At 53.1% G+C, this 115,343-nt stretch carries 95 protein-coding genes and 1 pseudogene (2 of these 96 cut by a window edge); 55 read left to right on the top strand and 41 right to left on the bottom strand.

From position 1 onward, the window contains the following. The 3 genes from WKJ03_RS06295 to WKJ03_RS06285 all read left to right on the top strand — a co-directional run. On the top strand, positions 1-1,287 hold the 3' portion of the coding sequence (locus WKJ03_RS06295; RefSeq protein WP_337841323.1) for a methyl-accepting chemotaxis protein. Its footprint begins 831 nt before the window's first position; 1,287 of the gene's 2,118 nt are visible here — the last part of the coding sequence; its start codon lies beyond the left edge, outside the window; it ends in the stop codon at positions 1,285-1,287. 120 nt (positions 1,288-1,407) lie between these two features. After that, entirely contained in the window at positions 1,408-2,013 is a 606-nt protein-coding gene (locus WKJ03_RS06290; protein WP_337841322.1) for a hypothetical protein, read from the top strand. A gap of 282 nt (positions 2,014-2,295) precedes the next feature. Continuing rightward, positions 2,296-3,936: a methyl-accepting chemotaxis protein gene (locus WKJ03_RS06285; RefSeq protein WP_337841321.1), complete on the top strand. Its 1,641-nt coding sequence runs from the start codon at positions 2,296-2,298 to the stop codon at positions 3,934-3,936. A gap of 37 nt (positions 3,937-3,973) precedes the next feature. Here WKJ03_RS06285 and WKJ03_RS06280 read toward each other — a convergent pair whose 3' ends face one another. Beyond that, positions 3,974-5,881 (bottom strand): alpha-amylase family glycosyl hydrolase, encoded by a 1,908-nt coding sequence (locus WKJ03_RS06280; RefSeq protein WP_337841320.1) that lies wholly within the window; start codon positions 5,879-5,881, stop codon positions 3,974-3,976. 158 nt (positions 5,882-6,039) lie between these two features. On the opposite strand from WKJ03_RS06280, the gene WKJ03_RS06275 reads away from it, so the two are divergent. From WKJ03_RS06275 to WKJ03_RS06260, 4 genes are all read left to right on the top strand, one after another. Then, entirely contained in the window at positions 6,040-6,627 is a 588-nt protein-coding gene (locus WKJ03_RS06275; RefSeq protein ID WP_337841319.1) for a hypothetical protein, read from the top strand. 138 nt (positions 6,628-6,765) lie between these two features. After that, positions 6,766-8,460: a M28 family metallopeptidase gene (locus tag WKJ03_RS06270; protein WP_337841318.1), complete on the top strand. Its 1,695-nt coding sequence runs from the start codon at positions 6,766-6,768 to the stop codon at positions 8,458-8,460. Positions 8,461-8,544: 84 nt separating this feature from the next. Then, the gene (locus WKJ03_RS06265; RefSeq protein WP_337841317.1) at positions 8,545-10,167 is read left to right on the top strand and encodes a M28 family metallopeptidase; all 1,623 of its coding nucleotides are present in this window, start codon (positions 8,545-8,547) and stop codon (positions 10,165-10,167) included. Between the two features lie 256 nt (positions 10,168-10,423). Next, entirely contained in the window at positions 10,424-13,267 is a 2,844-nt protein-coding gene (locus tag WKJ03_RS06260; protein ID WP_337841316.1) for a TonB-dependent receptor, read from the top strand. A gap of 89 nt (positions 13,268-13,356) precedes the next feature. Here WKJ03_RS06260 and WKJ03_RS06255 read toward each other — a convergent pair whose 3' ends face one another. From WKJ03_RS06255 to WKJ03_RS06230, 6 genes are all read right to left on the bottom strand, one after another. Then, positions 13,357-13,677 (bottom strand): hypothetical protein, encoded by a 321-nt coding sequence (locus WKJ03_RS06255; protein WP_337841315.1) that lies wholly within the window; start codon positions 13,675-13,677, stop codon positions 13,357-13,359. Continuing rightward, positions 13,674-14,162, bottom strand: a complete 489-nt coding sequence (locus WKJ03_RS06250) for a hypothetical protein (RefSeq protein ID WP_337841314.1) — start codon at positions 14,160-14,162, stop codon at positions 13,674-13,676. Before WKJ03_RS06250 ends, WKJ03_RS06255 begins: the two co-directional genes overlap by 4 nt. Before the next feature lie 40 nt (positions 14,163-14,202). After that, positions 14,203-14,421 carry a hypothetical protein gene (locus tag WKJ03_RS06245; protein ID WP_337841313.1) on the bottom strand — a complete coding sequence of 73 codons (219 nt, stop codon included), beginning with the start codon at positions 14,419-14,421 and terminating at the stop codon, positions 14,203-14,205. Between the two features lie 403 nt (positions 14,422-14,824). Continuing rightward, positions 14,825-17,914: an efflux RND transporter permease subunit gene (locus tag WKJ03_RS06240; protein ID WP_337841312.1), complete on the bottom strand. Its 3,090-nt coding sequence runs from the start codon at positions 17,912-17,914 to the stop codon at positions 14,825-14,827. A 20-nt stretch (positions 17,915-17,934) separates the two neighbouring features. Beyond that, complete coding sequence (locus WKJ03_RS06235) at positions 17,935-19,053, bottom strand: efflux RND transporter periplasmic adaptor subunit (protein WP_337841311.1); 1,119 nt, start codon at positions 19,051-19,053, stop codon at positions 17,935-17,937. Positions 19,054-19,427: 374 nt separating this feature from the next. Continuing rightward, entirely contained in the window at positions 19,428-22,262 is a 2,835-nt protein-coding gene (locus WKJ03_RS06230; protein WP_337841310.1) for a pitrilysin family protein, read from the bottom strand. Positions 22,263-22,473: 211 nt separating this feature from the next. Here WKJ03_RS06230 and WKJ03_RS06225 point away from each other — a divergent pair, with 211 nt between their 5' ends. From WKJ03_RS06225 to WKJ03_RS06205, 5 genes are all read left to right on the top strand, one after another. After that, positions 22,474-24,597 carry a YdbH domain-containing protein gene (locus tag WKJ03_RS06225; RefSeq protein WP_337841309.1) on the top strand — a complete coding sequence of 708 codons (2,124 nt, stop codon included), beginning with the start codon at positions 22,474-22,476 and terminating at the stop codon, positions 24,595-24,597. Continuing rightward, positions 24,594-24,776, top strand: coding sequence for a YnbE family lipoprotein (locus tag WKJ03_RS06220; protein ID WP_337841308.1), 183 nt, complete (start codon positions 24,594-24,596; stop codon positions 24,774-24,776). Before WKJ03_RS06225 ends, WKJ03_RS06220 begins: the two co-directional genes overlap by 4 nt. Before the next feature lie 10 nt (positions 24,777-24,786). Continuing rightward, the gene (locus tag WKJ03_RS06215) at positions 24,787-25,128 is read left to right on the top strand and encodes a YdbL family protein (protein WP_337841307.1); all 342 of its coding nucleotides are present in this window, start codon (positions 24,787-24,789) and stop codon (positions 25,126-25,128) included. A 16-nt stretch (positions 25,129-25,144) separates the two neighbouring features. Beyond that, positions 25,145-25,510: a VOC family protein gene (locus WKJ03_RS06210; RefSeq protein WP_337841306.1), complete on the top strand. Its 366-nt coding sequence runs from the start codon at positions 25,145-25,147 to the stop codon at positions 25,508-25,510. A 534-nt stretch (positions 25,511-26,044) separates the two neighbouring features. Further along, entirely contained in the window at positions 26,045-26,401 is a 357-nt protein-coding gene (locus WKJ03_RS06205) for a nuclear transport factor 2 family protein (protein WP_337841305.1), read from the top strand. 292 nt (positions 26,402-26,693) lie between these two features. On the opposite strand, the gene WKJ03_RS06200 is transcribed toward WKJ03_RS06205, so the two are convergent. Further along, a complete protein-coding gene (locus WKJ03_RS06200) occupies positions 26,694-27,008 on the bottom strand; it encodes a YciI-like protein (RefSeq protein ID WP_337841304.1) in 315 nt (104 codons plus the stop codon). 214 nt (positions 27,009-27,222) lie between these two features. Here WKJ03_RS06200 and WKJ03_RS06195 point away from each other — a divergent pair, with 214 nt between their 5' ends. The 8 genes from WKJ03_RS06195 (at position 27,223) to WKJ03_RS06160 (ending at position 36,815) form a co-directional block, all read left to right on the top strand. Further along, positions 27,223-28,491, top strand: coding sequence for an HlyD family efflux transporter periplasmic adaptor subunit (locus WKJ03_RS06195; protein WP_337841303.1), 1,269 nt, complete (start codon positions 27,223-27,225; stop codon positions 28,489-28,491). 38 nt (positions 28,492-28,529) lie between these two features. Then, positions 28,530-29,225 carry an ABC transporter ATP-binding protein gene (locus WKJ03_RS06190; protein WP_337841302.1) on the top strand — a complete coding sequence of 232 codons (696 nt, stop codon included), beginning with the start codon at positions 28,530-28,532 and terminating at the stop codon, positions 29,223-29,225. 1 nt (position 29,226) lies between these two features. Continuing rightward, entirely contained in the window at positions 29,227-30,543 is a 1,317-nt protein-coding gene (locus WKJ03_RS06185; RefSeq protein ID WP_337841301.1) for an ABC transporter permease, read from the top strand. 10 nt (positions 30,544-30,553) lie between these two features. Beyond that, positions 30,554-31,735 (top strand): ABC transporter permease, encoded by a 1,182-nt coding sequence (locus WKJ03_RS06180; protein ID WP_337841300.1) that lies wholly within the window; start codon positions 30,554-30,556, stop codon positions 31,733-31,735. Between the two features lie 3 nt (positions 31,736-31,738). After that, entirely contained in the window at positions 31,739-33,070 is a 1,332-nt protein-coding gene (locus WKJ03_RS06175) for a sigma-54 dependent transcriptional regulator (protein WP_337841299.1), read from the top strand. Next, positions 33,051-34,370: an ATP-binding protein gene (locus WKJ03_RS06170; RefSeq protein WP_337841298.1), complete on the top strand. Its 1,320-nt coding sequence runs from the start codon at positions 33,051-33,053 to the stop codon at positions 34,368-34,370. The genes WKJ03_RS06175 and WKJ03_RS06170 overlap by 20 nt, the downstream gene beginning before the upstream one ends. Before the next feature lie 39 nt (positions 34,371-34,409). Next, the gene (locus WKJ03_RS06165) at positions 34,410-35,453 is read left to right on the top strand and encodes a LacI family DNA-binding transcriptional regulator (protein ID WP_337841297.1); all 1,044 of its coding nucleotides are present in this window, start codon (positions 34,410-34,412) and stop codon (positions 35,451-35,453) included. Between the two features lie 135 nt (positions 35,454-35,588). Then, positions 35,589-36,815: an MFS transporter gene (locus WKJ03_RS06160; RefSeq protein WP_337841296.1), complete on the top strand. Its 1,227-nt coding sequence runs from the start codon at positions 35,589-35,591 to the stop codon at positions 36,813-36,815. A 28-nt stretch (positions 36,816-36,843) separates the two neighbouring features. Here WKJ03_RS06160 and WKJ03_RS06155 read toward each other — a convergent pair whose 3' ends face one another. From WKJ03_RS06155 to WKJ03_RS06140, 4 genes are all read right to left on the bottom strand, one after another. Further along, the gene (locus WKJ03_RS06155; RefSeq protein WP_337841295.1) at positions 36,844-38,349 is read right to left on the bottom strand and encodes a tryptophan halogenase family protein; all 1,506 of its coding nucleotides are present in this window, start codon (positions 38,347-38,349) and stop codon (positions 36,844-36,846) included. A gap of 50 nt (positions 38,350-38,399) precedes the next feature. Continuing rightward, positions 38,400-40,874: a TonB-dependent receptor gene (locus tag WKJ03_RS06150; protein WP_337841294.1), complete on the bottom strand. Its 2,475-nt coding sequence runs from the start codon at positions 40,872-40,874 to the stop codon at positions 38,400-38,402. 280 nt (positions 40,875-41,154) lie between these two features. Next, positions 41,155-42,030 (bottom strand): sugar phosphate isomerase/epimerase, encoded by an 876-nt coding sequence (locus WKJ03_RS06145; protein WP_337841293.1) that lies wholly within the window; start codon positions 42,028-42,030, stop codon positions 41,155-41,157. Positions 42,031-42,040: 10 nt separating this feature from the next. Next, positions 42,041-43,054 (bottom strand): LacI family DNA-binding transcriptional regulator, encoded by a 1,014-nt coding sequence (locus WKJ03_RS06140; RefSeq protein ID WP_337841292.1) that lies wholly within the window; start codon positions 43,052-43,054, stop codon positions 42,041-42,043. A gap of 299 nt (positions 43,055-43,353) precedes the next feature. Between WKJ03_RS06140 and WKJ03_RS06135 the strand changes: the two genes are divergently transcribed. The 7 genes from WKJ03_RS06135 (at position 43,354) to WKJ03_RS06105 (ending at position 51,092) form a co-directional block, all read left to right on the top strand. Next, on the top strand, positions 43,354-44,529 hold the full coding sequence (locus tag WKJ03_RS06135) for a Gfo/Idh/MocA family oxidoreductase (protein WP_337841291.1): 1,176 nt from the start codon (positions 43,354-43,356) through the stop codon (positions 44,527-44,529). A 20-nt stretch (positions 44,530-44,549) separates the two neighbouring features. Continuing rightward, positions 44,550-45,608 carry a sugar phosphate isomerase/epimerase family protein gene (locus WKJ03_RS06130; protein ID WP_337841290.1) on the top strand — a complete coding sequence of 353 codons (1,059 nt, stop codon included), beginning with the start codon at positions 44,550-44,552 and terminating at the stop codon, positions 45,606-45,608. Between the two features lie 81 nt (positions 45,609-45,689). Next, positions 45,690-46,907, top strand: a complete 1,218-nt coding sequence (locus WKJ03_RS06125; protein ID WP_337841289.1) for a nucleoside permease — start codon at positions 45,690-45,692, stop codon at positions 46,905-46,907. A gap of 3 nt (positions 46,908-46,910) precedes the next feature. After that, positions 46,911-47,816, top strand: coding sequence for a TIM barrel protein (locus tag WKJ03_RS06120; RefSeq protein ID WP_337841288.1), 906 nt, complete (start codon positions 46,911-46,913; stop codon positions 47,814-47,816). Between the two features lie 219 nt (positions 47,817-48,035). Further along, positions 48,036-49,727, top strand: coding sequence for a GMC family oxidoreductase (locus WKJ03_RS06115; protein WP_337841287.1), 1,692 nt, complete (start codon positions 48,036-48,038; stop codon positions 49,725-49,727). Between the two features lies 1 nt (position 49,728). Then, positions 49,729-50,331 (top strand): gluconate 2-dehydrogenase subunit 3 family protein, encoded by a 603-nt coding sequence (locus tag WKJ03_RS06110; RefSeq protein WP_337841286.1) that lies wholly within the window; start codon positions 49,729-49,731, stop codon positions 50,329-50,331. An 11-nt stretch (positions 50,332-50,342) separates the two neighbouring features. Further along, positions 50,343-51,092, top strand: a complete 750-nt coding sequence (locus WKJ03_RS06105) for a DUF1080 domain-containing protein (RefSeq protein ID WP_337841285.1) — start codon at positions 50,343-50,345, stop codon at positions 51,090-51,092. 96 nt (positions 51,093-51,188) lie between these two features. On the opposite strand, the gene WKJ03_RS06100 is transcribed toward WKJ03_RS06105, so the two are convergent. Together WKJ03_RS06100 and WKJ03_RS06095 are read right to left on the bottom strand one after the other, a co-directional pair. Next, complete coding sequence (locus tag WKJ03_RS06100; RefSeq protein WP_337841284.1) at positions 51,189-52,238, bottom strand: alkene reductase; 1,050 nt, start codon at positions 52,236-52,238, stop codon at positions 51,189-51,191. Between the two features lie 11 nt (positions 52,239-52,249). Then, the gene (locus tag WKJ03_RS06095; RefSeq protein WP_337841283.1) at positions 52,250-52,555 is read right to left on the bottom strand and encodes a metalloregulator ArsR/SmtB family transcription factor; all 306 of its coding nucleotides are present in this window, start codon (positions 52,553-52,555) and stop codon (positions 52,250-52,252) included. Positions 52,556-52,752: 197 nt separating this feature from the next. Between WKJ03_RS06095 and WKJ03_RS06090 the strand changes: the two genes are divergently transcribed. After that, positions 52,753-53,730, top strand: a complete 978-nt coding sequence (locus WKJ03_RS06090; RefSeq protein ID WP_337841282.1) for a DUF481 domain-containing protein — start codon at positions 52,753-52,755, stop codon at positions 53,728-53,730. Positions 53,731-53,798: 68 nt separating this feature from the next. Here WKJ03_RS06090 and WKJ03_RS06085 read toward each other — a convergent pair whose 3' ends face one another. Further along, a complete protein-coding gene (locus WKJ03_RS06085; protein ID WP_337841281.1) occupies positions 53,799-55,613 on the bottom strand; it encodes a S8 family serine peptidase in 1,815 nt (604 codons plus the stop codon). Between the two features lie 270 nt (positions 55,614-55,883). Between WKJ03_RS06085 and WKJ03_RS06080 the strand changes: the two genes are divergently transcribed. From WKJ03_RS06080 to WKJ03_RS06060, 5 genes are read left to right on the top strand one after another with little or no spacing between them, the layout of a single operon-like run. Then, the gene (locus WKJ03_RS06080) at positions 55,884-57,158 is read left to right on the top strand and encodes a DUF4010 domain-containing protein (RefSeq protein WP_337841280.1); all 1,275 of its coding nucleotides are present in this window, start codon (positions 55,884-55,886) and stop codon (positions 57,156-57,158) included. Between the two features lie 39 nt (positions 57,159-57,197). Further along, entirely contained in the window at positions 57,198-57,755 is a 558-nt protein-coding gene (locus WKJ03_RS06075; protein ID WP_337841279.1) for a cytochrome b, read from the top strand. 55 nt (positions 57,756-57,810) lie between these two features. Continuing rightward, complete coding sequence (locus WKJ03_RS06070) at positions 57,811-58,725, top strand: pseudouridine synthase (protein WP_337841278.1); 915 nt, start codon at positions 57,811-57,813, stop codon at positions 58,723-58,725. A 10-nt stretch (positions 58,726-58,735) separates the two neighbouring features. Next, positions 58,736-59,089, top strand: coding sequence for a putative quinol monooxygenase (locus WKJ03_RS06065; protein ID WP_337841277.1), 354 nt, complete (start codon positions 58,736-58,738; stop codon positions 59,087-59,089). A 43-nt stretch (positions 59,090-59,132) separates the two neighbouring features. After that, on the top strand, positions 59,133-59,336 hold the full coding sequence (locus tag WKJ03_RS06060; RefSeq protein WP_337841276.1) for a DUF2798 domain-containing protein: 204 nt from the start codon (positions 59,133-59,135) through the stop codon (positions 59,334-59,336). Between the two features lie 74 nt (positions 59,337-59,410). On the opposite strand, the gene WKJ03_RS06055 is transcribed toward WKJ03_RS06060, so the two are convergent. From WKJ03_RS06055 to WKJ03_RS06035, 5 genes are all read right to left on the bottom strand, one after another. After that, positions 59,411-59,737 carry a hypothetical protein gene (locus WKJ03_RS06055; RefSeq protein WP_337841275.1) on the bottom strand — a complete coding sequence of 109 codons (327 nt, stop codon included), beginning with the start codon at positions 59,735-59,737 and terminating at the stop codon, positions 59,411-59,413. A gap of 341 nt (positions 59,738-60,078) precedes the next feature. After that, positions 60,079-61,074, bottom strand: a complete 996-nt coding sequence (locus tag WKJ03_RS06050; protein ID WP_337841274.1) for a hypothetical protein — start codon at positions 61,072-61,074, stop codon at positions 60,079-60,081. Between the two features lie 713 nt (positions 61,075-61,787). Next, positions 61,788-63,788 carry a PhoX family phosphatase gene (locus tag WKJ03_RS06045; RefSeq protein WP_337841273.1) on the bottom strand — a complete coding sequence of 667 codons (2,001 nt, stop codon included), beginning with the start codon at positions 63,786-63,788 and terminating at the stop codon, positions 61,788-61,790. A 189-nt stretch (positions 63,789-63,977) separates the two neighbouring features. Beyond that, positions 63,978-64,688, bottom strand: a complete 711-nt coding sequence (gene cobB / locus WKJ03_RS06040) for a Sir2 family NAD+-dependent deacetylase (protein WP_337841272.1) — start codon at positions 64,686-64,688, stop codon at positions 63,978-63,980. 121 nt (positions 64,689-64,809) lie between these two features. Further along, complete coding sequence (locus tag WKJ03_RS06035; protein WP_337841271.1) at positions 64,810-66,375, bottom strand: tyrosinase family protein; 1,566 nt, start codon at positions 66,373-66,375, stop codon at positions 64,810-64,812. Positions 66,376-66,569: 194 nt separating this feature from the next. On the opposite strand from WKJ03_RS06035, the gene WKJ03_RS06030 reads away from it, so the two are divergent. From WKJ03_RS06030 to WKJ03_RS06015, 4 genes are all read left to right on the top strand, one after another. Continuing rightward, on the top strand, positions 66,570-67,463 hold the full coding sequence (locus tag WKJ03_RS06030; protein ID WP_337841270.1) for a diguanylate cyclase: 894 nt from the start codon (positions 66,570-66,572) through the stop codon (positions 67,461-67,463). Between the two features lie 86 nt (positions 67,464-67,549). After that, complete coding sequence (locus WKJ03_RS06025; protein WP_337841269.1) at positions 67,550-68,035, top strand: glutathione peroxidase; 486 nt, start codon at positions 67,550-67,552, stop codon at positions 68,033-68,035. A gap of 216 nt (positions 68,036-68,251) precedes the next feature. Further along, positions 68,252-69,109 (top strand): DMT family transporter, encoded by an 858-nt coding sequence (locus WKJ03_RS06020; protein ID WP_337841268.1) that lies wholly within the window; start codon positions 68,252-68,254, stop codon positions 69,107-69,109. 76 nt (positions 69,110-69,185) lie between these two features. Continuing rightward, positions 69,186-70,361: a glycerophosphodiester phosphodiesterase family protein gene (locus tag WKJ03_RS06015; protein WP_337841267.1), complete on the top strand. Its 1,176-nt coding sequence runs from the start codon at positions 69,186-69,188 to the stop codon at positions 70,359-70,361. 48 nt (positions 70,362-70,409) lie between these two features. On the opposite strand, the gene WKJ03_RS06010 is transcribed toward WKJ03_RS06015, so the two are convergent. Then, positions 70,410-72,740, bottom strand: a complete 2,331-nt coding sequence (locus tag WKJ03_RS06010; RefSeq protein WP_337841266.1) for a TonB-dependent receptor — start codon at positions 72,738-72,740, stop codon at positions 70,410-70,412. Between the two features lie 210 nt (positions 72,741-72,950). Here WKJ03_RS06010 and WKJ03_RS06005 point away from each other — a divergent pair, with 210 nt between their 5' ends. Beyond that, positions 72,951-73,676 carry a transporter substrate-binding domain-containing protein gene (locus WKJ03_RS06005; protein ID WP_337841265.1) on the top strand — a complete coding sequence of 242 codons (726 nt, stop codon included), beginning with the start codon at positions 72,951-72,953 and terminating at the stop codon, positions 73,674-73,676. Between the two features lie 26 nt (positions 73,677-73,702). On the opposite strand, the gene WKJ03_RS06000 is transcribed toward WKJ03_RS06005, so the two are convergent. After that, complete coding sequence (locus tag WKJ03_RS06000) at positions 73,703-75,655, bottom strand: alkaline phosphatase D family protein (protein ID WP_337841264.1); 1,953 nt, start codon at positions 75,653-75,655, stop codon at positions 73,703-73,705. A 139-nt stretch (positions 75,656-75,794) separates the two neighbouring features. Here WKJ03_RS06000 and WKJ03_RS05995 point away from each other — a divergent pair, with 139 nt between their 5' ends. From WKJ03_RS05995 to WKJ03_RS05980, 4 genes are read left to right on the top strand one after another with little or no spacing between them, the layout of a single operon-like run. Further along, positions 75,795-76,817, top strand: a complete 1,023-nt coding sequence (locus WKJ03_RS05995) for a Gfo/Idh/MocA family oxidoreductase (protein ID WP_337841263.1) — start codon at positions 75,795-75,797, stop codon at positions 76,815-76,817. 45 nt (positions 76,818-76,862) lie between these two features. Further along, positions 76,863-77,141 carry a hypothetical protein gene (locus tag WKJ03_RS05990; RefSeq protein WP_337841262.1) on the top strand — a complete coding sequence of 93 codons (279 nt, stop codon included), beginning with the start codon at positions 76,863-76,865 and terminating at the stop codon, positions 77,139-77,141. Between the two features lie 28 nt (positions 77,142-77,169). After that, entirely contained in the window at positions 77,170-77,466 is a 297-nt protein-coding gene (locus WKJ03_RS05985) for a helix-hairpin-helix domain-containing protein (RefSeq protein ID WP_337841261.1), read from the top strand. Then, complete coding sequence (locus tag WKJ03_RS05980; protein WP_337841260.1) at positions 77,463-77,969, top strand: DUF2937 family protein; 507 nt, start codon at positions 77,463-77,465, stop codon at positions 77,967-77,969. The genes WKJ03_RS05985 and WKJ03_RS05980 overlap by 4 nt, the downstream gene beginning before the upstream one ends. 56 nt (positions 77,970-78,025) lie before the next feature. On the opposite strand, the gene WKJ03_RS05975 is transcribed toward WKJ03_RS05980, so the two are convergent. From WKJ03_RS05975 to WKJ03_RS05965, 3 genes are all read right to left on the bottom strand, one after another. After that, complete coding sequence (locus WKJ03_RS05975) at positions 78,026-79,570, bottom strand: carboxypeptidase (RefSeq protein WP_337841259.1); 1,545 nt, start codon at positions 79,568-79,570, stop codon at positions 78,026-78,028. Between the two features lie 124 nt (positions 79,571-79,694). Further along, positions 79,695-80,798: an alpha/beta hydrolase family protein gene (locus tag WKJ03_RS05970; RefSeq protein WP_337841258.1), complete on the bottom strand. Its 1,104-nt coding sequence runs from the start codon at positions 80,796-80,798 to the stop codon at positions 79,695-79,697. A 95-nt stretch (positions 80,799-80,893) separates the two neighbouring features. Continuing rightward, the gene (locus WKJ03_RS05965) at positions 80,894-82,306 is read right to left on the bottom strand and encodes an alpha-amylase family protein (RefSeq protein WP_337841257.1); all 1,413 of its coding nucleotides are present in this window, start codon (positions 82,304-82,306) and stop codon (positions 80,894-80,896) included. Between the two features lie 281 nt (positions 82,307-82,587). Here WKJ03_RS05965 and WKJ03_RS05960 point away from each other — a divergent pair, with 281 nt between their 5' ends. Further along, positions 82,588-84,753, top strand: a complete 2,166-nt coding sequence (locus WKJ03_RS05960; protein WP_337841256.1) for a prolyl oligopeptidase family serine peptidase — start codon at positions 82,588-82,590, stop codon at positions 84,751-84,753. 201 nt (positions 84,754-84,954) lie between these two features. Here the strand turns inward: WKJ03_RS05960 and WKJ03_RS05955 are convergent, their stop codons facing one another. Further along, on the bottom strand, positions 84,955-86,229 hold the full coding sequence (locus tag WKJ03_RS05955) for a jacalin-like lectin (RefSeq protein ID WP_337841255.1): 1,275 nt from the start codon (positions 86,227-86,229) through the stop codon (positions 84,955-84,957). Positions 86,230-86,599: 370 nt separating this feature from the next. Here WKJ03_RS05955 and WKJ03_RS05950 point away from each other — a divergent pair, with 370 nt between their 5' ends. Beyond that, entirely contained in the window at positions 86,600-86,962 is a 363-nt protein-coding gene (locus WKJ03_RS05950; protein ID WP_337841254.1) for a hypothetical protein, read from the top strand. Positions 86,963-87,116: 154 nt separating this feature from the next. Next, the gene (locus WKJ03_RS05945; protein ID WP_337841253.1) at positions 87,117-88,589 is read left to right on the top strand and encodes an amidohydrolase family protein; all 1,473 of its coding nucleotides are present in this window, start codon (positions 87,117-87,119) and stop codon (positions 88,587-88,589) included. A 215-nt stretch (positions 88,590-88,804) separates the two neighbouring features. Here the strand turns inward: WKJ03_RS05945 and WKJ03_RS05940 are convergent. From WKJ03_RS05940 to WKJ03_RS05930, 3 genes and pseudogenes are all read right to left on the bottom strand, one after another. After that, positions 88,805-88,909 (bottom strand): annotated as a pseudogene (locus WKJ03_RS05940) (dienelactone hydrolase family protein); the annotation flags it as partial. A 118-nt stretch (positions 88,910-89,027) separates the two neighbouring features. After that, complete coding sequence (fusA, locus tag WKJ03_RS05935) at positions 89,028-91,124, bottom strand: elongation factor G (RefSeq protein WP_337841252.1); 2,097 nt, start codon at positions 91,122-91,124, stop codon at positions 89,028-89,030. A gap of 187 nt (positions 91,125-91,311) precedes the next feature. Next, complete coding sequence (locus WKJ03_RS05930) at positions 91,312-92,184, bottom strand: LysR family transcriptional regulator ArgP (RefSeq protein WP_337841251.1); 873 nt, start codon at positions 92,182-92,184, stop codon at positions 91,312-91,314. Positions 92,185-92,279: 95 nt separating this feature from the next. Between WKJ03_RS05930 and WKJ03_RS05925 the strand changes: the two genes are divergently transcribed. Together WKJ03_RS05925 and ltaE are read left to right on the top strand one after the other, a co-directional pair. Beyond that, positions 92,280-92,876 carry a LysE family transporter gene (locus WKJ03_RS05925; RefSeq protein ID WP_337841250.1) on the top strand — a complete coding sequence of 199 codons (597 nt, stop codon included), beginning with the start codon at positions 92,280-92,282 and terminating at the stop codon, positions 92,874-92,876. A gap of 105 nt (positions 92,877-92,981) precedes the next feature. Next, the gene (gene ltaE / locus WKJ03_RS05920) at positions 92,982-94,055 is read left to right on the top strand and encodes a low-specificity L-threonine aldolase (protein WP_337841249.1); all 1,074 of its coding nucleotides are present in this window, start codon (positions 92,982-92,984) and stop codon (positions 94,053-94,055) included. A gap of 58 nt (positions 94,056-94,113) precedes the next feature. On the opposite strand, the gene WKJ03_RS05915 is transcribed toward ltaE, so the two are convergent. Further along, entirely contained in the window at positions 94,114-94,989 is an 876-nt protein-coding gene (locus tag WKJ03_RS05915) for a hypothetical protein (protein WP_337841248.1), read from the bottom strand. 199 nt (positions 94,990-95,188) lie between these two features. On the opposite strand from WKJ03_RS05915, the gene WKJ03_RS05910 reads away from it, so the two are divergent. Together WKJ03_RS05910 and WKJ03_RS05905 are read left to right on the top strand one after the other, a co-directional pair. After that, positions 95,189-98,437 carry a S41 family peptidase gene (locus WKJ03_RS05910; RefSeq protein ID WP_337841247.1) on the top strand — a complete coding sequence of 1,083 codons (3,249 nt, stop codon included), beginning with the start codon at positions 95,189-95,191 and terminating at the stop codon, positions 98,435-98,437. 81 nt (positions 98,438-98,518) lie between these two features. Then, positions 98,519-98,674 (top strand): hypothetical protein, encoded by a 156-nt coding sequence (locus WKJ03_RS05905; RefSeq protein ID WP_337841246.1) that lies wholly within the window; start codon positions 98,519-98,521, stop codon positions 98,672-98,674. 48 nt (positions 98,675-98,722) lie between these two features. Here WKJ03_RS05905 and WKJ03_RS05900 read toward each other — a convergent pair whose 3' ends face one another. Next, entirely contained in the window at positions 98,723-99,136 is a 414-nt protein-coding gene (locus tag WKJ03_RS05900; protein ID WP_337841245.1) for a hypothetical protein, read from the bottom strand. Between the two features lie 60 nt (positions 99,137-99,196). Next, positions 99,197-99,787 carry an FMN-binding negative transcriptional regulator gene (locus WKJ03_RS05895; RefSeq protein ID WP_337841244.1) on the bottom strand — a complete coding sequence of 197 codons (591 nt, stop codon included), beginning with the start codon at positions 99,785-99,787 and terminating at the stop codon, positions 99,197-99,199. A 396-nt stretch (positions 99,788-100,183) separates the two neighbouring features. Here WKJ03_RS05895 and WKJ03_RS05890 point away from each other — a divergent pair, with 396 nt between their 5' ends. After that, positions 100,184-100,903: a DUF445 domain-containing protein gene (locus WKJ03_RS05890; protein WP_337841243.1), complete on the top strand. Its 720-nt coding sequence runs from the start codon at positions 100,184-100,186 to the stop codon at positions 100,901-100,903. On the opposite strand, the gene WKJ03_RS05885 is transcribed toward WKJ03_RS05890, so the two are convergent. Next, entirely contained in the window at positions 100,900-101,691 is a 792-nt protein-coding gene (locus WKJ03_RS05885) for a PhzF family phenazine biosynthesis protein (RefSeq protein ID WP_337841242.1), read from the bottom strand. The genes WKJ03_RS05890 and WKJ03_RS05885 overlap by 4 nt on opposite strands. Positions 101,692-101,803: 112 nt before the next feature. Between WKJ03_RS05885 and WKJ03_RS05880 the strand changes: the two genes are divergently transcribed. After that, entirely contained in the window at positions 101,804-102,196 is a 393-nt protein-coding gene (locus WKJ03_RS05880) for a cytochrome b562 (protein WP_337841241.1), read from the top strand. 76 nt (positions 102,197-102,272) lie between these two features. Beyond that, the gene (locus WKJ03_RS05875) at positions 102,273-102,779 is read left to right on the top strand and encodes a DUF1993 domain-containing protein (protein WP_337841240.1); all 507 of its coding nucleotides are present in this window, start codon (positions 102,273-102,275) and stop codon (positions 102,777-102,779) included. 6 nt (positions 102,780-102,785) lie between these two features. Here the strand turns inward: WKJ03_RS05875 and WKJ03_RS05870 are convergent, their stop codons facing one another. The 4 genes from WKJ03_RS05870 to WKJ03_RS05855 all read right to left on the bottom strand — a co-directional run bounded on the left by WKJ03_RS05870 (position 102,786) and on the right by WKJ03_RS05855 (position 104,996). Then, positions 102,786-103,568 (bottom strand): transporter substrate-binding domain-containing protein, encoded by a 783-nt coding sequence (locus WKJ03_RS05870; protein WP_337841239.1) that lies wholly within the window; start codon positions 103,566-103,568, stop codon positions 102,786-102,788. Positions 103,569-103,634: 66 nt separating this feature from the next. Continuing rightward, complete coding sequence (locus tag WKJ03_RS05865) at positions 103,635-104,552, bottom strand: DMT family transporter (RefSeq protein ID WP_337841238.1); 918 nt, start codon at positions 104,550-104,552, stop codon at positions 103,635-103,637. 8 nt (positions 104,553-104,560) lie between these two features. Further along, positions 104,561-104,740: a DUF2496 domain-containing protein gene (locus tag WKJ03_RS05860; protein WP_337841237.1), complete on the bottom strand. Its 180-nt coding sequence runs from the start codon at positions 104,738-104,740 to the stop codon at positions 104,561-104,563. Beyond that, positions 104,727-104,996 carry a late competence development ComFB family protein gene (locus WKJ03_RS05855; protein WP_337841236.1) on the bottom strand — a complete coding sequence of 90 codons (270 nt, stop codon included), beginning with the start codon at positions 104,994-104,996 and terminating at the stop codon, positions 104,727-104,729. The genes WKJ03_RS05860 and WKJ03_RS05855 overlap by 14 nt, the downstream gene beginning before the upstream one ends. A 148-nt stretch (positions 104,997-105,144) precedes the next feature. Between WKJ03_RS05855 and WKJ03_RS05850 the strand changes: the two genes are divergently transcribed. Next, positions 105,145-106,242, top strand: coding sequence for a tryptophan 2,3-dioxygenase family protein (locus WKJ03_RS05850; protein ID WP_337841235.1), 1,098 nt, complete (start codon positions 105,145-105,147; stop codon positions 106,240-106,242). On the opposite strand, the gene WKJ03_RS05845 is transcribed toward WKJ03_RS05850, so the two are convergent. Genes WKJ03_RS05845 through dinG form a run of 4 tightly spaced genes read right to left on the bottom strand, consistent with a single transcriptional unit; the run spans position 106,231 to position 110,560 of the window. After that, entirely contained in the window at positions 106,231-107,202 is a 972-nt protein-coding gene (locus WKJ03_RS05845) for a histone deacetylase (protein WP_337841234.1), read from the bottom strand. The two genes, WKJ03_RS05850 and WKJ03_RS05845, sit on opposite strands and share 12 nt — an antisense overlap. Beyond that, positions 107,178-107,747, bottom strand: a complete 570-nt coding sequence (priC, locus tag WKJ03_RS05840; protein WP_337841233.1) for a primosomal replication protein PriC — start codon at positions 107,745-107,747, stop codon at positions 107,178-107,180. The genes WKJ03_RS05845 and priC overlap by 25 nt, the downstream gene beginning before the upstream one ends. Positions 107,748-107,750: 3 nt before the next feature. Beyond that, positions 107,751-108,533 carry a TSUP family transporter gene (locus WKJ03_RS05835; protein WP_337841232.1) on the bottom strand — a complete coding sequence of 261 codons (783 nt, stop codon included), beginning with the start codon at positions 108,531-108,533 and terminating at the stop codon, positions 107,751-107,753. Then, complete coding sequence (dinG, locus tag WKJ03_RS05830; protein WP_337841231.1) at positions 108,533-110,560, bottom strand: ATP-dependent DNA helicase DinG; 2,028 nt, start codon at positions 110,558-110,560, stop codon at positions 108,533-108,535. The genes WKJ03_RS05835 and dinG overlap by 1 nt, the downstream gene beginning before the upstream one ends. A gap of 463 nt (positions 110,561-111,023) precedes the next feature. Between dinG and WKJ03_RS05825 the strand changes: the two genes are divergently transcribed. Together WKJ03_RS05825 and WKJ03_RS05820 are read left to right on the top strand one after the other, a co-directional pair. Continuing rightward, positions 111,024-113,897 (top strand): TonB-dependent receptor, encoded by a 2,874-nt coding sequence (locus WKJ03_RS05825; protein WP_337841230.1) that lies wholly within the window; start codon positions 111,024-111,026, stop codon positions 113,895-113,897. 416 nt (positions 113,898-114,313) lie between these two features. Then, positions 114,314-115,343 carry the start of a TonB-dependent receptor gene (locus WKJ03_RS05820; protein WP_337841229.1) on the top strand. The gene runs 1,835 nt beyond the window's last position, so only the first 1,030 of its 2,865 coding nucleotides appear in the window; it begins with the start codon at positions 114,314-114,316; the stop codon falls past the right edge of the window.

Below are 115,343 nucleotides of genomic sequence, written 5' to 3'. Positions count from 1 at the left end.
CAGCCACTGCAGCAGCTGGATGCAAAGCTTGCGCAGCACCTGAAAAGCCAACCAGGTGGGGTGAGCAGCTTTGATGGCAATTTGCTGGTGACTTTGCCTATTCAGTTAACCAGCACCAGCTCGGGCTGGTCAGTTGTGGTTGTGGTTCCTGAACAGGTGGCTTTGGCCATTGCCGCACAGCTGGCGCAGCAACTGAATGAAGACTCCACCCGAACCACCAGTTCGATGTTGCTGTTTGGCGTGTTGCTTTTGCTGATGTTTGTGGTGCTGATGGCGCTTGGTCTGAAAACTGCCACAGCTCCGATGGTGCAGATGAGCCTCCTGATGAAAGATCTGGCTGGCTCGGAAGGGGACTTAACCCGCCAGTTGCATCCAAGCCAGCATCAGGAGCTGAACGATATGGCACAGGGATTTAATCTCTTTACCGCAAAATTGCGGGGCATGATCAGCAACCTGAAACAATCGTCAGCACGCATGCAGCAACAATCGGTGCTGATGCTGGACACATCCGATCAGACCCGACGCGCCGTATCTGTGCAGGCCAGCGAAGTACAAAATGTTGCGTCAGCCATGCATCAAATGACGGCTACGGCCAATGAAGTGGCAAAGCTGGCAGGTAGCACTGCGCAAGGAGCGCAGGACTCGTTAAAGGCACTGACTGCCGCCAATCAGTTATTCCAGAATACGGTGGGCGCTTTTAAAGCTGTGGCTGAGGAATTTGCTCATACCAGCCAGGGCGTGAATGAGGTGGCCAGCAGCAGTCAGAAGATCAACGGTATTATTGATGTGATCCAGGCCATCGCTGAGCAAACCAACTTGCTGGCGCTGAATGCGGCCATAGAAGCGGCGCGGGCAGGCGATCAAGGTCGGGGCTTTGCCGTGGTGGCTGATGAAGTGCGTTCTCTGGCGGCCCGCACCCACAGCTCTACCGATGAAATTAAAAACTTGATCCACGAACTGCAGCAACAGGTAGCAACGGCTGTGCAGCAAATTCAGACCAACACCCGCAAAGTCAGCTCAACTTTGCAAGAGGCGGAAAGCTCATATGAGCAATTGTCTCTGGCGACTGCAGGCATCTCTGCCATTGCGGATAATGCGTTCCAGGTTGCGTCTGCGGCGGAACAACAGAATCAGGTCAGCGAAGAAATTAACCGGAATATCACCGCTATTGATGATGCCACCAAATCGCTGGATCAGCAGGTGGAACAAAACCTGCAAATCAGTAAGGAAATAGATCGGATTACCGGCGAAATGGATACTCAGTTATCACAGTTACGTTCGGAGTAGTATGGTGTGAAAGCTTTGGTTGTCCTGCTGTGCCTGTGCTTCAGCAGCTGCGTTTTAGCAGAGAATAAGCCCACATTAAGGTTGGCCAGTCTGGAATGGCCGCCATACACCTCAGCCACTATGACCGATCACGGCGAAACTACTGCCTTATTACGCAGGATTTTTGCTGACTTAGGGTATCAACTGGAAATTGATTTTGTGCCCTGGTCCAGGGCTGTGCGGATGGGCACAGCTGATCATCCCTATGATGGCTATTTTCCTGAGTACCAGGTTCAGGAAGCCGGTCGGCTGCAATCGGACAGCCTGGGCAGCAGCCTGATTGGTTTTGCTTATAAGGCCGACTTGATCGTGCCTGAGATCAATCTGCAGATGTTGCAGCGGTTCAGCCTTGGGGTTGTGCAGGATTATATTAATCAACATCAATTGGATCTCTGGATCCGTCTGGGCTTACTGAAACCTCAGTATGCACTGTCCGACCAACAAAACCTGCTGAAGCTGGTTAATGGGCGTGTTGAACTGATAGTGATTGACCAGCGAGTGATGGACTATTGGCTGCAGCAAGACCGCAAACTTCAGCCTTACCGTGAACAGATCCGGTTCCACGACCAATTCAGTGAGCAAAAAACTTTGCATCTGGTATTGAATGATAACCCGAGGCTCAGGCAACTGATGCATCAGTTGAACTCTGCACTGGAGCATCAGACCCGATCAGATGCAGCCCGTTAATTTGTAACATTTTGTAGACGCTATCAGGCAGATGCAGCAGTTTGAGTGGGCTGATTATCAGGAGTTTTAGTTAGTTTTGCCGGATTTATGTTCATTTTTCCCGAATTTTACTTTGGATACCGCATTCTGTGTCTCTGAATCGCAGTGCGCTGGTATTGCTGTGGCCGTATTGATTATTCATCCGGCCACGATAGACTTTGAGCGCGTCATGGACGACTGCCAATTTCTAAACTGCAGCGGCCACTTATGTCCCGATTTACCAGCCTCAGAAGGAGTAGAGCTGTGGTTACCCAAAAAATAGGCCTTGCCGGTCGCCTTAGCCTGGCATTTGCGATTCCATTGTCCCTGTTAGTCCTGATAGCCGCTTTAAGCCTCTGGTCCCTGCATTCGATGCAGGCTGGTCTGAGAACTGTGTATCTGGACCGGGTTGTACCGCTGGAGGGCTTAAAGCGTATTGCTGATTTATATGCGGTGTCGGTTATTGATGCCGTCAATAAAGCCAATGCCGGTTTATTCAGTGCAGAAGAAGCATTGGAGCAGGTGGAAATGGCGCAGCAGGGCATCCGCTCTGAGTGGCAAACTTACAGGGCGACGACGCTGACTCCTGAAGAAGCACAACTGGCGCAACAGGCCGAACAATTATTTGTTGCAGCGGATGCCGATATCCGGCGGCTGGAAGACTTTTTAAGGCAACCACCGGGCATTTTAACCGGAAAGATGGCTGACTTTGATGGTCCGCTCTATCAAAGCATTGACCCGATCAGCGGTAAAATCACTGAGCTGGTGGAATTACAGCTGCGGGTTGCGGAACAGGAATTTAAAGGCACTGAGCGCCTGTACCAACAGGATCTCTGGTTGATTGCTGTGTTTGCTTTGCTGGCCTTTGTCGGCTCCGTGGCGGCGGCTTATGCGGTGGTGCGCCATACCCTGGGGCATCTTGGTGGTGAGCCTGAATATGCCGCCATGATAGTGCGCAGGGTGGCCGAAGGGGAGCTGAATTTAACCATTGATCTAAAACAGCCACAGGGCAACAGCCTGCTGCATCACCTGGGGGCTATGGTGCAACAGCTGCGTACCATCGTCTCGGAGCTGAAACAAAGCTCCGACGCTTTGGATCAGGCGGCGCATGAACTGGCGGTCAGCAGTGAACAAAGCACCCAGCAACTGTTGCTGCAGTATCGGGATGTGGATGGGGTCTCTACGGCGATGAATGAAATGAGCAGCAGTGTGGCCGATGTGGCTCAGAATGCGGTGTTGGCAGCCAGCAACTCAGAGCAGGCTGACAGCGGTTTGCGCAGTTCTGAACAAGTGATGCAACAAACGCAGAGCGCTGTGGCAGAGCTTTCCTCTCAAATGCAGTACAGCACGGATTTGATAGGCCAATTATCAGAACACAGTGAACAGATTGGCCAGGTGGTGGACGTGATCCGCGGTGTGGCAGAGCAGACCAACCTGCTGGCACTGAATGCGGCCATCGAAGCGGCCAGAGCTGGCGAACAGGGTAGGGGTTTTGCCGTGGTGGCGGATGAGGTCCGTACTCTGGCCAGCCGGACTCAGGATTCAACAGCCGCTATTCAGCAAATGATCAGTACTTTGTGTCAAGGCGTGCAATCGACCGTCAGTGCCATGCACCTGAATCAGCAGCATGCCACAGTTATGCTCAAGCTGGTCAGCGACAGTCAGCAGGCGTTTCAGGGCATCCGGCAGTCGGTGGACCAAATCCATCTGATGAATGAGCAGATCGCCAGCGCCGCAGAACAACAAAGCCTGGTGTCGGAACAGATCAACCGTTCCATGATGCAGATTAAAGGCTCGGCAGAACTGACGGCGGCCGCCTCAGAACAGGTCTCCCGTGCCAGTGTTGAATTAAGCCAGATAGCCAACCGGCTGACTGGCCATGTCAGTTTCTTTAAACTGGCCTGATGCTGAAAAACAAAGCCCGGCTTGTGCCGGGCTTCAGTCAGAACCTGTATACAGCTGACCCTAACGCAGGCAACTGCACCGCCAGGCTGGCTTTGCCATCCTGTACCTTCAGCACAGAATGTTGGTCATTGAGCAGATCAGTGGCCTGATGTTCCCCTGCTTTCAATTGCCATTGTTGCACCAGTTCTGCAGGCAATTTCAGTTCAAAGTTCTGAGATGTCCCAGCGTCAAAATTGCTGACCACCACCACTTTGTCTTTGCCGTTAAAACGGACAAAGGCATAGGTTTTGTCGGTATAACCCGGCGTGGTTTTATTCAGACTGTGCAGTTCCTGATACTGGCCTTTAAAGACGGCTTCAGTGGCAGATAAATTCAGTACAACACGATAAAACTCGCGTAGTTGCTTTTGCTCTGCGCTCAGTTGACCACCGTCATACTTGCCGTGGTTCAACCAGGCCTGATGGGCGGGCACACCGGCATAATCGAAAATACTGGTGCGGCTTGGGTCGCCAAAACCTGAATCCAGCGCTCCGGCTTCACCCACTTCCTGGCCAAAGTACAACATGGTCGGTGAACTGCTGATCAGGGCAGACACCACCATGGCAGGTTTGGCTTTGTTGGCATCCCCGGCAAATTCAGGGCTGGCAATGCGCTGCTCGTCATGGTTTTCGAGGAAATGCAGCATATGCTGTTCGATATCCATCATGCCCTGTTGCACCTTCGCAATACTGTCGGTGCTGCCTTTGCCTTGCATCACCAGTTTCAGGCTGTCGTACATTTCCACTTTGTCGTACAGGTAGTCCATTTTGCCCTGATGCAGGTAATCACGGTACAAGGCCGGGTTGTACACTTCGGCCAGTAAAAAAGCATCCGGGTTTTTTTGTTTAATGCTGGCGTTTAAAAAGCTCCAGAACTCCACCGGCACCATTTCGGCCATATCAAAACGGAAACCATCTACCCCTTTATCCAGCCAGTAATAGGCTATGTCGCGGAATTTGAGCCAGGAGTCTGGCACCGATTTGCCTTGCCAGAACCTAAAGTGTTCCTGCACAGGCTTGCTGGCATAGTCCGCTGGCAAGCGGTCAAAATCGTAACTGCCGTCTGGCCGCACGCCGTAGTTAATTTTTACCGTCTCGTACCAGTCATTAAAATCCGGCTGGGCCAGGCGGGAGCCATTGCCTGTCCATTTAGCCGGGTTTTCGGCAAATTTGCCGTCAGACAGCGGGTGGGCTTCGCCACCTAAAGGCTGATACCCGTTCTGAGCGGCAGGTACCTGGAACGGCTGGCCCACCACGTAATAAAAGTTATTGTCGCGTTTGTATTCCACACTGCTGTCATCGGAAGCACCAAAATCTTCCACACCCGCCGGTTTGTGCAGCGACTGATAGTGCCGCGCCACATGGTTTGGCACTATGTCAATCAGCACTTTCAGGCCATGCTTGTGGGTCCGCTCAATCAGGGCCTGAAACTCATCCAGCCGTTTGGCCGGGTCGACGGCCAGATCCGGGTTCACACTGTAGTAGTCTTTCACCGCATAAGGGGAACCGGCACGGCCTTTCACGACATCCGGGTCGTCATGGCTGATACCATAAGCGCTGTAATCGCGGATCACCGCATGGTGCAATACCCCGGTATACCAGACATGGCTGACACCCAGTTCTTTAATTCCTTTGAGAGCGGCGTCATTGATGTCATTAAATTTGCCGACGCCGTTTTGTTCCAGAGTGCCCCAGGGCTGATTGGTGCTGTTGCTGTTGCCAAACAGGCGGGTGAAGATCTGGTACACCACGGCTTTACCGGCCGGGACCGCTGTGGCTGCACTTTGCTGAGGTTCGGTCCCGGCTGGTTGCTGGTTGGTCATCTCGGCTTTACCACAGGACATCAGCATGGCGAGCGCGATGGCGCCGAGGCCAAAGCGGCAAAGGGAAGAGCTTGGGTTGTGCATCGTCGACAGTATCCTTGTGTTTATCTTGGCTTTTTAACCTCATGCTATCACAGCCCCGCGCCTGCGCCGTGCCTGTGCATACGTTTGCAATTGCCGGTTCCATCTTTTTGCCCTTTGTGGTTATAGTGCGACTGAACTGACACAGGAGTACAGCTCAGATGAAGCACCTACTAACCATAACAGCAATCCTCAGTCTGACCAGCAGCATGGTGCTGCAGGCGGAGCCTGCCGCCACACAGCAGCAGTTTTTTACTCAGTTATCTGCGCTTTGTGGCAAAGCTTTTGCTGGCACAGTGGTGGTTGATAATCAGCCCAGTGCCGCCTTTTCCGGCCCCATGCTGATGCACGTGCGGGATTGCAGTGATAACGAAATTCAAATCCCTTTTGTGGTTGGCGACAACCACTCCCGCACCTGGATTATCAGCAAAACCCGCAGCGGCCTTCGATTGAAGCATCAGCATAAACATCAGGATGGCTCCGACGATGTCTCAACCATGTATGGAGGCGATACCCTCGATGCCGGTTGGGCTCAGGCTCAGAGTTTCCCGGCGGATGCTTATTCAAAAGATTTATTTATCCGGACCCGGACACCGCAGTCCGTCGGCAATACCTGGCACCTGTATTTGTACCCGGAAGAACGCTTCAGTTACCGCTTAACCCGTGAAGGCCGGGAATTCAGAGTAGATTTTGACTTAACCCGCCCAGTAGCCCTTCCTGCGCCGGCCTGGGGCTTCGAAAAGAGGTAAATCACCATTAGCGGCCGAAAAGCCGCGATAAGGCCCCTAGTCAGTGGCGGCGGCCTTGGTTTAGGATGTCAGGGCTAGGAACGTCCGCCATTCGAGTGGAAAGCACAACAGATAAAACAACAAGAATCGGGAGTGATTATGACATCCTTCACTGGCTGGTCAGCGTCAGCGCTGGCCCTGAGTCTGGTTTTGGCCGGGTGCAGTAAACCTGCAGAGCCGACTCAGACCACCGAAGCTGCCGCACCGTCAACTGCAGATACAGCAGTACTGCAGGACACCAATTTTAATCCAGCGTATAAAGACTACCTGAAGACCCTGGCCTCGGATGAATTCCAGGGCCGGATGCCTGCGACGCCGGGCGAAGAAAAAACCATTAATTACATTAGCGAACAGTTTAAACGTATTGGTTTAAAAGGCATTAATGGCGACAGCTACCTGCAGCCTGTGTCCCTGGTACGTATTGACCCGAAAGAAGTGTCAGGCCTGAAACTCTCAGGTGACAAGTTGAATGCTGAACTGGCTTACAAAGAACAAATGATGGCCTGGACCACCAGGGTGCAGGAACAGGTGGAAGTGAAAGACAGCGACATGGTGTTTGTCGGTTACGGCATAGTGGCGCCTGAATACAACTGGAATGACTACGAAGGCCTGGATGTCAAAGGCAAAACCGTGGTGATGTTTGTCAACGATCCGGGTTTTGCCACCAAAGACCCTAACCTCTTTACCGGCAATGCCATGACCTACTATGGCCGCTGGACCTACAAGTTTGAAGAAGCGGCCCGCCAGGGCGCGGCTATGGCTCTGATCATTCATGAAACTGAACCTGCTTCTTATGGCTGGCAGGTGATTGCGGGTGGCTCGCCGACCAAGTTTGATCTGATTAACCCGAACAAAAACATGGACCGCTCTGTGGTCGAAGGCTGGTTGACCACAGAGTCTGCCCAGCAGCTGTTTGCATCCATGAATACCGACATTGAAGCCATGCGTCAGAAAGCGCTGAGCAAAGACTTTGCCCCTGTGCCACTGAATGTCAAAGCCTCGGTGTCGGTGAAAAGTCATATCAGTGAGCTGACATCCAATAATGTGATGGGGTATATCCAGGGTTCAGAAAAACCGGACGAAGTAGTGCTCTATATGGCGCACTGGGATCATCTGGGGGTGGATTTCTCCAACCCGACGGACAAAGTCTTTAACGGTGCCCAGGACAATGCCAGCGGTACCGCCGCCGTGATTGCGATGGCGGAACATTTTGCCAGACAACCACAGCCGAAACGTTCAGTGGCCTTTTTGGCGGTGACGGCTGAAGAGCGGGGTTTGTTGGGGTCCGCCTGGTATGCGAAAAACCCGGTGTTCCCGCTGCACAAAACCGTGGCTGGTATCAATATGGACGTGATGAATGTGTATGGTCCGATGAAAGACATGGTGGTGGTTGGTTACAACAATTCGGAACTGGAAAAGACGCTGACCAAATACTCAGAGCAGCAAGGCCGGTATGTCGCGCCTGAGCCCAGCCCTGAACATGGGTCTTTTTATCGCTCAGACCACTTTAACCTGGCCAAAGTGGGAGTGCCTATGCTCTATGCCAAAGGCGGTATCGACAGCTTCCAGCATGGCAAAGAGTGGGGCATGGCTCAGAAGAAAGACTACAACAGCTGCTGTTACCATAAAGTCGGTGATGAGTTTAGTGACAGCTGGGATCTGGGTGGGGCGCAACAGGATATGGCGGTGTTTTACCGCGTGGGTAACGAGATCGCCAATTCTGCCGAATGGCCAAACTGGTACCAGGGCCGGGAGTTCCGCGCTATCCGTGACGCGTCGCTGGCTCAGCACTGAGCAGACCTGTCGCTGTCCAGGCAGAGCCCAGGCTCTGCCTGTTTTTTTAACCCATGTGTTTGAATAAAGAAGGGCAATGCACTGATGAAATCTATTCTGCTGACTGCCGTGCTCAGCCTGAGCTGTGCTGTGCACGCCAGTGAGCTGCCACAAACCGATTTTAATGCCAATTTTGCCGGTTATTTTCAGAAGCTGGCGTCGGATGAGCTGCAAGGGCGGGCCCCGGCCACTGAAGGCGAAAAACGCACTATCGCTTATCTTTCTGCTGAGTTTAAACGATTGGGCCTGAAGCCTTTTCAGGGCGATTCGTATCTGCAGCCTGTACCAGTGGTACAGATAGACCCTGTGGCTGTATCCAGCCTGGCCTTAGCAGGAGACAAAACCGCCGCCAGTCTGAACTACAAAACCGACATGATGGCCTGGTCGACCCGTATGGAGACCGACATTGAGGTCAAAGACAGCGAGGTGGTGTTTGCCGGTTACGGTATTGTCGCGCCTGAATACGGCTGGAATGACTACAAAGGCCTGGATGTCAAAGGCAAAACAGTGGTGGTGTTGGTGAATGACCCGGGTTATGCCACCAAAGACCCCAACCTTTTTACCGGCAATGCCATGACCTATTACGGTCGCTGGACCTACAAGTTTGAAGAGGCCGCACGGCAGGGCGCGGCTATGGTGCTGATTGTGCACGAAACCGATGCTGCCAGTTATGGCTGGAATGTGGTGGCCGGCACCAGTCCAATCCGGTTTGAGCTGGCGAATCCACACAAAAACAGCCACAAATCTCTGGTGGAAGGCTGGTTGTCGCTGGAGGCGGCTGAGCGCTTGTTTAAAGCCAATGGCACCAGTCTGACTGAACTGCGCCAGAAAGCGTTGCAAAAAGACTTTACAGCCATCCCGCTGCAGGCCAAAGCCAGTATTCGCATTAAAAATAATCTGCGTGAAATTAACAGTCACAATGTGATTGGTTATATTCCAGGCCGCAAAAAACCAGATGAGGCGGTGCTTTATATGGCGCACTGGGATCATTTTGGTCTGGATTTCAGCTTAAAAGACGACAAAATCTTTAACGGCGCTCAGGACAATGCAGGTGGTGTGGCGGCGCTGCTGGCGCTGGCAGAGAAATACCGGCAAGGCCAGGCTCCGGAGCGCTCAGTGGCCTTTCTGGCCGTGACAGTGGAAGAACGTGGGCTGCTGGGTTCCGCCTGGTATGCGCAGCATCCGCTGTTTCCACTGAATAAAACTGTGGCCGGTATCAATATGGACGTCATTAACGTCTATGGCCCGATGAAGGATGTGATGGTGTTTGGCTACGGCAGTTCGGAGCTTGAGCCCGTGCTGGACAACTATGCCAAAGCGCAGCAGCGTTACCTGGCGCCTGAGCCTACGCCGCAAGATGGTTTTTATTACCGCTCTGACCATTTTAATCTGGCGAAAAAAGGTGTGCCTATGCTCTATGCCCGCGGTGGCGTCGACCACGCAGAGCACGGTAAAGCCTGGGGTTTGCAGCAGCGGGCTGACTATGTAAAAAGCTATTACCACAAAGTGAATGACGAGTTTGATCCGAACTGGGATTTACGGGGGGCCCAGCAGGATCTGTGGTTGTTTTATCAGGTGGGGCAGGAGCTGGCGAATGGCAACAGCTGGCCGAACTGGTACCAGGGCAAAGAATTTAAAGCGGCCCGGGACCAGTCGATGCAAAAATAATGTCTGAAAACCCAGTAAAACCCGGTGTTGAAGCCGGGTTTTTTATGCAGGTCACTCCCCTTTACGGGCCCTAAAGGGGCGGAATAATTCCTTAAGTACTTTTATACTACAAATACACGAATTTTGTTCACCCGTCAGTTGACAGTCTATTAATCATACAATAGCATCATTTGGGAAGTGATAATAAACCTCAGCCGTCAGTTTGCAGTGAAGGCGCTGAAGGGACATAAAAAAGCCAACGACAAGGGGAGAACAAATGCAGAGCTTTAAGCCGTCCGTGCTGAGCACTGCTGTCACCCTGGCCCTCGCGGTCAGCAGTGCAGCTGTGTTTGCGCAACAGAACAATTCCACAGAAGCAAAACAAGACAATGTGGAAGTGATTGAAGTGAAAGGTATTCGCAGCAGTCTGAACAAGGCGCTGAACGTAAAGCGCCACGAAGAGCAGATTGTCGATGCCATAGTTGCCGAAGACATAGGTAAGTTTCCGGATAACAACGTGATTGAGTCGCTGCAGCGGGTGACAGGTGTTCAGGTGACGGACCGTGGCGCTGGGGAAGCCTCCACTGTGTCTATCCGGGGTTTAAGTGATATCACCACCACAGTGAATGGCCGCAATATTTTCACCGCAGCAGGTACAGCCGTGGCGCTGCAGGATATTCCAGCCAGTTTGTTGAAGCAGGTGGATGTGTATAAAACCCGTTCAGCCAGCCAGATTGAAAGCGGCATAGCCGGCGCCATTGACGTAAAGACTCACCGGCCTTTTGACTTTGACGGCCTGAAATTTATTGCTGCAGGCCGTGGTATTTACACTGAACAGAATGAAGAAACCAGCCCGGTGCTGAGTGCCTTAGCGTCTAACCGATGGGAATTGGACTCAGGTGAATTCGGTGCTTTGGTCAATATTTCGTATTCCCGTATCAGCTACCGCGATCAGAGCGTCACTGCCGGCGCCATGGTGCCTTTTTCCACGGCCACGCCGACAGCGCCTTTTACCCCTTATGAGCGGATCTTTTTAGAGCGTGATGGTGTGGCGGAAAATCCAATCTGGGAACCAGGCTTGCTGGATGGCTTGCCAACAGCTCCAGGCTCAACCGTCAACGTGAACGGCCAGGCCACTGAATACATTCTGGGGCGCGATGCCATTTTTCAGAGTGATTTTACCGGTGAGCGCGAACGTCCGGCTGTCAGTATTTCGCTGCAGTTTGCGCCTGATGAAAAATCTGAGTATGTATTTGAGTCCTTTTACAACGGTTTTCGCAATGAGGGCTTTAACAGCCTGTTGTTCTCCTTCGCTGACTGGTGGGGGGGCTATGCCAGCATGACGCCAACCCAGGCTGCCGCTGCCGCCAACCTGGTGTTGCACCCAGGCACCAATATTGTCAAATCCCGCTCTGTGCAGGACCCTTGGGTCTTTACCAGTGGCGACTTAAGCACGGGCCAGACCGACAGCTACCTGCATGCTTTGGGTGGTCGTTGGGATTTAACCGACAACCTGACCATGAAATCTGAGCTGGTGTACCAGGACAGCAAGTATGAAGGTGACTTCTTTGCGATGCGTTTTGTCCGCCCAGGCGCCAATTACAGGCTGAATGTGGACTTTAACAATGGGGGGGGCATTCCGGCTTTTAACTTTGAAGACAACCCGGCCACTGCAGCTATGGATGAAAGTTCTATGGCCGACCCTTCGGCTTACATTACTGACAGCATGTACGACAATGCGAACGAGGATAAAGGCGATGCCATTACTTTGACCACCGATCTGAGCTACCGGCTGGATGGGTTTTTTACCTTGGTTGAAGCGGGCGTACGCTACGACAAACGCGGTGCCGAAACAGCGTTCAGCCGGCAGGACCGTTGTTGTGGTGGTGGGGTCAATGTGGCCACTATTGAGGGGCTGGCGTCAATTAATAGCGGTTTTATGGATGGTGAAGCCAATGTGCCAACCTCCTGGGCCGTCGCTAACGGCCACTATATCCGCAACAATGCCGATGAATTTCGCAGCATGTATGGCCTGAATAAACTGGCCCTGCAGCGCTCGTTTGAAATTGACGCAACGACCCTGTCTTTGTATGCCCAGGGCAAATACGAAACCGAAATTGCCGGCCGGGTGCTGGATGGTGAAATTGGTGCCCGTTATACCGGCATTGATACCGACTCCAATTTCTGGCAGGAAGCGGCTACGGTGGACGCCCAGACCCTGACCTCAGGCGAAAGCAAAACCCGTAAAATTCTGCCAAGCCTGACCGCCCGTTATCAGTTGACCGATGACTTGCAGGCGCGTTTAGCCTATACCGAAACGCTGCGTTACCCAGGTTTCGGTGATTTGAACCCGCTGATCACTTATAACGAAGATGTGACTGGTATTGGCTACGGCACTGCAGGTGGCGGCAATCCGGACCTGAAGCCAACCGAATCGAAAAACTATGACTTTGCGCTGGAGTATTATTTTGCTGAAGCCAGCTCAATTTACGGGACTTTGTTCCGCCGGGATGTGGATGGTTTTGTGGTCGGTTTCCGCCGTGCTGTGACAGCGCCAAAATCAGCCACCGACCCAAGGCCTTATAAGTTTATTCTGACTCAGCCATACAATGCGTCGAGTGGTGAGTTATCCGGGGCTGAACTGGGCCTGGTCTGGTTCCCGGAAAATCTGCCGGCGCCACTGGATGGTTTTGGTATTCAGGCCAGCTATACCAGTCTGTCGTCGTCGCAGACCACACCGGATACCAACTCAGAAGGCGAGATCACCGGCTATAAAACGACCGACCTGTTTGGCGTGTCTGATTCGTCCTACAGCCTGGTACTGGCTTATGATAAAGATAAACTGGGTATGCGGTTATCGTACGCCTGGCGTAAAGACTTCCTGGCCAACTACGAAGCCGCACTCTTTGCCAACCCGTTGGAAGTACGTCGTAAATCTGAAGCCAGTATGGACTTTCAGTTAAGTTATCAGTTGACCGATCAGTGGGAAGTGACGCTGGACGGTACCAACCTGACCAATGAGTTGTACCAGAGTTACTATGGCAACAACCCGGAAACCAATAACTTCGGTACAGCACTGTACAGCCGTACCTTCGCTTTGGGTGTGCGTTATAGCATGTAATAGGACTAAACCTAAGAAAAACCCGGCGGTAAAGCCGGGTTTTTTATTGCGCGGCCAGAAACTGGCTGCGTTCAGGGAGTTGGTTGGGGTCAGAGCCTTACATAACCGTAGGCCTGTATGCCTTTAAACTTTTGCTGCCGTAACCTCTGTGCCACTTCGATTTGATAATCTTCCATATACTCGTACAAATCGTCCTGAAACTGCTCTTCCATCAGTTCGCGTCGGTCTGCATTTACCGGACGCTGGCTTTCATAAGCCAGCAGGCAGAGTCGGTGAGCGCGTGGACCAAACTCATGCGTTACGACATCTTCCAGCCTGGCCAGCTCCGGCTTTTTCAGCAGTTTCAACGTAATATGCACGGTCAGTACAAAGACCAGCACCAGTAAACCTGCGACTGTAGTTGCAATCATACTTTGGCTTCCTTGTAGTGAGTTAAAAAACAACGAATTAACCATAAACAGGCCATGGGAAAGACCGAAATATTGATCGCTAAAACACCGTAGCGGTATATGTCAGCCAGCAGGTTTAACCCAAGATCCCGGTCAAAGTAACGCAATACCTGAAGCGCACATAAACTGAAGAAACACAGCACGACAAATTTTGCTAAAGACTGCAGATTTAAGTTAAAACGTTTATGGACAAACCAAATGGCATACAAAGAGAACAAGTTACACGCTGCCCAAACCAGATACCAAACCCCCCTGAATTCGGAGCCTGAACCGGATACGATTTCCCCAACCATTGGGGTCATACGCTCCATACAAAAGTTACCAACGATCCAGATTGCCAAAGTCAAGCGTGATGAGTTATCCGCATTAATTACCAGCGATGCAAACAAACCAACTGCTGTCAGCACCAAAAATATGTTGTCAACTAAAACAAGGTAATCCCGCAAAACGCAGCTCCTGCAAAACCAGATTTAATACGAACGCTTTTTAGGTCCAATCTTCAGCTTCAGTGCCTGAACCATTCCCCTGAGTTTGCACTGTGCTTTGCAACAATGCTTTGGCTTCAGGGCTAATGGTGACGGTATCGGCAGCGCTGTCGGAAACTGTTGTTTTAGTGGTTTCAGTTGTAGCCTGAGCGGGTTGTGTGCTGGCTGCTGTAGTTGTGTAGTTGGTTAATGCGGCGGCACCTGAGTTTGTAACTTGCATAAAAACACACCTTCTGAGTTAAATGGATAAAACCGGATTTTATTATCCGGCGCTTGATTGAACGCAAACCTGAAAAAAACATCATTAATAATTAATTTGTTTTTTATCAATCGCTTACTTTCATAATTCTCTGCTGATTTTCAGGAAATACAGCATCTGCCTGACCAATCTGACATAAAAATTCTGCTGAATAAAGCCTTGTTGCAGAGGTTTTTTTGCCCGCTACCGAGAGTTCGCTTTTGGGGCTAAATACTGAACTGCGTTGTGAGCAATGATGTGGTTTTGTGGATTAAAGGAGTTAACCGCCGCTGGTTGCGGCTGCATAACCGACATGCCGCTGGTTCTGTCCATAAAAAAGGCCAGCATATGCTGGCCTTGGTGACAGTATGGAACACAGGTCTGGTCAGACAGGTTGTGGGTCTGCTTCTTCTTCCTGCTCCGGGGCTTGGCTGTGGCTGTGGTCTTTGGCCAGCAGCATATAAACAGAAGGCAATACAAATAAGGTAAAGAAGGTGCCTATGGTCATGCCCAGCACCAGCACTATCCCAATGGAGTTACGGGCTTCTGCTCCGGCACCTTCGGCAAAAATCAGCGGGGTGTGACCGGCAATGGTGGCAATACTGGTCATCATCACAGGGCGCAGACGCAGAATCGAGGCTTCCTGAATGGCATCCAGTTTACTGCGGCCCTGTTCCTGCAGTTTATTGGCAAATTCCACGACCAGAATGCCGTTACGGGCAATCAGACCTATCAGAGTGACCAGACCCACCTGAGAATAAATATTCAGCGTGCTGGTAAAACCGTCGGTGAAAAACGGCATTGGCATCGGAATTTTCAGGAAGGTAAAAACCAGGGCACCAAACATGGCCAGAGGTACAGACCCCAGCAGGATCACCACAGGGTCACGGAAGCTGTTGTATTGCGCCGCCAGCACCAGGAATATCATAGTCACCGCCAGCATAAAGGCGGGCAGGAAGGTGTTGCCTTCCCGTTTCAGCTGACGGGATTCACCGGTGTAATCAATCTGGTAGCCTGAAGGAATAATTTTACGGGCTTCAGTTTCCAGAAAACGCAGGGTTTCATCCAGTGGTTTGGTGGTGACGCCGGAAATTTTCACCGCATTAAGCTGCTGCATCCGGTTGATGCTGCGGGGCACAGTGCTGTGAGTCAGGCTGGCAATTTGGTCCACCCGGATCATCTGGCCGGCAGGGCCTTTGATATAGAGGTTCTGCAAATCGTCCGGGGTTAAACGTTCCACCCGTTTCACCTGAGGGATCACCTTATAACTCTGGCCAGCCATATTAAAGCGGTTGACGTAACCACCGCCTAACAGGGTGCCAAGGTCCTGCACCACATCACGCATATTCAGGCCTAAATCGGCCACTTTATCGCGGTCGATATTCAGCTGATACTCTGGCTGATCCACTTTCATATCAATTACCTGGAACGGAAAGGTGCCGCTTTCGCGCATCATCTGTTCCACCTTCAGCGCGTATTGATAAATTTCAGTGGAGTCAGCGGTGGAGGCAATGACAAATTCGACCGGGAACTGACCGCCACCGGGCAGGGCAGGTGGGGTAATAGGCAGAATACGGATACCTGACACTTCCGCCAGTTTTTGTTGCACTTCCGGCATGATTTCAAACACAGAGCGTTCGCGTTCGGCCCAGGGTTTGGTGACCATGCCGCCAAAACCACCGGTCGGGAAGGTGATTTGGAAGGTAAAGTCTGTTTCCGGCACTGACATAAAGGCATGGTTGACCGCTTTACCATAAAAGGACGACTGATCGACGGTGGAGTTGGCGGGTGCATCGACAATGCCAAAAATAACGCCCTGGTCTTCCACCGGTGCCAGCTCTTTCGGTGACATGGTGTAAAGCGGGAAACACAGCAGGGTAATACCAATCCAGAATACGTAAACGCCGCTGCGGTTTTGCAGGCTGGAGGCCAGGCGGCGGGCATAAAAATTCTGAAAGCGGTTAAAAAGGCCATCCAGCGGCGCGTGGTTACTGCTGTGCGGTTTTAGCATTCTGGACGCCATCATAGGCGACAGCGTGATGGCCACTATGGCCGATATCGCCACTGCACCGGCCAGGGTGATGGCAAACTCACGGAACAGGGTTCCGGTTAAGCCACCCTGCAAACCAATAGGTACATAGACGGAAATCAGCGTCACTGTCATCGCAATAATAGGGCCACCCAATTCACGGGCCGCCACCAGGGCCGCTTTAAAGGGTTTTAGCCCGTTTTGCACATGACGTTCAATATTTTCCACCATCACTATGGCGTCATCTACGACCAGACCCACCGACAGGACAATGGACAGCAGGGTCAGCAGGTTCAGCGAGAAGCCAAACAGCTTCATAATAAAAAGTGCACCAATCAGCGACAGTGGTATAGCCACAATGGGGATCAGCACAGAGCGGCTGAAACCAAGGAACAGGAAGATCACCACCACAATAATCAGCAGGGTTTCCGCCAGGGTTTTCACCACATCATCAATAGCCGCCTCAATGTATTTGGTGGCATCGTACGACACTTCCGCCGTTAAACCTGAGGGCAGTTCGGCTTTGATTTTTTCCATCTCGGCCGTGACGGCTTTAATCACATCCAGCGAGTTGGCATTCGGGGCGACAAAGACCCCCATAAAGACAGCGGTTTCGCCCGAGTAGTTGACGTTGGTGTTGTAGTCTTCAGCACCAAGCTCCACATCGGCCACGTCAGCCAGACGGACAATGCCGTCGGCATTTTGCCGCAAAATCATCTGTTTAAACTCGTCGACCGATTTCATATCGGTGTTGGAGCGTAAGTTCACCTGAGTATAAGCGCCGCGGGTCTGGCCAATGGTGGCCTGCACGTTGTTGTCGGACAGCGCGGTGCGCACATCGGACGCCGTAATGCCCAAAGACGCCATGGCGTCTGGTTTTAACCAGATGCGCATCGCAAAAGTACGGCCACCCAAAATATCGGCTTTTTGCACACCAGCCACGGCGATTAAGCGCGGCTGCACAGCTCGGCTTAAAAACTCGGTGATTTGGTTTTGCTCCAGAATATCCGAGCTGAAACTCAGATAAGCAGAGGCAAACTGGCTGTCGGCCGCTTCTATCGCAATGGCCGGAATTTCCGCTTCGGGTGGCAAGTCACCCCGCACCTGGTTCACCTTAGCGCTGATTTCTGTCATCGCTTTCAGTGGGTCGTAGTTCAGGTGCAGGTGGGCAATAACGGTGGACACGCCCATAGTGCTTTGCGATTCGATGTAATCAATGCCACCGGCGGACGCTATGGCCCGTTCGATCGGCGAGGTAATAAAACCTTTCACCAGCTCGGCGTTGGCACCTACATACACAGTGGTAATTTTGATCACAGCTATGTCAGAGCGCGGGTACTGACGCACCGTCATATTGCTCATCGACTGGAAACCGGCCAGCAAAATCAGCAGGCTGACCACTATGGCCAGCACCGGCTTCTTAATAAAAATATCGGTAAAGTTCATACACAAACCGTCCTGATGGCTTAGCTGTCAGCGGGCTGCTGTTGGGTTTTAAATTCAGGGGTGGCTGTTTTGCTAATCACCACAGCCTGGCCGTTAAACAGCTTAAAGGCGCCAGCGCTGACGACCTGGTCGCCGCTTTTCAGACCGTCCAGCACTTCAACAAAATCACCACGGGCTTTCCCCAACCGGACAAATTGCTGGCGGGCGTTCAGTGCCCCTTTGTCGTCTTTTTCCACCACAAAAACAGTGTCACCAAAAGGGGCGTAAATAATGGCCGTGCTGGGCACCACCAGCACCTGCAGTGGTTCTGACAGCGTGACTGTGGCATTGACCGCCATACCAGGCACCAGTACATCGCCGGTATTATCCAGAATGGACTGCACTATGGCGTTACGGGTACTGGTGTTAATTTCTGCGCCTATGGCCGTAATTTCGCCACTGACCACAACTGCGCCTTCATTGACTGACACGGACACTGGCAAGCCTTTTTTCATCGACACCAGCCAGTGTTGCGGCACCGGGAAATTCACCCGCACTTTATTGGTGGCTTGCAGGCTGACAATGGCCGTACCCACCTGCAGGTCGGCCCCTAAATCCACCTGACGAATGCCCACTTTGCCGTCAAAAGGTGCACGGATGGATTTTTTCGCCAGGGTGGCTTTCAGGTTGTCAACGTCAGCCTGGGCTGAATCCAGCTGTTGTTTACCTGAGTCCAGCTCGCTTTGGGTGGCAATATTGGTTTTACGCAGTTGCACCAGCCGGTCATAACTGGTTTTTGCCAGTTTCAGCCGGGCGTCAGCGGCCCGCAATTGCGCCTGCTCGTTGCTGGTGTCCTGTTCTACTAACACGTCACCGGCTTTCACCTGCTGGCCGTTGCTGAAGTGAATTTTTTTGACCCGGCCAGCTGCTTCTGACGCCACCACAATGCCTTCGTCCGCCAGCACAGTGCCAATGGCCTGATAGGTCTGAGGCCAGCTTTGTTGTTCAGCACCATAGACAGACACAGATTCCGGCGGTGGCGCCATATGCTCGCCTGCTGCAATCATGGCCATGATCTGGCTGAATTTGGTTCCACCCAGCAGGGCGAAAATTACGAGTAAGCCACCCAGAGCAAGCAGCACGGATTTCAATGTTTTCATACCTAAAAACCAAGTTAAGTTAATCCACTTCAGCAGACAAAAACTCTTGCTGTGTTCTCAGCGCTGCATCGGGGCCGCGGCTGAATGGCATTAGTCTGCCATGTTTTTGTTAAAAGTTGACGATTCGTCACAAAATAAATTTTTTACATTGTACTTACGGGTCAAGGCGCCCGCTGGATCGGAATTTTTTTGTTGTGAGTTTCAGTGTAGGTTCTTTCTGCGTCGCGCGCGGCGCTGGCATTGAAAGCGCTTTAGTGTACGGTGCTGGATCTGACTTGCCTATGTGCAATTGGAAAAAAATTGTAACTGGAAATAATAGATGTCAGGAAAGGGTAAGCGCAGGCCGTCTGGCTGACGGCCTGCCCAGGTGCTATCTACAGGCGTTTGACCGGCATGCCCAGCTCCGCCAGCTGTGGCTCCAGTGTGTTGGCGTCGCCCACCACCAGAATGACCATCTCTTTGGTATCCAGGTGTTTTTTCGCCAGCGCATTGATTTCCTCTTTGCTGATGCTGCTGACAATCTGGTTACGCTCACGGACAAAATCAGGGGTTAAGTTAAACTCCAGAATTTGCGCCATAAAACCCAGTTTGGCATTCGGGGTTTCGTATTTCAGTGCGTCGGACTGGTTAATGGCCAGGCGCATAAAGGCCAGTTCGTCGTCTGTAATACCTTGTTCTCTGAACTGATTAATTTCATTCAGGAACTGACGGATCGAATCCACAGTAGCGTCGGCGCGCACTGCGGCGGATGCTGTGTACACACCAGCGTATTTGTCGGCACTGAAACCGGCACGGGCACCGTAGGTGTAGCCTTTGTCTTCGCGCAGGTTCAGGTTGATACGGCTGTTAAAGGTGCCGCCCAGTACATAGTTCATCAGGTTGGCTTTATAGTACTCGCCCGTGATGTCCTGGGTTAATGAGCGCTTACCAATACGGATCTCCGATTGAGGGGCATCGGGTTTGTCCACCAGGTAAATCGTAGCTGGCGCCGCTTTTAGTGCCCCTGTACTGACCGCAATAGCAGGTGCCTGACCCTGCCAGTCCGCCAATTGGGCTTTCAGCTCTGCAGCCACTTTGTCCTGTGGCAGGTCGGACACCACAATCAGCTGGCCACCGGCTGGTTTAAACCAGGTCTGGTACCAGCCTTGGGCATCGGCCGGGGTCAGCTGTCTGACCGACGCCATAGTACCTTCGTTGGGCAGCGCGGCAATACTGCCTTCATACAGCAGGCCGTTAAATTTTTGCGCCGCTAAATAAGCCGGTGTTTTTTCGGCGTGCTGCATCCCTTGCAGCACTTGTTGTTGCACCCGGGCAAAATCTTCCGCGCTGAAGGCCGGACTGCGCAGTTTTTCTTCCAGCAGTTCTAAGGTGCGGGGTAAGTGTTTACTCAGGCTGGAGACAAAGACATCCACATAACTGTCAGAGCTGCTGAAGCTGATGCTGCTGCCCAGCTTTTCCAGCTCCAGGCTCATCTGCTCAGTGCTGTAGTGTTTGGTGCTTTCATTCATCAGGCCAGCCATCAGGCTGGTGATACCGGCTTTATCGGCCGTTTCGGCATAAGCGCCGACCGGAATTTTCAGCAGCAGGGAGGTGGTGGGCGTTTCAGTGCTCTGGCTGCCCAATACCTGAATGCCATTGCCAAGGTCGGTGGTCCAGGTTTGTGGCAGACCCACAGCAGGGTTAGCGCCCGCTACCGGCTGTTGGCTGCGGTCGAAGTTGTCTGTGGCTTTGCGTACCTGTAAATCTTCTGCTTTGGTGGTGGACGGGCCGCCAAAATCGCGTTTGGCCGGGGTAAAGGTGTCGGCATGGGCAATCAGCGCTGTTTGCCCCCGCGGCACCACACTCATTACCACAGAGTGTTTGCCTTTCAGGTAGGTCTGGTACACCCGCAGTACGTCGTCTTTGGTCACCGCATTGTAACGGGCAATGTCTTCGCCAATGGTGTCTGGTTTGCCTTTAAAGGTTTGGCTGGCAGCCAGCTGGCTGACTTTGCCGCTGACACTTTGCAGGCCAAAGATGCTGTCGGCTTCAATTTTGGCTTTGACTTTCAGCAGATCGTCGTCTGTCACGCCACGTTGTTCAAATTCCAGCAGGCTGTCGCGGATAATTTTTTCAATGTCTGCCAGGTTTTTGCCTGCACCAGGGTTGGGCAGCGCATAGAGGCTGAATTCGCAGGACAGCTCGCGGCAAGGGTGTGACACCTGGGCCTGCACGGCCAGCTGGGTTTTCACCAGGTTTTTGTACAGCAGTGAGTTATTACCATTGCCCAGAATCTCCGACAGGATATCCAGCGCCGCTTCATCTTGATGGTTGGCGTACACAGTAGGGAAGCTGATGTACAGCAGAGGCAGATGCACATTGTCTTCCATCGAAATATAACGGGTGTCCGGCAGGCTCCACAGCTGTCTGGCGGCATCCGTCACTTCAGGGCCACGCGGAATACTGCCAAAATACTTTTGCACCAGCGGCAGAACCTGTTCGGCTTTGATGTCGCCACCTATAGTCAGAGTGGCATTATTGGGGCCGTACCAGCGCAGGAAAAAGGCTTTCACATCATTGACATTGGCGCGGTTTAAATCGTCCATATAACCAATGATGGGCCAGGAGTAAGGGTGGCCTTGCGGGAACATGGCTTCAGACACCCGCTCGAACAGGCGGCCATAAGGCTGATTATCCACGCGCTGACCGCGTTCGTTTTTTACGGTTTCGCGTTGCACCTCAAATTTCTTTTCTGTGACAGCGTCCAATAAAAAGCCCATGCGGTCGGCTTCCAGCCACAGCATTTTTTCCAGCTGATTGGCTGGTACTGTCTGAAAATAATTGGTTCTGTCGTTATTGGTGGTGCCGTTCAGGGTGCCGCCTGATTCAGTGACAATTTTAAAGTGCTGTTCGTCGCCGACGTTTTCCGAGCCCTGAAACATCATATGTTCAAAAAAGTGGGCAAAACCGGATTTACCCGGCTCTTCGCGGGCCGAACCCACATGGTAAGTCACATCCACATGCACCAGTGGGTCTGAGTTGTCTTCATGCACCACCAGCGTCAGGCCGTTATCCAGCTGGTATTTTTTATAAGGAATATGAATACCGCTGCTGGGGGCCGACTGTTCAATCAGTGTGACGCCGGCAGGCAGTTGTTGGTGGGGCTGCTGGCTGCAGGCGGCGAGGGCAATGGCAAAACCAATAGCCAGGGTCAGTTTAGTTTTTTTCATGGGTCTCTCCTTGAGTTGGGCCGATTTAAGCACTTTTGTCCCTTCAGTGCCAGATACAATTATGTAACAGAACGCTACCTGTGCCACTGGTTGCGACAACTGGCTTGGGCTTGGCACGGAAATCACATAGACTGGTTGAATTCAGAGAGGATTCATGGTGTTACTGCATGATTTGTCAATTCGCAGTTGTCCATAAGCCGGAGTAATTTGCATGCCAGCTGAACCAAACCGCCGCAAAGCCAATATCAGCCTGGGGTTAAACCTGCTGTTATTGTTGCTGGTAGGCGCAGTGTATGGCGGCATTCAGCTCAGGTTTTATTACCAGCAGCTGCAACCGGCCTGGTCGGGGCTGGCACTCAGCTGGGACCGATTGCAGGCGGACCAATTCAGCCTGACTCTGCCTTATGCCGGTTCGCATCAGCTGCAGCTGCAGCAACTGGATATTCGCTGGTCCGGCTGGCCCTGGCCGCTGGATTCGGTGCAGGCTGAAAAGCTCAGTATTCAGTCCACCCCGGTCTGGCCTTCGTCTGCTGCTTCCTCAACGACTGAGGCTGATCCCATTCAACCCGATCTGACTCAGCCTGAGCTAAGCGCAACCGACGCCACGGCTCAGCCTGCAGCAGGGGCGGACAGCGACAATCTGTTACAGCAGTACTGGCCTGTCTGGTTGCCTGCGGCTGTGCAGGTGAACCAGCTGGATATTCAGCTGCCTTGTGCAGAGCTGGATACACGCATCAGCATCAAAGCGGGCCAGGCGAATGCGCAGCCTGCGGCCGATACACAAGCCGTTTCGCACTGCCAGCTGACAGGTTCGCTGTCGTTAAGCAGTGCAGAAAAACAAGCCGATATTCGCCTGGCAAGCTCAGGCCCACTCTTTGTTGAAGGGCTGGGTGATATTGAGCCAGAGCTGACCTTGTCGGTGCAGCCAGAGGGGCAAAACATTCGTATCAGTGCTTTGGCTTTGCAGTTAAAAAGTGCAGAGCTTAACTATGCGGGCTACAGGTTCGGCAACAGCCAATTGCAACTAAAGGCTACAGGGTTATGGCAGCAGGGCCAGCTGAGTTTGCAGGGCACTGCACCGGCAGAGCTTAGCACTGCATTAAAGCAGCAGGATTTAAGCTGGCAACAGGGCGCATTAACCTTAGCGGACTGGACGCTGCAAGCGCCCTGGCCAGAGTGGCGTGAGGCGAAGCTGAGCGCTAAAGCCGAGCTGAAGTTGACCCAACTGCAACATCCGCAGCTCTATACGCAGGACTGGAACTGGCAGGCTGAACTTGCTGGCAGCCTGGCTGCGCCTTCGCTTATGGGCGTGCTGAAGTCGGGCAGTTCGCTGGTGCTGAACCATCAGTTGCAACTGAAACACAACCAGTACCAGCTGAGCTGGCAATTACCAGAGCTGTTTTTTCTGGCCGGTAACCCGCTGAAATTAGGGCCTGCCTGGCCTGAGCTGTTGACTGTGCAGCGCGGCAAACTCAGTGCTCAGGGCTCGCTGCTGCTGGACCGCCACAGTTATGTGCTGCAAAGTGGTGAGCAGCAACTGCAGTTGACGGGAATTGATGCTATTTGGGACCGTTCTGAGTTAAAAGGCCTGAACGGTAGCCTGGCGCTGAAGCACAGCGCCCGCGACTGGCAACTGAGCAGCAAGGCACTGGAGCTGACGCAGATTAACCAGGGTCTGGTGGCTGGCCCTGTCAGGTTGGCTGGTAGTTATCAGTTTATGCCGGACAAACCGCAAGCCGGGGTATTGCAGTTGAACCAATTGCAACTGGCGCTGTTCTCCGGGCAGGTGCAGGTAAAACCGGGCCGTTTTGATTTAAGCCAGGCCCAGCAGTTTGAACTGGAACTGACTCAGCTGCAGCTGGCGGATGTATTGCAGCAGAGGCCAGAGGCCGGTGTCAGCGGTCAGGGTAGTATTTCTGGCCGCATTCCGCTGCACTGGTCGGCCCAGGGGGTAACAGTGGAAAAAGGCCAAATTGGTGCTTTGGCGCCAGGCGGTTTGCTGAAGTTTGACGCCGACAAAGCCAAAGCGCTGGCGCAGACTAATCAGGGCATGCAGGTGCTGATGCAGGCGCTGCAAAACTTTCATTATTCGGTGTTGTCTGCAGAGGTAAGTTATGCAACCTCCGGCCAGCTGCTGTTAGCGCTGCAACTGCAGGGTAAAAACCCGGATTACGAAAATGGCAGGGCCATTCATTTAACGATTAATCTGGAAGAAAACATACCGGCGCTGCTGGCCAGCCTGCAACTGAGCGGGCAGGTCAGTGAGCTGGTGAAAAAGCGGGTACAACAACGGCTGGCGGCCAAACAGGCCAAAGCCGCTAAGGAGCAACAATGAAACTAGCCGTTCTGGCTGCCGCCACAGTGCTGCTGTCGGCCTGCACTCCGACAGTGCAGGTAGCCATGCCCAACGAGCCTATTCATATCAATCTGAATGTGAAGATTGAACATGAGATCCGTATTAAAGTGGATAAAGAGCTGGATGAATTATTCAGCGATTCCAGTGGGTTATTCTAAGGAGAGCCGTATGAAAACCATCAAAACTATTTGTTTATCTCTGGTTCTTGCCTGCGCTTTACCTGTATTGGCGCTGGATTTACAACAGGCCATGCAGGCCCTGGGCCCGGCCAAAGCACAAGGGCTGCTGGGTGAGCAACCCAATGGTTACTTAGGGGTAGTGCAAAGCTCAGCCCAGGCCAGTGAAATTGCCGACTTAATTAACAAAGCCCGCAAAGCCGAGTACCAGAAACTGGCGCAGCAAAACGGTATTGCGCTGGCCGATGTGGAAGCCATGGCGGGTCAGAAAGCCATTGAAAAAACCGCCAAAGGCCAGTATGTGCAATTGGGCGGCCAGTGGCAGAAAAAATAAAGCTTCAGGGGGGAACATGAGCGAATCAACGCAGTTAAAGCACCATCAGCTGAATTACGCCGAGTTTCCCTGCCGGGATCTCTGTGCCACCAAAGCCTTCTTTGCCCAGGTATTTGGCTGGAGCTTTACCGACTATGGCCCGGACTACACCGCCTTTGCCCATTCAGGCCTGGACGGTGGTTTTTTTCGGTCGGAACAAATGGCCCGCACCGCCAATGGCTCTGCGCTGTTGGTGCTGTACAGCACCCATTTAGAGGCCACCCAGGCTGCAGTTGAGCAGGCCGGAGGCCAGATTATCCAGCCCATTTTCAGCTTTCCCGGCGGCCGCCGTTTTCATTTTACCGAACCTTCGGGCAATGAATTTGCGGTGTGGTCGGAATAGGCCGCATTGACAGGGCTTTGCCATAAACGCCAGTGATGTAGGGTAGGGGCGCAGTTTACTGCGCCCTTTTGGTCTCATAACATTCTCTATAGCGGGGCCGGTGAACCTGGCAAGGGTAACTACTGAGTTCGCCCTTTCGCGCTTGGCCCTGTGGTTTTCTGGGCTCACTTTTACATCCCTCACTCCGCAGTCACCCCCGCCTGGTTTGTTGGCGGGTTGGGCTGCACCAAAAGCAAACTTAAGTTCAGGTACGGTTTGTTCTGCAAGCACTGCTGCTCGCTTTTATTCGCGCTTTGTGATTTCGAAAAGCAATAACCGCCTAAAAATTAATTAGTTATTGATTTTCTCTGCCTGAATAGCAGGCTTAGGTGGCGGGATCACACGCATGCGCGTGATCCCAAAAACAAAGGCTGGACAAACTTTAGGAAATGGTTGATTTTAGGGAATTATGAACCGCTGCGGCGCACTGGTCTGACAAGCTAAACGTGCATGCGCGATATACAAATTATGTGACTTGGAAACCTAGGAGATTCTATGAGTCCGAAAGAACTGATTTTTGCTTGGGTAGAAGCATTCAACGAAGGTGATGCTGAAAAAATTGCAAATTTCTATGCAAGTGACGCTGTAAATCATCAAGTAGCAAATGAACCTGTAAAAGGTAAAAAGGCTATACGTGATATGTTTGCCAATGAATTTGCCAATGCTGAAATGGTCTGTATCGTTGAAAATGTGTTCGAAGATGGAGAGTGGGCAATATTAGAGTGGAAAGACCCTATCGGGCTCAGAGGATGTGGCTTTTTTCAAATTCGAGAAGACCTAATTGTGTTTCAACGTGGTTATTGGGATAAGCTTAGTTTTTTAAAAGCGCATAAATTACCAATTCCTCAGTAAGAAACATAACAATCCGCAGCAATCGCTCCCGTTGGTCGCTGGGACAGCCAAAACGCTGCGCTTATTTGGCCGCCCTTGTGCGGGGTGTTAGATCTGCAATTCGGTCAAACCAGCCCTCCTGCAAAACAGACGCGGGTAACTGCGTAGTGAGCGATATAAAAGTGAGCGCGGGAGGCGCGAACGGGCGAACGCAGTAGTTAGCGGTGGCTGGGTTGCCTGCCACTGTGCTCATCTGAACCGAAAAAAGCCAAAGGGCGTACCAAGGTAGGCCCCTACCGATCGGGGTTATCGGCTAACTCACCCGCACCGGCGTACTGGCGCTTTCGCCCACTACGGTATGCCAGCGCTGGATGCGGTAGCTGGTGACTAAACCGTTTTGTACATAAGGGTCGGCTTGGGCGAAAGCTTCAATAATGGCCGGGTCCGCCACTTTAAACAGCAGCAATGCGCTGTCAACAGGTTCTCCCACAGCGCCGCCCAACAGCAGCTCGCCACGTGCAGCAGCCTGCCAGGCCAGCTCTAAATGAGCAGCCCGGAATAACACCCGTTTTTCCAGGTAGTCGGCAGAGGTTTCATAACTTAATAAATAATGTTGGCTGTCTGACATTCTGTGGTTCCTGTGTGATCCGTAGTTTTTTCAGTGGTGTCCGGCTCATGCTGGCGGACACTTTTTTTTGTCCGCGGACACTTTTTGTAAATCATGCATATTCATTTAAGTTGTTAAAATTCAACTACTTAATTTTTATTTTAGCCTTGGCATAAAGCCTGCTATCCACAGCTCAGAATTCAGGTTACCCCAATGCGGCGGACAGGAACAGCGTATGATTCAGGGCACACACAATCAGGACATTCAAATTCAGCGTAAAGCCAGACGGTTCAGCAAAGGCAACCTGCTGGCGCTGGGTTTTACCTTTGCCGTTTCGGCCATCAGTTATGGTCTGTGGAGCGCCAGCAGCGCCCAGGCATCGTTAGTGATCCCAAAAAACCAGGTGCAGATTGCCACGGTAGAACGTGGCAGTTTTACCCGGGATTTGTCTGTGCAGGGCCGCATTGTAGCGGCCAATGCGCCGACCTTAATCAGCCAGGAGGCCGGTCAAATTCAGTACCTGAAGCAGCCGGGGGAAGCCGTCACTCTCGGCGACTTGCTGGCCGTGGTGTCCAGCCCGCAGCTGGATAATGAACTGAAACAGCAGCAGGCCCTGCTGGCCAGTATGGAGTCGGATTACGAGCGGGCCACTTTGCTGGCGCGTGAGCTGCAACTGGATATGGAGCAAATTCAGAACACGGCCCAGGTGAACCTGCTGGCGGCTCAACGGGAGCTGGCGCGGGCCGAGCAGTCGATTAAAGTCGGTGTCATTCGCCAGCTGGACTACGATGTGGCCAAAGACAAATTAGTGCAGGCCGAGCTGGAGTTCGACCATGCCAAACGCAAAGTCAGTTTAGCGTCCGACAAGCTGCAGTTTGAAAAAAAGTCCGGGGCGGCAGCGTTGCAGCGTCAGACCTTAGTGGTCGCTGAGCTGGAACGTAAACAGGCCGCCTTGCACATTACAGCCCCGGTGACTGGCCAGGTCGGCAACTGGCTGGCCGAACAGCATGCTCATGTATTGGCGGGCGCGCCGCTGATCACCGTCATCGATTTAAGCCAGTACGAAGCGGAGCTGGCCATTCAGGAAAGTTACATCCGCGATTTGAGCGTGGGCATGGCGGTAGAAGTGAACCTGGGCAACCAGCAGCTGAGCGGTCAGCTCAGCCATATATCACCTGAGGTGAAAGACAATCTGGTGACAGCCCGGGTGCGCTTCAGCCAGACCGACAGCACCAGCTTACGGCAGAACCAGCGTTTATCCGCCCGCGTCATTATTGAACAAAAAGACAATGTGCTGCGCATTCGCCGCGGTGATTTTGTTGGCTCAGGCGCCAGCCGTATTGCCTACCAGGTCAGTCAGGACCTGGCGGTGAAAACCCCAGTGGTATTAGGCGCATCCTCTGTGCAGTACGTGGAGATTCTGCAGGGGGCCAAAGAAGGCGACCAGTGGGTGATCTCCAACCTGGATGAATTTAAACAACAAGACCGTGTTCAACTGAATTAACAAATGGCCAGGTCACTGGGCATAAGCAGGAGCTTAAGATGATTAAAATTACTAACTTATCAAAAATATTCCGTACCGAACTGATTGAAACCCATGCGCTGCGCGCTATTGACCTGCATGTGAAGGAAGGCGAATTTGTGGCGCTCACCGGCCCGTCCGGTTCAGGTAAATCCACCTTGCTGAATGTAATAGGCACTTTAGAAAGTTTTGATCAGGGCCAGTATCTGCTGGATGGTCAGTCGGTACAGGGCTTGTCGGACAAGGCCTTGTCCAAATTGCGTAATGAGAAAATTGGTTTTATTTTTCAGGGCTTTAACCTGATTAAAGACTTCAGCCTGTTTGACAACATTGAGCTGCCGCTGCGTTACCGTGGCATGAATGCACCCGAGCGCAAACGCCGGGTCGAGCAGGCACTGGAAACTGTCGGCCTGGCCGCCCGCCGTGATTACCATCCCAGCCAGCTGTCCGGTGGTCAGCAACAACGGGTGGCCATAGCCCGCGCCATTGCCGGTGAACCGCGCATTCTGCTGGCGGACGAACCGACAGGCAACCTGGATTCTTTAATGGCCCGCCAGGTGATGGAACTGCTGGAAAAAATTAACCAGCAGGGCTGCACCATTTTAATGGTCACGCACGATCCGGATCAGGCGCGCCGCGCTGGCCGTCATGTGCAGATTGTCGATGGTCAGCTGAACGACGCTACTCTGTATGAGCCTTTGGTGGCAGGAGCCTGAGATGGAACAGTTTATTCATAACCTGAAACTCAGTCTGCACAGCATTAAACGTGCACCGCTGCCTTATGCCTTAACCCTGTTAATTTTAAGCCTGGGTTTGGGCACTTTTTTCAGTAACGCCACCTTGTATTACTGGATGAACCGCGACCCGCTGCCAGAGAAAAGCCATACGCTTTTTATGGCACGAATTAATTCATTACCCGGCGACTGCACCGACTGTTTTGAGCCATCCCGCGTCATGAGTTATATGGACATGCAGAAAATGAGTGGCAGTGGCATTCCGTCCGCAGAAGCCGCCATGTTCTCCAGTGACGCTTATGCCAAAACAGTGGAAAACCCGCAGGCTACGCCAAGTCGGGTGGAGTTGCGTGTTACGCAGCGTGATTTTTTTAAACTGTTTGATGTGCCTTTTTTACAGGGCGAAACCTGGCCGGACAACAAAGCCCGGATGGAAGTGGTGATCAGCAAAAACACCGCGCTGAAGTTTTTCAGCCGCACCGACGTGGTCGGGCAGGACATGCTGATCGATGAAAAGTTATACAAAGTGATAGGGGTGCTGGATGACTGGTCCATGTTGCCCCGTTTGTATGACGTCAATGGCCGCCGTTCCGCTGAACCTGTGGAAGATATTTATCTGCCGCTGGAAACTGCCTACGACTTAGGTATTCAGTCCAATACGCAAAACTCCTTCACCGACGTGGACTGGGACGGCAATATGGCCACCTACCCGCAAATGGCCAGAACCAATTTTGCCAATATGCTGCAATTTTGGGTGCAACTGGACAGCCCGGAAAAAGTGCAGCAGTACCAGCAATTTCTGAAAAATCTGGTGGCCGATGAAAAAGCAGCAGGTCGTCATGAAAGGCCGGAAGGCAACAGGCTGGACAATATTCTGGATGTGCAAAAAGCCATGCGGGCGACCAATGATCAACTGGATGCTTTTGCTTTAGTGGCTTCGTTATTTCTGCTGGTCTGTGTGGTCAATGCCAGTCATTTATCGCTGAACCGTTATATGGCGAACCAGTACGAATTCAGTTTACGCCGTGCCTTAGGGGCCAGCCGCTGGCAGTTGCAGGGGCAGATTGTCGCTGATGTGCTGTTAAGTTCACTACTGGCCTTTGGGGTAGCGCTGCTGTTTGCTCAGCTAGGGCTCTGGACCATCAGCTCCTTATTGCCCAGCACCAGGGCTTTAGCTGGCTGGGACGCGGCTATGCTGGCGGTGATGGCGCTCTTTGTGCTGCTGATCAGCTACCTGGTAACCCTGTATCCGGCGTTAAAAACTTCGTTCAGTCCGCTGAACCAACAGTTAAAACAATAAGGAGCACTATATGTCTGTCCATTTGATGATTAAATCCTTATTACGTCGCAAAGTGGTGACGGCCTTGTTGCTGCTGCAACTGGCAGTGACTTTAGGCCTGGTGGTGAACTCGTTGCTGCTGGCCGGCGCTGCACGGCAATTGGTTGAACAACCCACAGGGCTGGAACTGGAACAGCTGTTAACCGTCTGGGTGAAACCTACCAGTGCGGCTATGCGTACTCAACCTGCCTTGTCTGAAGTCATCACCCGGCAACTGGCGGCCGTCAGAGCTATGCCCGGCGTCGAAGCCGCGGATGCGGTCAATCAAATTCCTTTGCGTCAGGGTGGCTCGAACCGCAATGTGTTTGAAACCGACCGTCAGGACGAAACCGATGTGGATTCGGTGCCTTACTACAATACGGGCGCACAGATTTTTCAGGTGCTGGGCAGTAAGCTGGTTGCGGGCCGCTTGCTGACTGAGCTGGATCTGAATACCCCCAATGTGGTGCTGACGGATAAACTGGCGAAGCAACTCTTTGCTGAGCAAAATCCAATAGGAAAATCGACCAACAATGGCACTGTCGTCGGGGTTATTTCGGACTTTTATTCACAGCGTTACGCCAGTGATCCGTTTTATGGCCTGATCCAGCACTCTTTTATGGATCGTGTGGAACGGGGTTATCAGTTGATTGTCCGGGTAGCTCCGGAGCAGTCCGAAGCCGTGCGCCAGCAACTCACTGATGTGATCAGAGGCGCCGAACCAGAAATGGATATTGGCACTGTGATGCGGATGGATGAAAACCGTGACGAGGTGTTCCGCTCTGAGATTGGCCTGGCCACCTTGCTGGCGGTTCTGAGCGGCCTGATGCTGCTGGTGGCGATGATTTCAGCGTATAGCCATGCCCATTTCCATGCGCTGCAAATGCAGCAGGAAGTGGGGATTAAACGGGCTTTGGGTGCCAGTAAAGCGCGGGTATTGCTGGATGTGTTAAGTGAAAGCTGGTTCACCACCGCCATAGGTGCAGGCTTTGGTATTCTGGTGTGTTATGGTTTAAATATCAGCCTGGCCAAGGTCATCAGCATCCCGGCCGTGCCGCTGTGGCTGCCGCTGCTGGCGACTGTGTTACTCCTGGTTTGTGTCACGCTGGCCACATGGTATCCTGCCAGAATAGCCACAAGGATTTCACCGGCTTTAGCCACTAAGACTCTGTGATTTATGAAAAAAATTCTGGTCATTGATGACAACGAGGCGGTTTGCACCGCCTTGCTGACCCTGTTTCAGTTGCAGGGGTACCTGGTGCTGGTGGCGATGTCACCTGAGCAGGCGATGCAGCTGTTGGCGCGTCAGCAGGTGGACTTAATTCTGCAGGATATGAATTTCGCTCAGGGCGAAATGAGCGGCGAGCAGGGCAAACACCTGTTTTATCAGTTGCGTTCAGCCTATCCGGCTATCCCTTTGGTGCTGATGACCGCCTGGACCCAGCTGGATATGGTGGTCGAGCTGGTCAAAGCCGGTGCCACCGATTACATTGCCAAACCCTGGGATGATCAGCGTTTACTGACCACAGTGGCGAATGTGCTGAAGCTGTCGGAGCTGAGCCAGCAACAGCAGCAGGCTCAGCGCCGTCAGCAGGAGCGGCTGGCGAACTTTGAAGGCAAAGACTTAGCCGGTCTGGTGTTTGCCAGTACGGCCATGGAGCAGGTGCTGCAAATGGCATTGCAGCTGGCTCCCAGCAATGCGGCTGTGCTGATCACCGGCGAAAACGGTGCCGGTAAAGAAGGTATAGCTCAGGTACTGCATGCCAATTCCGGCCGCAAACAGCAGCCTTTGATTAAAGTCAATATGGGCGCTTTGCCAGCCGATTTAATGGAAGCTGAGCTGTTTGGTGCCGAAGCCGGTGCCTACAGTGGCGCTGCCAGAACCCGGATAGGCCGTTTTGAGGCGGCCGATGGTGGTACCTTGTTTCTGGATGAAATTGGCAATTTGTCTTTGTCCGGCCAGATGAAACTGCTGCGGGTGCTGCAGACCGGCGAGTTTGAACGGCTGGGCTCCAGTCAGACCCGTAAAGTGGATGTCCGCATTATCAGTGCCACCAATACTGATTTAACTCAGGCGATCACTGCAGGCCAGTTCCGTCAGGATTTGTATTACCGCATTAATGTGGTGCAGTTGCATTTACCGGCGCTGCGTCAGCGGCTGGATGACATTGTGCCGCTGGCGAAGCATTTTCTGGCTGGTAAAAAAACACTGACAGCCGAAGCAGAACAGGCGCTGCGTCAGTACAGCTGGCCTGGTAATGTACGTGAGCTGCAGAATTTATGTCAGCGGGCTTTATTGCTGACACCTGGAGAGGCCATTGATGTTGCCGATCTGGGGTTACCGCAAGACAGCGGTTCGAAGAAGAGCCTGGACGATTTGGACAAAACCGAAATTGAACGGGCGTTGTCGGCTGCCCAGGGCATCGTATCCCGGGCGGCCAAAGCCCTGGGGATCAGCAGGCAGGCCTTGTACCGGCGTATGGAGTTCTATGGCATTACCCCGCCTTAAAACGACGCTGGGGCAGCGGCTCTGGTTGCTCAATTGTCTGGCGCTTGCGCTGGTGCTGGCTTTGCTGTGGTGGTTTGGCACCGGGTGGTGGCTGCTGGTTGTGCTGCTGGCCGGCTGGGGGCTATTTGGTGTTGGTCAGTATCTGGTGTTAAAGCCGCTGCAGGATGAACTGCAGGCACTGAATCTCCATGCCCAAAACCTGCAGGATGGCAGTTTTAATGTCGACGCCAACCGCGAGCGTTTAAACGAACTGCAGCCTCTGGCCGATGTGCTGCAGCAGATGTCTGCCCAGCTCAGGCAGGAGCGAGCCACACTGTACCAACGCGAGCTGTTGCTGGACACTGTATTGCAGAGCAGCCCCAGTGCCTTGCTGCTGACCGATGCATCCGGCCGTTTGCTGATGACCAACCCGGCAGCCAGAGCCTTGTTTAACCCCGGTCGTAAAGCGGAAGGGTTGCTGCTGGCGCAGGTACTGGCGGGCTGGCCTGCCTTGCTGCAGGCCATTCAAAGCGGTCAGCAGGGCTTAATTCATCTCGGCGAACCGGCCAGCATCTGGCATTTATCGATCAGCTTATTTCAGCTGAACCAGAAACCCCATCAGCTGTATCTGCTCAAGCCAATGACCAGGGAAATTCACCGTGAAGAAATCAAGGCCTGGAAAAAACTGCTGCGGGTGATAGGGCATGAGCTGAATAACACGCTGGCCCCTTTGTCGTCCATGGCCTTTTCCGGCGAGCAGTTGGCGCGGCACTATCAGGACGACCGGCTGCAGCAGATTTTTCAGACCATGGCCGAACGCTCCCGTCATCTGAACCAGTTTTTGCAGTCCTATATTGAATTTGCCAAACTGCCGGCACCCCAGCGAGACAGCGTCAACTGGCCCCGGCTGATTAACCAGTTGCAGGAGCAGTATGAGTTTGAACTGGTGGGGGATTTACCCAAACAGGATTGGCAGCTGGACGCGGTGCAACTGACGCAGTTGTTGCTGAACCTGCTGAAAAACGCCCATGAATCCGGCTCTGCCACTGAGCAAATTGAACTGTGGCTGGATGAAAGGCCGTCTAACCTGAGCTTGTGTCTGCAGGACGCAGGAGGGGGGCTGAGCGCCGACAAGCTGTCCCATGCCATGGTGCCATTTTTTACCACCAAAGCCGGTGGTTCAGGCATAGGCCTGACCCTGTGCCGCGATATTGCCGAAGGCCATGGCGGCACTTTGGAGCTGAACAACCAGGGCGCAGGCTTAAGGGTTACTGTGACTTTTCCGGCTGCTGGTAATCTGCAACGAACAGAGGCATCATAAGGCATTGAAACTGCTGAGTTCCTGATAAGGACAGATGACGTGTCGTCCGCTTCTGCTAAAAAACTGAACCTGAAAACTGTGGCTGCGCTGCTGAATGTCTCAGTCGCCACTGTCTCCAATGCCTTTAACCGGCCTGATCAGCTGTCGCCCGAGCTGCGGCAAAAAATTCTGCAGCAGTGCGCAGAACTGGGGTATGACGGCCCCAATGCGGCGGCCCGCAGTTTACGCACTGGTAAATCCGGCATTATTGCTATTCTGCTGTCGGATAGTCTGGAGTATTCGGTCAGCGATCCGGTGGCAAACCAGCTGATTAAAGGGGTGGCCGAAGTGATCCAGGAGCAGGGGCTGGATTTGCTGCTGCTGTCGAGCCGGCATAATACCGCCTGCAGCAGCGCCGAAGCCTTGCCTGATGGGTTTATTCTGTACGGCGCACCGAGCAATCAGGAGCAGTTACAGCGTATTCTGAAAAGCGGCAAACCGCTGATCAGTGTAGACTGCAACTTGCCCGGTGTGGCCGCGGTGAATGTGGACAACTATGCGGCGGCCCGGCAGATCGCCAGCCATGCTCTGACCCAGAATGAGGGGGCTGTGGCTGTGCTGGGCCTGCGGCTGATTGACTCGGAGCGGGTCTGCCGTATTCAGCCGGATGAGCTGTATGGTACTGAACAATCCATTTCCCGCCGTCGTCTGGACGGTTATCTGGCCGCGGCCGAGCAGCATGGCCGGCAAATCCCGGCGCAAAGCGTCTGGCATATTCCGTTAAACACGCATCACTACGCCCTGATTGCGGCGCGCGAAGCCTTGACGCAGTTTCCGCGGCCACAGGTGTTGCTCTGTATGAGCGACCGCATTGCACTGGCGGCCATGACGGTGGCGCGTGAGCTTGGCATTGCCATCCCACAGGAGCTGGTGGTTGCTGGCTTTGACGGTATTGAAGAAGGTGAGCGTTTTTTCCCCAGCCTGACCACCATAGCCCAGCACAGCGACGAAAAAGGCCGCACCGCCGCCCGCCGGCTGCTGGCCGGTGATTTGCAGACGGATTTGCTGATGCCCTCTGAACTGATCCAGCGCCAGAGTTGTTAGCTGCAAAATTCCGCCGCTGACCGGTATGCTTTTTGTTGAAACTTAAACGATTCAGATGTAGGCTGGAACCAGGATCCATCAGAGATCCATGCGGCCGCTCAGTGGCCGTTTAACCACTCAACAGGGTAACTAAAGATGCAACAAAGCCAGCCTCTCGCTGCGCAGGTGTCTGTCACACCGAGCGCCTACAGCCAGGTGAAATGGATGACCTGTCTGATGTTTTTTGTCTTTGCCATGACGACGGATGCCGTAGGCGTCATTATTCCGCAGGTGGTGGCGCAGTTTCAGCTGAGCCTGACCGAAGCCGCCGCTTTTCATTATGTGCCTATGGTGTTTATTGGTTTGTCCGGTTTATTTCTTGGCCGGCTGGCGGACCGCTTTGGCCGGAAAATGGTGATCCTCTCCGGCCTGGCGCTATATGCGCTGGCCTGTGTTGCCTTCGTTGTTGGTGAAGATTTTTTGTTTTATCTGCTGCTGCTTGGCGTCAGTGGGCTGGCCATTGGCTTGTTTAAAACCGGTGCGTTGGCGCTGGTGGGGGATGTCAGTGCGGACGGCCACAGCCACACCCGGCTGATGAACAGGGTGGAAGGTTTTTTTGGCCTGGGTGCGATAGCAGGTCCTGCCTTGGTAGGCATGTTAATTGCTGCTCAGCTGGGCTGGACCCAGCTGTATCTGCTGGCTGGTTTTATCTGTGCCGTATTACTGTTAATAGCAGCCCGGCTGGAGTATCCGGCCTATCAGCCGCAGCCGCAAAGTTCACTCTGGCAAAGCCTGAAACTGGCAAAAGACCCTTATGCGCTCGGTTTTTCGCTGGCTATTGCCTGTTATGTGGCGACCGAAGTGGCCATTTTTGTCTGGTTACCCACCTTGCTGCAAAGTTATGACGGCCAACAAGCCTTGTTAGCCACACACGCCATTACCCTGTTTTTTGTGCTACGCACCGCCGGACGTTTTCTGGCGGAATACCTGCTGCTGAAGTTCGACTGGACTGTGCTGCTGGCCTGGTTTGGCAGTGCGATTTTCCTCTGCTTTGCCCTCAGCATGTGGCAGGGCGTCAGTTGGGCTTTGTGGCTGATGCCTGCGAGCGGCCTCTTTATGTCGATGATGTACCCGACATTAAACTCCAAAGGTATCAGCTGTTTCAGCCGCGACCAGCATGGTGCTGCCGCCGGGCTGATCTTGGCCTTTACCGCGCTGGCGGCGGCAGTTGGGCCTTTGTTGATGGGCATGGTAGGGGATGCGCTGGGCGATGTACGTTATGGTTTTTATCTGGCCACTGGTTTTGCTGGTTTGCTGTGCAGCGGCTTATGGTGGAACTGCTGGGCACAACCTGCCGCAGCAAGGCTGCAGCAGATAAGGTGATCTTTCGCCTTGATGAGTAAAACCGGCGCTAAGGCGCCGGCTCTGCTTTACAGTGCAGGTTGATGTACTGCTGATGGGAAGGCAGCTGCAGTGCCGCCTGCTGCATGGCCTGCTGCATTTTCGCCAGATAGTCGCTGCCTTGCACTGGCCTGTAATTCAGCAGCATGTCGCTTTGCGCTGGCAGATTATGCTGACCTATATGCACCGCCAGCCAGCTGGTGTTGCCGAATAAATCCAGCTCGCCCGGAACCAGCCGGCCGTACTGGCGGAACAGCTCAATACGGTACTGCAGTGAATCCGGCACCGGCATCGCGGCGCAATAGCGCCATAGTTCGCTGTCGTCGCGCTGTGTCAGCTTGTAGTGCAAAATGACAAAGTCGCGGATGTTTTCCATTTCCCGAATGGCAATACGGTTGTATTCATCGCGCAATAAGGGGCTGAAACTGGTGTCCGGAAACAATGCCAGCAACTTGGCGATACCAGCCTGGATTAAATGGATGCTGGTGGACTCCAGCGGCTCCAGAAAGCCGCTGGACAGGCCAATGGCCACCACATTTTTATTCCAGAACAGCTTGCGTCGTCCTGTGACAAACTTCAGCTGGCGCGGCTCAGCCAGCGCCTTGCCATCCAGCTGTTGCAGCAATTGGTCGGCGGCTTGCTGTGGTTCAATCAAGTGGCTGCAAAACACCTGACCATTGCCAGTGCGGTGCTGCAGCGGAATACGCCAGCACCAACCCGCTGACAAGGCGGTGGAGCGCGTGTAGGGGGTAAAGTCGCCCCGTTCGGAAGGCACAGCCCAGGCGCTGTCGCAGGGCAGCCAGTGCGACCAGTCTTCGTAGCCGGTTTGCAGGCTTTGTTCAATCAGCAGGCCACGAAAACCCGAACAGTCGATAAAAAGTTCAGCTTCCAGCACCGCACCTGACTCCAGCTGCACAGCGCGGATATGGCCGTTGTGCGGCTGCTGCTGCACTGTACTGATTTTGCCTTCCATGCGCTCCACCCCCCGTTGTTCGGCATAACGGCGTAAGTAGCGGGCATACAGGCCGGCATCAAAATGGTAAGCGTAATCGTGGGTCGACAGCACGGACCTGGGGTCGGCAACAGGGGGAGCGAATTTGCCGGCCTGCGCGGCCTGCCATGCCATGGAGTACTGATCCAGGTTATTGGCTTTGCCTTGCTGGCGGGCCTGCCACCAGTGGTGATGAAAATTCACTAAATCGAACTGACGGCCATAACTGCCAAAAGGATGAAAATAACGCTGGCCCAGCGAGCCCCAGTTGACAAACTCGATGCCGAGTTTAAAGCTGCCTTGGGTGGCTTTGATAAAGTCGTGTTCATTGATCCCAAGGCTTTGGTTAAACAGCCGTATTGGCGGAATGGTGGCTTCGCCAACGCCCACAGTGCCAATGTCTTCGGATTCCACCAGACGAATACGACAGCCCTGCGGTAAGGCATTGGCCAGCGCTGCTGCCGTCATCCAGCCTGCGGTGCCGCCACCGACAATCAGTACTGAACCTATGGCGTTTGGATTCATGGTGACCTGCGGATTCACTGAAAAGCCGGGTGACCCCGGCTTTGGTTTGGTTAATAACTTAAGGTAACTGATAAATTCACTGTGCGTCCAATCACAGGTCCGCCTGATATCACAGTCGGGCTGACGCTGGCGTCGGCCACACCGCCACTGCCGCGAATATCAAATTCGTCGGTCAGGTTATAGACCTGTAAGCCAAACTGCAGGTTGTCGGTGGGGCTGTATTTCAGGTTGGCCCCCAGCGTGTAGTTGGACGGGTATTCATTGCCGGCGCTGTCAATGGCCGTGGTCTGGCCTGTCACATTCAGGCCTGTGACCCATTGGTCATTGATATGGTAGTTGGACGACAGGGTGTAGATCAGGTCCGGAATACCGTCGGCCCGCACCCAGCTGCTGGAGCCTGCCGATTTTTTCTCGGCGTCTGTGTAAGTGGCGTTACCGACCAGTGAAAAATCACCCAGCCGCAAGGTGCCCAACATTTCAGCCCCCTGTGATTTGTATTCGGCGTCTATTACACAACCACCGGCACCGCCACACAAGGTGGCCGACAGCTCATAGGTGCTTTGTTTGAAGTCGCCCTTAAGCAGGGTCAGTTCCAGGCTGTAGTAGCCATCGGGCACATCACCCCGGCGTTTGACCCCCAGTTCATACTGATGCACAAAGTCCACCGCCGCGGTTTGTCCGGCCTGGTTCAGCGAACCGTCGGCATTGATTTTGCCGGAAGCAATCTGACGGTCGGCATTAAAGCGGCCGCCTTTGGAGGCGCGGGTAAAGAAACTGGTGTCTTGATTCAGTTTGTACAAACCACCGACTGTCCAGGAGGTATAGCTGACCGAATAATTCAGGTTTTCCTGGGGACCGTTGGCCACTATGGTGGGAATGGCCACACCAGACACTAAGGTGTTGAATTCGGAACCACCTGAGATAGCCCAGCCGGATGCATCGACGGTATCGCGCCGCACACTGGCATCCAGTGTAAAGAGGTCATTGTCTAAATCCAGCGCCAGATAGGGGGCTGTGTCTGTGTAAGCCAGGTCGTAGTCACGGGCGCAGCAACTGCCCCAGTTGTTGTTAAAACCGGCGATGCCGTTGGCGGTCAGCTGGTTGCCTGCGGTATCAAACAGCTCCAGCATGGCCGGGTTGTCGCCACTGAGTTCTGAGAAGGTGCGGTTGGTGTGCCAGTCCGACGCAATGTTCTGGTTCATGTAAAAATAACCGGCGCGGGCTGTCACCAACTGCTCACCCAGTTCAAATTCTTTTGACAAGGCCAGGTCGTTCACAAAACTGCCGACGTCGCGCATGCTGGTATGCACATTGGTGTTGTTGTTCAGGTAGGCCTGCTCATACAATTCGCCGGCTTGCGGGCCATTGGCGTAGCGGATCGAACCCACAGTGGCACCGTTCAGGCTGGAGCCAATCACGCTATTGGTGCTGACCACATTGAGGAAAGGCGAAGTAAAACCACCGCTCATATCGGTCCAGCGCATTTTGTTGTCCAGCACCAGGTTGTTGCTGAACTCGTAATGCAGTTCGTTACCCAGCGCCAGAGCTTCGGTGGTGATGCCACTCATCTCCACCCGCTCCAAGTCGCCACTGCGGTTCACCATCAGAAATTCCTGATTGTGAATGGAGTAATTGGACTGGCTGCGGCCATCAAAGCCAGGGTAGGGCCGCAGGTTACTGAAGCTATGGCCATCGTAGTCAGCCAGCGCAGGAGCGCCTGTGTAGTTGGGTTCCTGGGTGTCCGCCACTTTGACCAAAAAACGTACATAGTTGGCGTCGCCAAAGTATCGGGTCAGGTTTGCTTTGATTTGTGCACTTTCACTGACATTAAAATCGGCCTCCAGCGGGCCTTTGCCCTGTTTGACATAACCACCCAGGTGATAATTAACGTTGTCGCTCAGGGCGCCGCCCTGACGGAAATCGAGTTTCTTTTCGTCATAACCCAGGCCCGTGGTCAGGCGCAACAAGCCGCCTTCGACCTCGCCATAGTTGCTGATGTAGTTAATAATGGCGCCCGGAGACTGCGACGAGAAGGTGCCGGCGGTGCCGCCTCGCACCCCTTCCACCCGATCAACACTGGAGTCGAAGCGGGTCCAGTAGTCGTTGTTGCCAAAGTTCATATCGCCAAACAGCACGGTCGGCAGGCCGTCTTCCTGAATTTGCACAAAAGGCGAGCCGCCGGTGGCGACGGGCAATCCACGCACCGCAATATTGGAGTTCCCGCCGGGGCCTGCAGTGCCGGACACCTGAATGCCTGGGATCATACGGAAAACTTCAGACTCTGAGCTTGGCTGGAAATCTTTGATCATTTCGGCGTCCACTGTGGTAACCGCAATGGCCGATTCAATCTGGGTGCGGCCGGGCACACTGCCGGTGACCACAATGGTTTCAAACGCCTTTTCTTCTTTGCCGTTGCTGGCCTCGGCGGCGCTGTTGTCCTGTGCCATCACAGGCACTGTGACCAGGAACCCGGACGCCAGTAACACCTGGCGTACCGCGACTGAAACTTTCTGTTGCTTGAACATTTGAATGCCCCCTGTTGAATCGACTTAATCGTTTAAGTTCTTTTGGGTAAAAAAAGCAACATTCCATTTTGCCTGACTGGTTTTCTGGCTATGGCGTCGCTTTATTGTGGTGTAAGGTGAAATAAATTCATCTTCACTTAATCGTTTTACCTCTGAAAATTCAGTTCGTCAAGGTTGGGCGTAAAATAAACAGGAAAGGAGCAGGGAAGCGCCGGAGGCGGCACAGGGAAAATCAGAAAACCAGGCGCCACCCTATGAGACGGCGCCCGTGAGGAAAGGCTTATTTCAGCAGTCTGGACAGTGAGTCAAACCCTTGTTTGATGGTGCGTACTCTGTTGTCGCTGTTGTCGTGTTCGATAAAGGCGTGTTTGACGCCGGACAACTCAGCTTTGGCGACCATAGGGGCAAAATCAATCACCCCGGTGCCCACATCGACCATCTCGCCTTTTTGGTTCATGTCTTTGACATGCCAGAGCGGGAAACGGCCAGGTGAGCGTTCAAACAGTTGCAACGGGCTTAAGCCGGCTTTGACAGTCCAGAATAAATCCAGCTCCATTTTTACCAACTCTGTGTCGGTTTCTTTCAGCAGAATATCGTAAGGCACCTGGCCGTTAATGGCCTGGAACTCGAAATCATGGTTATGGTAGGCCATCTGCAGACCGGCTTTTTTACAGGCTTCTCCGGCTTTATTTAGCAACTCGGCAATGGCTTTGTATTGGTCAATGCTCTGGCGTTGTGGTTCTGTTAAATAGGGCAGCACAATGTAATGATGGCCGACAGTCTGGGCGTCGTCGATCACCTGGTTGAGCTGGCTTTGCAGTACTTCCAGCGGTAAATGGGCCGAAGGGGCTGTTAAGCCTTCGCTGTCGAGCAGTTGGCGTACAGCTTTGGCTTTGAGATTGAAATAGCCGGCAAACTCGACTTCTTTGTAGCCTATACCTGCAACCAGTTTCAGTGTGTCAGCCACACTTTGTGCCATCAGATCACGCACTGTATACAGTTGCAGACCCGGCTGCAGTTTATGGGCTGATGTGCCAGCCAGTGCCGGGCTGAAGGGAGAGGCCAGGGCCGCAGTGCCTAAACCGAGCAGGCTGTACTTCAGGAGTTTACGTCTGCTTGGGTTGGCTGGTGCGAGTTCGCTTGTCGTCGGGTTCATGCTGCTTTCCTTAAGTTAGGTGCCCAGGGGCTGGCCCCGTGCTGGCACGCTCTATCAGATCAAAAGGCAGAATGACTTTGGGCGCTTTGCCCAGCCTGCCTTCAATTAAATCGATCAGTAAACTGACCGCGGTACTGCCAAATTCTTCCGCCGGTTGCGCTATGGTGGTCAGCGGCGGGTCGCTGTAGGCGGCAAAGGCGATATCGTCAAAACCGGCAACAGACACATCCTGCGGCACCCGCAGGCCAAGTTGTTTGAGCTGCTGCAAGGCACCAATAGCCATTTCATCGTTTTCACAAAAAATAGCGGTTGGAGGCTCTGGCAGCGCCATCAGGCCGGCGGCGGCTTTTTGCCCGGACGCCAGACTGAAGTTCCCCGGGCTGAGCAGGCTTTCATCAAAGTCGACACCAGCTTCGGCCAACGCTTCTTTGTAACCGGCCACCCGGTCGCGGGTCAGTGGACTGCGTGGCGGGCCTTTGATCATCGCAATACGGCGATGACCCAGTTGCAGCAAATGTTCAGTCATCGCATAAGCGGCTGCTTTGTTGTCGAGTAACACGGTCGGGCAGCGGATACGGTCCAGTACTTCACAGGCGTTCACCATAGGCAATGGCTGATCGGCCGCCATTTCCAGGCCGGTAAAAGGGTTAAAAGCCCGCAGCTGGATCAGGCCGTCAGCTTGTGAGGTGTGCACCATGCGGGCGTAACTTTGTTCCATGGCTTCATTCGCCATGGTGTTGCACAGCAGCAGGGAATAGCCTTTGTCATGCGCACTTTGCTGCATACCAGTGATCACCCGGGCGAAAAACAGGTTGGCGACAGTCGGCACCAGCACCACCAGGTTGCGGCTTTTGCCGGAGCGAAACTTGACCGCCATCAGATTGGGTTTGTAACCGGTTTGTTTGACCGCCGCCAATACCCGGGCCCGGGTTTTGTCTGACACCCGTTCCGGTTGTTGCAGTGCTCTGGATACTGTCGCGACCGAAACTTCGGCCAGAGCCGCGACTTGATGAATTGTAGCCATTCAACCTGTTGTTTTGATGCTGCTTTATCGGCAGGCCAGTCTATCGCAGGCCTGGCCCGTTTTGTAATTTGTAACCGATAGCATTTATAAGCTGATTTTTTGCAAATGAAAAGTCAGGCTGGTGCAAAAAAACGCCACAATTTTAAAGTTAATGCTCTATTTTGGTGCGGTTCCGTCGTTTTTTTCGACGAAATTTGCGACAAAGGGCAGAAATCACCTTGACGGTGCAAAATGTAATCCATTACATTTTTCTTGGATAGCTGAACCTGGCAGGGTTCGATGCAACAGAGAGCGGAACAATGACAACAGAACGCAAAACCCCCATCCGTTATGGCATGGTCGGCGGTGGTGCCGGGGCTTTTATCGGTGCAGTGCATCGTCATGCGGCAGGCCTGGACGGCGACTACCAATTGGTCTGTGGCGCTTTTAGCCGCAACCAGGAAAACAATCAGGTCACGGCCGCAGAGCTGAATATTGCCCCAGAGCGCGCTTATGCTGACTGGCAACAATTGCTGGCCGCTGAAGCTGCTTTACCGGCTGAACAACGTATGCAGTTGCTGGTGATAGTGACTCCCAACCAGTTGCATGTGCCTATTAGCAGTGCGGCATTGCAGGCGGGTTTTGCCGTGTTCTGTGAAAAACCTGCAGGTGTCACGCTCAAAGAAACCCGCGAGCTGGCCGCCGTGCTGAAACAAAGCCATCAGTTGTATGGGCTGGCTCATACCTACCTGGGCTACCCCATGGTATGGCAGGCGCGTGAGCTGGTGCAGTCCGGTGCTTTGGGCCGCTTGCGCAAAATTTATGTTGAATACCCGCAAGGCTGGCTGACCGAAGATTTAGAAAGCAGCGAAAACAAACAAGCCAGTTGGCGCACCGATCCGGCGCAGGCCGGTGCCAGTGGCTGTATGGCCGATATTGGCACCCATGCCTTTGGCATGGCGGAATTTATCAGTGGCCATAGGGTGACTGAACTCTGTGCTGAGTTGAAAAGCCATGTGCCTGGCCGCCGGCTGGACGACGATGGCGCGGCCTTGTTCCGCACGGCCGAAGGCGCCTCTGGTGTGCTGATGGCCAGCCAAATCTGCGCCGGTGAAGAAAACGCGCTGAAAATCCGTTTATACGGCGAAAAAGGGGCGCTGGAGTGGCATCAGATGGAGCCCAATACGGTGATCCTGAAACCTCATGGTGCGCCTGTGCAGTTACTGCGTGCTGGTCGTGGTATGCCGGGGTTGGGCCTGGAAGCCAACCGCCGCTGCCGTCTGCCGTCCGGTCACCCTGAGGGCTATCTGGAAGCGATGGCCAATTTATACCGTGATTTTGCGGCCGCTATCCGCGCCGGTGAATCAGGTCAGCCGACGGGGGTGCCTGGTATAGCCGCCGGTCTGCGTGGCATGGCTTTTATTGAAACCGTCGCCGCCAGTAGCCACAGCAATGAAAAATGGCTGGCAGTGCCGGATATCCGCGACAGCCTGTAAGTAACGCGTAGGAGCATACTATGAGTCAAATTCAGGGCCCGGCTATTTTCCTGGCGCAGTTTATGGGCAGTGAAGCGCCTTTTCACAGTTTAAAAAGCATGGCGAAATGGGCGGCGGATCTGGGTTACAAAGGGGTGCAGGTGCCGACCAATGACCCGGCCTTTTTCGATCTGGAACAGGCGGCCAACAGCCAGGCCTATTGTGACGAAATGAAAGCCGCTTGTGCCGAACATGGCATCGCCATTACCGAGCTGTCGACCCACTTACAGGGCCAACTGGTGGCAGTGCATCCGGCCTATAACGAACTCTTTGATAATTTCGCACCCGAAGCCTTACGCGGCAAGCCGGCTGAGCGTACCGAATGGGCCATTCAGCAGCTGAAATACGCCGCCAAAGCCAGTCAGCGTCTGGGTTTAAAAGCTCATGCCACCTTCTCAGGTGCCTTGTTGTGGCACCTGGTGTACCCCTGGCCACAGCGGCCTGCCGGTCTGGTGGAGCAGGGCTTTGCGGAGCTGGCCAAACGCTGGTTGCCTATTCTGGATGCCTTTGAGGCTGCGGGGGTGGATGTTTGCTATGAAATTCACCCGGGTGAAGATTTGCATGACGGCGCCAGTTTTGAGCAGTTCCTGGCGGCGGTGAACAACCACCCACGCGCCAACATTCTGTTTGACCCCAGCCATTTTGTGCTGCAGCAACTGGATTACCTGGATTTTATCGACCGCTACCACAGCCGGATCAAAATGTTCCATGTCAAAGATGCCGAGTTCAGACCCAACGGCCGCAGCGGTGTCTATGGCGGTTATCAGGACTGGGTGAACCGGCCCGGCCGCTTCCGCTCTTTGGGCGATGGTCAGGTGGATTTTGCCAGCATTTTCAGCAAGCTGACCCAATACGGCTTTGACGGCTGGGCGGTGCTGGAATGGGAATGTTGCCTGAAAGACTCAGCCCAGGGCGCGGCTGAAGGGGCGCCTTTTATTGCCCGGCATTTAATTGACCGCGCCAAAAAAGCCTTTGACGACTTTGCCGGCGCTGCGACGGATGCAAAACGCAACCGCCGTATTCTGGGGCTGGACGACTGAGTGGTCCGGCACCGGCTGACGCGATAAAAACATAACAACATAAAACCACAATAACGAAAGTCCAACAGCAGCGGGGAACCTATGGACAGCATCAAACTACGCTTAAGCAGCATGATGTTTTTGCAGTTTTTTATCTGGGGGGGCTGGTTTGTCACCTTGGGCACGTTTTTAAGTCAGAACCTGTCGGCCACAGGCGCCCAAATGGGCGCGGCCTTTTCGACCCAATCCTGGGGCGCCATTATTGCGCCGTTTTTTGTCGGCCTGATTGCTGACCGTTTTTTTAATGCCGAACGTCTGCTTGGCCTGCTGCACTTAGCGGGTGCCGTGCTGATGTTCCTGATGTATCAGTCCGGCGACTTCGGCAGTTTTTATCCGCTGGTACTGGCTTATATGCTGGTGTACATGCCAACACTGGCGTTGGTGAACTCGGTGTCCTTCGGCCAGCTGAAACAACCGGACCTGGAATTTGGCAAAATCCGCGTCTGGGGCACAGTGGGCTGGATTGCGGCCGGTCTGGTGATCAGCTACCTGTTTGGCTGGGATTCGCAGCAGGGCATTGCGGATGGCCTGCTGAAAAACACCTTCTTAATGTGCGCCATTGCCTCGGCGGTGTTGGGCCTGTACAGCTTTACCTTACCTGCCACACCACCGGCTGGTCGGGGTCAGCAAATGAAATTGGGTGAGTTGCTGGGACTGGATGCGCTGGCACTGCTCAAAAACAAAAACTTCTTTTTGTTCTTTATCGCCTCAGTGCTGATTTGTATTCCGCTGGCCTTTTATTACCAGAATGCCAACCCCTTCCTGACCGGCATTGGGGTGGAAAATGCCACTGGTAAAATGACCCTGGGTCAGGCCTCTGAAGTACTGTTTATGCTGGCGTTGCCACTGTTCTTAAATCGCTTTGGCATTCGCTGGACCTTATTGCTCGGCATGGCGGCCTGGGTGCTGCGTTATGTGCTGTTTGCCTATGGCGATGCAGGCACCAGTGTCTGGATGCTGTTACTGGGCATAGCGTTGCACGGCATTTGTTACGACTTCTTCTTTGTCTCTGGCCAGATTTACACCAACAGCAAAGCGGGAGCCGCCATTCGCAGCTCAGCTCAGGGCCTGATCACCTTGGCTACTTACGGTGTAGGTATGTTGATTGGCTTCAGCGTGGCGGGTCAAATCACCGATGCGTACAGCACTGCTGAAGCGACGGACTGGGCCAGTATCTGGTTATTCCCTGCAGGTTTTGCTGCGCTGGTACTGCTGGTATTCGCGCTGGTGTTTAAAAACGAACCGCTGCGTCAGGAGTAAGGCATGAGTCAGCAACAGAGCACCTTGCCGCGGCGGGAGCTGTTAAAACAACTGGCCGCTGGCGCTGTCGGCGTCTCAGTATTGGGCGCGACCGGCTTTTTAAGTTCGGCTTCTGCAAGCCCGAAACCGGCCCCTTTGAAAGGCCAGATCCGGCACTCAGTCAGCCGCTGGACCTATGGCGATTTATCCATCGACGAATTGTGTCTGTTGGTGAAGTCCTTGGGCTTTAACGCCATTGATCTGGTGGGGCCGGACGACTGGCCTGTGCTGAAAAAGCACGGTATCGACAGCTCCATGTGCAATGGCGCTGAGCTGAACCTGACCGACGGCTTTGGGGGCGCTGAGTTTCACCAGGCGCTGATCCCACGTTACCTCAAGCATATCGATTTAGTGGCCGACGCCGGTTACACCAACCTGATTTGCTTTAGTGGCAATCGCCGTGGCATGGATGATGAAACGGCACTGAGCAATGCGGTAAAGGGCTTAAAACAGATATTACCCAAAGCAGAGCAGCGAGGTGTGGTGCTGCAGATGGAGCTGTTTAACAGCAAAGTCGATCACCCCGATTACCTGGCAGACAGCTCAGCCTGGGGCATTGAGCTGTGCAAACGTCTGGGCTCACCGAACTTTAAGCTGCTGTATGACATCTACCATATGCAGATTATGGAAGGCGACATCATCAGCACCATCAAACAGCACCATCAGTACTTTGGTCATTACCATACGGCCGGTGTACCGGGGCGCCATGAAATTGATGGCAGTCAGGAGCTGAATTACGCCGCCATTGCCAGAGCCATCCGGGATTTGCCGTTTGACGGCTATCTGGCGCAGGAATTTATTCCAACAGCCGACAGCAAAGCCGGACGGGCGGCCGCGCTGGCGCAGGCGATTCAGATTTGTGACGTCTGAACACTGAACAGATAAGCGCAGGGCAGTAAGGCTGCCCTAACTAACTTATAACGAGAACAGGGCATTATACCCAAGTCACTTGAAGATGCGGGAAGGCGGCAAGCCAGTGAGACCCCAGGAGCATAGTCAATGGATGTGACTGGGGCGAAATGGCGCAGTCAACAAAGTCGCAGCTTCAAGGACGAGGGGTATAAGCCCGCCCATCACAGGGGACAACAGATGACCACAGCAACCAACCATTACGATGCCATAGTAGTAGGCTCAGGCATCAGTGGCGGCTGGGCAGCCAAAGAGCTGACCGAAAAAGGCCTGAAAGTACTGCTGCTTGAACGCGGCCGGCCTATCGAGCATATCAAGGACTACCCAAACGCTTTTAAAGAAGCCTGGGACTATCCGCACCGTGACAGACCGACCAATCAGATGAAAAAAGATTACCCGGTGCTGTCGCGGGACTACCCATTAAACGAAAGTACCTTTGGCATGTGGGCCAATGAGCAGGAATCGCCTTACACCGAAGTGAAGCGCTACGACTGGTTCCGCGGTTACCATTTGGGCGGGCGTTCTTTGTTATGGGGCCGTCAGAGCTACCGTTTTAACGAGTTGGATTTTGAAGCCAACCTCAAAGACGGCATTGCGGTCGACTGGCCAATCCGTTATCAGGATTTAGCGCCCTGGTACGATTATGCTGAGCGTTTTGCCGGTATTGCTGGCGTGCGGGACGGCCTGGATGTATTACCAGATGGCCAGTATTTACCGCCTGTGCCGCTGAATATTGTGGAAAAAACGGTAGCCGAACGGCTGAAAAAGCAATTTGGCGGCAGCCGCCATATGATCCATGGCCGCTGCGCCAACATTACGCAGCCGAAGCCGGAACAAAACCGGGTCGGCTGTCAGTACCGCAACAAGTGTTGGTTAGGCTGCCCTTTTGGTGGTTACTTCAGTACCCAGTCGGCGACTTTGCCGGTGGCGATGAAAACCGGCAATTTAACAGTGCGGCCATTTTCTATTGTCACTCAGGTGCTGTACGACAAAAACACGAAAAAGGCCCGTGGCGTTGAGGTGCTGGACAGCGAAACCAATCAGACCTACGAGTTCACCAGCAAAATTGTGTTCCTCAATGCGTCGTCCTTTAACTCCACCTGGATCCTGATGAACTCCGCTACCGACATCTGGCAAGGCGGCCTGGGCAGCAGCAGCGGCGAGTTAGGCCATAACGTGATGGACCATCATTTAGGGGTGGGCGCTTTTGGTGAAGTGGAAGGCTTTGACGACAAATACTATTTTGGCCGTCGTCCGTCAGGCTTCTATATTCCGCGTTTCCGTAACTGGGGTGGCGATAAGCGCGATTACCTGCGTGGTTTTGGTTACCAGGGCGCGGCCAGTCGTCAGGGCTGGAGCCGCAATGTGGCGGAGCTCAGCATAGGGGCGGACTTGAAAGACGCCTTAACTCAGCCTGGTCCATGGGGTATAGGTATGGGCGGCTTTGGTGAAATTCTGCCGGATCACAGCAACCGTATTTTCCTCGACAAAAACCGCAAGGATAAATGGGGATTACCTGTGCTGGCGATGGACGTTGAACTCAAAGCCAATGAGCTGAAAATGCGTGAAGACATGAAACAGGATGCCATCGACATTCTGGAAGCGGCAGGCGTGAAAAATGTGCAGGGCTATGCCGGCGACTATGGCCCGGGTATGGGCATTCACGAGATGGGCACAGCCCGGATGGGCCGTGACCCGAAAACCTCGGTGCTGAATGGCTACAACCAGGTCTGGGATGCGCCCAATGTCTTTGTTACAGACGGCGCCTGTATGACCTCAGCCTCCTGCGTCAACCCGTCGCTGACCTACATGGCGCTGACGGCCCGGGCCGCCAATTACGCGGTTGAACAGCTGAAAAAAGGGGAGCTGTGATATGGACAGACGTGACTTATTAAAGATGATCGCGGCGGCTACAGGTATGGCCATGGTGGGTGGCGATTTATGGGCGGCAGGCCAGAAATCACCGGATGCGGGCAAAACCCTGTATACCGCCGACGATGTCGCCATACTGGATGAAATTGCTGAAACTATTTTGCCGCAGACCAGCAGCCCAGGTGGTAAAGCCGCCGCCTGTGGAGCCATGATGGCGGTGCTGGTGAATGACTGCTATAGCCTGGAGCATCAGACCTTATTTTTTGCCGGTTTAAAGCAAATCAAAAGCCTGAGCAAACAGCAGTTTAAGCAGGACTTTATGGCGCTCAAAGCTGAGCAAAAGCTACAACTGCTCAGCAAGCTGGATGCAGACGCCAAACAAGGTGGCACCAGTGGGCTGGAAGGCAGCAGTTCGCTGGCCAGCTCCAAATCCGCTGAGCGCAAAGGCGAGCTGCATTATTTCACCTTACTCAAACAGCTGAGTTTATTTACCTTCTTCACCTCTCAGCTGGGCGGCACCGAAGCTCTGCGTTATGTGGCCGTGCCTGGAAAATACGACGGTGATCTTCCCTATAAAAAAGGCGATAAGGCCTGGGCGACCTGAGGACTATGACCATGAAAAAGTTAATGTGGCTGTTGGCTGCACTGCCAGCTGGGGTGGCTCTGGCGGCTGATAAGCAACTGACCGAACAGGAAATGCATCAACTGGCGGCTAAGACAGAAGTCTGGCAACCAGTACCGGCTCTGGTCAGTGCCCCGCAAGGTGCTGTGCCATCCGACGCCATTGCGCTCTTGGGTGCCGATTTAAGTCAGTGGCAGTCGGTTAAAGGGGGGAGGGCTGACTGGTCGTTGAAAGACGGTGTATTGCAGGTCAAACCCGGCACAGGTGATATCCAAACCAAACAGAGCTTCTGTGATATTCAGCTGCATCTGGAGTGGAAAGCTGACAGCGACCGCATGGATAAAGAAGGGCAGCTGCGTAATAACAGCGGTATTTTCCTGCAAAGTATGTATGAAATTCAGGTGCTGGATTCGTACAACAACCCGACTTACCCCAATGGTCAGGCAGGTTCTGTCTACAAGCAGAGCATTCCGCTGGTCAATGCCACCCGACCTACAGGCCAGTGGCAGCAGTACGATATTATCTACAAAGCGCCCCGTTTTGATGGAGAGAAACGGCTGAGTCCTGGCTATGTAACAGTGCTGCACAATGGTGTGCTGGTGCAAAACCACACGGAAATTACCGGCACCACCGAATGGATTGGTCCGCCACAAGTGAAAGCCCATGGTTGTCTGCCGCTGAAGCTGCAGGACCACGGCGATGCGGTCAGCTTTCGCAATATCTGGCTGCGTAAGCTGGATTAAAGTGGCGCAGAATGCCCGTCAGTTAACCCAGCTGGCCTTGCCAACTCATAAACAGAGAAGCAGTTTTTGTATAAAAACTGCTTCTCTGAGTGTTCATTACAGTGTCGGATAATCGGTATAACCTTCTGCGCCCTTAGCGTAAAACAGTTCTTTACGCGGCGGGTTCAGTGGGGCATCCAGTTCCAGACGCTTTGGCAGATCCGGGTTCGCAATAAAAGGCACGCCAAAGGCAATGGCATCGGCTTTTCCTGCGGCAATCCATTGATTCGCCGTTTCTTTACTGAAGCCTTCATTGGCAATCACAGCACCGCCAAAAGCCTGCTTCAAGGCCGGAGTCAGGCTGTCACCGGCCGCATGCTCACGGGTCGAGAGAAAGGCTATACCCCGCTTACCCAACTGCTGAGCCACATAACCAAAGGTATCCGCTGGTGTCGAGTCAGCCATATCGTGCGCATCCATCCGGGGCGCCAGATGCACGGCCACCCGGTCTTTGCCCCAGACGTCTATGCAGGCATCCACCACTTCCAGCAATAAGCGGGCACGGTTTTCAATTGAACCACCGTACTGATCGTCTCGCTTATTGGTGGAATCCTGCAGGAACTGGTCAAGCAGGTAGCCATTGGCAGCATGCACATGCACACCATCAAAACCTGCAGCTTTGGCATTTACCGCCCCCTGTTTAAAGTCTGCAACCACCTGCTGAATTTCGTCCAGCGTTAAAGCGCGTGGGGTGACAAAGTCTTTGATGGGCCGCACCAGGCTGACATGGCCTGCCGGTTGAATGGCACTGGGCGCCACCGGCAGTTCACCATTTAAATACAGCGGGTCTGAAATGCGGCCCACATGCCACAGCTGTAAAAAGATCAGGCTGTGATTGGCATGCACGGCATCAGTCACCTGCTTCCAGCCCTGGGTTTGTTCAGCGGACCAGATGCCCGGCGTGTCCGGGTAACCCACACCCATTGGGGTGACCGAGGTCGCTTCGGTCAGGATCAGACCTGCGGAGGAACGCTGCGCATAATACTCAGCCATCAGTGCATTGGGCACCCGGCCTGCGCTCGCCCGGCAGCGGGTTAAAGGCGCCATCACAATACGGTTTTTCAGGGTTAAATCGCCTAACTGGAGAGGGTCAAATAAAGTGGTCATACAAAACTCCGTTATAAATCCTGCGACAGGTGCGCAAGCAATTGCTGAATTTGTGCGTCGTTACGGCAGAAAAAATGCCATTGGCCGACTTTTTTACTGTGAACCAGGCCCGCCCGTTGCAGCGTGGCCAGATGGGCCGACACTGTGGACTGCGACAAGCCGGTCTTGCGTTCAATTTTCCCGGCACAAACCCCCAGCGACAGCGGGGGTTCCTGATCGGCAAAATACAGCTCTGGCTGCTTTAACCAATGCAGAATGTCCCGCCGCACCGGATGGGATAAGGCTTTTAACATCTCATCCAGAGTGACAGTGCTCATGAGTTGTCCATTTGTTTATATCGCGATATAACGATATATGCATCGCTCAGATCCGATATTCAAGGTCCGGACTGATATTTTTTACTGACAGGTATAAATTTGGTTACAGCCGCAGCCATTTCTATTTGTTCAGGTCTTGGTTAAGCTGAAGTTCTGAACAATCAACAGCCTGAGTTATGTGGAAACAAGGACTATGTTTGTGTCTGGCGCTAAGTTGTCTGACTGTGCAGGCAACAGAGGTGCATCTGGAATTAGACAATGGCGACAGGCTAAGCGGCAGACTGGTCCGCTACAGTGACAGCGAATTGGTGCTAGCGACCAGCTACGCAGGTGAGCTGATGATCCTGCGGCAGCATATCAAAAGCAGTCACCCTGAGCTGACGACTGTGCAGCCTGACTTCACTGACACCAGCGCACCGGCTGCCACCGTGGGATCGGAACTTAGCCAGCCTGGCGATATTGAACATCAACACCGGGTGGATTTGTCTGCATCCAGCCGCCGCAATGAAAATAGCCTGGATGCGTTAGGTTTTGCTTCTTCTTCAGAACTTCGCTGGCAGCAGCTGCGTGCCAATCTGGACAGCAAGTACGATTACGAAACCAGCAATGATGCTGAAAAAGTTCATAAGTACAGCCTGACCCCTGGTCTTGATTACTTTTTTGCAGAGGCTTTGTTTTGGCGTACTAAAGCTGATTATGGTTACAACTACCTTGCCACTGACTATAAAAACCTCGATTTGAGTTCAGGTCTGGGCTACAGCTTTGTCGATACAGACGATGCCAGGGCCGAACTTATTCTGCTGCTGGGCTTTAAACGCAGCAGCTTTCGCGATCAGGCACTGCTGGAGTTATTGCTGGACGGCGACCATTCGGTGGAGATGAAATTCAGTCAATTGGAGTGGGACCTGCGTTATCGCTGGGCTGATACTGCGCTGGAGTGGTACAGCGAAGGCTATTTGCTGAAACATCTGAATCAACCAGTCCGCTTTTTGTATTTTGGTGGTGAAATCAATGCCAGCACTGGGGTTCGTTATCATCTGACTGACAGTGTCAGACTGAGTTACAGCTGGGTACTGGACTGGAGCCGCATTGATTTTCGTTTTGCTGGAGTGCCGGATTTGAATCTTGACAGCAGAGACCTCAGTCAGAAAATCAGCCTCGGCGCCCGCTTCTGAATCGCGAAGACACAGCGCTATAAAAAAGCCCCGTCACGGGGCTTTTTACTGGTTGGGAAGGGGGGTACTTACAGCGAAATGTTGGTTGCGCTGCTGCACTTGGTGGTGCTGCCGGCGTCACACACTTTGTAGCTGTAGCTGCCGCGTGCCAGCGGGCCGTCACGGTGGGCGCCATCGTTGGCTGTGGTCATTACTTTCACGCTGTTGCGGTAGATATCCACGTTACTGGTGGTGGCGTTGCCCCAGCTCAGGTCGACATAGTTGGAGCCTTTGCTCTTTACCGCTTTCAGGCTCAGGCTGATCGCTGTGCCTGTACCACCGCCGCTACCGGCACAGCCGTTAGTCTGCAGGTACTGATGGGCGGCTGCAGCTTTGACAATACCGTAACCGAAGTACACATCTTTACCTGCGGCACCAGCATCTTGAGCCGTGGCTTTTAACGCACTGCGGATTTGGCTACCGGTACAACCTGGGTTGTTTGACCAGACCAGTGCAGCCACACCAGCCACAGCCGGAGTCGCCATTGAGGTACCGCTCATCAGGCCGTAATCACTGGCACCAATATGCACAGTGGCTGTGGTGGCGGCCAATAAGGCGCTGCGGTCTTCATAAGCTGCACCTACCGCCGGGATTGAGGTGGTGTTGGTGCTGGCGTCACCTAAAGTACCGTACAGCATGCCTGCGGTGTTGTTGATGATCACTGCACCGACGCCGCCTGAGTTCTGACAGTTTTTCACTTTGTCGTGGAAGGAAATCACGCCACGGTCAATCATACAGATTTTACCTGCTGCACCGCTGTTGGTGCTCTCCGCTGTGCCCATAAAGAAGGTCGCTGCACTGGCGGAGCCAGTGTTTTCCATTGAAGAGGACGCAAAAGCGGCGCCATTGGCGGTCAGGCTGGCATTGGTGGCTTCACCGGCTGGGTAGGTTGATAAGGTATCAACACCACCAGCTGTGGCTTCCACACAGATGGTTTCGTCGGTTTTGCCTTGCAAGGTACAGCTTGGGTACTGAGAGAAATCGGCAATATTGTTATTGGCGTCATTGGCGCCAATCATCATCACAGAAGGGTAACCGGCAGGGTACGAGCGCACGTTGTTACCGTCGTTACCCGCTGCCGCCAGCACCAAACCACCGGCATCAGTAAAGCTCTTAAATGCGTTGGATTCTGTGGTGTTGGCACCGCCACCACCCAGACTCATGCTGATGATATTGGCACCTGCTGTGCGGCATTTTTGAGCGGCATAGGCCAGATCGGACGAGTAACCCCAACCTTCAGCGTTGAATACTTTGATGATATGCATGGGCACACCTGGTGCCATACCGACCACACCGTAGCCGTTGTCAGCTGCCCCTATAGTACCAGCGACGTGGGTCCCGTGGGGGCCACCCGCCTGATACCAGTTACCTGTGCCAGCATCGTTGTCACCTGTGATGCTGCCCCATTCAAAGTCGCTGTTGGACTGGTCCAGGCCCGAGTCGATCACACAGACCTTAATGCCTGCACCTGACTGAAATTGCAGCTGATTGGCCTGAGACTGGTAGACCGCATAAGGGGTGATTTGCTGCTGCATCGGGTTGCCAGCGTCATCATTAAATAAGGCCATTGGCTTACGGACTAAGTCTTCTTCCACCAACTGGATGTGTGGGTTTTTCAGTACGCCTTTAATTTCGTCCAGCGATTTGCCTGGAAATTGCGCTGCAATAAAGCCGTCTGCATCCACTTTGATTTCACCACCAGACTGTTTGGCCAGAGCAGTGATTAAACCTTTGTTAACATTGTCAACCTGAATGATTACCCGGTCTGACGCTGTTGCTGCACCGCAAGCGCCTAAAGCGAGAATTGTTGCCAGAGATAATTTGTTCAACTTATTGATTTTCATTTATTTACTTCCGTTGTTTTTTGTGTTGTGACACTATCTTTTATTGTTGTTTGTCGCTGGATTTTGTGTTTCTGCCGTGATTTATGCATTGGGGCAGTGCTGTTTAAATGCCACGAGTACAGCCAGGTTTCAATAAAAATTTTAAAAAATGTTTATTTTTGTAATTTTATGTAACTGCTTTCATGTGTGTTTTTCTTTACAATTTCGGGGGCTGTTGTGACTTTGTGGTTTTGTTTTATGCTGAGGCAACTTTAGTCAGATGGAACAGCGATGGAACTGCAGTCAGTACAACACTTTGTGATAGCCCTGTTACTGGGCGCTTTGGTGGGGCTGGAACGGGAAAAACATAAAAATACTGAGCATCCGCACAGTTTTGCCGGCATCCGCACTTATATTTTGTTTTCGCAAATGGGAGCGGTCAGCGCCTGGCTGGGGATGCAAACCGGCCAGCTGTGGATCTTTGCCTTGGCCCTGTTGGCGGTGACGGCGCTGGTGTTAAGTTCTTATTGGCTGGAGAACAATACTGAACAACGCCGGCTGGGGCTGACCAGTGAACTGGCTGCCATTACGGTCTGTCTGTTAGGGGGGGCTGTGGTGCTGGGGCATGCTGAACTGGCCGTGGCACTGGCGATTTTAACCTCGGCGGTGCTGGCGTTTCGCGAGCCATTGCATGGGTTGGTCGGCAAGCTGGATTCCGATGATCTGTTTGCGATGCTCAAATTACTGATCGCCAGTTTCATTGTATTGCCGCTGCTGCCCAACCAGACCATAGACCCCTGGCAAGCGCTGAATCCCTATAAACTCTGGCTGCTGGTGATCCTGATTTCCGCGCTGTCCTTGGTCGGCTACCTGGCGGTGCGGTCCCTGGGCTCGGTCAAAGGCAGTGCCATCACAGGCCTGACCGGTGGTTTGGTGTCTTCCACTGCAGCCACTTTATCTTTTGCCCGCAGCAGTAAACAACAAAACGATGCTTTGGCGGCCGACCATCTGGCGGGTGGTATTTTATTGGCCTGGGCTGTGATGTTCTTACGGGTGTTGCTGATTTGCTCCGCTTTGTATTTGCCTTTGCTGCAGCTGCTGGGCTGGTCACTGGGGTTTATGGCGCTGCTGTGTGCCACTGCGGCCATGCTGCTGTTCTGGCATGGCAACAGCAGAGTAGCCCCGGTGGCAACTGCCAGGTTACCCCTGCAAAACCCCTTTAGTTTGTGGTCAGCCATTCAGTTTGGAGCTTTGTTTGCCAGCGTTTTGCTGGCGGTGAAGCTGGCTGAGCATTACCTGCCTGGTCAGGGGGTGTTATGGGTATCGGCCCTGGCTGGCCTGACCGATGTGGACGCCATCAGCCTGTCGATGGCCGACTTTGCGTTGCGGCAACAGCAGGTTCTACTGGCGGCACAGGCCATTTTATTGGCCTGTGTAAGCAATACCCTGGTTAAAACCGCCATGGTGCTGGTCTCCGGCAGCCGTGCGCTGGCGGTTAAAATTGTGGCCTTAACTGCTCTGTTGGTGGTGATGGCTGGGCTGAGCTTTCAGTTTGTCTTAAGCTGAACCTGGTTAGACTGTTAAAAACACAAAGGATGAAATGCAATGAATAGTCAGGGTCATAGGTACAGTTCGGTTGTTATTGGTTTGCATTGGCTCAGTCTGCTACTGATGGTGCTGGTGTATCTGTCGATGGAAAGCCGCACTTTATTTGAACGGGGCAGTGAATCCCGGGACTTGGTCAAAGCTCTGCATTACAGCCTGGCGCTGACTTTATTGCTGCTGACCGGTTTTCGCATACTGGCGCGGTTGCTGGACAAAGCTCCGGCTATTGTGCCTGGCCCGACTATGCTGGCACAGCGTCTGGCTGGCCTCGGCCACTTGCTGATTTATGGCTGGATGCTGGGTATGACTGTATTGGGTTACCTGGTGCTGAGCCTGGAAGGTCATGACTTTCAGTTCTGGGGTCTGTCGGTTCCGCTCTTGACGGGCGAGGACAGCGATTTAGCCCATCAACTGGAAGACCTGCATAAGCTGGGCGCTACCCTGGGCTACTACCTGATTGGTGGCCATGCGCTGATGGCGCTGTGGCACCATTATGGCCGCAAAGACAACACCTTGTACCGCATGTTACCTCTGGGTAGGTTCAAAACCCGTGATTAACTTGAATATGTCGGCAAAAGTCTGTTAACTACGCGCCTTCAACCCCGGAGGCGCCGTGAGCAAAGCCATTACCCCGTCAGAAATTACCTTACCTGCGACAGATCAGGGCTGGGGCACTGTATTGGCATTTTTATGCGCACATTTTCACCGCATCGCTGCGGAGGTGTGGCAGCAGCGTATGCTGGATGGCAAAGTGTATTGGTTCGACAGTGCCGAAGCGATCCGGCCTGACACCCCATTCAGACCCAGCCGTCGGGTCTGTTATTTTCGTGAAGTGGCGGCCGAACCTGTCATTCCGTTTGCGCATCAGTTGCTGTATCGCGACGAGCATATTCTGCTGGCCTGCAAACCCCATTTTTTGCCGGTGATCCCTGGCGGCGACTTTGTCAACGAATGCCTGTTGGAAAGATTGAAACGGGATACAGGCCTGACTGATCTGGTGCCTGTGCACCGGCTGGACAATGAAACCGCAGGGCTGGTGCTGTTTTCCTGTCAGCCCCAAAGCCGTGCTGCGTATTACCAGCTGTTTGCCGAAGGCAAAGTGCAAAAGCAGTATCAGGCCGTAGCCGAATTGCCAGCGCAGTTACAGCAGACACAGCTGCCGCAGCACTGGCGCATTCAGAACCGTATTGAAAAATCCGAGCCGCGTTTTTTAATGCGTCAGTTTGATGGCGAAGTGAATGCCGATTCCAGCCTGCAACTGGTTGACCGTCGCAACTCGGTTGGTTTATTTGAACTCTGCCCCCATACCGGCAAAACCCATCAGCTGCGCCTGCATATGCAGCAGATTGGCTGCCCTATTTTATGGGACAAGTATTACCCAGAGTTGCAGCCGAAACAGCGCGGGAATTTCAGCCAGCCGTTGCAACTGCTGGCCAAAAGTTTAAGTTTTGTTGATCCCATCAGTGGGGCTAAACACCATTTTCAGTCGGAGCGCCAGCTGCAAAGCTGGGCGTCTGGCACAACCTGACGGAGTTCGCATGTCGAAAAAAGTGTATTGCATCGCCCAGTTTCAGCCCAAACCGGGCAAAACGGCCGAATTGTTTAAAGTGCTGCAAAGCCTGGAACCCAACACCCTGCGTGAAGATGGTTGCCTGCAGTACAGAGTGACCCGGCAAATTCAGAGCGATTTTGCGCCAGGTAGCAGTTTTCCTATTGTGTTTAACGAAATCTGGGCCGATCTGCCCAGTTTTGAGGCCCATTGCCAGCGCGCTGAAATTAAAGAGTTTTTCCAGCGGTATTGCCTGGCAGAGGACGGTCTGGCGGCGGACTGGAATGTTTGTGTCTATTCCGACGAACCTGAAGAGTTCGATGCTCCGCAGTTAGGGTATTAAGTTCACGATGAAGAAGTTACCGCATACATATATGAGGCTGGTGATGCCTTTTTTACTCTCACTGTTGATGAGCTGTATTGTGTCTTTGGTGGCCACCATTAAAAGCATTGGCCTGAGCCCGGAACTGCTGCAGACCTGGTTAGGTGCCTGGGGCATCTCCTGGATGGTGGCTTTTCCTGTGGTGCTGGTGGTGTTACCCCTGGTGCGGCGTTTAGCCTTACTGCTGGTCGAGGGCCCACCAAAATAATCGCAGTGACCACAAGTGGCGCTTTTTACGGCTTCATTTGTGGTTCTGTTATCTGAACAGGCGCAGCACAGGCCTTACTTTATCTGTATTAAAAACCAGGCCAGAGTACCCAGCAGCATCAGCAGATAACCAGTGTAGAGCAGGGACAGCAGCGAATTCACGCCCAGCAGAGTCAGCCAAAATGGGGTATTAAAGCCGGTGAATTCCCTGGTTTTTTTGCGCCATAACCAGAATGAGCTGGGGATCAGTAAACAGGCTGAAATAATTTGCAGCAGAAACACCAGCATGACCCCAAAGCCGCCTGTAGGTGAGCTGTCTGTGGTGAGCCCATCTGAAAATGATGCGTAATAGCCAAAAGCAAGCAGGCTGAATAACAGCCCGATAATCTGAACGGGTTTCATAACCATCCTTGAGTGGTCACCAGTCGCCGGCTACAGTTCTTGAGTATCAGTGAGAAACAATTTGAACAAATGTCTGAGTTGGCTCGTTATATTTATGAGAAGAAATATGGTGTAGAACTCTCTGATCTGAGTGCTTTTTTAGAGAAATGACCTGTAGATTAAAAGGAATTACTCTTTAAATGTCTTCTTCATATTGTTGGGTGATAATTAATCATAATTATCTGTGGTAGGATAGTAGTTATTCTGATTGTATTTTGATAAGAGTAATTTAATATCTAAGTTTAATAGCCCTTACATTTAGCTAGTAAGGGCTGCGAAGCTAAAATACAATAGTGAAGGTGTTATGGTTCGTATCTATATCTTGTGCAGTATAAGCCATCTGAAGTGGTATTTTTTACTTCTACCCATTCTGCACACACTAACATTCCGTTGTAAGACTTATATCTACCAGTGCCAGCATTCGGGTCTCTGATTATTCCACCGCCACTGCCTAGATTGGCGCAATCTTGCTTTTGTGAGCTAGTAGTTGCTTTACACCATGCGCCTAAACCATAGTTATCTACCGCTTCATAATACAGTTGTGCCATTGCTAAATAAGCTGTCAGTTTCACCAATGATTTCCAGTCATCTGTTTCGCTATTCACACGATTCAGCGATATATTAATCATGTTTCGAAGAAACTCTTCATCACAGAATGATTTAGGGTTGCTTGATGCATAACAATAATCATGAATTTCGCAAGCGCTATGGAATGGCTGCTCTGGAACAATTGCTTGATTCCATCCTGAGCCACAGTACTGCTGACTGCTTGAGTTTAATAAGACAGAAATTGATTTATTGACCGACGTGTAACTGCCTAATGAGCTGGGTAGATTTAACGCAATAGAATCACCAACCCTGTTTAACATTATGTTATTTTCAAGTGCAGGATTGAAATCAATGTAGGCATCTGGGTCATTCGCAATTGAAGTTCTTAACTTATTACCCAGTATATAGAAGAATGCATCTTTTGCTCCCCATAAATCTATGTAGTTATAATCTACAACGTTGCCGCTGGAGTTGTATATAGGTTGAACTTCATAACTTACACCAAAGTCAATAAGTGTTACATATTTAATTGACGCGCCATAAATTTGTGCGCACAGCTGTCTATTGGTAACTCCGCCGCGACAAACGCCAATATCTGCTCTGGTGGTTCTATTGTTGAGCAATTTGACTTCATTTCTGACTTCAATGTCGAGGTGAGAAAAATCGCCCGTAGTCAATAATGCTGCAGATGCTTTTCCTGATAGAAAAGCAGTAAATAAGAATGTTGTCAAAATTAATAATTTTTTCATTTAAGTTCCTTTTCTAAATGAAATTATTTTCATTTTTTGTTTAAATATTAATTGATTTTCGTATGAGGTGCACACCTCCTGATATTATTAATGATATAAAAAATCCAATTAACACTTCAATCATCCAAAATGGAGATAAGAAGCCATTGCTTATCGCTGAAACCAATTCAAATATAATGATGGTTGTAACTGCCGATACCAAAAAATATTGATAAAGACTGTTGGTTTTTCTATAGAAATAAATTGAAATTGATATGTTGATTAACAAAAATATTATTAACCCGATAGCATCATCTTGCATTTAAAGCATCCTTTTGTGTACCAAAAAAGTGCATTTCGATGTTAATGCCTTGGTTTCGTTTTTGTCAACAAAATTCAAAAAGGATGTTTTTTAGTTGTAAATGTGTGGGTTGCGAGGAAAAGCTCATCCTTAGCGGAGGGGGAGAGGTTAGGGTGGGCATGTTTATTTTGTATTTCTCATAAGTCTTTTAGCAAAGCAGCTGCAGGTGACTGCGGAGTGAGCAATATAAAAGTGAGCGCGCCAGAAGCGAACGGGCGAATGCAGTAGTCTCCTGTTGCTGATTTGCTTGCCGCGGTGCAGGACAGGTTATGCAAGTTGAACTACCGAAATACAAAGGGCGCACCAAGGTGCGCCCCTACAACAGATCGTATAAATTTCTTCTCAAAGGTGCCAAACCGACCCGTTCTAAAACCTAGCTGCCAATCAAGCCGCCATCGTCTTTGGTGACAATGACTGTGGCCGAACGGGGGTGGCTGGTGCCGTCGTTGGCTGGCCAGTGGCTGGTCAGATTGGTGGGGGTGGAGCGGTCACCCGGGTGCTGAATATTCACAAACATGGTTTTACCATCGGGTGTAAAGGCCAGGCCGGTGATTTCGGCATCCATTGGGCCTACCAGGAAACGTTTAATTTCTTTGGTGGCCGGGTTGGCCACCAGCATCTGGTTATTGCCAAATGGGCCTTCGCCTTGTTGGCTGCCGCTCATATCGGTCTGGATCCAGAGCAGACCATTGGCGTCAAAACACAAACCGTCCGGGCTCGCCATATGGTTGTCGGCGGTCAGCGTAATGTTGGTGCCCGGTGTGTTTGTGCCCACATCACCGGCCAGCAGGAAAATATCCCAGTTAAAGCTGCGCACTGAGCTGCTGCTTTCTTTCCAGCGGATGATATGGCCTGTGGCGTTATTGGCGCGCGGGTTAGCCGGGTCAACCTGTGCTGCAGTGCGGCGGGTGTTGTTGGTCAGGGTGAAATACACCTCACCTGTGGCCGGGTGCACCGCGCCCCATTCAGGTCTGTCCATTTTGGTGGCGCCCACCAGGTCGGCGGCTAAACGGGTATTCAGCAGCACATCGGCCTGGCTGTCAAACACCACACCGGCCGCAGCGGCTGCGCTTTGTAAGGCAGCGTTGTTGATGTCCAGTGCCAGCCATTCACCGCTGCCGTCCGCGTTAAATTTGGCGACATACAGAGTGCCATCGTTCAGCAGGTGGCCGCCGGCTGTGGCCTTGTAATAAGGGGCGTTGGAGACGTATTTGTAGATGTATTCAAACTGCGAGTCGTCGCCAGAATACACAGTGACAGGCTGACCTTCGGTGACAGGGCCAAAGATCACCCCTTCGTGGCCAAAGCGGCCCAAAGCGGTGCGTTTTTGTGGCACGCTGTCCGGGTTGAAGGGGTCGATTTCGACAATCCAGCCAAAGGTATTGGGTTCATTGCGGTAGTCGGCGCTGGCGTCGGCCGCCAGGCTGCTGGCATTAAAGCGCTGGTACTGATCGGCGCCATTGTCGGCGGTTTCCCAGTAGTAACGGCTGGCTGTTTTACCCACGCCATAACGGCTGTGTTCACGCGGCTGGGTCGCGTCGGCATTCATAAAATAACCGGCCCAGTTTTCTTCACAGGTCAGGTAAGTGCCCCAGGGCGTAAAGCCGTTACCACAGTTGTTCAGGGTACCGCGGGTGCGGGTGCCGTCCTGGCTGTATTTGGTCACCACTTTGGCATGGCCACGCACAGGGCCTGTCAGCTCCATTGGGGTGGCGCCTGTGATGCGACGGTTCAAAGGGCTGCCTTGCACCAGTTGGAATTCACCTGAGGCGTCCTTTTTAATGTGGGCCACTGTCACACCGTGCACCGCCACTTCCTTGCGTACTTCGTCGGCCGGGCGGGGCAGACCTGTGGCGCCGTTCGGGTGCAATAAATCCGGGTCCAGGTATTCGTGGTTAAACACCAATAAACCTTCAGCACTGTTTTGGTGAGTGCTGCGGGCGTCTAACGGGAAAAAATGCATACCGTCATGGTGGGCGCCTACTTGTTGTTCCATTTCAGCGCCAGTGTTCTGGCCGCCGTTTTTATAGGCGGGATAACTGCCCAGCAGTGGTGTGCCCATAGGTAAAAAAGCGCGGGCTGTGTAACCCTGGGGTACCAGAATGGTGTCGGGCCGGGCCGCTGCCAGCGCGGTAAAACCCAATAACACTGGCGCTGGTTCTGGCAGCTGGGCTTCAGGTAATTTCACCGGGTCAGCACTGTCGGTGTCGCAGCCGGCCAGTGTGGTGCCCATGAGGGTGGCGATAGCAGCTCCCAAAGAGCCTTTTAAAAAGCTGCGGCGGCTGGCCAGGACTTGCTGAAACTCCGGGTTGTCGGAGAAATTGGTTTGTGGGTCTATACCCGAATTATCGATTTGAAAGTTCTTGTTATTCATCTTGACTCCAATGTCATGACCTGAAAAAGCTCGCGACATTACAGCGGGTAAAGATGACGTAATTGTTAACGGGTGTTGATGTTCTGGCGACGGTTTGATGTCAAATTTATGAAAATCAATTATTTAAGCCGAGATCGGTATTCGGGGCAGCGGCAGTCTTATGAACAATTTCAATCAGTACTCCAGGTTTTACGGATTCAGAAGTTGGGTTATAAACTGCGGCACCACTTTGCTGGCGGGGCCATACAGACCGGCGGCAAATTCGCCGCGGGTGGCTGCCAGGTTCAGCTCTACCGTATAAGCTCCGCTGGCCGCCGCCAAAGCGGCGAAACCCGCAGCGGGGTACACCTGGCCGGACGTGCCGATAGCCATAAACAGATCTGCCTGGCGCAATGCCTGCTCAATCTGTTCCATCTGGTACGGCATTTCGCCAAACCAGACAATATCGGGCCGCAGCGGCTGAGTGGGCGTGCAGCAACTGCAAGGCTCAGAGGGACTGAGTGGCCCGGTCCAGTGCTGAGAACGACCACTTTGCACACATTTGACCTGTTGCAACTGCCCATGCATGGCGATCAGCCGCTTCGAGCCGGCACGCTGGTGCAGGTTATCCACGTTTTGGGTGATTAATAAAAAGTGGCCACCCGCAGCACAGTGTTGTTGCTCCAGTTGGGCTAACGCCAGATGGGCGGCGTTGGGTTTTAGTGCCGGGTCCAGCAGCTGAGCACGGCGGGCATTGTAAAACTGGTGTACCAGAGCGGGATTGGCGGCAAAGCCTTCGGGGGTGGCAACCTCTTCAATGGCGTGGTTTTCCCACAGGCCGTTTTGATCGCGAAAGGTTTTAATACCGGATTCGGCCGAAATACCAGCGCCTGTCAGGACCACAATATTGGAATAACGCATCTTTGCTCCTTGTCAGCCGCTGATTATTGCAGGAGCGGGCCGGGTAAACCAGAGGCTGGTCCAGCAGGACAGGCTGTTTGCAGCATCAGCCCTTTGAGCTGGACTGATGCTGTGAGGGGGCTTAGTTGGCTCCAGTTTCCAGCCGTATCTGGCCAATCGCCAGACCGGTTTCCAGCGTTTTTTCCTCCACCTTGTTGGTGGTCAGGTCGGTGGCGACAAACTGCACTGTTAAATCGGCCGCTGCGGCACCCAGTTGCTGAACCTGATCACTGACCTGATAGACCAGCTGACCTATATGTCCGCTATGGGTTGCATGGCCGCCATGCTCATGGTCCAGGACACCGAAGAAGTTAATGGTGGCGACATAGACTTTCTGCTCCGGGTTTTGTTCAGAGGACAGGTAAATCTTGTAGGTCAGATGGGGCGCACCAATCATCCGCACATCATCCAGTATCAAAAAGGTCTGACCGGGCGACTGGCTCAGCAAATTCAGTTTTTCTGAACTTTGCATCAGCGTGGCGGTTTGTGGGTCCAGTGACACCTTCTGACTGACACCCATCAGCCGCACTGCGTTGTTGCTGCTGACCGGCTGATGATTGGTTTTAAACAAACTGGCTTTCGCAGTTTTGGCTTTGCTGCCCATAAACGGCTCCTGGCCTTCACACTGGGTTTCATTGGCATAACGCACCGGAATTTTGCCTGGTGTAAACACATCCGCAATCGTCATGCTGACCACAGCCCCGTTTTCATCAGCAAAGGTGTAGCTGATGTTGTACCAACTGTCTGGCATACCCAGGTTCTTTTTCGCCCACTCCAGCGTAATGGGCTGACCAGCTGCTTTACGGTTCAGCCAGCACTGCCAGAGCCGGTCAATGTTCGCATGATGCATATAAAACACCGGATCCAAGCCAGCAATAGGCACAAATCCCATATTGGGCAAGGCACAGTTCTGCCCCACGGCACAGTGCATCACCCCATGAGGCTGGCCCTGCAACTGGTTGGAAAACTGAGTAAAGTCATTGAATTTAAAGGCCTGGGCTGCACTGGCGTTATCCGGGTCTATCGCGCTGGTGTTTTCATTCAGGCCAGGAGTGCGAAACGGATCATACAAGGAGCCGGTCTGTGCCCCCCGCACCAGGGCAGGCAAAGCCAGGCCCTGGCCATTGGCGGCTTTTTCCTGATAATAATCCCAGTAGGGCAGTGCGTAGTCGGGCCCGACGTATTTACGCACAGTGCGTTCGTAAAAATACAGCATCATACGGTGCCAGGGCAGGAAATTCAGGTTGCCATGCTGGCAGGTCCCCCAGACATTCTCTGTAAAACCATCGGCGGGCACTGTGCTGTTATGCATATGCTGATAATAGGCGTCACATTGAGCCTGGCTCAGAATAGCCAGGCACTGCGGCATACGGTAAGCAATGTATTTAGGCAAATTGGTGGCATTGCCGCCGGTGCCAAAATAACCGTGGGTATTGGCCCAGTAGTTAAAGCTGGTGCGAAACCGGGCTGACAACGGATCGGCTTGATTACTGGCCCGCATTTTCTCAATACCAGCGCGTAGAGCCGCAACCCGGGCCGGGTCTTTGGCAAATTCTGCGGCGCTGATCCGTAACGAGTCGGCCTGTGCTGTGCTGCTGAAACCACAAGCGATGGCGACGGCCAGAGCCGGAATGCTGATGCTGTTCATGATGAGTCCTTGTTGGTGGTGACGGATTGTTCCTGCATGAGGAGCAAGAAAACCTTAGTTCCTTTTTTAGTTAAATCAACTTTTTACATCAATTTATTTACAATTTTTGTCAGGAGGGGGACATCTGCTGGAACTGCTTTCAGCACGGCTTTTTTTTGCTATGGTAGACACAGGCTTGTTGTAGGTGTGCTGTGATGCCGTTACGTCAGTTTCATTCGTTAAGTCAGCTTATTGATGAGTTGCTGGAAGCCGTTTGCGTGGTGGATAAGCACGGCGTTTTTGTCTACTTAAGCCCCGGTGCCCAGCGGGTCTTTGGCTATAAACCGGCGGAAATGCGTGGTCGGAATATGCTGGAGTTTATGCACCCGGATGACAAAGACCGTACTTTGTTGGCGGTAAACGACATTATGGCCGGTCAGGTCAAAACTGAATTTGAAAACCGCTACATCCGCAAAGACGGTTCTGTGGTGCATTTACAGTGGTCAGCCCGCTGGTCCGAACAGGAGCAGGTGCGGGTGGCGGTTGCCCGCGATATCACCTCCCATAAACAGGTGCTGCAGCAACTGCAGCATCTGGCATTTTATGATTGCTTAACCGGCTTGCCAAACCGTGCGCTGCTGATGGACCGGCTGCAACAGGGCCTGGCCCGCTGCAGGCGGGAAAACCGGGTGCTGGCGCTCTGCTTTGTCGACTTAAATAAATTCAAACAAATTAATGATCAGTATGGCCATGCGGCGGGGGATGCGGCTTTGTGCGCGCTGGCCACTGCGCTGAAGACCGCGCTGCGGGATACGGACACTGTAGCCCGACTGGGGGGGGATGAGTTTGTGGTGTTGATGGATTGTCAGAATGCCGCTGAAGTGGCCCCTGTGCTGGAAAAACTGACACAGGCCTGCCAGCTGACTTTTCTCTGGCAGCAGCAGAGCCTGCAGCTCGAAGCCAGCATAGGGGTGGCTTTGTATCCTCAACATGCGGTGGATGCGGACAGCTTGTTGTGCCTGGCTGATCAGGCGATGTTCCGGGCCAAGCTGCAATGGCCGCATTTGTGTTTTGCCGGTGCTGTGTCAACGGATCTATCGGAAAAATAGAATAAGCTGATTGAAATATTCCAGTAGTCAGCCGACTGATTTTCTTTCAGACTGGTTTTTTTGTTGAAAAACAACGGAGAACACAGATGACGGATATTCTGGCGCAGCAGGTGAAAGACATTCGTGGCAACACAGTGGATTTAAGCCAATACAGAGGACAGGTGGTACTGGTAGTCAATACAGCCAGCGCCTGTGGTTTTACCCCTCAATACAAAGGGCTGGAGCAGCTGTATCAGCAGTACAAAGACCGCGGCCTGGTGATTTTGGGGTTTCCCTGCAATCAGTTTGGCAAGCAGGAGCAGGGCGATGAAACAGAAATCAGCAGCTTTTGTGAACTGAATTATGGGGTGAGTTTTCCGCTGTTTGCCAAGGTGGATGTCAACGGCCCTGATGCTTTGCCTTTGTTCAGTGCACTGAAAAAGGCCAAACCTGGCTTGTTTGGCACCCAAAGCATTAAATGGAACTTCACCAAGTTTCTGATTGGCCGTGACGGTCAGGTCATTTTGCGGGCCGCCCCCAGCACCAAACCTGAAGATCTGGTCAATGCCATTGAACAGGCGTTGGCGCAGTAAGTCCTGCCAAAAAAGACGCCCCGATAAAGGGGCGTTGCAAAGACAGGCTGGGAAGACTGCAAAAATGCTTGCTGAACCCTGTGCGTTAAACGCCAGCTGATTATCCTGGCAACTCAGTGTTTCCTCTTTGATTTAGAACAAGTTCCGCTTCTTCTGTTGACAGTTCAGCGCACAATCTTCAGATTGCAGCAGTTGTTGAAACGGGAGAACTGAAACATGGCTGCACACCAGGTCAGGCAGGGTATTTTCTTTATGGTAGCCGCGGTGGGTTTTTTCTCTGCGATGGACGCCTGCATGAAACATCTGACGGCGCAGTATGGGCCTATGCAGATCACCGCCTTGCGGGCTTTATTTGCCTGGCCCCTGATCGTCGGCTGGTTGTTGGCCACCGGCCGGGTGCAACATTTACTCAAGGCCCGCTGGTCTTTGCATTTGCTGCGTGCCGTGCTTGGCATCGTGATGCTGGCGGCTTTTGTGTTCAGCATCCGTACTTTGGCGCTGGCAGACGCTTATGCCATTTTTTTTGCCGCTCCTTTGCTGATCACCCTGCTGTCGGTCTGGTTTCTGAAGGAAAAAGTGCATCTGCGGCAATGGGTAGCCATCGCAGTGGGCATGGTGGCTGTGCTGTGGATGCTCAAACCCGAAGGCAACCAGTTATTAAGCCTGGGAGCCCTGGCGGCCTTGTTGTCGGCTTTATGTTACGCCATCTCGGCGGTGACGGTCAGCGTGCTGGCCCGCACGGACAACAGTGGCAATATGGTGTTCTGGCTGATGTCGATGATCGGTCTGGGGGCCGGTGCTCTGGCCTGGCCGGACTGGGTTCCCTTGTCGGCAGATTATCTGCCCTGGATGCTGGCGCTGGGGCTCACCGGCGCCATAGGCCAGGTGTGTATTACCGAAGCGTTCCGGCTGGCCCCTGCGTCCGTCATTGCTCCCTTTGAGTACACGGCGCTGATTTGGGGTTTAGGTTTTGACTGGCTGCTGTGGCAGCATGTGCCTGGCTGGTCATTGCTGATAGGGGCGACTGTGATTATGGGCAGCGGTTTGTATTTATTGGCGCAGCAGCGGCACTGACAACTGATGGCTTTGAGCGTCACGGGCTTGTCATACCTGGCTTTTAAACTACAGAATTTTAACCGGAGTCTGATTGATGAACTACCTGTGGTTATCTGCTGTGCTGCCGCTGACAGCGCAGGCCGCCTGCCCGGATTTTCTGGTGGTGGCACACCGTGGTGCCAGTGGCCATTTGCCTGAACATACGCTGGAGGCTTACCAGCTGGCGATGAAAATGGGCGCCGACTTTATTGAACCGGATTTAGTGCCTACCCGCGACGGGGTGCTGATCAGCCGGCATGAAAATGATTTGACCCACAGCACCAACGTGGCTGATCTGCCGCAGTTTGCCAGCCGGAAAACCACAAAGCGTATTGATGGTCTGGAGGTAACGGGCTGGTTTGCCGAAGACTTCAGCCTGGCCGAAATTAAACAACTGAAAGCCCGTGAACCCTTGCCACAGCTGCGGCCACAGGGCGTCGCCCATAATGACCAGTACCAGTTGGTGACGCTGGCCGAAATTATTGCTGCTGTGCGTCAGTTTGAGCGGGACACCGGCCGTAAAGTCGGGATTTACCCCGAGACCAAACACCCGACTTTTTTCCGGTTTGAAGGCAAACATCTGGATGGCACGGCCATTCACCTCAATACCTCAGAACTCTTAGTGCAGGCGCTGAAAAAGCACGGCTTTACCGACTCGAAACGGGTGTTTATTCAGTCCTTTGAACTGCAAAATCTGCTGGAACTGAAACAGAAACTGATGCCGAAATACCGGGTTAGCCTGCCCTTGGTGCAGCTGCTGGGTGACACCGGAAAAGCCTATCTGCCACCCAAAGACAATTTCTCAGTGCCTTATGATATCTGGTATCACCAGCAGCAAAAGACCCAACTGACCGGGCTCTATGGTGAAGCGGCCGCCTTGATTGCCAGGCTGCCGTTACCGCTGGATTACAGCCAGTTGCTGCAAGGCGAAGGCAAAAGCTTGCTGCAAAGTTACGCCAGCGGTGTTGGGCCCTGGAAAAGCAATTTGTACCAGCAGGGCACTGTGACATTAAAACCTGAGTTTGCTGCGTTGACACAGCAATTTCAGCTGCACCCTTATACCTTGCGGGACGAAGACAACTACCTGCAAAAGGATAAAGACGGCAAAAGTTTCAGCCTGAGATTTGAGGCCAATGCCTTAATGCAGCAAGGAGTGCAAGGGGTATTCAGTGACTACCCGGATCTGGTGCTGGCGGAGCGCAATGAGTGGCGGCAAAGCTGCGCGAAATAAGTGAACCCCAGAAATTGGGGTCAGAGTAGTACTCTGACCCCAAAGTTATCAGAAGTCCAGTGACAGGGTCAGGCTGGCTGTGCGTTCAGCACCGATGAAGTAAGCGCCTTCCTGACCACCTGTCAGGTAACTTTCATCGTTCAGGTTGTTGATCACCAGGGCTAAATCCAGGCCTTTAAACAGCTCTGAATTGCTCAGGGTTTTGCTGTAACCGACATAGAAATCCAGCACTGTGGAGGCTGGCAGCTCGTCTTTATTGCCACCCATGGCGGCGCCAAAGTAGCTGGCCGTATGACGGGCTGTGAGGCCGGTACGGTAGGCTTGGCCCTGATAACGCAGCGACAGGTTGTAGATTTTCTCCGGCGAGCCAGCCACTTTGTCACCGGCAAAAATCGCGGCCGGGTTGATCACCGGGTTGCCGTTTGCATCCACCACCACATTGCCGTCTTCATCCAGCACCTGACTGTTCACAGTGCGGTTGTATTCGGCCTTGTTCAGGGTGGCAGCGCCATAGAGGCTCCAGCCTGAACCCAACTGCCAGTCCATGCTGGCTTCAATGCCGTTGGAGTCAATACCGCCGACGTTGACATAAGTGCCATCCAGCTCGTTCAGGTAATCCGGGCCACCGTTGGCGCCGGGCTGCAGATAGGTAATGCGGTTGTCGAAGGTGACATCGTAATAAGTCACAGAGAAGTTCAGCGCATCGCCAAAGTAACGCAGACCCAGATCAATATTGTCAGCGGTTTCGGCTTCCAGCGCGTTGTAATCCTGATTGGTTTCCAGAATAGCGTCGCTGATGGCTTTAAAGTTTTCTGTGTAGCCAGCAAACAACTCAATCTGGTTGGTCAGGCTGTACACCAGACCCACAGAAGGCAGCAGATCGGAATCGCTGTCTAGCTGGCCCTGGTTCGCCGTCACAATATTGTCCTGGCGCTCCACGTCCACGTAAAACTGCTTCACCCCCAGGGTCACACTCAGGTCGTCGCTCAGACGGATCTGATCCTGCAGGTAGAGTTTTTGGGTGTCGGTGTCGTAGGTGCGGTCGTACTGCACCCAATAAGGCGAGGCATCGAAATAGTGGTATTGCACCGGGTCAATCACATTGTGCCAGTCACGGCTTTCATCCCGCTCCTGCTGTTCCAGCCAGGCACCGGCACGCAGCTCGTGGTTACCCAAAGCCCAGAACAATTCAGACGTCATGCCCAGACGTTGTTTTTCGTAGTGAGTGTGGCGGTAAGATGACACCCGGGTGGCCTCCGATACATCGGCCGCCGGGTCGAGAATTGGCCGGTTCTGTGAGTCGACATGGGTGTAGGGCCTCAGTACCCCTGTGCCTGTGCCGCGGGTGACGCGGTTGCCCTGCGCATCCACCACATAGACCTGGTAGTTGGGCATCCAGTCGCCGCGGCCGGATTGCAGATGCAGGTAAGGGGTGACAGTCAGCTGGATATCGTCGGTTAAATCGGTTTCGACTTTGACATAGCTGAAGCTGTTTTCACGTAAGGTTGACCAGACTTCGGCAAAGTTCTGGTCAATATCCGGGTTGCCGGTCCAGACATTGGTCAGGCGGTCCCAATGCGGGTTTTCAGCAAACTGAGCCAGCGACACTGTGTTGTAGTTATCTTCATTGGCATCATCGTACGAGAAGCGGGCGGTGATTTTGGTGTTGCCCAGTTCGGTCACTGATTTGGCTTCGGCATGCAGGCGTTCCGTAAAGCCATTGCTGCCGGTGCCAATCCATCTGTTGCTGTAGCTGTCTGACAGGCTGACATAGGCTTTGGTATGACCGCCCAGCTCGCCTGTGTTGTAGCGGCTGAAATAACGACGGGCATTGTGGTCACCCCCTGTCACCCCGAAGTTCAGGCTTTCTTCGTCGTCCGGGTTTATCGAGACAAAGTTCAGCGTGCCCCCCAGCGCATCCAATGAGGCTGAGGCGATATCAGAGGTGCCCTGGCCCACTTCCACCAAAGCCGTGTTTTCGGTGTCCAGGTAACGGTTGGCTTTACTGCCACCGCCATAAGAAGAACCACCGTTAGGCAAACCATCCACCGTAATACCCAGTTGTTGTTCACTGCCACTGACGGCAAAACCACGCATACTGATGGTGGTTGACCAGTCATCACCGCCAAAGGCGTCACCCTGACCGACCGTAATACCCGGCAGCTGGTTGACGAGATCCATCACGTTGCCGATGGGGGACTTACTTTGTTTCATCGCCTCATCGACAGTGTTATTGGCATAGCTGATGCGTTTGCCGGTTACCGCCATCACTTCCACTTCCGCTTCTGCGGTCGCGGCGCTGGCTGCTTCTTCGGCCAAAGCCGGGTGGCTCAGACTGGCACTGATGGCTATCGCCACTAAGGTTTTTTGTAAAGTCACGCGCAATCTCCCTTTAATTCATTGAGGTATCAGGCTTTACCACTGACGGGCAAATTCGCGCTTATTCTGGAGTGGGCAGATGACAGACCAGTGAATCCGGTGTTACCGAATTGTGTAATTAAAATGTAAGTTCTGCGAACAGAGCCACTAAAAAACTGGATTATATTCAGCCTGTTGCTTAAGCTAAGTGTCCTTTGCTAAGGAGTCTTAATGAAGTTCTGGCTATGCATGATCGGCATCTGGTGTCTGCCTCTGTGGGCGTGCAGCGGTCCTAAACTCGCCATTCTGGTGGGGGTGGATAAACCTCCTTATATTGACATCAAAAGGCAAAGTGGCTTTGAGCTGGAACTGCTGAAACACGTCAGTCAGCAAACCGGGCGTTGTGCCCGTTTTTTACATGTGCCCAATGGCCGGTTGCTGGAGCAATTTAACGAAGGTCAGGCTGATTTAGTCTCCTTGCAGCGCACTGTACCGGACGGTCTGCACGCCACAGTGCCTTATATCCGTTATGAAAATGTGCTGATTATCCGCAAGGACGCCTTGCGCTCTGTGCGGCGTCTGACCGATCTGGCCGGCAAGCGGCTGATGGCCTTTCAAAACGCCAGCCAGTTTTTAACCGACGATTATCGCCGCATGTTGCCGCTGCTGGCCAGCTACCAGGAGGTGGTGGAACAACAAAAGTTACCCAGTATGCTGCTGAAAAAGCGGGTGGATGCCTTGGTGATGGACCGCAATGTCTTTGAGTATTACTACCGGCAAACCGCCCCTGACGATGCCAGCCTGCAGCAACTGCACTGGTTTGGGGTGAACAGTTACCACCTGCTTGGCCGCGATCCACAGCTGGTGCAGCAGTTCAGCCAGGCGTTGCAGCAGTTTCAGCAAACCGATGCGTTTTATCAGTTGCAGCTGCACTTCTTCCGACAGGCCAATCAGTAACTCTCTGCCGTTATGGCCGACGGGGATCACAGGCTGTAATCTTCGCTGACTTCATCATCGCCCTGGGTCAGATCAAATTCGACAGTTTCACCTTTGGCGGTTAACTGCAGCACCCGCTGCGGCACTCCATCTGCCGTCAGTTGTACCAGGCCAATACCTGCGCTGTTTACCAGACGCTGACCTGCTGTGGCTCCCACTGGTTTGTGATGGGTTACTTTCATCTGCCGTCTTTTGGTCAGCCAGTTTAGTGGCGAGCGGGAGGCGTAGAGCCAGCGGTTGCATCTGTCCAGCCACTGCAACAAGCGAGCGGGAAATTCATTCTTCAGGCCACTGCTGGTGATCTGCCAGATGGACGGGCTGTACTCACGGCAACGCAACCCCACCTGAAATACAAAGCTGTAATGCACATCGCCGGACAAAATCACAAAATTCTGCGGTGTTTTCGGGTGACGAAACAGGTTCAACAGCGCATGGGCTGAGCCCGGATGTGCCATCCAGCTTTCGGCATCCACCAGCAGCGGTTTGCCAAAGGCGGTAAACAGATGCTGAATGGCTTCAATCAGTTTGACACCAAAGACCGGGGCGGGAGACACCAGCAATACCGCCTTTTTGCCCAATAACTGTTGCTGCAAATCCGTAATGCTTTCCCAGTCCATCAGGCCCGACGGGTTGGCCGCAGAGACTTCGGAGCGCCAGCGTTGGGTGCGGGTATCCAACACTATCAGTGGCGGCTCGGTCGGCCATTGATAATGCCACTGGTTAAACTTCAGTAAGGCACTGATGCAGTCATCATGCACGGAACTGCCTGGCTTTGCTGCCGCTTGCTGGCATAAGGGCAGTAACGGCTGATGACGCTCCGGCGTATTGCCCCAGCCCTGGAATAAGGCGTAGCCCAACAGGGCATTGCCGATAATACGGCGTGAAAAGGGCTGCTGGTAGGCCGTTTGTTCCCATTCGGCTGTCAGGTTCCAGTCGTCGGAAATATCGTGATCATCAAAAATCATCGCCACTGGCAGATGTGCCATCAAGCGCTGGACCTGACCCAGGCCGGCCGCAAAGGCCTGAATGCTCTGATGCTGTTGCTGCGCTTTGTGTTGTTGTTTCGCAGGTAAAGACAGGACCAGATCCGCAGGTAGCCCGCTGCTCAGCAGGGACCAGCACTGTGGTGACCAGACCAGTAAATACATGCAGCAGACTTCGGCAAACGAAATCAGGTGGTTGTGTGCATTGTCGCTGGTGAATACAGGTTTTCGCACCCCTTTAAACACTTGCTGCAACACCTGCCGGCCGGCTTGGGTGTCTGGCAATAACTGCTCACGCTGGCCGTAATAAGGCCGCTGCTGATGCAACTCTGATGAACTCTGAATTTCGGCATTGGGCAACTTTTCATCGGCAAAGCCCAGTTTCTCCGTCAGTTGGTGAATGGCATGCAGCATCGGCATGGCCACATCGTCGGCGTAAATCTGGTCACCACTGAGCATCAACAGGCTGGGCCAGTCCTGCGCTGAGCAAGCGGCCAGGTACTGATCGGCCCGCACCAGGCCATCCGGGCCATTAAAATGCGGTTTGCGGCAGGAGCCATGCAGCAGCTGCCGCACCTGGGGCTGCAGCCGGAAAAAAGGCAAGTGCTGGCCCGGGTACCGCAAGGTGTGAACCAGCTGGTAGCAGCTTTGCCAGTGTGAGTCCTGCTTTGCTTTGAGCTGCAAATCATAATAAACCGCCAGCTCCAATGGCAGCGGCTGCTGCAGTGGCAGGTCAATCAGCTGCAGGTACAGCGAGCTGGCCAGTTGCAGCTCTGTGGTGGCGCCGCTCAGTTGCTGGCTGCTGCAGTGCGCCGAATACGGGGGTTCACTGTGGCTCTGCAGCCGCAACTGACAATCGACAGCGGCAGAGGTGGCCAGCCAGAAGGTCAGGCGGGTGGGGGTGATACGGCGCAGAATGGGGCCTGCCAGCAGCAAAGGCACAGAATCAGTGGTCAAAAGCCGGAGTTCCTTTGGGTGTTGTTTTTTTAAGCTCTGCCTCATCCTATCGCAGTTTTTGTAAATCTTCACTGAATTGAACCACTTGGCCTGGTTAAAACCGCTATGCTCTGGGTTCATTAGTGAAGAGGCCTGTTGCATGATAAAAACCGCAGTCATTGGTTTTGGTTTATCCGCCAGGGTATTCCATCTGCCTTTTTTGACCCCGGAACTTGGTTTTGAACTCTGCGCTATTTCAAGCTCACAGCCCGAAGCCAGCTCGTACCGGCCTGGCCTGAAGGTTTATGCAGAAGCGCAGCAACTGATCCAGCTGACTGCGGCTGAACTGGTGGTCATCACCTCGCCCAATCAAAGCCATTATGAGCTCGCCAAAGCAGCGCTGCTGGCCGGTAAACACCTGGTGGTGGAAAAACCTTTTACGCTGCGTGTCAGTGAGGCGGAAGAACTGGTTGAGCTGGCCGCCCAAAAAGGCCTGCAGCTCTGTGCTTACCATAACCGTCGCTTTGACGATGACTTTCTGGCGCTGCAGCAGCTGATTGCAGAAGGCAAGCTGGGGGCTGTTCGGCTGATGCAGTCACGTTTTGACAGGTTCAGACCGCATGTGCAGCAGCGCTGGCGCGAAAGAGCGGAGTTTGGCAGCGGTATTTTATTTGATTTAGGCCCGCATTTAATTGACCAGGCCTTGCTGTTATTTGGGATGCCAGAGGCCATGACAGCCCGCTGTCGCATACTGCGTGACGACGGGCAGACTACTGATTATTTTCAGCTGCAGCTGCACTACGGGGATAAAGAAGTCTGTGTAAGCTCGTCGCCTTTTGCCGCCGCCACACCGCTGCGTTTTGAAGTGCAGGGCAGCCAGGCCAGCTTCCGCAGTTATGGCCTGGACCCGCAGGAAGAGATCTTACGTTTTGGGCAGGGTCTGCATGACCCGCGCTGGCCGGTGCGGCAGCGGGAGCGTCAGGCCGAGTTTGCCGATGCCACAGGCAGCCATAGCCTGGCATTGCCTCAAGGCCGTTATGCCGGTTTTTATCAGCAACTGGCATTGGCACTCTCTGGAAAGGCCGCTTTGCCTGTCTCAGCTGCGCAGGCGGTACAATGCGTAAAAGCCATTGAGCTGGCGCTGCAAAGCGCGGCCCAGCAGAAAACATTGGCGTGGAACTGACGGACGATTTATTGTCGTGATCTAACAACTTAAAAGGAGGAGCAGATGCAAAGCTTATCTTTGGCTCAACGCAGCAGGCAGGTGGTTCGCGTCACAGCTGCGGTACTGCTGCTGCCGTTTTTGGCGATGCAATTCAGCGCTGAAGTGAATTGGGGGCCAGGCGACTTCCTGCTGGCCGGGGTGCTGCTGTTTGCTGCTGGCATGTTGTACCAACTGGCCGCTGTGCAGCTGCGCACGAAAAAGCAGCGTCTGGCGCTCGGCTTTGCTGTGCTGTGTGCATTGTTACTGATCTGGGCTGAACTGGCGGTGGGGCTGTTCCACTGAGCGTCCGGGCGTCTGAGGGAGTGATCCTGTGCATCCAGCCAAAGTAAAGCGTCTGCAAACCTGCCAATTGACGGATTTACCTAATATTGGACCGGCGAGTGCTGCCGACCTGCGTTTGCTGGGCATTGAGCAACCTGCCGATCTGATAGAGCGGGACCCATACCAGATGTATCAGCAACTTTGTGAGCTGACCGGCCAGCGGCATGATCCCTGTGTTATTGATGTGTTTATCTCAGTAACCCGTTTTATGGCCGGCGAAGAGCCGAAAGCCTGGTGGTGTTATACCGCGGAGCGCAAAGCCAGATTAGAGGACATTCCTTTGTGATTAGCCGTTTCATCGATAAGTTAGTCTTTGCCGCTACGCTGCTTCTGGCTTTGCAGTTCCCCTTGTTCGCTGAGCATTACCATCAGTACCTGAGCGGATTTTATCAGGCCACCAAACAGCAGGTGGATGGGTTTGAAGCCACCGCCAAAGCGCATCAGTTTGCTGATTTAAATGCAATGATTGCCAGGCACCTGAACAACACAGAGGCCAGTGTGCGGGCAGACGCCAGGCAAAAACAGGCAACGGTTGAGCTGTTGCATGAACTGAGTGCCGGTATCGATATTTTTGCCAATGGTTACCTGCCGGAAAAATTGCTGTTTATGCTGCAGCCAAAACGATGGCCTCAGTTACGGGTTGTACTGAGCAACTTCACTCCGGGCATTCCGTTAAGTGCTGAAGGTCTGCTGTTTGGTCTGATCCTGGGTTTATTACTGAACCTGCTGCTGATGTGGCCTTTTTATGTGCTGGGAAGGAAAACTGCCGCGCGCCTGCGGGCAGGCTGAAGAACCACTGAAAAAGCAAAGGCCAGTCACTCTGGCCTTTGCTTATTCAAAGAACATTAGTACCTGGCGGCCTGATCCGGTTTGACCAGGGTGGCGTTGATAAAGTCACGTAAATCCTGGTTCGACTGTTTTAAATCTTCGTGGCGCAGGTACATCATATGGCCGCTGCGGTAGCCTTTGAAGCTTAAGCGGTCTTTCATTTTGCCGCTGGGGTCCAGTTGCCACATGCTGTATTTGGCGTCGAAGTAGTTGGTGGCACCGTCGTAATAACCGGATTGAATCATCACGTTCAGGTACGGGTTGGCGGCCATTGCCAGGCGCAGGTTTTCACCTGTGTTGTCATCGCTGCGATCCCAGGGGTGTACAGGGCCGAACATATTGTATTTCACGTCGGTTTTGTAGTTCAGCTCAGTGCGCAGGTAATGGTTCATCGCCGGAGTAAACGAATGCAGCCAGGATGTCAGCTCGGCGTTGTAGTCCGGCTCTACGCCTGCATCTTTGCGGTCAATACCCAGATAACGGGAATCCAGCCGGCCTACTGTTTTGCCTTGGTCGCGTAATAAATCTTTCCAGAAAAACGCCGGGTCTATATCCAGATTGTTTTGCACTACAGAGGTCAGGGACAAGCCGGAATAACGGGCGACCTGCTCGGCCACGGCCTGTTTTTCGGCCGGGTCAATAAAGGCACCTTTGGCCAGTGCCGGCAGGTAAGTGTTCAGCGTATAACTTTCCACTTCAGCCAGCACCTCCATCAGGTCTTTTTGTTGCAGGTCCTGCGGCAGCTTTTTATGGTGCCAGGCGGTGGCGGCAAAATACGGCAGACGGTTGGCCACATCGACCGGGCCTTCGCGTTTAATGCCAATTTCGGTGGGAGACACCAGCACCACACCGTTTAAATACATCCATTGCTGGTTTTGCAGCGCCAGTGCCAGACCAGATACCCGGGTGGTGCCATAGCTTTCGCCTATCAGGTATTTAGGGGATGGCCAGCGGTCATAACGGCTGACAAAAGTATTCAGCCAGTCGGCCAGGTACTTGATGTCGGCATTGGTGCCGAAGAACATTTTCTGCTGGGCATCTTTACCAGGCAGCTTGCCATCTTTGCCTGGTAATACCCGTGAATAGGCGGTGTTGACCGGGTTGACAAAGACGATGTCGGCGCTGTCCAGCACTGAATAGGGGTTTTCTTTCACCCCATAAGGCTGCAGCGGGTAACCCTCACTGTCGATATTAATGGCGCGTGGCCCTGTGTAGGCAATTTGCATCCAGACCGAAGCGGAACCGGGGCCGCCGTTAAAGGAAATCAGCAAAGGCCGGCTGTTGCGGTCCTTCACCCCCTGACGCTCGTAATAGGTATAAAACACTGTGGCTGTGGCGTTGCCTTCGTCATCCCAGACCGGCTGAGTGCCGGTATAGGCTTTATAGCTGAACGACTCGCCCAGCACTTTGGTGTCGTGATTGGTCACGACCACCGAGTCCACATCAATCTGGCGTTTGTGCAGGGGGCCAGCCGGTGCGTCTTTGGCTTGTGCCAGACCTGGTTGCAGGCTGAGTAAAACGGCCAGGCTGAGGCTGGCCAGAGTCAGGGTGGTTTTTTTCATTGTTAGTCCCGTGGTTTTTTATCTGCGTAAATTGGTTGTGCCAGCGATCTGGGCAAAAGACCGCCTTAGGTTTGTAACTTAGCTCCGTGCAAAGCACCAGAGCGCTGCGACCAAAAGCCTGCTTTCAGCGGCTGGGCCTGGTCGCCTGTAATTCTCTCAGCCAGGCCCAGACCTGTTGTTGCTGCGCCAGATGAAATTCGTGTTTGGCTTCAGTCCAGAGTTCAGTGCGCAGTTTTTCTGCAGCCCCTGCCTGCTGCCAGGCTTGTTTCAACTGATGATAGCCCTTGAGCACAGCGTCAGCTGGCATCAGTGGGTCCTGACCGCCATTGAGCAGGTACAAGGGTTTGGGGGCGGCCAGGCTGACCAGATCCGCAATATCCAGCTGGCTGTTCAGCCCGGGGTGCAGAAAATAAAAAGACGACTGGCCTTTGGCCAGATTGCTGCCGCTTTTCAGCAGAACAGGCCAGCTGTTAAACCAGCAGGCAGCCACAGCGGCATTCACCTGATCCGATAAAGCTGCCACTTGCCAGGCGCGAAAGGCGCCCATCGAAAACCCCAGGCTGATCAGCGGCAGGCTGGCGCTGTGAAGCTGTTGGCGTAAAAAGCTGGCCAGCTGCATATCCTCATAGGCGGCCAATCCAGCCAGCGAATGACCGGCGGCCAGCAAATTGGCGGCCAGCTGTTGCTGCTGGTCATAACTTAGCGGGCCGCGGCTGGCAAAACCCGGGCTGTCGGCGGCCAGCACCAGATAACCCTGGCGGGCCAGCTCATCGCCAATAAAGACACCGGAAAAGTATTTGTCGACCCAGGGTTGGGCTAAGGCCAGTTGGGCCGGGTCTGTCGGGCGGATGTATTTTTCTTTGCCTAGCGCAAAAAAGGCGCCGTGATCATGCAGCAACAACACGGCACCTATCGGCCTGGCTGGGCGTAATATCAGCGCCAGGCTTTGGGTCTGACTGGTCAGCTGCAGTTGCCACTGTTCCAGTTGATAGCCGTCGCGTTGTTCTTTTTGCTGCAATTGCCCTGTGGCGGGCGCTTCATCCGGCCACAACAAAGCGGTGCGGTAACGTTGTTTTTGTTGCTGTTGCCAGGGGCCGAAGTCTTGTTGGGGTTGCCAGGATGCCGCGGCAGGTGGCGCCAGCACCGGCAAGGTCGGGTCCGGCACTGTGGAAGGTTCAGCGCCTGGCTGAGCCAAAATCAGTTGAAGCAGCAGGGCGATGGGCAACATCAGCAAAACTCTGAAAGGGCTAGATTGATTTACTCTAACCAGCCAGCGGCGGCTGAACAAGAAAAAAGGGCAGCGGGTGCGCTGCCCTGATTCGCTTACTGCTCCAGCCACATCCGGGCACTACGGCCTGGAATGGTCAGTTTGAACCACTGGCTGCTGACGTTGAAGGTATTGCCTGCCAACACATCGCTGTAGTTTTTGTACCAGTTAAACTCGTAAGCGTAACTGTCGACCCAGAAATCCACCGGCTGCTCGCACTTGTTGATACCCACCACGCCTTTTTTGCCACGTTTAAACAGCAGGAAGCAGTCGTTGTAACCCATCACCTGCATGCCGTTGCCCTGGGCCGCGTTGTGAAAACGGATCATGTTTTTAATATCGGCTCTTTTGTAAAAATCCTGCCAGCGGTAGCCGTCCAATGCGGCCGTTTCGCCATGGTCGGAATAGATCATCGGCATGCCACCGTCCCGGCCCAGAATATAGGCATGGGCCAGCACTTCATCTGTGCTGTTTAAGATCTGATAACGGAAACCGTCGTTGGTTGGAATATCATGGGTAATAGCAAAGGTGACAGCTTTATTCCAGGCCAGTGCCTGGCCATAAGCGCCGGGGTCCACCAGACTGTTCATTGAGCCGCCATACGACAGCGCACTGCGGATAGAGGCAAATAACGGGAAGTCATAAGCGCCCTGGCCTGTACCGTCGAGGTAAGGTTTCAGAAACAGCTCGTATTCCTGGTTGCCAGCGCCGCCAGAAGTGATCACTTCACCAAACACATGCACGCCGCTTTTAATACCGGAGTTAAACACCTGATTGATATGGGTATTGGTCATATGTTTCACCGCATCCACCCGGAAACCTTTGATACCCATGTTTTTCAGCGCCTGCAGGTACTGCTGTTGCTGGCTGACCACCCAGCTGTTGTTGTCTAAATCCGGCAGGCCGGTGTCGCCGCCCCCGCCACAGAGCCGGTAATACTGCACATGGCCGACATCCAGCCAGTTGGTAATACAACCCGCTGCATGAAAGTCGGAGCCGGATAAAAAGTTCTGGCTTAAATCACCAAACAGCTTCTGGTTATTCACATAGGTCCAGTTGGCGCTGTAGTTATTCAACTGCTCAGTGCCGGGGTAGTTCAGATCGGAGCGTTTCCAGGACTCGTTCGCCATATGGTTCAGCACCACATCGGCATACACCTCGACGCCCAGGCCCGATAAAGTGGTGATCAGTGTTTGCAGTTGCTGCTTGTTGCCACGGGGGTGGTCGATCAGGCGTAAATCCTGTGGCTGATAACGGGCCCACCATTCGTTGCCACTGGATTTCAGCGGCGGGGCCACCAGCACTTTTTTATAACCGGCGGCGGCAATTTCATTGGCTTTGGCGGTAATTTCAGTGTAATTCCAGTTAAAGGCGTGCAGTATCACATCGGCCTGAGCCGCTGGCGTGACGGCCACAGCCGCGCTGAGCCAAAACAGCGCCTTCAGCTGGCAAGTTGTTGTATTCACCATAAAGTCACCTTGTCTGTTGATTTGTTGTTATCTGCACACAACCAATTCCATTGGTCTGTGCAGTGGTTCACCGGTGACCCATGAAAATTAGGCGCAGGTAAGATATTTGTAAACAGATGAAATAAATTCATTTACTTTTTGCATACGTATTCACTGAAAGCTGAGTGCCCCTGAGGCTGCGGCAGAAATTCAGCTGGCGGGGCTGCATGGCGGGTTCGACTTTGTTATGCTCGTGGCGATTTATTCACAGTTCACTTACTCAAATCCGGGGAACAGGATCCATGAAATACGCAGTAAGCGCCGTGGCTCTGGCTTTATTAACAGCCTGTGGCCAACCTCAAGACACCACAAAGAGCAACGACACAGTGACAGCAGCCGAAACTCAGGCCAACCCATTTACTTATCCGCTGACGCAAAAAGGCGAGGTGGTGGATACTTACTTTGATACGAAAGTGGCCGACCCTTACCGCTGGCTGGAAGACGACAGAAGCGCTGAAACCGGCGCCTGGGTAAAAGAGCAAAACAAAGTGACTTTTGCGTACCTGGACCAGATTGGTTACCGCGATCAGATTAAACAACGTTTAGAAACCCTGTGGAACTATGAAAAAGTAGGGGCGCCTTTTAAAGAAGGCGATTACAGCTACTTCTTTAAAAACGATGGCTTACAAAATCAGTCTGTGTTGTACCGCAAAAAAGGCGACGGCGAAGCTGAACTCTTTTTAGACCCGAACACCTTCTCAAGCGACGGCACCACCTCGCTGGCCGATGTGTCCTTTTCCAAAGACGGCAAGGTACTGGCGTATTCCATTTCCGAAGGCGGCAGTGACTGGCGCAAAATTATTATTATCGACACTGAAAGCAAAAAAGAGCTGGAAACACAGCTGGTGGACGTGAAGTTCAGCGGCGTCAGCTGGAAAGGCAACGAAGGTTTCTTCTACTCCAGCTATGACAAACCGGAAGGCTCCGAGCTGTCAGCCAAAACCGACCAGCACAAGCTGTATTACCATAAGCTGGGCACAGCCCAAAAAGACGATGTGCTGGTGTACGGCGGCGTGGACACTGAAAAACACCGTTATGTCGGTGGTGGTGTAACCGATGACGGCAAGTACCTGATTGTGTCTGCTGCAAACGCTACGTCAGGCAACAAAGTCTTTATCAAAGACTTAACAACGCCAGACAGTGCTTTTGTCACTGTCTATGCCGAAGGCAGCGCCGACTTTGAATTTGTTGACAGCCGTGGTGATGAGTTATTTTTTGTCACCAACCTGAATGCACCGAATAAAAAGCTGGTGAAAATTAACGCCAAAGAGGTTGCTCAAGACAAGTGGACTGAAGTGATTGCCGAAACCGCCAATGTACTGGATGTGAACAAAGGCGCAGGTTTCCTGTTTGCCCACTATATGGTGGACGCCATTTCTCAGGTAAAACAGTACGACTACGACGGCAAGCTGGTGCGTGATGTGACCCTGCCTGGTGTCGGCACCGTATCTGGCTTTGGCGGCAAAACCAAAGACGAGCTGGTGTATTTCAGCTTTACCAACTACAACACTGCGGCCACCACTTTTGCCTTTGAGCCCAAAGCGGGCGAAACCAAGGTGTATTACAAACCGGCGGTGAAGTTTAACAGTGACGATTATGAGTCGAAGCAGGTGTTTTACACCAGCAAAGACGGTACCAAAGTGCCGATGATTATCACCCACAAAAAAGGCCTTCAGCTGGATGGCAACAACCCAACCCTGCTGTACGGCTACGGTGGTTTTAACGTCAGCCTGACTCCAGCCTTCAGCGTGGCCAACCTGGTGTGGATGGAATTAGGTGGCGTGTACGCGGTGCCGAACCTGCGTGGTGGTGGCGAATACGGTAAAGCCTGGCACGACGCTGGTATTCAGCTGAAAAAACAAAACGTGTTTGACGACTTTATTGCAGCAGGTGAGTACCTGATTGCCCAGAAATACACCTCAAACAACAAACTGGCGATCCGTGGTGGGTCCAACGGCGGCTTGCTGGTGGGCGCTGTGATGACTCAGCGGCCAGACTTAATGAAAGTGGCCATTCCGCAAGTGGGCGTGCTGGATATGCTGCGTTACCACACCTTTACCGCAGGTGCAGGCTGGGCTTATGACTACGGCACCTCAGAGCAAAGCAAAGAGATGTTTGACTACATCAAAGGCTACTCACCAGTGCATAACGTGAAGCAAGGCGTCGCCTACCCGGCTACCTTAGTGACCACTGGCGATCACGATGACCGCGTGGTACCGGCGCACTCCTTTAAGTTTGCCGCTGAGCTGCAGGCCAAAGCGGGCGGGACTAATCCGCAGCTGATCCGCATTGAAACCAACGCCGGTCACGGCGCCGGTGTGCCTGTGTCCAAACAAATTGAACTGGCCACCGACATCATCGGCTTCAGCCTGTTTAATATGGGCGTAAAAGAGCTGCCAAAGCAGTAATGCTGTAGCACTTTACTGGTCCTTGACTAAGCAGCCTGCGGGCTGCTTTTTTGTGTGAAGGATAGGGGCCGGTCAGGCAGAAGCAATGACCGGCCTATTTATCGCTGCAGCCCGACAAGCACTTTATTTTGTTGGTCCTGAATCAGGACCTGTGTTCAGAAAGCACTTTGCAGCAGAGCTGCTCAACGGGCAAACCAGAGTTTAGAGTGGAGCAGGGCTGTAGATCACCCCCAGCTTATCCAACTCAGTTTCCGCCCGACCATGCCAGCCACTAATTTGCCAACCGACCGGCGCCTGAAATGCACTGCAATGGTTGGTCTGAGAGCCGCCAGATAAAGCCCTGCCGAGGTTCGTTTGCATACGTACATAAAAGACCCGCATACTGCCATTACGGCTGCCCTGGCACAGGGTCACCCCCTGCAGGTACTCGCCCGGAGCCAGCTGCAGACTGGCCAGATTGCCACCTGAACCCCCATGGCTGAAACTTTGGCCTGTATTCAACTGCAACCCAATTTGGTCCACTCTGTTGCCGCTGCGCAGATGAAGCTGACTGACCACAGGAATGGCCGGTAGCTGGCTGACATCATTAAATGAAACACCACCTTCACCTCCCACAGGATCACTGAGTCTGCGATCGTCAGGCGTCTGAAATCCCCACAGTGCGGAGACTGGCGGATGATCGGATAACTTCAGGCCATCTGCAGTTTCGTCATCCTGCCGAACCTGATAATCCTGCAGACTCAGATTGACAAAACCATTGTTACGGTACAGTACTTTGTCGACTATCTCACACTGGGCCGCCGTTATTTTAGGTTCACAGACCAAGGCGTCAGCCCCTGACAGAGGCACGTCACCGGCACGATAAAGCTGCAGCCAGGCGTCGGTAAAACCAACATCGAGTAATTCGCGGATATTGTCCCCACTTCTGGTGTAGCGGGTGTTGGTATCCCCCATAATGATCACTGTGTTGCCAGCCGAATGGGCGGCAATGTAGTTTTTCAGTTGCAGTATATTATTCCGCCGGGCTGTCAGATCTGCAGTTTCCACCTGAGCCTGGGTATGGAGATTGTACAGGTCCAGATAAACACCTTCGGCTAACCTGACCTGGATCAGGGTAAAGCCTTTGGGAGTCAGACAATCCACCCCATTGCAGTGATTCCATTTCACTCTTTTGATCGTACTAAACGGCAAGTGACTCAAACTATTCAAACCACTGCCAATGCCCATTCCCCCAGTCGTGGATGAACGATAACTATGGGTGTTGCAGCTGTCGTACAACGCGGCATGGTAGTTAAAATCTTCCTGCACATTCACAATATCAAAGGTGTTGATATAACAGCTGATTTGCTCAGTCGCCGCCTGGCGGTCACTTTCTGCACTGGAAAACAGCTCCAGCAAACCGGCAACATTGTAGGTCAATGTGCTGAAAGTACCGGATTGACCGGCGCTGACAGGCCCCATTGCTGCTAAAAGCATTGCCGCACACCATCTGTTCACTTTCATTGTCGAGCCTCCATTGTTGTGGGATATCCCTGCCTAATGAGTCAGTCGTCAGACAAAACGGACAGCGGAGACGGATGAATTTTTTGTGAACACCTTGGCCAGAACCTCTGGTCAGCAGCGGCGTGCGGGCAGGGGGGGACACAACCTCTGTAGCGAGGCCGCAGGAAACAGCTCCCAAATTCTCAGGGTCTGGCCCCACCCATATTTCCGATGGTGCCGTAACAGCCACATTGGGTTGGAGCACCCATCCTGTGCCATCGAAAGGGACTGTCTATGTATAAATTCAGTAGGAGGGTTGCTTTGTCTCTGTGTGGTGGTGCCCAGTTGAGCTTCTGAGCCACAGGTGCTGGATGCGGCCGGGCTAAAAGCCAAAGTGGCGCAAGTGAGCTCGGCGTGGAATCAGGTAATGCTGAAAGGCTCGGTTCTGGCGGATTTAGACAGGCTGTTTTCCCCGTACAGCGACGACTTTGTCTACCGGCATGGTGCCTACGGCGGTGAATACAGCAAGGCGGAGTTGTCTGCCATGCAGTCACAAGGCCGATACACCAATATGGAGCCCTGTTACCGTATTCTGACGCAGTTGCCCGGTTACAAGGCGGTGGCGGTAGAGCGACAGGGCGTTCAAAACCGCGTTGCTGTCACTCATTTCGCTGTGTTTGAGTTTGACGGCGACAAGGTGAGCCGGATTATCGAATACTGGAAGTAACAGCTTTTTCAGCCCTCACTGATCTGGGTGCATTTGTGTTGAGTCTGATCGTTGCATTGAAGTGTTACAGGGAAAAAATAAAAAATAATCTGTAACAGTTCTTACAAATTCAACGACTTACAAAGCAGTTCTCAAATGAAACCGGAGTGAATCGATGCAAGCCACTATTTCTTCAGTCACCAGCCTGTTGCTTTTCGGCCTGTTCGGTGCCGCCAGCAGTATGGCTCAGCCACCAGCGGATGGCACTGACCCGCAAAGTGTGTTGTATCACAATGCCACCCTGTTAAACCCGGCAACGGAGCAGCGGATCACCAATGGCTGGATGTTGGTCAGGCAAGGACGTATTGTGCAACTGGGGCAGCAGGGCGCGGAGCCGTTGCCTGGTGCCGGGCGGCAGATTGATTTACAGGATCAGTATGTGATGCCCGGGCTGATTGATGTGCACCTGCATCTGACGGCCGGACCTCACAGAGTGGAAATGCAAAATGGCAGCCCTGTGGTCAGCCTGAAGGGGCACGATGAAATCACCCGCTATCATGCTATCAGCACCTTGGCTGTCGGGGTGACGACAGCCTTCAGTCCGGCAGGTGAGCCGGAAGCCAACGCCCGTTATGTCCAACAACAGCAGGCAGGTCACTGGCCTGGCCCTAAGCTGCATTATGCCGGTTATGCCTTTGAACCTACCCCCTTGGAGGCCGGTTCGGTCTATCCCAAAGACGAAGCAGGCTGGCTGGCAGAAATTGAACGGCAAAAAGCCTCGGGTGTGCGGGCTCTGAAACTCTATGCAGGTTTAAGTAAAACAGAGCTGGCCATGGCGGTACGGCTGGCCAAAGCGGCCGGTCTGAAAACGGTGGCGCATCTGGACAGTGTCAGTTGGCAATACGCTGCTGAGCTGGGTATTGATAAATTAACCCATGCCTTGCCAACCAGCGCTGAGCTGCTGACCGGTCAGGCGCAGCAGACTTATCTGGCAGAGCGGAAAAATCCGTATAACACCCGTTATATCTACCGCTGGTTTGAAGCTGTGGATTACGACAGTGCGCCGATGCAGCAGCTGTTTGCGACCCTGGCCCGTCAGCAGACTCAGGTTGATTTAACTCTGGTGGCCAACGAGTTGTTTTACTTTGGCCGGGAACTGGACCGCCTGTATCCAGAACCGCAGATGTGGGGGTTTCACCCGGAGAATCGTCGACGCTGGCGTTCGTTTTTTGCTGCACTGAGCTACGATTGGCAAAAACAGGAACTGGAAGCCGCACAGCGCCAGCTGCCTAAAGTACAGCAGTTGCTGCTGCGGCTGTATCAGGTGGGTGTACCACTGGCGATTGGCACTGACTTAAGCGCCAGCGGCCCCTTTTATCTGCGGGAATTGCAGCTGAGTCAGGCGGCTGGCCTGAGCCCTTGGCAAGTGCTGCAACTGGCGACAGTCGGCGGTGCCCGTCATCTGGATTTAGCGGATACAGGGCAGCTGGCCCCGGGTTATGTGGCTGACTTTATTGTAATGCTGGCGGATCCGTCACAGGATCTGAGTGCACTCACTGGCATACATACTGTGGTGCAACAGGGCAAACACTGGTCAGTTTCAGAGCTCAAAGCCCGGCTGACCGGACTGGACAGCGTCCGGCTGTAACTGCAGCGGATCAGGCAGGCCCAGCTGTCTTTGTCGGCCTGTTCGTTGTACTCAAACGGCATGTAAAAAGCTTTGCCTTTTTCAGTGGCATCCGGCACGGTAAAGCTGTGCTTCACGCCGGGTTCGGCTTTGAGCAACGCCATGGCGGCATCAAAGCGGGCATTCACCTGGCCCGGTTCTTTCATGGCCGCTTCCATAAAAGCCATGGCGTTGTCCGGATGCTCAGCCACTTTGCCGGTGCCGTACATATCCACGGCAATACTGGTATACCCCGGGTCGGCCAGCATTTTGGCTCTGTTGCGGGCGTATTCATTCAATCCTGGTGCGGCGCAGAGCTCCTGCCGCCACTCAAAAGGGTGATCGCTTTGCTGGCAGCAAAACGAAGGAAAACAAAAAGCCCCGCGGTTTGCACCAGCGGGGCTTTTTTTAAAGCGCTACTTAGTTTTTAGCAGCAGCTTTCTTTTCTTTCTCTTTAGCGATCACAGCGTCAGCCACGTTTTGTGGACATGGTGCGTAGTGGTCGAATTCCATAGAGAACTGGCCACGGCCTGACGTCATAGTCCGCAGGGTAGAGATGTAACCGAACATCTCAGACAGTGGTACTGTGGCCTTGATACGTACGCCTGTCGCACCTGATTCCTGACCAGAGATCATGCCACGACGACGGTTCAGGTCACCGATCACGTCACCCACATGGTCTTCCGGCGTGAACACGTCCACTTTCATGATGGGTTCTAACAGCTGCGGACCTGCTTTTGGCATAGTCTGACGGAAAGCGCCTTTGGCGGCGATTTCGAACGCAATGGCTGAGGAGTCAACAGCGTGGAAACCACCGTCGAACAGCTCAACTTCGACGTCCAGCACCGGGAAGCCAGCCATGGTGCCCGTGGACATCATTGACTCGAACCCTTTTTCGATAGCCGGGTAGAATTCTTTTGGTACGCTACCACCCACAACGGTAGAGATAAACTTGAAGCCTGAGTTTGGCTCGCCCGGACGGATGCGGTAGTCAATTTTACCGTATTGGCCTGAACCACCAGACTGCTTCTTGTGGGTGTAGCTGTCTTCCACTTCACGGGTAATAGTTTCGCGGTATGCCACCTGAGGCTGGCCTACAATCAGCTCTACGCCGTAAGTCCGTTTCAGAATGTCTACTTTGATATCCAGGTGCAGTTCACCCATACCTTTCAGAATGGTTTCGCCAGAATCCTGGTCAGTTTCAACGCGGAAGGTTGGGTCTTCAGCCACCATTTTACCGATAGCCACAGACATCTTCTCCATGCCGCCTTTGTCTTTTGGCGTAACAGAGATAGAAATTACCGGCTCTGGGAATACCATAGGTTCCAGCGTGCACGGGAATTTTGGATCACACAGGGTGTGACCAGTCTGAGTGTTGTTCTTCAGACCAACCAGCGCGATGATGTCACCGGCCTGAGCTGTGGTCAGGTCGGTACGGTCGTTCGCGTTCATTTCTACCATACGGCCGATACGTTCTGTTTTACCCGTATAAGCGTTCAGTACGGTGTCACCTTTGTTCAGTACACCAGAGTAGATACGGATAAAGGTCAGGGCGCCGAAACGGTCGTCCATGATCTTAAAGGCCAGAGCGCGGAACGGCTCGTCAGCAGAAACGATAGCGTGCTGACCAGTTTCGTTACCTTCTTCGTCAGTCAGAGGCTGTGGGTTGACTTCTGTCGGGTTTGGCAGGTAATCAACAACAGCGTCAAGAACTAACTGCATACCTTTGTTTTTAAAGGCTGAACCACAGTAAGTTGGGAAGAAGGCCAGGTCGCGGGTACCTTTACGGATACAGGCTTTCACTTGTTCCACAGTTGGCATTTCGCCGTCCATGTACGCCATCAGCAGCTCGTCGTCTTGCTCAACGGCAGTTTCGATCAGCTGTTCGCGGTACATAGCCACGTCTTCCAGCATGTCAGCCGGAACATCAGTGATGGTGTAGTTCTCTGGCAGACCAGTTTCATCCCACACATAAGCTTTTTCAGTCAGCAGGTCTACCACACCTTTGAAGGTGTCTTCACGGCCGATTGGCAGTGTCATGATCAGTGGGGTCGCGCCCAGAACTTTTTTCACCTGATCTGTAACACGGATAAAGTCAGCACCGATACGGTCCAGCTTGTTGACGAAGATCAGACGGGAAACTTTTGCGTCATTCGCATAACGCCAGTTGGTTTCTGATTGAGGCTCAACACCGCCTGAACCACAGAATACACCGATACCACCGTCCAGAACTTTCAGAGAACGGTACACTTCAACGGTGAAGTCAACGTGGCCTGGGGTATCGATCACGTTGAAACGGTGGCCTTTCCAGAAACAGGTCACAGCAGCAGACTGAATGGTGATACCACGCTCAGCTTCCTGCACCATGAAGTCAGTGGTAGATTCACCTTCGTGAACTTCACCCAGCTTATGGATTTTACCGGTCAGTTTCAGGATCCGCTCGGTCGTGGTGGTTTTACCGGCATCTACGTGGGCGAAGATACCAATGTTTCTGTATAAAGATAAATCTGCTGACATAGTCATCTCGATTAAGCTAAGGGTTAGAAAATTAGGGCGACAATATACAGGATTTTATTTTATTTTGCGCTAAAAAAAACAGCGAAACCTCAAGGCGGTTGTGAAGATCTGATGACAAGGCGGGTTACTGCGGCCCCTGCAGCGGGAAATTGACAGTAGTCTGACCTTTCCTCTGTGTTTCATGGCATTACAGATGTCTGAGTGTCTGTGCCGCCACCCGTTGCACCTGCTGTCGCAGTTGTTGCAATAACGGGCTTTCGGTTTGCCAGTGGTGCCAAAACAGCGGCACGTCCAGGTACAGCGCTGGGCTTAAATCCAGCAGCCGGCCGTCGGCAAACTCCTGTTGCATTTGCAGCTCGGGCAGCAAGCCATAGCCCAGTCCGGCCAAACAGGCTTTTAAAAAACCTTCGGACGAGGGGCAATAATGAATATGTTGTGGCCGCTCGCCGCAATAGCGCTGCAAATAGTCATGTTGTAGTTGATCGTCTTCGTTAAAGACCAGGCAAGGCACTGTCGCCAGTTGGGTGGGGTGGGCGGTTTCCAGCTGATACCGCTGAATAAAAGCCGGGCTGGCGACAGCACGGTAACGTAAAGCCCCCAAAGCGACCACAGCGCCGCCATTGACCGGTTCAGGGCTGGCGCAGATACAGGCCATCACGTCGCCTTGTTTCATCCGGTTCAGGCCAACCGACTGGTCTTCCACCACTAAATCAAAGCGTACACCGGGGTGGTCTGGCAACAGCAAAGCGTCGGCAACCCAGGTGGCCAGGCTGTCGGCATTCATTGCCAGCCTTATGCTTTGTTTTTCGTCAGCCGTACTTAAACCCAGCGCCGCTTCCATTTGCCGGACCTGCTGGTAATGGTGCAACAGGCGCTGACCGGCCAAAGTGGCTTTGGGAGGGGTAGTACGTTGCAGCACCATTTGGCCAAGCTGGGCTTCCAGCTGTTTAATGCGGCGACTGACCGCGGATTGAGTGAGGTACAGTGCCTGCGCCGCCTTTTCAAAGCCCCCTTGGGTCAGCACGGCGTCCAAAGCCTGCACCAGCCGATAATCAAGCATGATAAAAACTCATGATACATAAATATTATTCGTTGGAATCATAATAGCAGGCTGAGCTAGCCTGTGGGTCACACAAATTGCTGGGGTAAGACGGGATGGGATCCATAGGCATAGGTTTTGGTGTTGGCCTGGGGCTGATAGTGGCCATAGGCGCACAAAATATTTGGGTATTAAGCCAAAGCATGGCTGGTGCCAACCGGCTGGTGATAGCGGCTGTCTGCATTTTGTGTGACGCGCTGCTGATAGTGGTGGGGATTTCCAGCATAGCGCTGGTGCAACACTGGTTACCGCCTCTGGTGCCTGTGCTGACCTGGGCTGGTGTGGCTTTATTACTTTACCTGGCCTTTGGTGCGGCCCGTCGTGCCTGGCTGGGGCAGGGGCGGCTGCAGGCAGAGCAGGTTAAACCTGACCCCTGGCCAAAAACCATGGTGACGGCTTTTGCCATCACCCTGTTAAACCCCCATGTGTACCTGGACACCCTGGTGCTGATTGGCAGTGTGGGGAACCAGCAGCCATCACCGTTCTGGTTTGGCGTCGGGGCTGTGCTGGCCTCTGTGGTCTGGTTTAGCAGCCTGACCGGCTTTGCCCCTAAGCTGAATGTGCTGCTGAACTCACCGCTGCGCTGGCGTTGTTTTGATGCGCTGATTGCCCTGGTGATGACGCTGATTGCGCTGCGCCTGGCAGTCAGTTAAGGCTGTTGTTGGTCATGCAGTCGCGCGAGCGCTGAATTTGGCCTTGCGGCTCTTGTACTCCTGGTGGCGATCAGGTTTGATAACCGCACTATCAAGGAGAACAACATGATGGCTGATTTTCGTAGTGATACCGTGACCCAGCCCTGCAGTGCCATGCGTCAGGCCATGGCGCAGGCAGAAGTGGGCGATGATGTGTTTGCCGATGATCCGACGGTCAACCAGCTGCAGCAATTCGCCGCAGCTCAATTGGGTTTTGAAGCGGCACTCTTTGCCCCCAGCGGCACTCAAACCAATTTAATTGCGATGATGACCCACTGCCAGCGCGGCGATGAAGCTATTGTCGGTCAGTACTGGCACACCTACCGCTGGGAAGGCGGCGGCATGGCGGTGCTGGGGTCCATTCAGCCACAGCCGCTGGAGCAAAACCCGGATGGCACTATTCCTTTAGCCTCCATCCGTGCTGCCGTGAAGCCGGACGACCCACATTTCGCCCGGACCCGGCTGGTCGTAATGGAAAACACCACAGGCGGTAAGGTGTTACCGCTGGCCTATATGCAGGATGTGGCTGCGTTGTGCAAAGAGCTGGGCTTAAAAGCCCATATTGATGGCGCCCGGCTGATGAATGCGGCGGCTGCAGTGGCCGCTGAGCAGGGCATGGACATCTGGCAGGCGGCCAGGGCGTTGACCGCCGGTTATGACTCGGTGTCTTTGTGTTTGTCCAAAGGTTTAGGGGCGCCGGTTGGCTCTTTGTTGCTCGGCAGTCTGGCCTTTATTCAACAAGCCCGCCGGGTACGGAAAATGCTGGGGGGTGGCATGCGTCAGGCCGGGGTCATTGCGGCGGCGGGGCTCTATGCACTGCAGCACAATGTGGAGCGGCTGGCGGACGACCATCGTCATGCCGCAGAGCTGGCAGCCGGTATTGCCGCTGTGGTGGCTGAACACGCCAAACTTGCCGGCAGGGTCGTGGTGCATCCGGCTCATACCAATATTCTGTTTACCGACATTGAACTGTCAGTGGCGGACGCGTTGCTGGCCCATCTGACCGCGCAGGGGATCCGTTTTACCTCGTCCAGTTATTCGTCCAGCGAAGGGCACTACAAGCGGCTGCGTTGGGTGACTCATCTGGATATTCAGCCGGCACATCTGCAGCAGGCGCTCAATGCACTGCGCAGTTTTTAACGCCAGATAAAAGGTGGGTCTCAGGGACGAGACCCACCTTTCGTTTCCAGTCACCGCATCAGCTGATCTGAATGGTTTTATACACCAGAATAGAACCGTCACTGTTTTGCTGCCAGTCAAACAGATAATCCTGATAGTTGCTGCCGAATACAGTGTCTTTGCCACTGCTGAGCGTCGTGTCCTGCATACCGTGATTCTTGTAGTCGGCATGGGTGGTACAAATGTCTTCGGTCAGGCTGTCCGGGAAACAAAACTGCGAAATCACCTGGTCGTTGTTGTTATTGCGCACCCGGAAGTGAATATGGATAGTGCGGCTGGAATACCAGCCCGGAAAACAGCTTTTAAAGTTCACCCGGCCGCTGCTGTCGGTGACCTGGTAGCCGCGGAACCATTTGGATTTCAGTGCATCGGCGTCATTACCGGTGCAAAAACTGCTGGAGAAACGCCGGCTGTCTGAACTGCCTGTGGTGTCACCGGAGTAAATGCCTTCCACGTCACAATGCCAAACTTCTACGTCCAGCCCGGACACCGGGTTGCAACTGCTGTCGATCACCCGCAGGCATAACTGCATTGGCAACCCAACCTGCTCTTCGGAAATGTCATCCAGCGCATCAGCGGCAAAAAAGCAGGGGCCTTCAGTCATAGCTTTGGTCAGTGCGACTGTGCAGGCTGCGCTGGTTGCGAAAATACTGTCATCCGGAAAGTTGGCGGTCATCGACGCAGTACCGCCGCTGGCCCAGCTGGTGCTGCTGCCGGTGCCGTCCGTGTTCCCGGTATCCCCAGTGCCGGTGGAGGAGTCGGTCTCGGCAATTTCTGTGGTGTCCGAACTGTCACCGCAGGCGATCAGACCTATCAAAGGCGCTGCCGCCAGCCCTAGTCCCAAGTGTTTTAAAAAACGTCGTCTGGTTTGTTGTTCCGTGGTCTGTTGGTTCATAAGTCACTCCGGTTTTCGTCATTTCTATGGCTGAGAAGGCAAGATAAAAACGGAGTTCAGCGGCCAAACCTAACTTTACTTTTTTTGACTTAAACAGGCTAAAAATCACGGAAAATCAGTTGATTGGGCTGGTTTCGTGCTAAACAGGCAGTTAAGGTAAAGCCAGAAACAACAGCCTGCAAAGACAGGTCACGGGAGCATGATGAAACTGCATAGGATCAAGAAACTGGTGGCTTTAACCACCCTGAGTCTGAGTTTACCCTGCCTGGCGGCACAGCCGTATTACCGCAGCCCGGCTATCGAAGGGAATCAACTGGTATTTACTGCCGAAGGCGATTTATGGCTGACAGAACTGGGGGCGGCCAATGCCAGCCGCCTGACCACCCATGCTGCAGAAGAAAACCAGGCACTGTTTACACCGGACGGCCAACAGGTGCTCTATGTGGCGGTTTACGACGGCAGCCAGGATATTTATCAGCTGCCTCGCAGCGGTGGCCAGCCGAAACGCCTGACCGCGCTGAACGGTAAAGTGAAACTGCATGGTTTCAGCCCCAAAGGCGAGTTGTTGTACAGCACGGACGCGAACATTGGACCGGTGAATACCTGGCAGTTGCGTCTGCTGGATTTAAACAATGGTCAGAGCCAAACCCTGCCGCTGCAGGACGCAGTGGAAGGCGCCATCGATGCAAAAGGCGAGTATCTGTATTTTATCCGTTATGGTTTGCAACTGACCGGGGATAACGCCCGACAGTATCAGGGCGGCGCTCGTGGCCAGTTGTGGCGCTGGAAAATGAATTCCACTGACGAAGCCCAGCGGTTACTGGCTGAACATGAGGGCTCGTTGCGCAATCCGGTCTGGCAAAACGGCACACTTCTGCTGGTCAGCGACGCTTCAGGTATGCCGAATCTGTGGCGTTATCAGCCAGACAGCGGCCAGTTCAGTGCTTTGACTCAGCATAAGGATTACGCAGTACGGGCAGTGCGGGCCTCGGGGCACCAACTGATTTATCAGCACGGTGCTGACTTGCGTCTGCTGGACGGCAGTGGAAACGACTCTGTCCTCAGCCCGAATTTGCTGTCGGATTCTCCCGCTCAGCGTGAACGCCTGCTGGCTGAACCTTTAAAGTACCTGACCGATCAGAAGGTCAGTTTTAAAGCCGAAAAGCTTGTCCTGACGGTGCGGGGGAAAGTGCAGGTGCTGTCACGCGCCCCCAAGCGCACTGTGGAGCTGCCCTTACCTGACCATGCACGGGCCCGCAGTGCTGTACTGAGTCCAAACGGCCAATGGGTGTATCTGCTGTCCGATCAGAGCGGCGAGCTGCAGATCTGGCGTTATGCCGCCGATGGCTCGGATCAAGGCAATCAGCTGACTCAGGATAAGGTCGGTTTTCGCTGGCAGCTCAGCCTGTCGCCAGATGGCCGTTATCTGGCACATGACGACAAAGCGGGACGGTTATTTATTCTTGATACCCAAAGTGGCAAAAACAGCGAAATTTATCAGCAGGGTTTTGGCTTATCACCTTATACCGCCCTGGTCTGGCAGCCAGATTCTGCAGCGCTGGCTTTTGTGACAGAAACCGACGGTATTGGCCGTTCTCAGTTGGGGTTGTATTCAGTCAAAGAGCAAAACAGCCAACTACTGACCAGTGCAGATTACAACTCTTACAGCCCGGCCTTCAGCCCGGATAACCAGTGGCTGTATTTTTTGTCTGAGCGGCAATTGCAGGCCAAACCGGGCGCACCCTGGGGTGACCGCAATATGGGGCCGGCCTTTGATAAACGCGCCTTGGTATTTGCTTATGCACTCAGTACGGATCAGCAGTTTCCTTTTGATGCGGAGTCTGAGCTCAGCACTGCTCTGGAGGGAGAAGCCAAAGCGCTTGAGCTCAGCCAGATAGGCGAAACCTTGTGGCAGGTGCCTGTAGCGGCCGGCAACTATCAGAAACTGCAGGTTGCAGAGAAACAGCTGTATCTGCTGTCTGCTGCAGAGACTCCAGGTCAGGCCGGGGTAGTGCACAGCCTGAGCATTGAGCCCCGGAGTAAGCAGTTGAAGGGGTATGCCAGTGCGGTGCAGGATCTGCACGTGTCGGCTGATGGCAAAAATATTGCACTCTGGTATCAGACGGCTCCGGGGCAAAACAGGTTTTTCCTGGGGGCCGCCACTGCCAAAGCGCCTGAAGGGGACGATGCAGAGCCCTGGGCAGTGGAGACGCTGGTGGTAAAGCTGCAACCCAAAGCCGAGTGGCAACAAATGTATCAGGATGCCTGGCTGATGCACCGCGAGTTTTTATTTGACCCGGCGATGCGCGGTAAAGACTGGACCGCCATAAAACAACACTACCTGCCTTTATTGGAGCGGGTGCGCGATCGGTTCGAACTCGACGACCTGCTGGCCCAGTTGATTGGGGAACTGTCTGTGTTGCATTCTCAGGTGCGTGGCGGCGACTATGCCAAAGCGCAGGAACAAAGCCTGGCCGCCAGTTTAGGCGGACAGTGGCGTGAAACTGACCAGGGGCTGGTGCTGCAGACTCTGTATCAGACCGATCCGGACTTGCCCTGGTTGCAAAGTCCGTTGGCCAGTGGGGCTGATCCACTGCAAAATGGCGATCTGCTCAAAGCGGTAAATCATCATCCGGTACAGACTCAGCTGCAGTTGCAGCAGCTGTTGCAGCAACAACAAGGTCAACAGGTGTTGCTGAGCCTGCAACGGGACGGCAAAAACTGGCAGAAAGTGGTGGTACCGCAAAGCCCGGAGCAGGAGCAGCAGTGGCGCTACCAGCACTGGGTTACACAAAACAAAGCCTTGGTGGCCAAACAAAGTCAGGGCCGGTTTGGGTATATGCATCTGTATGCGATGGGCCCGAACGATTTAGCCCAGTTTGCCCGCGATTTTTATGCTCAGGTGGATAAAGAGGGGTTGATCATTGATGTGCGCCGTAACCGCGGTGGCAATATCGACAGCTGGGTGATTGAAAAACTGCTGCGTCGGGTCTGGGCCTTCTGGCAACCTCAGCAAGGCAAAGCGTACACCAATATGCAGCAGAGCTTCCGTGGCCGTCTGGTGGTTCTGACCGACCCTTTAACCTACTCAGATGGTGAAACCTTTGCTGCAGGCGTAAAAGCACTTGGCCTGGGGCCTGTGATTGGTCAGCAAACCTCTGGTGCAGGTGTCTGGTTGTCCGGCCGCAACCTGCTGGCTGACTTTGGTGTGGCCCGGGTGGCGGAAACTGCCCAGTTTGACGCGGCGGGTCGCTGGATTATTGAAGGCCGCGGTGTCAGCCCGGATATTCAGGTGGAGAACCTGCCGTTTGCCAGCTTTGCTGGCCAGGATGCTCAGTTAAGCCGGGCTATCGCACAGCTGCACACTGAGCTGGAGAAAAGCCCTGTCCCGGCTTTAAAGGCAGAACCATTGCGCCCGGGGATGGCGGCAGATGCCAGAAAGTTGTAATGGGGCGTTCAGTTTCTGCTCAGTTTGGTTTTGTTAGGCTTATTTACAAGCCCATAAAGAACCAATCAGGAGGACAGCAGAATGAGCGCAGTAAAACGTAAGCTGCCAGAGCCTCAGCCCTATTTCAGTCCACGTCACTGGACTGTGTATTTGTCTGAGCAGGAGCGTCAGGCCTTACAACAGGTCTGGAACGACGAGGAGCCGGACCACCCCTCTGCGCAAAAAGAGGCGGAATAAGTATAAAAAAACCGGGGCAACCCGGTTTTTTTATGCTTCGTCTGAGTGTCAGAATTTATAACCCACATTCAGTACAGCCAGAGTTCTTGAATCGCCATCGCGGCGACCATCATCATAGTCGGCGACACCCAGGCCAGCGCCTAAGGTCCAGCCCCGACCACTGAAACCACTGAAATGGTAGTCATAGGTGCCCAGCAGCATGTCTTTGCCATCAAACACATCGGATGAAAAACCATACTGCATGCCAAACACATGTGGGCTGCCTGCTGAGTGCGCCAGATGAAAACCCAGTGCACCACCGCCGACGCCCACACCAGCATAAGCGGCCATAGTGCCTTCGCGGTACATAAACTTGGCCCCTAGATCACCGTACTGGGAACCAAAACCAGCAGCGGGAACAAACTCACCTGCAGTGGCTTGTGTGGCAGCGACAAACGCCAGGGCGATGAGGTACTTTTTCATAGTGTGCTCCTAAAACAAAAAGTCGAAGCACAGTTTGGCGAGCGTCAGCTGAACAGAGCCTTACTCGCTGCCTGGTTGTTGCATCCAGCGCCAGACAAAATCGGCCTGTTCATGCTGCTGCAGGTACTGCAGCACAGCCTGATGCTGTTGCGGGTTTTTATTTTGTGACAACTTGAAGCGGGCCGTGACGTTGTCAACCTCAATTTGCACCCCCTGAATGCCGGCCAGTAATTTCTGCTGGTAGTCGGCTGATTGCTCCAGTTGTGGGTCTGAATGGCTTTCCTGACGTCGCGCCAGACTCAGTGTTTGTTCGGGAGTCAGTAAGCGGGCTAGGCCTTTAAATTCAACCAGTAAATAATTCCAGGTGGAGACGGCAGGTTTCTCCGGATAACAGGCCGCGGACACAAAGGCGTGTGGGCCTTGGATCACCACCGTCACCGGCTGCCCATCCAGCTCCTGTAACTGTGGGTTGGACCGCGCCAGATGGCAGGCCAGTTGCCAGCCTTGCGGCTGCTGCTCAATGAAAAAAGGCAGCGGACTGTAATGCAGGCCAGACTGACAGCTGAGTAACAAACCAAAATAATGTTGCTGTAAAAACTGACGAATCAAGGCGTCATCCGTGCAGGTAAAATAACGGGGTGGGTAGCTCATGCCAGACTCTGTAATACAAGGGGAACAGAGGCCATTCTGGCATAAGCCGTGGCCTGTGCAACAGCGCTTTACTGGCGCTACATCGGAAAAACTGAAATTTCCCATCCGTTTTAATCAGGCAAAGCTCTCTTGTAATTTATGTTATTGAGAATTATTATCAATAACATAAATGGGAGCTGTGTGATGAACAAACAAGAGTTAAAGGGGCAACGGCCTTTTATGCTGCAAAGTCGTAAGGTACTGGGGCTGGTTGTGGTGCTGACAGGCAGTGCCCTGCTGATCCAGCAGCAGTGGCCATTCTGAACAGGTCGTGAACGCCATCTTGTTGAGTGACTGCAGGCTCATTACAATCGCGCGGCATTGAATGCGCAATTGGATTGAGAAGGAGTCTGCAGCATGAATAAAAGTCTGATCACCAATTTAGTGGCCCTGCTGGCGATGGGCCTGGGTTATACGCTGGAGCTTGGCTGGTTGTGGGGGATGGGGCTCTTTGCGTTCTCGGGCGCAGTGACCAACTGGCTGGCTATTCATATGTTGTTTGAAAAAGTGCCGCTCTTGTATGGTTCAGGGGTGATCCCGGCCCGTTTCAGTGAATTCAAACAAGCCTTGTATCAACTGGTCATGGGCCAGTTTTTCTCCACTGAAAACCTGCAGCGGTTGCTTAGCAGCCAGCACCAGCAGGATGCTGTGGCTGTCAAACTGGGTCCGGTGCTGGAGGCGGTGGATTTATCCCCGGCTTTTGACGCCTTGCTTGATACGGTGCAAAAATCATCCTTGGGTGGCATGCTGGCGATGTTTGGTGGGGCGCAAATGCTGCTGCCGCTGAAACAGCCTTTTATCGACAACTTAAAGCAGTCGTTGCTGCAGCTTTCGGACAGCCCGCAAGTGCAGCAGCAGTTATTGGCACAGCTACAGCAAAATGAACAGCTGGAGCAGATGCAGGCCAAAATCAGCCACATAGTACAGGCCCGTTTAGATGAGCTGACGCCTCAACTGGTGAAGGAACTGGTGCAGCAGCTTATTCGCGAACACCTGGGCTGGCTGGTGGTTTGGGGCGGCGTCTTTGGCGCTTTGATCGGACTGGCAAGCCAGCTGTTGCCGCAACTGCCTGTTTAAACAGGCAGTTGTATTTCCCCTTTCAAATAAAGCACAGCTTCACCGCTGACTAAGACCCGGTCACCCTGCAACCGGCACCATAACTGGCCACCTCGTGTGGACGCCTGAAAGGCAGTGAGTTCTGTTTTCCCAAGACGCTCTGCCCAATAAGGGGCCAATGCTGCATGGATAGAGCCTGTGACCGGGTCTTCATCGCCACCGTTGGCTGGCCAGAAATAGCGCGACACAAAATCATGCTGCTCACCCGGTGCTGTCACCACCACATCATAAGGCGCCAGTTGTTTCAGTAAGCTGGAGTCTGCAGTCAGTTGCCGCACTTGCTGTTCGTTGGTGTATACCAGCATCCAGGCTTGCGGGCTTTGTAAGACTTCCAGTGGCGCTAGAGAGACACCTGCCAGCAACGGGGCCGGTGCTGTGGCGAATTTGGCTGGGCGCTGTGGAAAATCCATTTCTATCCGGCCTGTTTCATGTTGGCGCACAGATAAATCCCCCACCGCCTGGGTGCTGAAACGGACGATCGGGCCTGCGCCCTTGCTGAATAACACATAAGCTGCAGCCAGTGTGGCATGGCCACAAAAATCAATTTCGGTTAGCGGCGAAAACCAGCGGATGTGATAATGATCCTGGGCCAGCGGCCAGACAAAAGCCGTTTCAGACAAGTTATTTTCGCTGGCTATTTGCTGCATCAGAGCCGTTGCAAGTGGTTCAGCTGTCGGCACCACGGCGGCATAGTTGCCACGAAACAGTTGGTTGGTAAAGGCATCCACCTGATAAAGCTCTGCACGCATAAGGTTGTTCCTTGGATTGACGGACTTGGCAGCATAACAAGGCAAATCCGCCGCGCACAGCACAAAACACCAGGCGAATGTTTTATACTGCCGGCCCGAACCGGAGGACAGCATGAAAACCCTGACGATCTTATTATTCAGCCTGATAGTCTTTACTGCACAGGCTGCACCCGATATGGAAGACAGCATGAAACAGATGGGCCTGAGCTTTAAACAGGCGCGGGAAGCTCAGACATTGGAAGTCATGCAACGGGCTATGCAGGATTTTAGTGCGTCACTGCACCAGGCACAGCAGTTGGGTTTTAAAGGCAGCAAAGCACAGCTGATGCAACAGGGACTGACAGAGTTGGAGCAGGCCACGCAGCACACCCAGAAGTTGCTTGAGCAACATGATTTGGCTGGCGCTAAAAGCAGCCTGGCAGAGCTGGACAGGCTCAGAAAAAAATACCACAAGGAACGTCAGCCAGGTTTCTGGCAATTACTCTTTGGCTCCGACCAGTCCTGAGTTCTTTGCCAGCCTTGTAAATGATTCAACCCAGCCTCATATCTAGCCTCAGTTTTCACCACTAGGGATCTTTGTTATGAGTCTGAATTTCTATCATGCCTCAGTGCCTGTTTTTGTGAAGTTTTTGAATAACCTGGAAGGGTTGCTGAAAAAAGCAGAATTCTACAGCCAGAGCAAAAATCTGGACGATGCGGTGTTGTTACAAAGCCGTTTGTATCCTGATATGTTTCCGCTGGTCCGCCAGGTGCAAATTGCTGCAGATTTTGCCAAAAGTGTGTCAGCACGTCTGGCCGGGGCGGAGGTGCCATCCTATGAGGATACTGAACAGAGTTATGCCGAGCTGGCGCTGCGACTGGAGAAAACCCGGCAGTTTTTGCTCAACCTGCCTGAATCGGCATTCGCAGACGCAGCTGGCCGTGAAGTGGTGTTAAGGCCAGGCACGGCAAAAGAGAAACGTTTTGCCAGCGCTGAAGATTACCTGTTGCTCTATGGCTTGCCGCAGTTTTATTTTCATGTCACTACGGCCTATGCGATTTTGCGCCACAATGGCATTGAGGTTGGTAAAAAAGACTTTATGGGCTAATTCGTCCTACTTAAAGACCAACACGCCGTTTTGGATGTCAGTGTCCATCTCCTGAAAATGCTTCAGCTGCAGCTGCCATTTTTCAGCGATAAACTGCTGGCTTCCACTGCGGCGGATTTTCTCTGCAGCCATACGCCAGCGTTCTGCCAGCTCGGGCGACGTGCCAGTCTTTGACATCAGCAGATAGACATCGGACTGCTGAAGCACAAATACAGGACGGACAGCGTCCAGGCTCAGGCTTGCCTCTTGCAATAAATGCCGGATCCCCTGGCTTTCATAGGCGATTAAATCAAGACGGCCAGCCAGCAGGCGGTCCAGGTTTTGCTGATGATTCACCGACTTGCTCAGATTTTTAAACCCCAGATTGTTCAGCCATTCTTCGCGAATATCACCCCGCACCACGCCGATGGCCGTCACTTGTTTCAGTTGCTCCAGTGACTGGACCTGAATAGGGTTGCTGGTCAGTCCATACACAGACCAGGATTTCTGCACCAGTGGGGTGATCCAATAAAACTCATTTTCACGCTCAGGGGTGCGGGAAAAACTGAACAGCAGCACATTAGGTTCGGTGCGGGCTATATAGATGGCCCGGGCCTCCGGCATGACTTCAATCGGCGTTTTATCCCCCAACTCATGCTGCACTGCCTTCACCACATCCACGGCGAAACCCACAGGTTTGCCGTGGCTGTCGAGGTAACTGACGGGGGGTTCTATCACAGTGATCAGACGCACAGGCTCTGCCTGTACCACGAAACTTAACCAGCACATCATCAGGATCAGGCAGCGCATAACGGTCTCCGTTCCCCCTCATGTTACAAGGTTATAGCCGCAGTGAAGGGTGCTGACAAGTTGGACTCAGCCAGATTGAGCTTTAGCTGGCCGCCATCCTTGCCACAGACTGGCTGGTGCCAGCAGGATCACATTACCAAGCACAACCACAGCAATACCGAGTAATGCTGGTGGGCTCCATTGATAGGATTCAAACAGGGTTGAAATCAGCAGGGCAACCAGAGGAAACAACACCATAGTGTAGGCCGCTTTGGCAGCGCCAATACGGCCGAGCAGGGTCAGATAAGCGCCAAAGGCCAGCACCGAACCAAACAAGGCCAGATACAACAAGGACAGACTGAAGCTCAGTTGGCTGCTGTAACCGGGCCAACCACTGCTGCCAAGCGCCAGTAATGCCATCAGCGCAGCCCCATAGGCCATGCCATAAGCATTGGTTTGGATCACCGGCAACTGCTGTTGCTGATTTTTTGATGAAAACAAATTACCCAACGAAGCGATATAAGTGCCCAGTACACTCAGCCCCAGGCCGGTCAATGCCTGGCTGTTGTGTTCCAGCTTTTGCAGTTCGGGCCAAAACACCAGGGCAATACCAATCAGCCCCAGTACAGCGCCCACCAAACTGCGCCGTTCAATGGGCCGGCCAAAAAACAGGGCTCCGTTTAGAATATTCATCAGCACTATGCTGGAAAATACCACGGCAATCAGCCCACTGGTTAACATGCCGGTGGCGTAATAAATCAACAGGTAGTTCAAACAAAATAAAAACAACCCCTGCAGCGCCATCCGGCCATGTTGCTGCCGGCTGAACCGCATTGGCAGCCGCCGCCAGCCGCACCAGACAAACAACAGCAAGGCGGCTAAAGCAAAACGGTAACAGATGGACCACAGCTCGGAGACTTCGCCCAGCTGGAATTTAATGGCATAAAAGGTGGAACCCCAGATCAGCACTGTGGCAAGGTAAAGAGTGGCAGAATGAGTCAGCATGAATAAGCTCAGGGGCTGGCAGACAAGGCCAGCGCAAGTTTACGTTGATAATCCTGTTGTACTATCTGAAGTGCAGAAAGCACCAGCTGCGCAGGAAGCTCCTGCTGTTCCAGCAGCAGGATCAGGTCCACGGCCAGCTGCATTTCAGGTGCAGCTTCGGACAAAGGTGTTGTTTTATTCTTTGTCACGTTGACCATCGAGGAAGGTTTTGGCCCGCGCCACTGCTTCCCTGACTTTCATCACCATTTCAAAACGTTCGGTCTGAGGCAGGTAAAACGCCATATCCACTTCATAACGGATGTATTTGGCAGGCAGCTGATTGAGTACAATGCAACAGAGATCGGCAATAAATTCGGCGTCGTACTGCTGGTCTATTTGTAACTCAACCAAGTGATCCAACAAGAGTTTTTCATAATAGTTGTGAATGTCGTCATCTAATTTCATTGGAGCTCCTTGTCCGCTCTCATGCTGTCCGGTTTAGCATAATCAGTTCAGTCCAAAAAGGCTACCAGTGTTCAGGTGGATAGCCAGCTGGGTTCCGTCTGGCTACAATAGCTTGTCTATACAATTGGCCTGACGCCAAGAGAACTGAATGATGCAAAAAAATACCACTCCTTGTTATTACGGCGATTACCTGCAGCTGGATAAAATTCTGACGGCCCAGGCACCTGAAAGTGAAAAGTATGGCCAGGAAGCCCATGATGAAACCCTGTTTATCGTGGTGCACCAGGTGTATGAGCTTTGGTTTAAACAAATTCTGCATGAATTAAAGGCCGTGCTGGCGGTTTTTGCTGAACCGGCGGTCAAAGACCAGCAACTGACGGGGGTGGTGCACAAACTGAAACGGGTGATCAGCATTCAGCAGTTGCTGAACCAGCAGATCAGTGTGATGGAAACCATGACACCTCAGGATTTTATGTCGTTCCGCGACTACCTGGTGCCAGCCTCAGGTTTTCAGAGTGTGCAGTTTAAAATGCTGGAAATTGGCTTAGGTCTTAAAAGCGAATACCGCATCGACTTTGACAAAAACTCGTTTTACAGCCGGTTGAATGACAAAGACCGTCACTTCCTGCAGGCGCTGGAGACTGAACCCAGTTTGTTTGAATTAGTACAAAAATGGCTGGAGCGCATGCCGTTTTTGCAGTTTGGCGATTTCAGTTTCTGGCAGATGTACCAGGATGCGACGGCACAAATGCTGGACGAAGATGAACAGACAGTGCGTTCCATTGAGCAGATTGCTGAACATGAGCGTGAGTTGCAGCTAAAAGAAATTGACAACACCAGAGCCAAATTTGCTGCTTTGCTGGACGATGAAAAATACCAGCAGCTGCAACAGCAAGGCAGTTTCCGACTGAGTCAGCGCGCGATGTTGTCGGCACTTTTCATCACCTTGTATCAGGAAGAGCCGGTGTTTAACCTGCCATTCCAGGTATTGACTTGCCTGACCGAAATTGATGAGAACCTGACGATTTGGCGTTATAAACACGCCATGATGGTGCAGCGTATGTTGGGTACCAAAATTGGTACAGGTGGCTCGTCTGGCCATGATTATTTGAAACGCACCACGGAAAAGAACCGTATTTTTACCGATCTGTTCCATATGGCAACTTTCCTGTTGCCGAAAGCGGGTTTACCCCAACTGCCGGAACAGGTGCGTCGCCAACTTGGCTTTTACTTTTCAGGCCAGTAAGGGCGCTTCTGCCAATGCCCATTGCCAGTCGGGATGGCTGGGCAATGGTTGGCCTGCCAGCGCAAAAGCGGCAAAAAACAGCTGCAGATGACTATGTGTCAGCTGGGCCAGATCACGTTGGTAACCGCCGCCTATCACAGCAGCTACCGGGATCCCCGCCTGCTGGCAGCGGCTGAGGACCAGCCAGTCGCGCTGTGCAATACCGCGGGTACTGACGGCCAGCAGGCCTAAGTCATCCTGTTGGTGCACATCAATACCGGCGTCGTAAATCACCAGCTCCGGCTGATGCAAACGCAGCAGATAATCCAGGCTTTGTTCCACTGCCGCCAGATAGTCCGGGTCGGCACTGTTGCTGTCGAGTGCTAAATCCCAGTCGGATTGTTGCTTGTGGTATGGAAAGTTCTTTTCGCCATGCAAAGAGCAGGTGATCACCGCAGGCTCGTTGGCAAAAATAGCCGCTGTGCCATCGCCCTGATGCACATCGCAGTCAAAAATCAGCACCTTGTGCACGCCTTGGTTCAGCGCATAACGGGCCGCTACGGCCAAATCATTCAGCAGACAAAAACCGCTGCCATAGCCGGCAAAAGCATGGTGATAACCGCCACTTAAATGCAGCGCCAGGCCATGTTGCAGCGCAAGTGCTGTGCTTTGTACTGTGCCACCGACTGACAATAAAGAGCGGCGGATCAGTTGCTCAGACCAGGGGAAACCAATGCGACGCATCGCTTTGGCATCCAGTTTCCCTGTGCAAAGCGCCTGCAGGTAATCCGGCTGATGGATCTGGCGGACGAGGGCTAAATCGGCGCTTTCAGACAGCTGAAAGGCATGGGCAGGCACACCCAACTGCTGAAGTGCCTGATACAAAGCCCGGTACTTGCCTATGGGGTAGCGGTGGCGGTACGGCAATTCCAGTTCGGAATAGATGGGATGATAAATCAGCCCTGGTGCTGCTCTGCCCATTGAATTTGCGCCTCCAGTTCAGAAATGGCCTTGCGGCAGCGGCCAAGCCTTGCCTGCAGCGCCAGTACCCGCTCCGGGCTGCTGTGTTGCAGCGACAGCGCCTGTTGCTCCAGTTGCAGCATGTCCAATAAACGCTGCTCATAACCTTTGGTGGTGCTGAGCTGGCTGTACAGTTGTTGGGTACTTTGCCGCAGCTGGCCCACCAGTTGTTCGGCTTTTTGTCGCTGAGTTTTGGGTTTGGTTTTGCCTTTTAATGCCCGTAATTCTTTGGTTTCAAAAGCCCGGCTTAACGCATCGACCTGCGTTGCCAGTTTACTGGCCAGCAAAGCTGCGGACGGGCTTTGGCTCGCTACGGCTTGTTTCAGCCGTTTCAGGCACTGCTCGGCTTCCTGCACGTAATCAATCAGATAAGGTGAACGGGACTGAAAGAGTTCAGTGTCGAACCAGGGCTTTTTAGACCACTGCGCCTGACGTTGATCCAGGCTTTCCGCCTGGCTCGCCAGTTGTTGTAGCTGTTCGGTCAGAATGCTCAGTTGCTGTTGCATCACTTAACCCTGGCCGCCCCAGGCTTGCCATAACAAACGGGCAGTAATAGCCAGTACCATAGTTAAAAACAAAGGCCGGATAAACTTGCTGCCAAATTTAATGGCGGAGCGGGCACCAAAATAGGACCCCAACATCAGGCAGGCGCCCATAGTCAGCCCCAAGGCGTAATGAATATGGCCTAAATAGGCAAAGGTGACTAAAGCAAACACATTGCTGACACAGTTCATGGTGCGGGCCACACCACTGGTCAGCAGCAGGTTGATTTTATACAGCGCCATGGTGGACACCATCCAGAAGGAGCCGGTACCAGGCCCGGCCAGGCCATCATAAAAGCCCAGGCTCAGGCCCTGTAAGCGCTGGCGCCAGAAATGGCCGGCTGTTTGTGGTGGCAGGCTGAGTTTGTCGTCCGGTTGCATTTTGACCAGCAGGCTGTAGAGTGCGGCCACCACAATAAAAAACGGAATGATTTTTTCCAGCCACTCTTTGGGGATCCAATCAACCACCAAAGTGCCGGCAATGGCGCCGACTGCAGTAAAGATCAGGGCTGTGCGCCAGTACGAAGGGTCAAACAAGCGCCTTTTATAATAAGTAAGCGACGCTGTGACTGAACCAAAAGTGGCGGCCAGTTTGTTGGTGCCCAGCACCAGATGGGGTGGCAAGCCTGCCGTCAGCAGAGCTGGGACCGTTAACAGGCCACCGCCACCTGCTACGGCGTCAATAAAACCAGCCACCAGGGCGACAGCACATAAAGCCGCCACCATCCATAGATCCAGCGCTATTTCCATCAATTGTCTTCTATTGTCCGGGAAAAAGGAGGCAAAGCACTGAGCATGGCTTTGCCATAAGATTTGGTCAGTAAACGCCGGTCCAAAATGACTACCCGGCCTGTGTCCTGCTCTTTGCGCAGCAGTCTACCACAGGCCTGCACCAGTTTTCGTGCCGTCGCTGGCACTGTTTGCTGCAAAAACGCATTGCCACCCCGTTTGGTGATGGCTTCGGCCATTGCTTCTTCAAAGGGGGAGGAGGGCACGGCAAAAGGCAATTTGGTAATAATGAGATTGGTCAGCAGCTTGCCGGGTAAATCCAGCCCTTCAGAGAAGCTTTGAGTGCCGAACAGGATGCTGCCGCTGCCACCGTTGATTTTTTGCTGATGCAAGTCCAGCAGGCTTTGCCGCGAAGCCTCGCCCTGCACCAGCAACGACCAGCCTTGACCGCGCAAGCCTTCAGCCACCTGTTGCATTTGCCAATACGAAGCAAACAGCACCAGATGCCCCTGAGTTTTGTCCAGGAACTTGGGCAGCACCTGGATCAGTTCATCGGTAAAAGCGTCATCGGCCGGATCGGTTTGCATGGCGGGGAGCAGCAGGCTGGCATTGTGTTGGTAGGCAAAAGGCGAGGCCACCCGCAGCATACGCACACCTTTGTGGTCTTTCAGCCCCAGCTCAAAGCGGATGTGGTCAAAACTATTCAGCGTGGTCAGGGTGGCTGAACACAAGATGCTGGCAAAGGCCTGGCTGAATAATAAATCGTCCAGCATAAAACTGACCGACAACGGGCAGGCATGGGCAGTCAGATGCTCCTGATATTCCAGCCAGCGGGCCTGACTGACGTGCTTGTGTTGCGGCACCGACAGCAATTGCCACAGTTCAGACTGATTCTGCACTCTGTGCTGCTGCAAACTGAGTTCATGCTGCAGCGGCTGGGTCAGTTTTGTGGCCACTTTATGTTCGGTGTCGGCGTCGCTTAACAGCTGCTGTAATTTTTCTACCACACTGAGCAGTTTGCCACTGCACTCTGCCAGTGGATTGGTCTGTTTCTGCAGCCAGTCCGGCAATAAGGCATCAGCAAAGCGGTGGCTGGTTTTTTCACTGAACCACGCCTGCTGGCTGATCTGCCGGGTTAACTGCCTGAGCTCTTTGTCCAGCTCCAGCCACAATTCGTCAAACTGAAAACACAAGGTGCTGGCACCGCTTTGTGGCAGCAGGCCGTGCAATTGCTGGCTAAGCTTTTTCGTTTTATCTAACCAGCGTTCCGGTAAATCCAGCTGAGCCTCGGCGGAGAAAAAATCCCGGCCAATGTCGGGTAAATGATGCGCTTCATCAATGACATAAATGCAATCTTCTGGTGCAGGCAAAATTTGTGCGCCGCTGTCCAGGTCGGCCAGTAACAAGGCATGATTCACCACCAATACGGTGGCTTGCTCAGCCTGCTGGCGGCTTTGATGAAAAGGGCAGTGCTGATGACTGCGGGGGCATTGTTGGGGATCTGCACTGATCAGTTGCCAGAGGGCGGGCGGTACCGCATCGTCCAGACTGTCGCTGTCACCGCTCCATTGCCCGGCCTGCCATTGCGCCAGCCATTTGGGCAGCAAACTCAGATCCGAGGGGTTGGCAGCACCGGCAAATAAATCCGGTTGCTGTACTTGTCGTTTTATTTTCTCCACACAGGCATAACGTTGCCGGCCTTTGACCAGGCAAAACTCAAATGTCAGTCCGCTGTGCTGACGGAAAAACGGCAGGTCTTTGCTGACCAACTGCTCCTGCAGCGCCACTGTGGCCGTGGCGATCACCAGTTTCTTGTTGTAAAACTGTGCTGCAGGCACAGCAGCCATCAGATAGGCCAAGGATTTCCCTGTGCCTGTGCCGGCTTCAATTAAGGCGACTCTGTCATAACTGTGATAACTGCCAGCGATCACATTGGCAATCTCGGCGACCATCTGGTTTTGACCGGGACGGGGCTGATAGCCCGGCAGCTGCAGTTTCATGGCCTGATGAATGGTGCGGATACGTTGTTTCAGAGAATCACTGAGCATTGAATAGACTGGGGCAGCTGCAAAAACCCTATGATAAATCAGTAGGTCGAATGCAACAATCGACGAAACACAGCTGAATTAACCTCAGCTGTTGCTGGAAAAAAGTGCAACTTTGTCAGCAAACCAATACAAATAGCCAGCGCCTGATGCGGTGAAATGCTGTTAAATTGTGGTGAATAACCAGATAGTTTCGGTGATTTGCGGGTGGAAAAACTGCAGCAGAATTCCTTGTCTGGTGGGCTCTGGCGCCAATTTGGCGGAAAAATACTCACATCACTTTACATTAGACAACTCTTAACCTCAGAAGTTCCTCCAAATTTGTTGACCACGAGAAAAATTTACGTTTATTATCCGGCAGCCGAACCGGCTTCACCTCCGGAATGTTGTATCGGAATTCCAGCCACCTTGAAAGGTTGGTTGTCGTAAAAATAGAATCACTTCACAGTGGTCCAGGGAGAAAAACATGTTTACAAATAATAAGTTGTCAAAAGCTGTGCGCTTAGCCGTTGCTTTTGGCGCTGTATCAACCGTGGCGTTCACAGGCGCAGCTTTCGCTCAGGACGCTGCCAAAGAAGAATCTGCAGAAAAAGTAGAGCGTATTGACGTAACGGGTTCCCGTATCCGTCAGACCGATATCGAAACTGCACAACCAGTGTTCACGATGGACCGTATGGACATTGCCAACCAGGGTTTCACTTCTGTAACCGATATTCTGCAGAACATGTCAAGCACTGGTGCGCCTCCAATCAGCCGTTCATCTGTATTAAGTTCAGGTGAAGGTGTTGGTGGTAACTATGCCAACCTGCGTAACCTGGGTGCAAACCGTACTCTGGTTCTGGTAAACGGCAAACGTTTAGGTATTACGACTGACGGCCTGCAAGACTTATCAGCCATCCCAATGTCAATGGTTGAGCGCGTAGACGTACTGAAAGACGGTGCCTCCACCATTTACGGTTCTGATGCTATGGCCGGTGTAGTGAACATCATTACCCGTAAAGACTTCGAAGGTCTGGAATTAATTGCGTACACTGGTGAATACGACCAGGGCGACGGCGCTAAAACCAACGTCAGTCTGGTTGGTGGTGTTGTTGGTGAAAAAGGTTCTATCACTTGGGGTGCCGAGTGGCGTGACGAAGGCGAAGTGTGGGCAAAAGACCGTGAGTTTTCAAAATTAGGTCGCCCAGACCGCGAAGATTATTCTTCAAACTACACACTGGTCGGTCAGTATGGCCGTTTCAGCTACAATGGCCAATGGTGGGTTGCTGACCGTCCAAGCACAGCTTCTGATTTTGCCAACGACTTCCATGTTCAGCAAGCAGCCAGTGCTTCAGGCCTGGGCGATACCAGTAATCCAAACGAGCAGATGCACCTGTTAACTCCTCTGAGTGCACGTTCTCTGTACCTGAGCTCAAACTACGAGCTGGCTGAAAACGTTAAGTTTACGTCTGACATCGGTTACACCAACCGCAGCTCTACCCGTCAGATCGCCGGTTACCCTCTGCAATCTGCCAGTACTTTTGGTGCTGTCAGCGGCTGGTTCCTGGATGCGAACAGCTATTTCAACCCGGTAGACACCAACGTACGTTTCACCCGTCGTGGTTGGGAAATGCCTCGCACCACTGAAAGCAAACAAGACACTCTGCGTGCTACTGCAGCGCTGGAAGGTTCATTTGATATCGGTGAGCGTTACTTCGACTGGGATATCGGCGGTCTGTATAGCCAGAGCAATACTCTGCAAATTGGCCGTGGTGACTTCCATGTACCAAACACTGTTCTGGCAACTGGCCCGTCATTTATGACCGCTCAGGGTATTGTTCAGTGTGGTACTGCAGCTAACCCAATCCCTCTGACCCGTTGTGTTCCTTGGAACCCACTGGCAGGTTTTGGTGCAGGCTCTGAAGCGAACTCCTTGTCAGATCCGGCTGTTCAGGCATTCCTGTTCCCAACGTCACACGCCCGTGGTGAAACAACATCGTCAATCTTCTTCGCGAACATCGGCGGTCTGTTATTCACTCTGCCAGCTGGTGACGTTACCTTCGCCGTAGGTACTGAGCACCGTAAAGAAGAAGGTGTGTTCAGCCCTGACGCTCTGGCTCAGTCTGGTATGACGACTACGCTGGCTGCAGGCCCGACTCGTGGTACTTACGACCTGGACGAGTACTATGCTGAATTAAACGTACCAATTCTGGCGGACATGGACTTCGCAAAAGAAGTCAGCCTGAGCCTGGCGTCACGTTACTCAGACTACAGCTCGTTCGGTGACACCACCAACAGCAAAATCGGTCTGAAATGGAAACCAGTAGACGAGCTGTTAGTTCGTGCCACTATGTCAGAAGGCTTCCGTGCGCCTACCATCAGCAACCTGTACGGTGGTGGTTCACAGAGCTTCGTTACAGGCTTTATCGACCCGTGTGACTCTGTATACGGTGTAGCCAAAGGCACAGCCCGTTGTTTACAAGATGTTCCAGCCGACTACCGTCAGCTGCAACAGGGCTTTATCCCAACAACAGGCCCTGCTGCCCAGACTCCGGTTCCGTTTAACAGCGGTTCTAACCCACTGCTGCAACCTGAAACTTCAGAAACGACCACTGTTGGTTTCGTCTGGAGCCCAGAGTTTGTTGAAAACCTGAACGTGGTATTCGACTGGTGGAACATCAAGATCGAAGACACCATGGTCACCGATACAGCAAACGCCATTGTGGATGACTGTTATGTGGGTTTGATCGAGTCTCGTTGTGCTATGTTCTCACGTGACCCGGTAAACCATATTGTCAGCAACCTGACCTATGGCCTGCGTAACGCTGGTATGACCAAAACTGCTGGTTTCGACTTAGGCCTGGCTTACAAATACGAAACTGAGTTCGGTACTTTTGGTACTAACTGGAACAGCACCTACATCGAAAAATACGACAGCAAGTCAACCAATGACCCAGAAGCTCTGCTGACTCCGTCAGTGGGTTACGGTTCAACCTTCCGTGTTCGTTCTAACTTAGGTTTAAGCTGGAACCTGGGCGACTTTGGTGTGAACTGGACTATGCGTTACTACTCCTCTACCAAAGAGCGTTGCTACTACACTGACAAGTGCAGCATCCCAGACTTCAAAGCGGACTGGACAAACGACGTAGTGACTCCGTACAACCGTTACGGTTCAACCACGTTCAACGATGTACAGTTCAGCTACCATGCTCCATGGGAAGCCCGTATCTCTGTGGGTGCCAACAACGTGTTTGAGAAACAAGGCCCAATCATGTATTCACAGCCAAGCAGTAACTTCGCTTACTACGGTGGTTTTGATATCGGCCGTTTCTGGTACGTTCGTTACGAACAGAAGTTCTGATTTGAACGTCGTTAAAATGCACAGCTGATTTATTTTCAGCCGTCATTTCAAAAAAAACCAGCCCTGTACAGGGCTGGTTTTTTTTTGCGTAATCAGCAGGTTTGAAAGTTTAAGTGGAACTAAGGATCGCGCTGCAGGCCAGTTTTTCCGTGTGCTGTCTGATTTTGGGGAATTGCTTCGGAAAAACAGACTGGTTAAAAGTTGCCCACATTGTGTGCTTTGTTGTCAACACGGACGACCATCAGCCAGATGTTTAGTTCCGCAAAAGCTGTTGACCCATCGAAAAAATTGCGTTTATTATCGATGTGTTTGAGGCCAAAGGCCGAAACAATGAGACGGAACTTGTATCGCTGAACAGGATTAGTCCTTCTAAAAAATAGAATCACTTGCATAGAGAGTGGTCCAGGGAGAAAAACATGTTTACAAATAATAAACTGTCAAAAGCTGTGAAGCTGGCGATGATTTTCGGCGTCAGCTCAGGTGCAGCTATGTCTTCTGCGGTCATGGCTCAAGAAGCTGCTGCTGAAGGCGATTCAGTCGAGCGTATTTCGGTCACTGGTTCTCGTATTAAAAGAACTGACTTAGAGACCGCCAGCCCGGTTCAGGTGACCAGCAAAGAAGAAATCAAAATTGCCGGCTTTACCCGTGTTGAAGACATGATGAACAGCCTGCCGCAAATCGAAGCCTCTAACACGGCCTTTCAGTCGAACGGCGCTACAGGTACTGCAAGCTTAGACTTACGTGGTATGGGTCCACAGCGTACGCTGGTACTGATCAACGGCCGCCGTATGCAGGCCGGTGGTATCAACTCCTCTGCAGCCGACATCAACCAAATTCCTGCCGCTCTGATTGAGCGTGTTGAAGTGATGACCGGCGGTGGTTCTTCCACTTACGGTGCTGACGCTGTTGCCGGTGTTGTGAACTTCGTGATGGACAAAAACTTCGAAGGTTTGGAAATTACAGCCAACGGGTCTGGTTACCAACACGATAACGATAACAAATACATCCAGAGCAAAATGGATGCCCGTGGTTATGAGTACCCGACAGGCAGCTCAGGCATTGACGGTAAATCCTATGACTTCTCTGTCACTATGGGTGGTGAACTGGGTGACAAAGGTCACGTTGTAGGTTATATGACCTACATGAAACAAACTGAATTACGCCAGGGTGCCCGTGACTATTCATCATGTGCCTTGAGTGCAACAGGTACATCTTGTGGTGGTTCAGGTAATACACCAATCCCGAACTTCTATATTTCGTCTCCTAATGCGGATGGTTCTTTTGACTGGGACGAAGGTGACTATGAGTACTGGTCATTAAATTCTGACAGCTCTTTTACGCCTGACACCCAGGTGTATAACTATGCACCTATCAACTTCTTCTTACGCCCGAATGAGCGCCATACCATTGGTATGTTTGCCAACTACGAAATAAACGATCACTTCC

The sequence above is a fragment of the Rheinheimera sp. genome (genome assembly GCF_037442525.1).
GTDB lineage: Bacteria > Pseudomonadota > Gammaproteobacteria > Enterobacterales > Alteromonadaceae > Pararheinheimera.
This window is presented reverse-complemented; position numbering and strand designations above follow the sequence as displayed.

Bases quoted from the DNA above. Each gene is read 5' to 3' on its own strand.
- WKJ03_RS06080 (WP_337841280.1), top strand. From the start codon at position 55,884: ATGGAACTGCAGTCAGTACAACACTTTGTGATAGCCCTGTTACTGGGC.
- WKJ03_RS06235 (WP_337841311.1), bottom strand. From the start codon at position 19,053: ATGAAAACATTGAAATCCGTGCTGCTTGCTCTGGGTGGCTTACTCGTA.
- WKJ03_RS05965 (WP_337841257.1), bottom strand. From the start codon at position 82,306: ATGGTGAATACAACAACTTGCCAGCTGAAGGCGCTGTTTTGGCTCAGC.
- WKJ03_RS06065 (WP_337841277.1), top strand. From the start codon at position 58,736: ATGTCGAAAAAAGTGTATTGCATCGCCCAGTTTCAGCCCAAACCGGGC.
- fusA (WP_337841252.1), bottom strand. From the start codon at position 91,124: ATGTCAGCAGATTTATCTTTATACAGAAACATTGGTATCTTCGCCCAC.
- WKJ03_RS06075 (WP_337841279.1), top strand. From the start codon at position 57,198: ATGAATAGTCAGGGTCATAGGTACAGTTCGGTTGTTATTGGTTTGCAT.
- WKJ03_RS05845 (WP_337841234.1), bottom strand. From the start codon at position 107,202: ATGGGCAGAGCAGCACCAGGGCTGATTTATCATCCCATCTATTCCGAA.
- WKJ03_RS06025 (WP_337841269.1), top strand. From the start codon at position 67,550: ATGACGGATATTCTGGCGCAGCAGGTGAAAGACATTCGTGGCAACACA.
- WKJ03_RS06225 (WP_337841309.1), top strand. From the start codon at position 22,474: ATGCCAGCTGAACCAAACCGCCGCAAAGCCAATATCAGCCTGGGGTTA.
- WKJ03_RS05945 (WP_337841253.1), top strand. From the start codon at position 87,117: ATGCAAGCCACTATTTCTTCAGTCACCAGCCTGTTGCTTTTCGGCCTG.
- WKJ03_RS06215 (WP_337841307.1), top strand. From the start codon at position 24,787: ATGAAAACCATCAAAACTATTTGTTTATCTCTGGTTCTTGCCTGCGCT.
- WKJ03_RS06210 (WP_337841306.1), top strand. From the start codon at position 25,145: ATGAGCGAATCAACGCAGTTAAAGCACCATCAGCTGAATTACGCCGAG.
- WKJ03_RS06130 (WP_337841290.1), top strand. From the start codon at position 44,550: ATGAGTCAAATTCAGGGCCCGGCTATTTTCCTGGCGCAGTTTATGGGC.
- WKJ03_RS06005 (WP_337841265.1), top strand. From the start codon at position 72,951: ATGAAGTTCTGGCTATGCATGATCGGCATCTGGTGTCTGCCTCTGTGG.
- priC (WP_337841233.1), bottom strand. From the start codon at position 107,747: ATGCAACAGCAACTGAGCATTCTGACCGAACAGCTACAACAACTGGCG.
- WKJ03_RS06015 (WP_337841267.1), top strand. From the start codon at position 69,186: ATGAACTACCTGTGGTTATCTGCTGTGCTGCCGCTGACAGCGCAGGCC.
- WKJ03_RS05855 (WP_337841236.1), bottom strand. From the start codon at position 104,996: ATGAAATTAGATGACGACATTCACAACTATTATGAAAAACTCTTGTTG.
- WKJ03_RS06220 (WP_337841308.1), top strand. From the start codon at position 24,594: ATGAAACTAGCCGTTCTGGCTGCCGCCACAGTGCTGCTGTCGGCCTGC.
- WKJ03_RS06175 (WP_337841299.1), top strand. From the start codon at position 31,739: ATGAAAAAAATTCTGGTCATTGATGACAACGAGGCGGTTTGCACCGCC.
- WKJ03_RS06245 (WP_337841313.1), bottom strand. From the start codon at position 14,421: ATGCAAGTTACAAACTCAGGTGCCGCCGCATTAACCAACTACACAACT.
- WKJ03_RS06145 (WP_337841293.1), bottom strand. From the start codon at position 42,030: ATGAACCCGACGACAAGCGAACTCGCACCAGCCAACCCAAGCAGACGT.
- WKJ03_RS05990 (WP_337841262.1), top strand. From the start codon at position 76,863: ATGCAAAGCTTATCTTTGGCTCAACGCAGCAGGCAGGTGGTTCGCGTC.
- WKJ03_RS06200 (WP_337841304.1), bottom strand. From the start codon at position 27,008: ATGTCAGACAGCCAACATTATTTATTAAGTTATGAAACCTCTGCCGAC.
- WKJ03_RS06290 (WP_337841322.1), top strand. From the start codon at position 1,408: ATGACCGATCACGGCGAAACTACTGCCTTATTACGCAGGATTTTTGCT.
- WKJ03_RS06155 (WP_337841295.1), bottom strand. From the start codon at position 38,349: ATGAATCCAAACGCCATAGGTTCAGTACTGATTGTCGGTGGCGGCACC.
- WKJ03_RS05905 (WP_337841246.1), top strand. From the start codon at position 98,519: ATGAGCGCAGTAAAACGTAAGCTGCCAGAGCCTCAGCCCTATTTCAGT.
- WKJ03_RS06180 (WP_337841300.1), top strand. From the start codon at position 30,554: ATGTCTGTCCATTTGATGATTAAATCCTTATTACGTCGCAAAGTGGTG.
- WKJ03_RS06170 (WP_337841298.1), top strand. From the start codon at position 33,051: ATGGCATTACCCCGCCTTAAAACGACGCTGGGGCAGCGGCTCTGGTTG.
- WKJ03_RS06060 (WP_337841276.1), top strand. From the start codon at position 59,133: ATGCCTTTTTTACTCTCACTGTTGATGAGCTGTATTGTGTCTTTGGTG.
- WKJ03_RS06205 (WP_337841305.1), top strand. From the start codon at position 26,045: ATGAGTCCGAAAGAACTGATTTTTGCTTGGGTAGAAGCATTCAACGAA.
- cobB (WP_337841272.1), bottom strand. From the start codon at position 64,688: ATGCGTTATTCCAATATTGTGGTCCTGACAGGCGCTGGTATTTCGGCC.
- WKJ03_RS06185 (WP_337841301.1), top strand. From the start codon at position 29,227: ATGGAACAGTTTATTCATAACCTGAAACTCAGTCTGCACAGCATTAAA.
- WKJ03_RS06120 (WP_337841288.1), top strand. From the start codon at position 46,911: ATGAGTCAGCAACAGAGCACCTTGCCGCGGCGGGAGCTGTTAAAACAA.
- WKJ03_RS06190 (WP_337841302.1), top strand. From the start codon at position 28,530: ATGATTAAAATTACTAACTTATCAAAAATATTCCGTACCGAACTGATT.
- WKJ03_RS05925 (WP_337841250.1), top strand. From the start codon at position 92,280: ATGGGATCCATAGGCATAGGTTTTGGTGTTGGCCTGGGGCTGATAGTG.
- WKJ03_RS06115 (WP_337841287.1), top strand. From the start codon at position 48,036: ATGACCACAGCAACCAACCATTACGATGCCATAGTAGTAGGCTCAGGC.
- WKJ03_RS06160 (WP_337841296.1), top strand. From the start codon at position 35,589: ATGCAACAAAGCCAGCCTCTCGCTGCGCAGGTGTCTGTCACACCGAGC.
- dinG (WP_337841231.1), bottom strand. From the start codon at position 110,560: ATGCTCAGTGATTCTCTGAAACAACGTATCCGCACCATTCATCAGGCC.
- WKJ03_RS06100 (WP_337841284.1), bottom strand. From the start codon at position 52,238: ATGACCACTTTATTTGACCCTCTCCAGTTAGGCGATTTAACCCTGAAA.
- WKJ03_RS06230 (WP_337841310.1), bottom strand. From the start codon at position 22,262: ATGAAAAAAACTAAACTGACCCTGGCTATTGGTTTTGCCATTGCCCTC.
- WKJ03_RS05835 (WP_337841232.1), bottom strand. From the start codon at position 108,533: ATGGAAATAGCGCTGGATCTATGGATGGTGGCGGCTTTATGTGCTGTC.
- WKJ03_RS06055 (WP_337841275.1), bottom strand. From the start codon at position 59,737: ATGAAACCCGTTCAGATTATCGGGCTGTTATTCAGCCTGCTTGCTTTT.
- WKJ03_RS06020 (WP_337841268.1), top strand. From the start codon at position 68,252: ATGGCTGCACACCAGGTCAGGCAGGGTATTTTCTTTATGGTAGCCGCG.
- WKJ03_RS06030 (WP_337841270.1), top strand. From the start codon at position 66,570: ATGCCGTTACGTCAGTTTCATTCGTTAAGTCAGCTTATTGATGAGTTG.
- WKJ03_RS06195 (WP_337841303.1), top strand. From the start codon at position 27,223: ATGATTCAGGGCACACACAATCAGGACATTCAAATTCAGCGTAAAGCC.
- WKJ03_RS06135 (WP_337841291.1), top strand. From the start codon at position 43,354: ATGACAACAGAACGCAAAACCCCCATCCGTTATGGCATGGTCGGCGGT.
- WKJ03_RS05970 (WP_337841258.1), bottom strand. From the start codon at position 80,798: ATGTTGCCCATCGCCCTGCTGCTTCAACTGATTTTGGCTCAGCCAGGC.
- WKJ03_RS06280 (WP_337841320.1), bottom strand. From the start codon at position 5,881: ATGCACAACCCAAGCTCTTCCCTTTGCCGCTTTGGCCTCGGCGCCATC.
- WKJ03_RS05955 (WP_337841255.1), bottom strand. From the start codon at position 86,229: ATGCTTTTAGCAGCAATGGGGCCTGTCAGCGCCGGTCAATCCGGTACT.
- WKJ03_RS05875 (WP_337841240.1), top strand. From the start codon at position 102,273: ATGAGTCTGAATTTCTATCATGCCTCAGTGCCTGTTTTTGTGAAGTTT.
- WKJ03_RS05960 (WP_337841256.1), top strand. From the start codon at position 82,588: ATGAAATACGCAGTAAGCGCCGTGGCTCTGGCTTTATTAACAGCCTGT.
- WKJ03_RS06270 (WP_337841318.1), top strand. From the start codon at position 6,766: ATGACATCCTTCACTGGCTGGTCAGCGTCAGCGCTGGCCCTGAGTCTG.
- WKJ03_RS06275 (WP_337841319.1), top strand. From the start codon at position 6,040: ATGAAGCACCTACTAACCATAACAGCAATCCTCAGTCTGACCAGCAGC.
- WKJ03_RS06085 (WP_337841281.1), bottom strand. From the start codon at position 55,613: ATGAAAATCAATAAGTTGAACAAATTATCTCTGGCAACAATTCTCGCT.
- WKJ03_RS06125 (WP_337841289.1), top strand. From the start codon at position 45,690: ATGGACAGCATCAAACTACGCTTAAGCAGCATGATGTTTTTGCAGTTT.
- WKJ03_RS06095 (WP_337841283.1), bottom strand. From the start codon at position 52,555: ATGAGCACTGTCACTCTGGATGAGATGTTAAAAGCCTTATCCCATCCG.
- WKJ03_RS06255 (WP_337841315.1), bottom strand. From the start codon at position 13,677: ATGATTGCAACTACAGTCGCAGGTTTACTGGTGCTGGTCTTTGTACTG.
- WKJ03_RS06260 (WP_337841316.1), top strand. From the start codon at position 10,424: ATGCAGAGCTTTAAGCCGTCCGTGCTGAGCACTGCTGTCACCCTGGCC.
- WKJ03_RS06265 (WP_337841317.1), top strand. From the start codon at position 8,545: ATGAAATCTATTCTGCTGACTGCCGTGCTCAGCCTGAGCTGTGCTGTG.
- WKJ03_RS05915 (WP_337841248.1), bottom strand. From the start codon at position 94,989: ATGAACCAACAGACCACGGAACAACAAACCAGACGACGTTTTTTAAAA.
- WKJ03_RS06105 (WP_337841285.1), top strand. From the start codon at position 50,343: ATGAAAAAGTTAATGTGGCTGTTGGCTGCACTGCCAGCTGGGGTGGCT.
- WKJ03_RS06050 (WP_337841274.1), bottom strand. From the start codon at position 61,074: ATGAAAAAATTATTAATTTTGACAACATTCTTATTTACTGCTTTTCTA.
- WKJ03_RS06150 (WP_337841294.1), bottom strand. From the start codon at position 40,874: ATGTTCAAGCAACAGAAAGTTTCAGTCGCGGTACGCCAGGTGTTACTG.
- WKJ03_RS05930 (WP_337841251.1), bottom strand. From the start codon at position 92,184: ATGCTTGATTATCGGCTGGTGCAGGCTTTGGACGCCGTGCTGACCCAA.
- WKJ03_RS05825 (WP_337841230.1), top strand. From the start codon at position 111,024: ATGTTTACAAATAATAAGTTGTCAAAAGCTGTGCGCTTAGCCGTTGCT.
- WKJ03_RS05900 (WP_337841245.1), bottom strand. From the start codon at position 99,136: ATGAAAAAGTACCTCATCGCCCTGGCGTTTGTCGCTGCCACACAAGCC.
- WKJ03_RS05910 (WP_337841247.1), top strand. From the start codon at position 95,189: ATGATGAAACTGCATAGGATCAAGAAACTGGTGGCTTTAACCACCCTG.
- WKJ03_RS05850 (WP_337841235.1), top strand. From the start codon at position 105,145: ATGATGCAAAAAAATACCACTCCTTGTTATTACGGCGATTACCTGCAG.
- WKJ03_RS05865 (WP_337841238.1), bottom strand. From the start codon at position 104,552: ATGCTGACTCATTCTGCCACTCTTTACCTTGCCACAGTGCTGATCTGG.
- WKJ03_RS05880 (WP_337841241.1), top strand. From the start codon at position 101,804: ATGAAAACCCTGACGATCTTATTATTCAGCCTGATAGTCTTTACTGCA.
- WKJ03_RS05870 (WP_337841239.1), bottom strand. From the start codon at position 103,568: ATGCGCTGCCTGATCCTGATGATGTGCTGGTTAAGTTTCGTGGTACAG.
- WKJ03_RS06240 (WP_337841312.1), bottom strand. From the start codon at position 17,914: ATGAACTTTACCGATATTTTTATTAAGAAGCCGGTGCTGGCCATAGTG.
- WKJ03_RS05995 (WP_337841263.1), top strand. From the start codon at position 75,795: ATGATAAAAACCGCAGTCATTGGTTTTGGTTTATCCGCCAGGGTATTC.
- WKJ03_RS06110 (WP_337841286.1), top strand. From the start codon at position 49,729: ATGGACAGACGTGACTTATTAAAGATGATCGCGGCGGCTACAGGTATG.
- WKJ03_RS06045 (WP_337841273.1), bottom strand. From the start codon at position 63,788: ATGAATAACAAGAACTTTCAAATCGATAATTCGGGTATAGACCCACAA.
- WKJ03_RS06140 (WP_337841292.1), bottom strand. From the start codon at position 43,054: ATGGCTACAATTCATCAAGTCGCGGCTCTGGCCGAAGTTTCGGTCGCG.
- WKJ03_RS05890 (WP_337841243.1), top strand. From the start codon at position 100,184: ATGAATAAAAGTCTGATCACCAATTTAGTGGCCCTGCTGGCGATGGGC.
- WKJ03_RS06035 (WP_337841271.1), bottom strand. From the start codon at position 66,375: ATGAACAGCATCAGCATTCCGGCTCTGGCCGTCGCCATCGCTTGTGGT.
- WKJ03_RS05885 (WP_337841242.1), bottom strand. From the start codon at position 101,691: ATGCGTGCAGAGCTTTATCAGGTGGATGCCTTTACCAACCAACTGTTT.
- ltaE (WP_337841249.1), top strand. From the start codon at position 92,982: ATGATGGCTGATTTTCGTAGTGATACCGTGACCCAGCCCTGCAGTGCC.
- WKJ03_RS05975 (WP_337841259.1), bottom strand. From the start codon at position 79,570: ATGAAAAAAACCACCCTGACTCTGGCCAGCCTCAGCCTGGCCGTTTTA.
- WKJ03_RS05895 (WP_337841244.1), bottom strand. From the start codon at position 99,787: ATGAGCTACCCACCCCGTTATTTTACCTGCACGGATGACGCCTTGATT.